The organism is Halomonas organivorans (genome assembly GCF_014192055.1).
GTDB classification, from domain to species: Bacteria; Pseudomonadota; Gammaproteobacteria; order Pseudomonadales; family Halomonadaceae; genus Halomonas; species Halomonas organivorans.
In genome coordinates this window covers 1-80964 of record NZ_JACHXM010000019.1, presented here as the reverse complement: position 1 = coordinate 80964, position 80964 = coordinate 1, and the positions used below count along the sequence as shown (strand labels likewise).

Below are 80964 nucleotides of genomic sequence, written 5' to 3'. Positions count from 1 at the left end.
GTCGGATAGAGAGCAGGCTCTCCCGAGAGCGGCCTCAGTAGCTCGGCCATACCCCGGGGGTGGCGAGTTCCAGCAGGTGCCCGTCGGGATCGCGGTCGGATAGAGAGCAGGCTCTCCCGAGAGCGGCCTCAGTAGCTCGGCCATACCCCGGGGGTGGCGAGTTCCAGCAGGTGCCCGTCGGGATCGCGGAAATACAGGCTTTCTCCGCCCCGCGGCCAGTGGGTGCGACCTTCGATGTCGACGCCGTGGTCGCGCAGTTGGGCCTCCCAGGCCGCCAGATCGCTGGCGGCGATGGCAAAGGCCATGTGTACCCGGCCGCTGCCGTCGTGGGGCGGAATGGTCCCCATGTCGCCGGGGAGGACCACCGTCTCCAGAGTCTCGCCGCGCAGGAACAGCAGCAATACCGACCCCGCCCCGGCGTCGAAGGCGGTGAAACGATGGTCCGCGGTGAAGGGTGTGAGGCCCATCACGCCTTCGAAGAAGGTCTGGGCCCGTGCCATGTCCTCCACGTAGAGGGCTGTCTCCAGTACCCCGTTGAGTTCGGGCATTCGGCTTGCTCCCTGTGGCCTCCTGGTTATCAGCCTAGCAGTCCCGTGGCTGAGGCCGCGGGCGGCCTCGTCGGGCAGGCTTCAGCGAGTCGGCCCCCAGAACCACCAGGCAATCAGGACGATCAGCGCCAGGCCGGCGAGATTGACGATCCAGCTCATGTGGAGGCCTCCTGTTGGTGAATGGATGGTGTTCTGGTGGATGACGCGCCGGCGTTCCTGGGGCGGAAGGCGCGCAGGCGGCTGGCGTTGCCGACCACGGTGATCGAGGAGGCCGACATGGCGGCGCCGGCGATGACCGGCGACAGCAGGCTGCCGGTCAGCGGATAGAGCGCGCCGGCGGCGATGGGGATGCCGAGCACGTTGTAGCCGAAGGCGCCTACCAGGTTCTGTTTGATATTGGTCAGCGTCGCGCGGCTGATGGCGATGGCGTCGGCCACGCCGTTCAGCGAGTCGCGCATCAGGGTGATGCCGGCGCTCTCGATCGCTACGTCGGTGCCCTGGCCAATGGCGAAGCCGACGTCGGCGCGGGCCAGCGCCGGGGCGTCGTTGATGCCGTCGCCGACCATGCCGACCGTCTCTCCGTTGGCCTGGCGCCGCTCGATCTCGGCGTGCTTGTCCTCGGGCAGCAGCCCGGCGCGGACCTCATCGATGCCGACCTCGTCGGCGATGGCGCGGGCGGTGTGCGCGTTGTCGCCGGTCAGCATCACGATGGTCAGCCCTTCGTCTCGCAGGCGCGCGACGGCCTCCTGGGCATCGGCACGCAGCGGGTCGCTGACGCCAAACAGGGCGACGAGCTGGCCGTCGACGGCCAGTTGAACCACGGTGCGTGCCTGGCCTTCGAGCTCGTCGACGCGGTCCTTGCCCGGGGTGAGTTCGACGCCGGCCTCCTCGAGCAGGCGGGCGTTGCCGAGCAGCAGCGTCCGGCCGTCGGGCGTGCTGGCGCGCACGCCGCCGCCGGTCACGCTGGTGAAGTCGCGGATCTCGGCGGCGTCGGCGCCCTGTGCCTCGGCGTGGGCGAGCAGGGCGCTGGCCAGCGGGTGCTCGGAGCCGCGCTCCAGCGCCGCCACCCAGCCGAGCGCTTCCTGTTCGTCACCCTTGAGAATCTCGGCCTCGGTGAGGCGCGGCTTGCCTTCGGTGAGGGTGCCGGTCTTGTCCACCACCAGTGTGGTGAGACGGCTGGCGGTCTGCAGCGCCTCGCCGCTTCTCACCAGCACGCCATATTCGGCGGCCTTGCCGACGCCGATCATGGTGGAGATCGGCGTGGCCAGGCCCAGCGCACAGGGGCAGGCGATGATCAGCACCGTGCTGGCGGTGACCAGCATGTGCAGCACGCGCGGCTCGGTGCCGAAATTGAACCAGACCAGCGCGGTGAGCACGGCGATGATCATCACCGACGGCACGAAGATGCCGGAAATTGTGTCGGCGAGCCGGCCGATGGGCGGCCGCGAGGCCTGGGCGCGGGCCACCTGCTCGGTGATGCGGCCGAGCCGGGTGTCGGCGCCGACTCGGGTGGCCCGATAGACCAGCCCGCCCTGGCCGTTGACGGTGCCGGCGCTGACCTCGTCGCCGGCCGCCTTGGCTACCGGAGCGGGCTCGCCGGTGAGCATGGACTCGTCGAGGTGGCTCTCGCCCTCGAGGACTTCGCCGTCCACCGGCAGGCGCTCGCCGGGGCGTACGCGCAGCCGGTCGCCCTCGCGCACCTCGTCGATATCGACTTCGAACTCCCGGCCGTCGCGGATCACCCGGGCGGTGCGGCTCTGCAGGTCGAGTAGGCGGCGCAGGGCGTCGCTGGTGCGGCCCTTGGCCTTCAGCTCCAGGGCGTTGCCCAGCAGCACCAGGCCGATCACCATCGCCGAGGCCTCGAAGTAGAGGCCGCGGGCCATTTCGGGCAGGGCCTCGGCGAAGGCCACTACCGCCATGGAGTAGAGCCAGGCGGTGCCGGTGCCCATGGCGATCAGGGTGTCCATGTTGGCCTGGTGATGGCGCAGGTTCTTCCAGGCATTGCGGAAGAAGTGCCGGCCGGGCCCGGCCATCACGGCCAGGGTCAGCAGGCCCACCACCAGCCAGAACCATCGGCCGGCGCCGAGCGGTTGGGGGTGATAGACGAACATGCTGACCATCAGCGGCACGGCCAGCGCCAGCGACAGGGCGCTGCCGCGCATCCGGCGGCGATACTCGACGGCGTCGCGATCGGCGCGTACCCGCTCGGCTTCGCGCAGGTCGAGGATCGGTTCGGCGCCGTAGCCGGCCGCGTCCACGGCGTCGATCAGCGCCTGGGTATCGGCGCTGCCGCGCACCTGGGCGGTGTGGTTGCCGAGATTGACCGTGGCCGATTCGACGCCAGTCGTGCGCTCCAGCGCCTGTTGCACGCTCTTCACGCAGCCGGCGCAGGTCATGCCGGTGATGGAGAGGCGCTGGGTGGTGTCGCCATCGTCGTCACCCTCGCTATGGCTGTTGGCCTGCGGCGCCAGCGTGGTTTCCGGCGCGGGCTCGGGGGCAGCCTCGGCCGCGGCGCCCGGCTCGAGGGACGATGCCTCGGGCGGATAGCCGGCGTCCGCCAGTACCCGGTCCAGCTCGGCGTCGCTCAGTGTGCTCACGACCTCGAGGCGATGCTCGGCGGGCGTGCCGATGACGTCGGCCTCGGCGTCCTGGGCTTGGATGGCCTCGCGCATGCGCTTGACGCAGCCTTGGCAGCTCATGGCGGGGATGTCGCGCGTACGTTGCGTCGGCGAGCTACTCATGACGATGTCTCCTGGTGGGGAGGGGCCGTTCGCGGCGACGGCTCCAGCGGCTCGGGGAAGCTCTCGATCAGCCGGCACAGGCTGTGGCCGTCGGGCGTGCCGTCGGGCAGGCGCTCCCAGGCACCCAGCGCTTCTTCCATGCGATTGGCGAGGGCCTCTAGCTCCTGGATGCGGGCCCGAATCTCCGGCAGGCGGTGGGCCAGCAGGTCTCGAACCAACGGGCAGGGGGAATCGCCGCGGTCGGACTGCTCGAGGATCTCGCGGATCTCGGCGACGCCAAAGCCCAGGGTGCGGGCCCGTTGGATGAAGCGCAGCCGGCGCAGGTCGTCATCGTCGTAGAGCTGGTAACCGTTGTCTGGATCGCGCTCGGGGGACAGCAGCCCTTCACGGGTGTAATGGCGCACGGTCTCGGCGGTAACGCCGGCCCTGCGGGCGAGTTCGCTGACCTTCATGCCATCGGCTCCTGGGTCATGGGATGAATGAAGTGTAAAACCCTTGGGTTACACAAAGGTCAAGCGCCCGTCGGCTCTCGCCGAGGCTTCTACCGGTGTCATGGCTAACTCTCTGATGTGCCAGGGCATGAAACGGCTGTCCTACCAAAGTATTAGCGAATTAGAGATTAAAACGAACGTTTGGCCTTGAACCCTTGAGGGGATTCTGCAAACACTGTCGTCAGCACCTGAGTCATCACCCGAATCATCACAACAACAGTGACAACGACAGCCACAACAACAGTCACAACGACAGCCATCGAAAAGGATGCCCAGCGCCATGCAGATCACGCCCCGTACGCTCACCGTCGCCATCGCTCTGGCCTCCGCGACCCTGGCAGCCGGCCAGGCCGCCGCCTCCGGCTTCCAGGTCCGCGAGCAAAGCGCCAAGACCCTGGCCAATGCCTTCTCCAACTCCGCCGCCGGCGCCGAGGACGCCAGCTTCATGGCCTACAACCCGGCCGCCATCGGCAACATCGATGGCAGCCAGGTGGCCGGTGGCGTGTCCTATATCGATGCCACCTTCGAACTGCAGGATGCCGAGGCATCCAACGTGCTCGGCATGCCCTATTTCTCCGATGCCTCGGGGGAGGGGGGGGAGTCGGCCGTGGTGCCGAGCTTCGCCGCCAAGACCCAGTTGAACGAGCGCTGGGACCTGGGGCTGGCGATCTACTCGCCCTATGGGCTGTCCACCAAATACGATGAGGACTGGATCGGTCGCTATCACGCCATCGAAACCGAGCTGAAGACGATCGACATCCAGCCAACGCTCAACTATCGGGCCACCGATCGCCTCAACCTGGCGGTCGGCCTGCGCGCGCAATATGCCGATGCGACGCTGTCCAACGCCATCGACTTCGGCGCCGCGGCGGCGCAGATGGGGAGCCCGCTGGCGACCCCGGGGCAGAATGATGTCATCGGTGAGCTGACTGGCGACGACTGGGGCTATGGCTATACCCTCGGGGCGCTGTTTCAGGCTACCGAACGCACCCGCTTCGGCGTCAGCTATCGCTCCGAGGTCGACTTGACGCTGGAGGGCGACCTCGATGTCTCGGGCACCGATCCGCTCTCCGATGGAGCCATCGCCGCGGGTCAGGTGTCCGATATGGGGGGCTCCGCCGATTTGACCACCCCGGCCAGCCTGAATCTGGGGGTCAACCACCAGTTGACCGATCGTTTGACGGTCATGGCCAACGCCGAGTGGACCGAGTGGAGCAGCTTCGATGAGCTGGTGGTGGAGTTCGAGGACGGCTCCAACAGCACCACCACCGAGAACTGGGACGACACCTGGGCCTTTTCGGTGGGGGCGAACTACGCGCTGAACCAGCAGTGGACCCTGCGCGGCGGCCTGGGCATCGACCAGACGCCGGTGCCGGACGCCCAGCACCGCACCCCGCGGGTGCCGGATTCCGATCGCCGCTGGGCTTCGCTGGGTGCCACCTACCAGCCGACCCAGAACCTGGGCATCACCGCCGGCTATCTGCACATCTTCGGTGACGACGTCGACATGGATCAGGACGCAACCCCGACCAACGAGAACGCCTCTCGCGGCAACCTCTCGGGCAACTACGAGGTCGAGGCCGACGTCTTCGCGCTGTCGATGGATTATCGCTTCTAGTCGCGGCACGCCGGCTTCGGCGATTCGCCCGGCGACTCAGCCACCCCGGCCATCGGCCGGGGTTTTTCTTGGGGGAGAGGGCGTGATCAGGCGGTCTGGGCGTCGAGGAAGGCCGCCCGCATCAGCTCACGGGTATAGGCTTCTCGAGGCGCCTCGAACAGTGCCTGGGTGTCGCCCTGCTCGACCACTTCGCCCTGTTTCATCACCAGCACGGTATCGGCCAGGGCGCGGACCACGGCCAGGTCATGGCTGATGAACAGGTAGGTCAGGCCATGGCGGCGCTGCAGGTCGCGGAGCAGCTCGATTACCGTGGCCTGCACCGAGCGATCCAGCGCCGAGGTGGGCTCGTCGAGCAGCAGGAACTCGGGTTTTAGCACCAGCGCACGGGCGATGGCGATGCGTTGGCGCTGGCCTCCGGAGAACTCGTGGGGATAGCGCCGACGCATCGCCGGGTCGAGGGCCACCTCGCCCAGCGCCTCCTGGACTCGGGCATCGCGCTCCCGGGCGGTGAGTTCCGGAGCGTGCACTCGCAGGCCTTCGCCGACGATCTCGCCCACCGTCATGCGCGGCGACAGTGAGCCGAAGGGATCCTGGAAGACCACCTGCATCCGCGAGCGCAGCGGTCGCATGGCGGCGCTGTCGAGGCCGCCCAGGGCGGTGTCCTCGAAGCGGATGTCGCCGCGGCTGTCGAGCAGCCGCAGCAGGGCGCGTCCCAGCGTCGACTTTCCGGAGCCGGACTCACCGACGATGCCTACCGTCTGCCCTCGGCGAATCGCCAGTTCGATGCCGCGTACCGCCTCGAAATATGTCGAGGGGCGAAAGAGCCGTTTCTTGAGCGGGAAGCGTACCCGCACGCCATGCGCCTCGAGCAGCATCGGGGCGTCCTCGGTAACCGGCGTCTTGCGGCCCCGTGGCTCAGCGTCGATCAGCATCCGCGTGTAGTCATGCCGGGGGGCGTCGAACAGCGCCCGGGTCTCGCCGCTTTCTACCAGCTCGCCCTGGCGCATCACGCACACTCGGTCGGCGAAGTGGCGCACGATGCCCAGGTCATGGGTGATGAACAGGATGGCCATGCCATAGCGTTGTTGCAGGTCCTTGAGCAGGGCCAGGATCTGCGCCTGAACGGTGACGTCGAGCGCCGTGGTCGGTTCGTCGGCGATCAGCAGCTTGGGCTCGCAGGCGAGCGCCATGGCGATCATCACCCGCTGGCGCTGGCCGCCGGACAGTTCGCGGGGATAGCTGTCGAGGCGTCGCTCGGGCTCGGGAATGCCGACCTGCTCGAGCAGCTCCCGGACCCGTTCGCGGGCGGCGCGTCCCTTCAGGCCGCGGTGACGTTCGAGCACCTCGGCGATCTGGCGACCGATGCGATGCAGGGGATTGAGCGAGGTCATCGGCTCCTGGAAGATCATCGCGATGTCGTTGCCGCGTAGCCGGCGCAGGCGCTTCGGCGTCGCGGCCAGCAGGTCCTCGCCCTCGAAGCGGATGGCCCCGCGGGTGCGGGCCAGGTCCGGGAGCAGGCCCATGGCGGCGGTGGAGGACACCGACTTGCCGGAGCCGGACTCGCCGACCAGGGCCAGGGTCTCGCCCGCCTCGATGCGGTAGCTGACGTGCTTGACGGCAGACACAGTGCCGTGGGGCAGGGCGAAGTCGACGCACAGTTCGTCGACCTCGAGCAATGGGGTTGTCATCTTTCACTCCTGGTATCGCTCATGTGCGTGACATGGGAATGCCGATTTATGTCGCGAGCGAAGAGAGGTTGGTTACCGCCGGCGCGCGGCAACCAGTCTTGACTGGCTGCGCATTGAGGATTGCGACGGTCCGACGCTTCGGCACCGCCGGGGGCCAGCTCTTTGTCTCAACTACGCGAGCGCAGCAATAAATCGGTGCTTCCATCAGCGTGTCTTGGGGTCCAGGGCGTCCCTCAGCCCATCGCCCAGGAAGTTGAGGCAGAACAGCGTCAGCGCCAGGAACACCGAGGGCACCAGCAGCATCCAGGGGGCCGTCTGCATCATGTCGGTGCCCTCGCTGATCAGCACCCCCCAACTGGTCAGCGGCTCCTGCACGCCGAGCCCCAGGAACGACAGGAAGCTCTCCAGCAGGATCACCTTGGGCACGGTGAGGGTGACGTAGACGATCACCGGGCCGATGGCGTTGGGAATCAGGTGGCGGGTGACGATCTTGCGATCCTTGACGCCCAGGGCATGGGCGGCCTCGATGAACTCGCGTCGCTTGAGTGCCAGCGTCTGGCCGCGCACGATGCGCGCCATGTCCAGCCACTCCACGGCACCGATGGCGGCGTAGATCAGCAGGATGTTGCGGCCGAATACCACCATCAGCAGGATCACCAGGAACATGAACGGCAGCGAGTACATGATGTCGACGAAGCGCATCATCAGGTTGTCGACGCGCCCGCCGAGGTAACCGGAGACGGCGCCGTAGAGCACGCCGATCGCCAGGCTGACCAGGGTCGCCACCAGCGCTACGGACAGCGAGACGCGGCCGCCGTAGAGGGTGCGGGTGAGCAGGTCGCGGCCGTTGGCGTCGGTGCCCAGCCAGTGGCCGCCGTCGAGGGTCGGAGCGACGCCGAAGGCGTTCCAGTCGACATCGGCCAGCCCCCAGGGCGTCAGCCAGGGACCGGCCACGCAGACCAGGGTGATCGTGGCGAGCAGCCACAGGCTGGCCATGGCGGCCTTGTTCTGCTTGAGCCGGCGCCAGGCCTCGCGGCCGAGGCTGTCGCCGGCCATGCCGGCATCGGCGTCGGGAGTCAGGGAGCGTGAGGTCATGGCATCAGTCGTCATAGCGGATTTGCGGGTCGAGGGCGGAATAGAGCAGGTCGACGACCAGGTTGAGCAGCACGATCAGCGCGCCGTAGAACACCACCGTGCCCATCACCAGGGTGTAGTCGCGGTTGAGCGCGCCCTGGACGAAGTAGCGGCCGATGCCGGGGATGCCGAAGATCTGCTCGATCACCACCGAGCCGGTGATGATCCCGGCGATCGCCGGGCCCAGGTAGGAGACCACCGGCAGCAGCGCCGGGCGAATGGCGTGGCGCCATACCACCAGGCGTTCGCTGAGGCCCTTGGCGCGGGCGGTGCGGATGTAGTGACTGCCCAGCACCTCGATCATGCTGGCGCGCATCATGCGGGCGATGTAGGCGATCTGCTGGATCGACAGCGCCACCACCGGCAGCACCAGGTTGGGCAGGGCGCCGTCGTTCCAGCCGCCGGCGGGCAGCCAGCCGAGCAGCACCCCGAACACCAGCGCCAGCAGCGGGGCGACCACGAAGTTGGGGACCGCGATGCCGGCCAGGGCGGTACCCATCACCGCGTAGTCGATGGCGCTGTTGCGATTCAGTGCGGCGGCAATGCCCAGCGGTAGGCCGAGCGCCAGCGCCAGCAGGATCGCCAGCCCGCCGATCTCCAGGCTGACCGGGAAGCCCTGCAGGATCAGCTCGGTGACGCTGAAGTCCTTGTACTTGAAGGAAGGGCCGAAGTCGCCCTGCAGCAGGTTGCCGAGATAGCGCAGGTACTGCTGGGGCAGCGGTTCGTCGAGGTGATAGGCGGCCATCAGGTTGGCCTCGATCTCCGGCGGCAGGGCGCGCTCGCCGTCGAAGGGGCCGCCGGGGGCCACCCGCATCAGGAAGAAGGCGATGGTGATGACGATCAGCATCGTCGGGATCGCCTGCAGCAGGCGCTTGAGGGAGTAGCTCAGCATGGCGGCAGGCTCCGGGAACGGTATCGGGGTCGAACGGGCATGGGGCGTCTCCTCCTGTAGCGGATGTCACAGGGCATGCGGGGCCAAAGTGAGTTCAGCCGGGGCGGCAGGGCCGTCCCCGGCAGAAAGGGGCTAGTCAGCGAAGGGAGCTAGTCGGCGAAGTGGACCCAGCGCGAGGGATGGTCGTCCTCGATGTTGTCCTCCCAGCCCGCCAGGCGGGTATTCACCAGGTTGCGCGAGACGTAATACAGCATCGGGATCAGCGCATCGTCCTCCAGTGCCAGGGCTTCGGCCTGCTCCAGGAGTTGCTGGCGCTCGTCCAGGTCCAGCGTGTCGGCGGCCTGGTCGAGCAGGGCGTCGTAGTCCGGGTTGGAGTAGGCGCCGTAGTTGTTGCCAACCCCGGTGTGCAGCAGGGAGAGGAAGTTCTCGGCGTCGTTGTAGTCGGCGATCCAGCCGGCCCGAGCGATGTCGAAGTCGCCCTCGGCGATGGTCTGGTAATGCACCGTGGCCTCGGCGTTGATCATCTCGACCTCGACGCCCAGCGGACGCCACATGGCCGCCATGGCCACGGCGATCTTCTTGTGCTCGTCGGTGGTGTTGTAGCGCAGGCGCAGGTGCAGCGGATTGTCGGGGCCGTAGCCGGCCGCCTCGAGCAGTTCGCGGGCGCGGGCCAGGCGGGCGTCCATGTCGCCCTCGAGGGCCATTTCCTGGACGTCGTAGTGGGCGATGCCGTCGGGCACGAAGGACAGCGCCGGCTGGAAGGTGCCGCCCATGATCTGCTCGGAAATCACGTTGCGGCGGGCCGCCAGGTTGAGCGCCTCGCGCACGCGAGGATCGGTGGTGGGGTGCCCCTCGCGGTGGTTGAAGGCGTAGTAGTAGCTGCCGAGGTAGGTGCTCATGTGGGTGGCCTCGGGCAGTTCGTCCTTGAGCAGGCCGTACATGCTCGAGGAGTACTCGCGCATGATGTCGAGCTCTCCGGCGCGGAAGCGCGAGACCCCGGCGTTGCGGTCCTCGATGGTGTGATAGGTCACGCCGTCCAGCGTCACGTCCTCGGCGTCGTAGTACTCGGGGTTGGGGCGCACGTCGATGTGCGACTGGGAGACCCACTTCACGGGGGTAAAGGCGCCGTTGGTGACGATGTGATCGAGCTTGACCCAGTCGTCGCCGTACTGCTCGTGGGTGTGCTTGGGCGCCGGATAGGCGGTGTAGTGGGTCAACTGCTGGAGGAAGTAGGGCGTCGGCGCATCGAGGGTGACCTGAAAGGTGCGGCCGTCGTCTAGAGAGGCCACGCCCAGCGCCTCGGGCGGCTGCTCGCCGGTGTTGACCGCTTCGGCGCCCGCCACCGGATAGAGCATGTAGGCGTACTTGGAGGCATTGGCCGGGTCGAGCAGGTGGCGCCAGCCGAACACGAAGTCCTCGGCGGTGACCGGCTCGCCGTCGGACCAGGCCGCGTCCTCGCGCAGGTGGAAGGTATAGGTCAGGCCGTCCTCTGAGATCTCCCAGGACTCGGCCATGCCGGGCAGCAGTTCGCCGTCGGGGGACTTCTTGACCAGGCCCTCGTAGACGTCCATCAGGATCTGGGACTCCCAGATGCCACCCGAGACCTGGGAGGTGTCGAAGGAGGCGAGCTCGCCGGTGACGCCGATGTCGAGGGTCTCGGCGAAGGCGGACGAAGAAAGGCAGGTCGAAGCCAGCAGCAGGCCGCCGGCGAAAAGGCGCGTCTTGCGCATGGGTCACTCCTTGGTTTGTGGTTGTTGGAGTCGTTCGAGTGCTAAATGGCTGTTCCTCACCTTCGCTGAGACCCCGAACGGGGTCCATTTGAAATTGCGCATGGGCTTATCCACGAATTCGATACCCCCGCGGTAGTGCCCGCGGCGGGATGGTCGGAGGCGGTGCATTTCGCTACACTGTGCGTCTTTTCTCCGCCGCCGACGCCATGCCGTCGGCGCGCGCCTCATCTCTCTTGGATTCAGGCGACACCCATGCTGGAAACCAACCCGATCAACCACCTCATCAAGGACCTGTCTGAGCGGACAGATGTCCTGAGGGGGTATCTTTGACTATGCCGAGAAGAAGGATCGGCTAGAGGAAGTCACCCGCGAACTCGAGGACCCCAATGTCTGGAGCGATCCGGACTATGCCCAGAAACTGGGCAAGGAACGGGCGACCCTCGAGGCGATCGTGTCCACCATCGACGAGCTGGATCAGGGCCTGGCCGACAGCGCCGACCTGCTGGAACTGGCCGAGATGGAGGAGGACGAGGGCACCGTCGAGGAGGTACAGCGCGAGCTGGAGGGGCTGCAGGCCAGCCTCGAGAAGCTCGAGTTCCGGCGCATGTTTGCCGGCGAGATGGACGAGAACAACGCCTATCTCGACATCCAGGCGGGTTCCGGCGGCACCGAGGCCCAGGACTGGGCCAACATGCTGCTGCGCATGTACCTGCGCTGGGCCGAGCATCACGGCTTCAAGGCCGAGATCATCGAGCTCTCCGCCGGCGAGGTGGCGGGCATCAAGTCGGCCTCCGTGCATGTTCAGGGCGAGTACGCCTTCGGCTGGCTGCGTACCGAGACCGGCGTGCATCGCCTGGTGCGCAAGAGTCCGTTCGACTCCGGCGGTCGTCGCCATACCTCCTTCGCCTCGGTGTTCCTGTCGCCGGAGGTGGACGACAGCTTCGAGATCGAGATCAATCCCTCGGACCTGCGCGTCGACACCTACCGCTCCAGCGGCGCCGGCGGTCAGCACGTCAACACCACCGATTCGGCGGTGCGGATCACCCACGAGCCGACCGGTATCGTGGTGGCCTGCCAGAACCAGCGCAGCCAGCACGCCAACCGCGACTTCGCCATGAAGCAGCTCAAGGCGAAGCTGTGGGAACACGAGATGGAGAAGCGCAACGCCGCCAAGCAGGCGGCCGAGGACTCCAAGGCCGATATCGGCTGGGGCAGCCAGATCCGCTCCTACGTGCTGGACGACCAGCGCATCAAGGATCTGCGCACCGGCGTGCAGTCCAGCAACTGCGACAAGGTGCTGGACGGCGATCTCGACCAGTTCATCGAGGCGAGCCTCAAACAAGGCCTATAGCCCTTAGCGTCGGGTGACGGGTCGCGAGCAGCGGGCAACCAGCTTCCATCGCTCGCGGCCCGTTGCTCGTAGCCCGTAGCCCATTCTTCACAGGTAGCGACATGGCTAACCAGGACACTTCCCAGGACGAGAACCACCTGATCGCGGAGCGCCGCGGCAAGCTGGCCGAGCGCCGCGAGCGCGCCGCCACCGACGGCGGCAGTGCCTTCCCCAACGACTTCCGTCGCGACAGCACCGCCGCTGAGCTTGCCGCCGAGCTGGGCGACAAGGACAAGCCCGAGCTCGAGGCGCTGGCGCGCCCCGCCGCCGTGGCCGGACGCATCATGCGCAAGCGCGGTCCGTTCATCGTCATCCAGGACGCCAGCGGCCAGATCCAGCTCTATGTCGACAAGAAGGGGCTGCCGGCGGAGGTGCTCGAGGACATCAAGGGCTGGGATATCGGCGACATCGTCGCCGGGCGCGGCCCGGTGCACAAGTCGGGCAAGGGTGACCTCTACGTGATGATGGAAGAGGCGCGGCTGCTGACCAAGAGTCTGCGCCCGCTGCCGGACAAGTTCCACGGCCTGACCGACATGGAAGCCCGCTATCGCCAGCGCTACGTGGACCTGATCATGAACCCCGATTCCCGCGAGGTCTTCCAGACCCGCGCCGGGGTGATCAGCGCCATGCGCCGCTTCTTCGAGGATCACGGCTTCATGGAGGTCGAGACGCCGATGCTGCAGCCGATCCCCGGCGGCGCCACGGCCCGGCCCTTCATCACCCACCACAACGCGCTGGACATCGACATGTACCTGCGCATCGCCCCTGAGCTCTATCTCAAGCGCCTGGTGGTGGGCGGCTTCGAGCGGGTCTTCGAGATCAACCGCAACTTCCGCAACGAGGGGCTGTCGACCCGGCACAACCCCGAGTTCACCATGATCGAGTTCTATCAGGCCTATGCCGACTACCAGGACCTGATGGACCTCACCGAAGCCATGCTGCGCGAGGTCACCCAGCGGGTGCTGGGCACCACCGTGGTCACCAACACGGTGCGTGATGCCGAGGGCGAGGTGCTGGAGACCTACGAGTACGACTTCGGCCGCCCGCTGCGCCGGCTCAGCGTGTTCGACGCCATCCTCGAGTACAACCCGGACATCCACGCCGAGTCGCTGGCCGACGAAACCGCCGCACGCCAGATCGCCGAGCGCCTGGACATCGACGTCAAGGACGGCTGGGGGCTCGGCAAGGTGCAGATCGAGATCTTCGAGAAGACCGTCGAGCATCGCCTCCAGCAGCCGACCTTCATCACCGACTACCCGACCGAGGTCAGCCCGCTGGCGCGGCGCAAGGACAGCGATCCCTTCGTCACCGAGCGCTTCGAGTTCTTCGTCGGCGGCCGCGAGATCGCCAACGGCTTCTCGGAGCTCAACGACGCCGAGGACCAGGCCGAGCGCTTCGCCGCCCAGGTGGCCGAGAAGGAGGCCGGCGACGACGAGGCGATGTACTTTGATGCCGACTACGTGCGCGCGCTGGAGTACGGCCTGCCGCCGACCGCCGGCGAGGGCATCGGCATCGACCGGCTGGTGATGTTGCTGACCGACAGTGCTTCGATCCGGGACGTGCTGCTGTTCCCGGCCATGCGCCCTTCAGGGGATTGAAGGCGCTGCGCGTCGGCCAGGCGGCGTTGCGCGGGGTTTCGCTTTGCTCATGTACAAACTCGTACATTCCGCCAGCGACCCCCCGCGCGCCTAGCCTGGCCCTAGCTCGCCGCCTTCCTCGTGTTCCGGTGGGGCCGTGTATGCCCGCATAAGATGGTTCGGTCGGGAAGTGTTGGTAACGAGCGCCGCTGGCGCCCATAATGGCAGCGTTTCGACGTCGAGGAGACCGCGATGAAACTGCTCAACCGTTCCGCCCTGAGCGTCAGGCCGACCCAGCACTTCGTCGACTGGATCAATGACCTGGAGCCCACTCAGGGCGACGATGACCTCTCGCTCGGCGACGTCGAAAGGGAAAGCACCGTCTACCTGATTCCGGAAATGGATACTCCCGAGGCTCTCGAGGCCTTCGTGCGCGAGCGCTATCTCGAGATCCTCGAGACCGAACTGCGCGCCTGGGAAGAAGACGAGCGCCAGTGGCCCGAGACGCTCGACTGGGCGCTGTTCCAACGCTTCCTGCACTTCGAGTACAGCTATCTGGCCATCGACCTCGATGACGAGGCGGCCCTCGAAGTGGCCGAGGTGGACGATAACCTGCTGCTGGAAACGGACCAGGACTAGCAAGACAGCGATGCACTACTGCGCTCGACGACCCAAATGGATGTGGGAAGTGCGATGGTTCGTCGGGAGCGAACCTCGCCAATCTGGCCGCCGGCGGTGCCGAAACGTCGGACCGCCCAATCCTCATTGAGCGGCAAGTCAACTCCGGTTGCGCTGCTCCGGCGTCAGCCAGGCTAGGCGCCCCTGCTTATCTTCGCTCGTGACGTGACTCGATGCCTTGCCGCTTCGGAGTTCCACGAGTGTTTCAAAACCGGCTGAGGCCGGTTTTCTTGTCAGCGACGATCCAACATGAGCCGACTCTTCTCGAACCGCCCCGGCGACGATGGCCTGCCGGGTTCCGAACGCCGTATCGCTGTGCTGGCGCTGATCCTCGGCACCACCATGGCAGTGATGGACAACTCCATGGTCAACCTGGCGCTGCCGTCCATCGCCGCCGATCTCGAGGTGGCCTCGGCCGATGCGGTCTGGGTGACCAACCTCTTTCAGGTGACCTGCGCGGGCTTTCTGCTGGTCTTCGCCGCCTTGAGCGAGCTGGTCGGCCGGCGTCGTATCTATATGGGCGGACTGGCGTTGTTCGCCGTGGCCGCGCTGGGCTGTGCGCTGTCGCGCAGCCTGGAATCGCTGCTGGCGTTTCGCGCCCTGCAGGGCATGGCGGCGGCGGCGACGCTGTCGATCGGCCCGTCGCTGTATCGCGTCATCTTTCCCTCGCGGCTGTTGGGCAGCGCCCTGGGATTGAGTTCGCTGGTGGTGGGCATCGGCTACGCCGCCGGGCCGGCGCTGGGTGGTTCGATTCTCTCGGTGGCGAGCTGGCCCTGGCTGTTCGCTCTGCCGGCGTTGCCGGCGCTGGGTGCCGCTGCGCTGGCCTGGCGGGCTCTGCCCAGGGAGGCGGGCCGGCGCGGCGGCTTCGACGGCTGGGGGGCGCTGCTGGCGATGGCCACGCTGGGCTGCTTCTTCGCGGCGCTGGACGGCAACGGCGCCGAGCTGCCCGGGCTCGCGACCCTCGGTTGGCTTGCTCTCGGCGTGATCGCCGGAACCGCCTTCCTGGCCCGCCAGCGCCGCGCGCCCTATCCGCTGATGGCGCTATCGATGTTTGCCGAGCGGCGCTTCAGCCTGGCCCTCTCCTCCCAGGGGCTGGCCTTCGTCGGCCAGGGGCTGGCCTTCGTTGCGCTGTCCTTCCTGTATCAACAGGAGATGGGCTTCACGCCGCTGGAAACCGCCTGGCTGTTCACGCCCTGGCCGCTGACCATCATGGTGGCCGGGCCGCTCGCCGGGCGTCTGGCCGACCGCTTCAATCCTAGCCTGCTGAGTTCGGCGGGCCTGGTGCTGCTGATGGCCGGTCTGGCCAGCCTGGCGTTGCTCGAGGCCGATGCCGACGTGTTCGACTGCCTGTGGCGCACGGCGCTGTGCGGACTTGGCTTCGGCTTCTTCCAGCCGCCCAACAATCGCGAGCTGATGGGCAGCGTGCCGGCCGAGAAGAGCGCCAACGCCTCGGGTGTGATGAGCACCACCCGGACCGTGGGGCAGTCGCTGGGCGTGGCCCTGGTCGGCGCTTGCCTGGCCGCCGGGGCCCCGATACAAACGACGCTATGGGCCGGTATGGCGACCACCGGATTGTCGCTACTGGCCAGTCTCGGGCGCGTCTCGATGGCCGGCGAAGCGCAGCGTGCCCGTCGTCGCGCCGCGACCGAACGCGTACAATGATCCCCGGTACATGATCCCCGACACTCACCAGCGGAACGCCGAGATGAGCATCCAGTCGACCATCGAGCACAAGCTCCAGGCCCTCGAGCCCACCTACCTGTCGGTGGAGAACGAGAGCCACAAGCACAACGTGCCCGCCAATTCCGAGACCCACTTCAAGGTGACCCTGGTGTCGCCGCGCTTCGCCGGCATGATGCCGGTGAAGCGCCACCAGCAGATCTACGCCCTGCTGGCCGATGAGCTGGCGGGTCCCGTGCATGCCCTGGCCTTGCACCCCTATACCCCCGAGGAGTGGCAGGCCCGCGGCGAGGCGCGACCGGATTCCCCCGACTGCCGGGGCGGCGGGCACTCGTGACCACCGAGCCCCAGCGGCTGCAATACCTGGAGGCCATGGGCCTGACGGCCTGGACGGCCCGCTATCGGCTGCCCAATGCTCGGCCCACCGAGGCCTGCGAATGGGAGCTGCCGACGCCCGCCGAGTCGGCTCGCCAGGCGCCCGCCGAACGCCTCCAGGCGCTTCTCGACACGCCCGCAGAGCCCGCACCGGCGCCCACCGCGCCCCAGGCCGAGCCGCATGAAAGGCCCGCAGGGCCGCGCAAGGCGAGAGCCCTGCTCGGCGGCGTGGTGCCCGAGGCGGCGACGGTCGATGAGGCGTCGGCAGCGGATGCCGGGACCGATGCGGCCGAAGAGGCTGCCCCGCAGGAGGCGCTGCGGTTTGCCCTTCAGGTGGCTTGCCTGGATGGTCGTTGGCTGGTGGTACTGCCGGGTGAGGCGGCACCCTCGCCGGTAGCCCAGCGGCTGCTGGCCAATCTGCTGCGTGCCGCCGGTGTCACGCCGGAACAGCCGCCGGCCTTCGAATCCTTCCACTGGCCCCAGATCGAGGGGCTGCCGGTACAGGCGCCCCTGGACGAGGCCCGTCAGGGGCTTGCGGCCTTCCTGGCCGGTCGGGCGCGTCGTGGCTGGGCTCCGGAGCGGCTGCTGGTGTTCGGCGAGGACGCGGTCCTGGGGACGGTGCTGGCCATCGAGGCCGAGCGCGCGACGGCGCTGGACTTGCCGGCCTGGCAGGGCCCCTCACTGGATGCCATGGCGGGCAGCGCCGAGCTCAAGCGTCAACTGTGGCCGCGGCTCGCCCGTTGGCATCGAGACTGGTGCGGCGAGGCCGACGATGACTGAGCCGCGACTGCGCGAGCTTGCGGTCGCGGACCTGGCGGCACTGGCGGCCCTGGAGGAAGCCGGGCAGGTTCAGCCCTGGCCCGCAGAGCGGTTCGAGGCCGTGCTGGTCTCGGCGCAGCATGCCGTACTGGGGTTGGAGGACGCGACGGGATTGATCGGCCATGCGGTGCTGGCGCGCCAGCCCTTCGATGCCGAGCTCGAGGCGATCCTGGTGTCGCCGGCGCGGCGCGGCGAGGGCCTGGCCTCGCGGTTGCTGGCGGCGGTGATCTCGCGCGCCTGCGAATGGGGAGCCGAAAGGCTGCTGCTGGAGGTCAGGGCGGGTAACGCCCCGGCGATTGCCCTTTACCGGCGAGCGGGGCTCGAGGAAGACGGGCGCCGGCGCGGCTATTATCCGCCGCTGGCCGGCGCCCGCCGGGAGGACGCACTGCTGATGTCTCGCCCCCTGACCGAGGGGTGAGCGTGTCTCAGCCGGCTTGCTGCTCGGCAGTGCTGCCGGTCTCGACGTCGTCGAACTTGCCCAGCAGCGCGGACAGGCGGCGCTCCCAATCTTCGCGCTCTTGCTTGAGGCGCGTGTTCTCCTCGCGCAGCTCCTCGGCTTCCATCTTCATCAATTCCAGGGCCTCCACGGCGCTGGCGACTTTCTGTTCGAGCTGATTGAAGAGTTCGATGCTCATCCGTTTCTCCTGACGATGTCCGTGGGGCAGGCAGCCTGGCGGATTTAATGCGTATCTTGTGTGGACCCAGGCCTCTCGGCCAGCGCTGTCCGATCCATGTCGATCAGTGGCGAGCTATCGGCCGCGATCGATGATCTTGACGCCAAGACCGGAGTTCCCGTGACGATCGCTAAATCCGTCAGGCGGCCAGGGGCGTCCTGCAGCGGCAGCGTAACCCCGTGCGCGGGGCTCAGCAAGCGTCGCCTATGTGCGACTTCTCGGTTTCTTCAGTTCGGTGATAGAGCCGCCCGGTGCTGTCTCCGGCGCGAACCTCCCTGTGCAGCTTCCAGGTACCTGGAACCGTGGGCTCGAGCTCCGATTCCGTCTCCAGATAGATCCAGGCATCCGTCGTCAGCCAGCCGTCTTCCAGGGCGTCACAGCAGGGGGCCGCGAGATCCTGACGAAAGGGGGGGTCGATGAAGGCCAGCGTCACCGGCCGGGGTGTGCCGGCGAGAAACGCCAGGGCATCGGCGATCGCGACCTCGGCGCGGGCGATGCCCAGGGTCGCCAGGTTATCGCTCAGCGCCCGGGCGACCCGCGGGTCGCGCTCCACCAGCACCGCCTGCGCGGCACCGCGAGACAGCGCCTCGAGCCCCAGGGCGCCGGTGCCGGCGAACAGGTCCAGCACCCGGGCGCCGGGGGTGGCCATGCCCAGCCAGTTGAACAGCGTCTCGCGGACGCGGTCCGGCGTCGGGCGCAGCCCGGGGCTATCCAGCACCGGGAGCCGGCGACGGCGGTGTTCGCCGCCGATGATACGCAGCTGGCCGGCGGGTCGCGGGGCTGCGCCCTTGCCGGAGCGGGAAGGTTTCGAGTGGCGGGGGGAGGGGCGTCGTCGGCTCATGGGCGCCGATTGTAGCGGGCGTCGTGTCCACAGTCATGGTGCGCGATGGTAGGATGTGGCGATTCGTTCATCCGCGAGGCTGAATCCCTACATGTTCGGTTTTCTCAAGCGCAAGAAGAAGCAGGAAGAGCAGCAGCAGGATCCCAAGGCGACGCCGGATGCTTCCGGCGAGGTCGAGCAGGAGGAATCTGGCGGCGCGCCGGCCGAGTCGCCGCGCGAGCCGGAGCCGGAGTCGGCGTCGGCGAGCGAGTCACAGGCCGTACCCGAGAGCGATGCTGAGCCCGTCGCGGCCGCGGAGCCCGAGCCCGCTGACGCGCCCGAGCCGCCCGTCGCCGATGCCGAGCCGGAACCCGCCGTGGCATCGGACGCGTCCTGGGCGGAACCCGAGGTGTCGGAATCAGGCGCCGAGCCTGTCGACGAGACCGATGCGGCGCCCGCGGCCGAGTCTGAACCCGAGCCGCCCGTCGCTGCGCAGCCTGAAGCGGCCGCCGAGCTCGCACCCGAGCCCGAGCCCGTCTCGGCACCCGAGGAGTCGCCCAGCACCGAGCCTCGCGAGAAGCCCAAGGCCCAGCTTCGCGAGAAGCCCAAGAGCGAGAAGAAGGGCTGGTTCGCGCGCATGCGCGAAGGGCTGGGCAAGACCCGCTCCAACTTGACCGAGGGGCTCGCCGGCCTCTTCCTCGGGCGCAAGCAGATCGACGACGACCTGATGGAGGAACTCGAGACCCAGCTGCTGCTGGCGGACGTGGGCATCGAGGCCACCACCCAGATCATCGACCGGCTCACCGAGCGGGTCTCGCGCAAGGAGCTCAAGGATCCCGAAGCGCTCTACAGGGCGCTGCAGGACGAGCTCGCGACCCTGCTCGAGGGTGTCACCGCGCCATTGGCACTACCGCCCAAGGGCGAGGGGCCGTTCGTGATCCTGGTGGTCGGCGTCAACGGCGTCGGCAAGACCACCACCATTGGCAAGCTCACCCAGCGCTTCCAGCGCGAGGGGCGCAGCGTGATGCTGGCCGCCGGCGATACCTTCCGCGCCGCCGCCGTGGAGCAGCTCAAGGTCTGGGGCGAGCGCAACGACGTGCCGGTGGTGGCCCAGCACACCGGCGCCGACAGCGCCTCGGTGGTCTATGACGCCCTGGCGGCAGCCCGCGCCCGCGGCGTCGACGTGCTGATCGCCGACACCGCGGGCCGGCTGCACAACAAGGCGCACCTGATGGAGGAACTCAAGAAGGTGCGCCGGGTGATGGGCAAGCTCGATGCCCAGGCGCCTCACGAGGTGATGCTGGTGCTCGACGCCGGTACCGGCCAGAACGCGCTCTCCCAGGCCGCCACCTTCAACGAGGCGGTGCCGGTTTCCGGCATCACTCTGACCAAGCTCGACGGCACCGCCAAGGGCGGCGTCATCTTCGCCCTGGCCCAGCAACTGGGCACGCCGATCCGCTTCATCGGCGTCGGCGAGACCCTGGATGACCTGCGGCCCTTCGACGCCCGGGAATTCGTCGACGCCCTGTTCGACCGCGACGACGCCTCGGCATGATCGCCTTCGAGCACGTCGGCAAGCGTTACGGCGGGCGCTTTGATGCGCTCGCCAATCTCGACTTCCGCGTGCGTCGCGGCGAGATGGTGTTTCTCACCGGCCACTCCGGTGCCGGCAAGAGTTCGCTGCTGCGCCTGCTGATGCGCCTGGAGCGCCCCAGCCGCGGGCGCATCCTGGTCGCCGGCCACGACATCGATCGCCTGCACGCCAGCCAGGTGCCTTTCTACCGGCGCCAGATCGGCGTGGTCTTCCAGGACCACCAACTGCTCTTCGACCGCTCGATCTACCACAACGTGGCGCTGCCGCTGGAGATCCAGGGCGCCGAGCCCCGCGAGGCGGCGCGTCGGGTGCGCGCGGCGCTGGACAAGGTGGGCTTGCTGCACCGCGAGAAGGCCTTGCCCATCGAGCTGTCCGGCGGCGAGCAGCAGCGTGTGGGCATCGCCCGGGCGGTGGTCAACAAGCCGGCCCTGCTGCTTGCCGACGAGCCCACCGGCAATCTGGACCCCCAGCTGTCAGCGGACATCATGGCGCTGTTCGAGGACTTTCATCGCATCGGCACCACGGTGATGGTGGCCAGCCACGACCTGGCGCTGATCGCCCGGCTGCGACATCGTACCCTGCGCCTCCAGGAGGGGCGCCTGGTGGCCGACGAGGAGGCCGCATGAGCCGAGAGACGCCATCTCGTCGTGGGGCCCGTGCCCAGCGGGCCACCGCCGGTGGCCGTTGGCGCAGCTGGCTGCGCCACCATCGCGCCATGTCGCTGGACAGCGCGAGCCGGCTACTGCGTCATCCTGTCGGCAGTCTGTTGACCATGCTGGCGATCGCCATCGCCCTGGTCCTTCCCGCCGGGCTGTGGCTGACTCTGGATGGGGCCCGATTGCTCGACGCCGAGCTGGACGAGAGTGCGACGCTCACCGTCTACCTGGAGAAGGACGTCGGAGCCGACGAAGCGGGGCGCATCGAGCAGGCGCTGGCGGCGCGCGAGGGCGTGGCGAGCACGCGGCTGATTACCGCCGCCGAGGGCATGGCCGAGTTCCAGCAGGCGTTGGGGCTCGAGGATGCCCTGGCACGATTGCCGGGCAACCCCCTGCCGGCCAGCGTGGTGATCCACCCGCAGGATCCTGCCCCGGCGGCGGTGCAGGGCCTGGCGGACGGCCTCGAAACGGTGGCCGGGGTCGAGGAAGTTCGCCTGGACCTGGCCTGGCTGGAGCGGCTGCGCCACCTGGCCGAGCTGGGGCGTCGGGTCGGTCTGGGGCTCGCCGTCCTGTTCGGGCTCGGGGTGCTGCTGGTGGTGGGCAATACCATTCGTCTGGCGGTGGAGAATCGTCGCCAGGAGATCGAGGTGGTGACCCTGATCGGTGCCACCCATGCCTTCGTGCGCCGCCCGTTCCTCTACAGCGGCGCCTGGTACGGGCTCGGCGGCGGCCTTCTGGCCTGGGGATTGCTGACGCTCGGCGGCGACTGGTTGGCTGCGCCGATAGCGGCCCTGGCGGCCAGCTACGGTGCCAGCTTTGCGCTTCCCGGCTTGGGTCTTGCAGGGTCGGCAATGCTGTTGGGCTGTAGTACACTGTTGGGCTGGTTGGGGGCGTGGATCGCCGTAAGCCGCCATCTGGCGCAGATCCGCCCCCGTTAGAAAACGCGGTCTCTCGACGCGAAGATCGCGGGAACCAAATCGAGAGCTCGCCGTCAAAGGCGGCGACTATAGGGATTCCAGTCACGGGATTCCACACACGGGCTTCGATGGAGACACCCTGCACATGAGCACCAGTCTTCTGCCGGTGGGCCACCTTTCCCCGGGCCACGACCTCAACGGTTATATCCAGGCGGTGAACGGCATTCCCATGCTGACCGTCGATGAAGAACGTGAGCTGGCCTACCGCCTGCACGACGAAGGCGATCTCGAGGCGGCACGCCGCCTGGTAATGTCGCACCTTCGCTTCGTGGTGCACATTGCGCGCAGCTATGCCGGCTACGGGTTGGCCCAGGCCGACCTGATCCAGGAGGGCAACGTCGGCCTGATGAAGGCCGTGAAGCGTTTCGACCCCAATCAGGGCGTGCGGCTGGTCTCCTTCGCCGTGCACTGGATCAAGGCCGAGATTCACGAATTCGTGCTGCGTAACTGGCGGATCGTCAAGATCGCCACCACCAAGGCGCAGCGTAAGCTGTTCTTCAACCTGCGCAGCGCCAAGAAGCGCCTGGCCTGGTTGAACACGGACGAGGTCGAGGCGATTGCCAAGGACCTCGACGTCAAGCCCGAGGTGGTGCGCGAGATGGAAGGCCGCCTGTCGGCCCACGACGCAGGGTTCGATGCCGCGCCGGGGGAAGACGAGGAGACCGCCTACCAGGCGCCGGTCCATTATCTGGACGACGCCAGCCAGGACCCCGCCACCCAGCTCGAGGACAGCGACTGGGAGGCCGATGCCACCCGACGCCTGCAGGTGGCCCTCGAGGGGCTGGACGAGCGCTCCCGAGACATCCTGCAGCAGCGCTGGCTGAGCGACGACAAGTCGACCCTTCACGAGCTGGCCGACGTTTACGGTGTGTCCGCCGAGCGTATCCGGCAGCTCGAGAAGAACGCCATGAAGAAGATCAAGCAGCAGCTCGGCGATACCCTGGCCGCCTGATGCCGCGGGTGCAGGCGCCGCACGAACAAAACCCCGGAGGCTACGGCCTGCGGGGTTTTGTTTTGCTCGGCACCCTCTTAGCGTTGTGGGCTTCGGGCTTCGGGCTTCGGGCTTCGGGCTTCGGGCTTCGGGCTTCGGGCTTCGGGCTTCGGGCTTCGGGCTTCGAGCTTCGATCTAAGCCGTCTGCACCGCCTCGCGCATCAACCTCGCCGACAGCGCCGGCCACTGGTCATCCCAGTGCTCGGTGGGCCGTCGGCGGAAGTCGCTGCGTACGTACTGGGCGATACGCCCCTCGGCCTGGGCGACCAGCAGGTTGGCGGCGGCCGGAATCGGCAGGGTGGGACGTAGCCCCTCGCGAAGCTCGGCCTCGCGCAGCACCTGCTTTAGCTGGGTCTCCAGGCGCTCGAAGAGCTGGTGGATGCGCTGTCGTAGCCTGGCCGTCTCGCCGGTCAGTACGTCGCCGCCGAGCAGTCGCGACAGCCCGGGGTTCTTCTCGGCGAAGGCCAGCACCAGGGTAAGGATCTGGCCGCAGCGGGGCAGTGCCTCGGGAACGTCCTCGAGGATGCGGGCGATGCGTTCGAACAGCGTCTGCTCGATGAACTCGATGAGCCCTTCGAACATTCGTGCCTTGCTGGGGAAGTGGCGGTAGAGCGCGGCCTCGGAGACGCCGACCTGGCGAGCCAGGGCGGCGATGGTGATGCGCTTGCCGCTGTCTTCCTCCAGCATCAGGGCCAGACCCTGGAGGATCTGCTCCCGGCGACTGGGGGTGGGGTTTGCCTGCGTCATAGCGTTATTTTCTTGTCGGTCCTTGAGAATCGGCCGGTCTCAGCCGGCCTTGGCGTCAGCGTGTCGTGTTGGTGATCAGGGTGCCTACTCCGGCGTTGGTGAAGATTTCCAGCAGGGTGGCGTGAGGTACCCGGCCGTCGACGATGTGGGCGCTGGCCACGCCACCCTTGACCGCGTCCAGGGCGCAGCGGATCTTCGGCAGCATGCCGCCATGGATGGTGCCATCGCCGATCAGGGCGTCGACCTGGGCGGTGGTCAGGCCGGTGAGCACTTCTCCCTCGGCGTTCATCAGGCCGGCGACGTTGGTCAGCAGCATCAGCTTCTCGGCGTCCAGGGCCTCGGCGACCTTGCCGGCCACCAGGTCGGCGTTGATATTGTAGCTGCGCCCGGCGGCATCGACCCCGATGGGGGCGATCACCGGGATGAAATCGCGGGCGGCGAGCATCTCGATCAGGTCGGTGGAGATGTGTTCCACCTCGCCGACGTGGCCGATGTCGATGATCTCGGAGGCGGCCATGTCGGGCGTCTTGTGCTCGACCTTGAGCTGCCGGGCGCGAATCTGGGCGCCGTCCTTGCCGGTCAGGCCGATGGCCTTGCCGCCACATTGGTTGATCAGGTTGACGATGCCCTTGTTGACCAGGCCGCCGAGCACCATCTCGACCACGTCCATGGTCTCGGCGTCGGTGACCCGCATGCCGTTGACGAAGCGTGACTCGATCTTGAGTTTCTCGAGCAGTTCGCCGATCTGCGGGCCGCCGCCGTGAACCACCACCGGATTGATGCCGACTTCCTTCATCAGCACCATGTCGCGAGCGAAGGAGTCGATCAGGGTGTCCTCGGTCATGGCGTTGCCGCCGTACTTGACCACCACGGTCTTGCCGGAAAAGCGCTGGATGTAGGGCAGTGCCTCGGAGAGCACCTCCACTACCTGGCGGGGGTCGCGGGTCTGTTCGGTCATCTCGTCCTGTCCTGATGGTGTCTGTTGAGCCGGTTCACTGCGGCAGTTCCAGATCCGGCGCCACTTGGGCGAGGGCGCCGGCGAAACGATCGCGGATGCGCGCCAGCGCGGCGTCGCTCTTGCCCTCGAAGCGCAGTACCAGCATCGGCGTGGTGTTGGAGGCGCGGCACAGTCCCCAGCCGTCCGGATAGTCGACGCGAATGCCGTCCAGGGTCGTCTTGATGCCATCCTCGCCGAAGTCGCTCTCCCGGGCCAGCCGATCCACCAGCTCGAACTTGGTGTCGTCCGTCACCGCGACGTTGATCTCGGGGGTGCCGATATCCTGGGGATAGCGGGCGAAGAAGGCGTCGGCGTCCTCCCTCTGGCGCGACAGCACCTCCAGCAGCCGGGCGGCGCCGTACAGGCCGTCGTCGAAGCCGTACCAGCGCTCCTTGAAGAAGATATGGCCGCTCATTTCGCCGGCCAGTTGGGCGCCGGTCTCCTTCATGCGCGCCTTGATCAGCGAGTGGCCGGTGCGCCACATCTCCGGGGTGCCGCCGGCCTCATCGATGACGCGGGCCAGGTTGCCGGTGCACTTGACGTCGAAGATCACCCGCGCGCCGGGGTTGCGCTCGAGCATGTCCTCGGCGAAGGCCATCATCAGGTGATCGGGGTAGATCAGCTGGCCCTGGGGCGTGATCACGCCCAGGCGGTCGCCGTCGCCGTCGAAGGCCAGGCCGATGTCGGCGTCGTGCTCGCGCACGGCGCGGATCAGGTCCTCGAGGTTCTCGGGCTTGCCCGGGTCCGGATGATGGTTGGGGAAGGTGCCGTCGATCTCGGCGAACAGCGGGATCGTCTCGGCGCCCAGGCGCTCGATAAGCGCAGGGCCGAGCTCGCCGGCCACGCCGTTACCGCAGTCCACCACCGCCTTGAGCGGGCGGGCCAGGGACGCGTCGCCGAGAATGCGGTCGAGATAGGCCTCACGCACGTCCTGCTCGTGCACCTCGCCGGCACCCTCGGCCAGGTCGCTTTCCTCGATCCGGCGGTGCAGATCGGTGATCGCCTCACCGGACAGAGTTTCGCCGCCGAGCACGATCTTGAAGCCGTTGTAGTCCGGCGGGTTGTGGCTGCCGGTGACCATCACCCCAGAGGCGGTGTTCTCCAGTTCGTGGGTGGCGAAGTAGAGCACCGGAGTCGGCACCATGCCGACATCGATGACGTCGCAGCCGCTGGCGGTCAAGCCGCGGGTCAAGGCCGCTTGCAGCCGGGGGCCGGAGAGACGTCCGTCGCGGGCGACGACCACCCGGGATTCGCCGCGGGCGAGGGCGGCGCTGCCGATGGCCTGGCCGATAGCCTCGACGCCGGCCTCGGTGAGGGTGTCGTCGACGATGCCGCGGATATCGTAGGCACGAAAGATCGAGGCCGGGGCCGGGCTCGTGCTGCTGTGGTTCATGTCGTCGTCCTTGTGCATGGGATGGTCGGCGTCAGTGACGGCCAGAAACGTTAGTGGCGCCCTGAGCTGCCGAAGCCGCCATCGCCGCGGGCGCTGGCATCGAAGTCGTCGACCACCTCGAGCTCGGCCTGAACTACCGGCACCAGCACGTACTGGGCCAGGCGCTCGAAGGGTTCCAGGGTGAAGGGGGTGTTGCCGCGGTTCCACACCGAGACCATCAGCTCGCCCTGGTAGTCGGAGTCGATCAGGCCCACCAGGTTGCCGAGCACGATGCCGTGCTTGTGGCCCAGGCCCGAGCGGGGCAGGATCATCCCGGCGAGGCTCGGGTCGGCGATGTGAATGGCCAGCCCGGTGCGAACCAGCTCGCAGTCGCCGGGCTCGAGCACCAGTGGGGCGTCGAGCAGGGCACGCAGGTCCATGCCGGCGGAGCCTTGAGTGGCGTAGTGGGGGAGGTGGTCGCGCATCCGCTCGTCGAGCAGCTTGACGGCGAGACGGGGACGGTCGGGAAAGGTCGGCATCGAATGTCTTCCAGGGAGTAAGGACGAAATCGGGGGGTGTCAGTCGGCGTCGTCGGCCAGCTGCGCCAGGGCCTGGCGGATGACGGCCTCGGCCAGCGCGATCTTGGGTTGGGGGGGCAGCTCGACCTGGCCGGTGGTATCGCCTTCCCGCCACAGCAGCAGGGCGGCGTTGTCGTCGGCGCCGAATCCGAGTCCGGCCCGGGACACGTCGTTGGCCACGACCATGTCAAGGCGCTTGCGCTCGAGCTTGTCGCGCGCATAGGTCGCCAGGTCCCGGGTCTCGGCGGCGAAGCCCACCACGTAGGGGCGGTCGGCGCGCGCGGCGATGGCGGCGATGATGTCGGGATTCTTGACCAGACGCAGGGTCAGGGTGTCCTCGCCCTCGCGCTTCTTGAGCTTGTGCTCGGCCGGCGTCTCGGCGCGAAAGTCCGCCACCGCGGCGCAACCGATGAACAGGTCGCATTCCCCCGCCAGACGCTGGGCGGCGTCATGCATCTCTTGCGCGCTTTCCACATCGAAGCGCTCCACGCCGGCCGGGGTGGGCAGCGCTACCGGGCCGCTGATCAGCTGCACCCGGGCGCCGAGCGCGGCGGCGGCGGCGGCCAGGGCAAAGCCCATCTTGCCGGAGCTGTGATTGGAGAGGTAGCGCACCGGATCCAGCGGCTCGCGGGTGGGGCCGGCGGTGATCACCACGCGGACCCCCTCGGCGGGCCGCTCGACGGGTGCCGACAGGGCGGCCAGGATGGCCTCGGGCTCCAGCATCCGACCGGGGCCCACGTCGCCGCAGGCCTGATCGCCGCTGTCGGGCCCCAGCAGCCGCCATCCATCGTCGGCCAGTCGACGGGCGTTGCGGGCGGTGGCCGGCTGACGCCACATGGCCTGGTTCATGGCCGGGGCCATGGCCTTGTCGGCGTCGCTTGCCAGGCACAGGGTGGTGAGCAGGTCGTCGGCGTGACCGTGGGCCAACCGCGCCATCAGGTCGGCGGTGGCCGGGGCGATCAGGATCAGGTCGGCCCAGCGGGCCAGCTCGATGTGGCCCATGCCGGCCTCGGCCTCCGGGTCGAGCAGCGAGGTGCGTACCGGTTCGCCGGTCAGTGCCTGCAGGGTCAGCGGGGTGATGAAAGCCTGGGCGCCGTCGGTCATCACTACGCGGACCTCATGGCCCGCCTGCTTGAGCAGCCGGGCGAGCTGCGCGCTCTTGTAGGCGGCAATGCCGGCGCTGATGCCGAGCAGGATGCGTCGAGGGGCATTGCCCCGGGAGCCGGAGGGTGTCGACATGGCGATATCCGAGCGAGAATCCGATCGCCTACCTTATCATCCGGCCGCACCCTTGCGTAGCCGCGTCCCGGCGGGGGCGAGGCTACACTGGTGTCAGGACGCCAGCATGGCAAGGAGGCCCGGATGTCGATTCGTGACTGGCCCGAGGGCGAACGCCCTCGGGAAAAGCTGCTGGCACTGGGGGCCGAGGCGCTCTCGGATGCCGAATTGCTGGCGATCTTCCTGCGCGTGGGCGTGACGGGACGTTCGGCGGTGGACCTGGCCCGCGATCTGCTGTCGGCCTTCGGCGGCCTGCGTCCGCTGCTCGAGGCCGATCGCACGCGGTTCTGCGCCGAGCGGGGATTGGGCGAGGCCAAGTTCGTCCAGCTCCAGGCCACGCTGGAGCTGTCTCGTCGCCATCTGGCCAGCCGCCTGGCGCGCGAAGGCGCGCTGACCTCTCCGGCGCTGGTGCGCGACTACCTCGCCTCACGGCTTCGTCATCTTGGCCATGAAGAGTTCGCCGCACTGTTCCTCGACAGCCAGCATCGGGTGATCCGCTTCGAGTCGCTGTTCCGCGGCACCCTGGACAGCGCTTCGGTGTATCCACGCGAGGTGGCGCGGCGCGCCCTGGAGCTGGGCGCCGGCGCGATCATCTTTGCCCACAATCATCCCTCCGGGGTGGCCGAGCCCAGCGACGCCGACCAACGCATCACCGAGCGGCTCAAGGAGGCGCTGGGCCTGTTCGAGATCCGGGTGCTGGACCATTTCGTGGTCGGCGATGGCGAGGTGGTGTCCTTTGCCGAGCGTGGGCTGCTATAATCCGCCGCGATCAAAACAGCAGTCGCAGTCGCGCTCGCCCGAGACGGACCTCAGGGGTCATGTCGATGGGCAGTGGCGCTGTATAATTCTGTACGTCGCTTGTCTGGCAGCGTTGACTCTGGTATAAAGTGCAGCCTTTGAATTCCCTTGGGTCAAATGACAGCGGGGTCGTCCCGGTTTTGCCCGACAGGTTTTGAACAATCAGGTATCCCTACCTGGCCAAGCGGTTGGAGGCTCTCATGTCCAAAGTATGTCAGGTTACCGGCAAGCGCCCGGTGACTGGTAACAACGTTTCACACTCCCAGCGCAAGACGCGTCGTCGTTTCGTGCCGAACCTGCACAGCCACCGTTTCTGGGTGGAGTCCGAGAAGCGCTTCGTCAGGCTGCGCGTCTCCTCCAAAGGCATGCGCATCATCGACAAGAAGGGCATCGAAGCGGTGCTCAGCGACATTCGCAAGCGCGGCGAAGCCGTCTAAGCGTTTCCATCAGGGAGAAGACTCATGCGTGACAAGATTCGTCTGGTGTCCAGCGCCGGTACCGGCCACTTCTACACCACCGACAAGAACAAGCGGAACACCCCGGACAAGATGGAAATGAAGAAGTTCGACCCGGTGGTTCGCAAGCACGTGATGTACAAGGAAGCCAAGATCAAGTAAGTCGGGATCCCCGCGGTTCCCGTGATCGCTTCCGCCGCAGGCCTCGGCCTGTCCTCAAGAACCCGGCCCGATGGTCGGGTTCTTGCGTATGATTGCTGCACGCCGCCCATAGCAGGTCGCCCCATGCCCGAGTTGCCCGAAGTCGAGACTACCCGGCGCGGTATCGCCCCGCACGTGGAGGGCCGCGAGATCACTGAAGTGATCGTGCGCCAGCCCCGCCTGCGCGTGCCGGTGCCGGATGACCTGGTTGATCGCCTGATCGGCGCACGCATCGGCACGTTGGATCGTCGCGCCAAGTACCTGCTGGTCCCGCTGGAAGGTGAAAAGGGCTCGCTGCTGTGGCACCTCGGCATGTCGGGCAGCCTGCGCGTCGCTCGGGTCGGCGAGCTGCCGAAGAAGCACGACCACGTCGATCTGGTGCTCGACGACGGCGCGGTGCTGCGCTATCACGATCCGCGCCGCTTCGGCTTCGTCGACTGGTTGGCCGGCGATGTCGAGCACGATCCGCGCCTGGCCCGCCTGGGGCCGGAGCCGCTCTCCGAGGCTTTCGACGGCGCGCGGCTGTTCGAGCTGTCCCGGCGCCGGCGCATGGCCGTGAAGCCCTTCCTGATGGACAATGCCGTGGTCGTCGGCGTCGGTAACATCTACGCCGCCGAGGCACTGTTCCTGGCCGGCATCGATCCCCGTCGCGCCGCCGGGCGCATCTCCCGCGAGCGCTACGATCGCCTGGCAGCCGCGGTGCGCGAGGTGCTGGCCGCGGCGATCACCCAGGGCGGCACCACCCTGCGCGATTTCGTCAGCGGCACCGGCGAGCCGGGCTACTTCGCCCAGCGGCTCAACGTCTACGGCCGTGACGGCGAGCCCTGCCGGCGCTGCGGCGCCGAGCTGCGCCTGGTCACCCTGGGCCAGCGAGCCAGCGTATTCTGCGGCGAGTGCCAGACCTGAGCACCGCCGTTATTCGATTCGATGCTCCGGCCCACGGCCGGCATTCCCTGAACGTCCCATGACGCCCACGATGAGAGCCACGACATGACCGCCCTACGCTCCCTGCGCCTGAAGAAGAATGCCGATCGCCGCCTCAAGGCGGGGCACCTCTGGCTGTACTCCAACGAGATCGACATCAAGGCCACGCCGCTCAAGGATTTCGCTCCCGGCGAGCAGGTCCAGGTCGAGGCCGCCAACGGCAAGGCGCTGGGCGTGGCCTACGTCAACGCCCACTCGCTGATCTGCGCGCGGCTGGTGTCCCGTGATCCGGGCATGCTGCTCGACCGCTCGCTGCTGGTCCACCGCCTGAACCAGGCGTTGGCCCTGCGCCAGCGCATGTTCGATAAGCCGTTCTATCGCCTGGTGCACGGCGAGGGCGACCTGCTGCCGGGGCTGATCGTCGACCGCTACGGCGACGTGCTGGTGGTGCAGCTCAACACCGCCGGCATGCAGGCGCAGCTCGAGCCGCTGCTCGATGCCCTGGACAAGGTCGTCTCCCCGAGCGCCGTGGTGCTGCGCAACGATACCTCCGGGCGCCGCCAGGAAGGCCTCGAGAGCCAGGTCGAAGTGGTCAAGGGCACGCTGCCGGAGGCGGTGGAGCTCGAGGAAAACGGCGTGCGCTTCGTCGCCCCGGTGCTCGACGGCCAGAAGACCGGTTGGTTCTATGACCACCGCGTCAACCGCGCCTGGCTCAACCAGCAGGTGGCCGGCAAGCGCGTGCTCGACCTGTTCAGCTACGTCGGTGGCTGGGGCGTGCAGGCCGCCGCCAGCGGCGCCAGCGAGGTGCTGTGCGTGGACGCCAGCGCTCCGGCGCTGGAGCGGGTCGCCGACAACGCCGCCCTCAACGGCCTGCACGAGCAGGTAGCGGTGGGCGAGGGCGATGCCTTCGAGGCCCTGGCTGCGCTCAAGGCCGACGGCGAGCAGTTCGACGTGGTGATCCTCGATCCGCCTGCCTTCATCAAGAAGCGCAAGGATATCCCCGCCGGCGAGCGCGCCTACGGCAAGCTCAATCGCGAGGCCATGCGTTTGCTGGGACGCGACGGTCTGCTGCTCTCGGCCTCCTGCTCGATGCATCTGGCGCCGGAGCGCCTGGTGGACGTGGTGCGCGGGGCGGCCCGCCATCAGGACCGCCATGCCCAGCTCCTGTTCCAGGGTCACCAGGGGCCGGATCACCCGGTGCATCCGGCGATCCCCGAGACCTCCTATCTCAAGACGCTCGGCGTGCGCGTCTTCCGCGACTGATCGAGGCCCTGAAGCGCGGGGCGCGCGTCCGGCGTGCCCCGTCTTCTTTCCCCGCGAGCGCCCATGAACGATTTCGCCTTCGTCCGCGTCTTTGCCCACTCGAATCCGCTGCTGGTCGGTCATGTGGCCAACCTGCTGGAGGTCGCCGGCATTCCCGTCGAGCGTCGCAATCAGACGCTGGGCGGTGGCGCCGGCGAGCTTCCGCCGGCGGAGTGCGAGCCGGAGGTCTGGGTGGCGCCTCATAACCGTGATCGGGCCGAGGCGCTGATTCATGACGCCCTCGAAGGCCGGGACGACCGTCCGGCCTGGACCTGTTCCGGCTGCGGTGAGCGCCTGGAAGGCGTGTTCGATGCCTGCTGGAACTGCGGCACTAGCCGGCCCTGAGTGCTTCCAGAGCGGGCCGCGACAAGGAGTACCTGCCATGTGCTGGGATCTGCCCGAGCCCTTCGTGATCGACCTGGAGGTCGAGGCGTCGGCCATCGATGCCTTCGGCCATGCCAACAACGCCGAGTACCTGCGCTGGGTGGAGCAGTCGAGCTGGGCGCACTCGGCGTCCCTCGGCCTGACCCTCGAGCGCTATCGCGAGCTCGACCGTGCCATGGCGGTGCAGCGTCACGAGCTGGACTACCTGGCGCCGGCGTTCGAGGGCGATGGCCTGCGGCTGGCCACCTGGATCGTCGCCTGCGACGGCCGCCTGACCCTGACCCGCCGCTTCCAGCTCTATCGTCCCGCCGATGGCCGTACCCTGCTGCGAGCGCGCACGCGTTTTGCCTGTATCGCGCTGTCCAGCGGCCGCCCCCGTCGCCTGCCCGAGGCCTTCCTGGCCGGCTATGGACGCGCGCTGGTGAAAGAGTGATCACTCTTGAAGGGATTTTCTGATTTCTGTCTCGCTGTTGGATATATGTTCTGAGCGAGGCGGCCTCTTCCTGGATTTTTTGTCTTTTTATTGCGTGATCTCTTCGTGATTGTCCTGCTGTGCTGTAATGAAGCGGTGAGTCACCTCATCCAACAATATGTCGTTCAACGACTCGGCACCGGAGGACCTCCCCATGCAGATCGCCGTCCCCAAGGAAATCAAGAATCATGAATATCGCGTCGCCCTGACCCCCAGCGGCGCCCGTGAACTGGTTGGCCGTGGTCACACGGTGACCGTCCAGGCCGGTGCCGGCGAGGGCGCCGGTTTCCCCGACGCCGACTACGAGGCGGCCGGGGCGCGGCTTGAGGCTGACGTGGCCAAGGTGTGGTCCGAGGCCGAGCTGATCCTCAAGGTCAAGGAACCCCAGCCCGAGGAGGTGGCACGCCTGTCTCGCGGCCAGACGCTGTTCACCTACCTGCACCTGGCCGCCGAGGAGCCGCTGACCCGTGGCCTGATGGAGAGCGGCGCTACCTGCATCGCCTACGAGACCATCACCGCGGCCCAGGGCGGCCTGCCGCTGCTGGCGCCGATGAGCACCGTGGCCGGGCGCATGGCCGTGCAGGCGGGCGCCCACAGCCTGGAGAAGGCCCAGGGCGGTGCCGGCATCCTGCTGCCGGGCGTGCCGGGCGTGGCGCCGGCCAAGGTGACCGTGATCGGCGGTGGCGTGGTCGGCGAGAACGCCGCGCGCATGGCGCTGGGATTGGGCGCCGAGGTGACGGTGCTGGACAAGTCCATCCCGCGCCTGGAGACCCTGGACGATCGCTACCAGGGCCGCATGAAGACCGTCTTCTCCACCGCCGACAGCCTGGAAGAGGCGGTTCGCGAGTCCGACCTGATCATCGGTGCCGTGCTGGTGCCCGGTGCCGCCGCGCCCAAGCTGATCACCCGGGCGATGCTGGCCGACATGAAGCCGGGCAGCGTGCTGGTGGACGTGGCCATCGATCAGGGCGGCTGCTTCGAGACCAGCAAGCCGACGACCCATGCCGAGCCGACCTACGTGGTCGACGGCGTGGTGCACTACTGTGTGGCCAACATGCCGGGCGCGGTGGCGCGCACCTCCACCCAGGCGCTGACCAATGCCACTCTGCCGTTCGTCGTCGCCCTGGCCGACAAGGGCTGGAAACAGGCGCTGGCCGATGACGCCCACTTCGCCCAGGGGCTCAACGTCCACGAGGGCCAACTGACCTATCGGGCCGTGGCCGAGGCCTTCGGGCTCGAGTACGTGGAGACCGCGCGGCTGATCGGCTGAGACCGCTCCGCGTACGGATCGGAAGGCCGGGACTCCCGTGAGGGAGCCCGGCCCTTTGCGGCATGCCGTCCGGCAGGTCGCCTTGACCGGGGCGCCGCGTTACCATAGCGGGCATTCGAGAGTCAGCTGAGTCCCGCATTCATGACCGCATCTTCCGACAAGACCCGTGTGCTGACGGGCATCACCACCACCGGCACGCCTCACCTCGGCAACTATGTCGGGGCCATCAAGCCCGCCATCGCGGCGAGCCAGGATCCCAGCGTCCAGTCCTACTATTTCCTCGCCGACCTGCACGCGTTGATCAAGTGTCAGGACCTCAAGCGCGTCCAGCAGTCGCGCCTGGAGATCGCCGCCACCTGGCTGGCGCTCGGCCTGGATACCGACAACGCCATCTTCTACCGCCAGTCGGACATCCCCGAGATTCCCGAGCTGACCTGGATGCTGTCCTGCGTCTGTGCCAAGGGACTGATGAACCGTGCCCATGCCTACAAGGCGGCGGTGGCCGACAACGAGGAGTCGGGCAGCCCCGATCCCGACCGCGGCGTCACCATGGGGCTGTTCGGCTATCCGGTGCTGATGGCGGCGGACATCCTGATGTTCAACGCCCACCGGGTGCCGGTGGGGCGCGATCAGATCCAGCATATCGAGATGGCGCGCGACATGGGCGGGCGCTTCAACCACCTGTTCAAGGGCCAGTTCTTCACCCAGCCCGAGGCGGTGGTGGACGAGCGCGTCCAGGTGTTGAACGGCCTGGACGGCCGCAAGATGTCCAAGAGCTACGAGAACACCATCCCGCTGTTCGTCTCCGAGAAGAAGCTGCAGAAGCTGGTGCGCAAGATCAAGACCAACTCGCTGGAGCCCGGCGAGCCCAAGGATCCGGATACCTGCACCCTGTTCCAGATCTATTCGGCGTTCGCCAGCGTCGAGGAAAGCGCGGCCATGCGCACCGAGTACGAGAACGGCATCGGCTGGGGCGAGGCCAAGAATCGGGTCTTCGAATATCTCAACGCCCACTTGCGCGAGCCCCGCGAGCGCTACCAGGCGCTGCTGGAGGATCCCGCTCACATCGAGACGGTGCTGCGCCAGGGAGCTGAGCGTGCCCGTGCCGAAGCCGCTCCCTTCATGGATCGCCTGCGCGAGGCGGTCGGGTTGGGCCGTTTCGTCTAGCCTGAGAGTCGCCCGTTTTTGCCTGCGCCGGTGTCATGGTCCATGGCCGAGGGACTGGCGTGATAGAGTAGCGAGCAAGACGCCGCCGAGCCGTGTTCGAAACGTCGGAGAGCGTAGACATTTCCTCGGACATGGCCAGAGCGTCACGGCCCGCATTCCCGACACAGCATGAGACGAACTTGATGACCAGCGAAGCCAAGCGCCCCCTCTATGTGCCCTACGCCGGACCTCCCTTGCTCGAAATGCCCCTGCTCAACAAGGGGAGCGCCTTTACCCGTGAGGAACGGTTCGAGTTCAATCTGATCGGGCTGCTGCCCCAGAACGTCGAGACCATCGAGGAGCAGGCCGAGCGGGCCTATCGCCAGTACCGCCAGTGCCAGACCGATCTGGACCGCCATATCTACTTGCGCGGCATTCAGGACGACAACGAGACGCTCTATTTTCGCCTGGTGTCCGAGCATCTCGAGGAGATGCTGCCGATCATCTATACGCCTACGGTGGGGCAGGCCTGCGAGGAATTCTCCAACATCTATCGCAACCACCGCGGGCTGTTCATCTCCTATCCCGATCGCGACCGCATGGATGACATCCTGCGCAGCGCCACCAAGGACCAGGTGAAGGTGATCGTGGTCACCGACGGTGAGCGCATTCTGGGGCTGGGCGACCAGGGCATCGGCGGCATGGGCATTCCCATCGGCAAGCTGTCGCTGTACACCGCCTGCGGTGGTATCAGCCCGGCCTACACCCTGCCGATCCAGCTCGACGTGGGCACCAACAACGAGGCGCTGCTGGCCGATCCCATGTACATGGGCTGGCGCCATCCGCGCATCGCCCAGGAAGACTACGACGCCTTCATGGCCGATTTCATCGGCGCCGTGAAGCGTCGCTGGCCGAACGTGTTGCTGCAGTTCGAGGACTTTGCCCAGACCAACGCCCTGCCGCTGCTCGAGCGCTATCGCGACGAGCTGTGCTGCTTCAACGATGACATCCAGGGCACCGCCGCGGTCTGTGTGGGCACTCTGATGGCGGCCTGTCAGGCCCGCGAAGAGGGCGTCGGCGATCAGCGGGTGGTGGTGGTCGGGGCCGGTTCGGCCGGCTGCGGCATCGCCGAGCAGATCGTGGTGGCGATGCAGGCCGAGGGGCTCACCGAGGCCGAGGCGCGACGGCGCATCTTCATGGTCGACCGCGAGGGGCTGGTGACCGGTAATCAGGAGTGGCTGCGCGGCTTCCAGCGTCGCCTGGCCCAGGACCCGGCACTGGTCGCCGACTGGGACGGCCAGTCGCTGTTGGAGGTGGTCAAGCAGGTCAAGCCGACCGTGCTGCTCGGGGTCTGTGGCCAGCAGGGTCTGTTCACCGAAGAGGTGATCCGCACCATGCACGCCGGCTGCGCCTCGCCGCTGGTGATGCCGCTGTCCAATCCCACCTCGCGCGTCGAGGCGGTGCCCGAAGACGTGATTCGCTGGACCGACGGCCATGCCATGGTGGCTACCGGCAGTCCCTTCCCGCCGGTGGAATACAAGGGCAAGCGCTACCCGATCGCCCAGTGCAACAACGCCTATATCTTCCCGGGCATCGGCCTCGGGGTGCTCGCCGCCAGGGCCGGGCGCATCACCGACGCCATGCTGATGTCGGCCTCCCGGGCCCTGGCCCGCGAGGCGCCGGTGGCCAAGACCGGTGAGGGGGCGGTGCTGCCGGCACTGTCCGACATTCGCGAGCTGTCCAAGGCCATCGCCTTCGAGGTGGCGGCCCAGGCCCAGCATGAGGGCGTGGCGTTGCAGTCCGACGCCCAGACCCTGCGTGACGCCATCGAGCGCAACTTCTGGACGCCGGCGTATCGTCGCTATCGTCGCCGGTCGTTCTGACGTCTGGCTGCGGGCTGCGAGTCAAGGGAGCTTCGGGCTAAGGGCCACGAGCTACGAGCGGTTTGTCGCCAGCCCGATGCGATGGAGACTGCTCGAAGCCCGAAGCCCGAAGCCCGAGGCCCGAAGCCCGAAGCCCGAAGCCCGAGGCCCGAGGCCCGAGGCCCGAAGCCCGAGGCCCGAAGCCCGAAGCCCGAAGCCCGAGGCCCGAAGCCCGAAGCCCGAGGCCCGAAGCCCGAGGCCCGAGGCCCGAGGCCCGAAGCCCGAAGCCCGAAGCCCGAAGCCCGAAGCCCTAAACGAAACAGGCCCCGCCGGTCATCCGGCGGGGCCTGTCGCTTTCAGGTCACTCGGGAAGCCGCTCGATCAGGCCGAGCCGATCATCTTGCGCAGCACGAAGTGCAGGATGCCGCCGTGGCGGTAGTACTCCAGCTCGTTGGCGGTGTCGATGCGGCACAGCGCCTCGAAGGTCTTCTCTCCCTTGTCGCTCTCGATGGTCACCTCGACCGTGCCGCCCGGAGTGAGCTCGCCGAGCCCCTTGACGGAGACGCGCTCGTCGCCGGTCAGGCCCATCGTCTGGCGGGTCTCGCCTTCGGGGAACTGCAGCGGCACCACCCCCATGCCGATCAGGTTGGAACGGTGGATGCGCTCGAAGGACTCGGCGATCACCGCACGCACGCCGAGCAGCCGGGTGCCCTTGGCGGCCCAGTCGCGGCTGGAGCCGGTGCCGTATTCCTTGCCGGCGATCACCACCAGCGGCGTGCCTTCCTGCTGGTACTGCATGGCCGCGTCATAGATGGCCATCTGCTTGCCGGACGGCACATGGCGGGTCTCGCCGCCGACCACCCCGTCGAGCATCTCGTTCTTGATGCGCACGTTGGCGAAGGTGCCGCGCATCATGATCTCGTGGTTGCCGCGCCGCGAGCCGTAGGAGTTGAAGTCCACCGGCTTGACGCCGCGCTCCTGCAGGTAGCGGCCCGCCGGGCTGTCGGGCTTGATGGCGCCGGCCGGGGAGATGTGGTCGGTGGTCACCGAGTCGCCGAGCAGCGCCAGCACGTGGGCGCGCTCGACGTCTTCCACCGGCGACGGGGTCTTGCCCATGCCATCGAAGAACGGCGGGTGCTGGATGTAGGTCGATGTCTCGTCCCACTGGTAGACCTGGCTCTGGGGCACGTCGATGGCCTGCCACACGTCGTCGCCCTCGAACACCTCGGCGTACTCCTTGCGGTACATCTCGGTGCGCACCTGCTCCACCGCCTCGGCGATCTCGGCCTGGGAGGGCCAGATGTCCTTGAGATAGACCGGTTTTCCGTGCTGATCGACGCCGAGGGCATCGTTGACCAGGTCCTTCTGGACGTTGCCGGCCAGTGCGTAGGCCACCACCAGGGGCGGCGAGGCCAGCCAGTTGGTCTTGACCAGCGGATGGACGCGGCCCTCGAAGTTGCGGTTGCCGGACAGCACCGAGGCCACCGCCAGGTCGCCGTCGGTGATCGCCTGCTCGATGGGTTCTGGCAGCGGGCCGGAATTGCCGATGCAGGTGGTGCAGCCGTAGCCCACCAGGTTGAAGCCCAGCGCGTCGAGGTCGTCCTGCACGCCGCCGGCGGCCAGGTAGTCGGTGACGACCTTGGAGCCGGGCGCCAGCGATGTCTTGACCCAGGGCTTGGTGGTCAGGCCCTTGGCCAGGGCGTTGCGGGCCAGCAGGCCGGCGGCCATCATCACGCTGGGGTTGGAGGTGTTGGTGCAGGAGGTGATGGCGGCGATCACCACCGCGCCCGGGTCGAGGCGGAAGGCTTCACCGTCGAGGTCGACCTCCTGGCTATCGTGATGCTCGTAGCTTTCATCGACGCCCACCGCCGTCTGGCCGCCCTCGGACATCAGCTTGCCGTTCTCGGCGTTGGTGGAAGGCTTCTTGCCGTCGTCTTCCATCACCGTGGCGAAGGCCTGGGGCATGTCCTTGAGGGCGACGCGATCCTGCGGGCGCTTGGGACCGGCCAGGCTGGCTTCCACGTCGCCCATGTCCAGTGCCAGAGTGTCGCTGAAGATCGGCTCGGCGCCAGGCTCGCGCCACAGCCCCTGGGCCTTGCAGTAGGCCTCGACCAGCGCCACCTGCTCGTCGTCGCGACCAGTCAGGCGCAGGTAGTGCAGTGTCTCGTCGTCCACCGGGAAGAAACCGCAGGTGGCGCCGTATTCGGGGGCCATGTTGGCGATGGTGGCGCGGTCGGCCAGCGGCAGGTCCTTGAGGCCGTCGCCGTAGAACTCGACGAACTTGCCGACCACGCCGCGCTGGCGAAGCATCTGGGTCACCGTCAGCACCAGGTCGGTGGCGGTGATGCCCTCGCGCAGCTTGCCGGTGAGCTTGAAGCCCACCACCTCGGGGATCAGCATCGACACCGGCTGGCCGAGCATGGCGGCTTCGGCCTCGATGCCGCCGACGCCCCAGCCCAGCACGCCCAGGCCGTTGATCATGGTGGTGTGGGAGTCGGTGCCGACCAGGGTGTCGGGGTAGGCGAGCGTCTTGCCGTCCTCCTCCCTGGTCCACACCGTCTTGCCGAGGTACTCCAGGTTGACCTGGTGGCAGATGCCGGTGCCCGGCGGTACCACACGGAAGTTGTCGAAGGCCTGCTGGCCCCAGCGCAGGAACTCGTAGCGCTCGCGGTTGCGCTCCATCTCGATGGCGACGTTGTCCTTGAAGGCACTGGGATCGCCGAAGTGGTCGACCATCACCGAGTGGTCGATCACCAGGTCCACCGGCGACAGCGGGTTGATGCGCGAAGGCTCCTCGCCGAGAGTCTCGACGGCAGCACGCATCGAGGCCAGGTCGACCACGCCGGGTACGCCGGTGAAGTCCTGCATCAGCACTCGGGCCGGTCGATAGCCGATCTCGCGATCGGACGAGGCCGTCTTCTGCCAGTCGACCAGCGCCTGCATGTCCTCCTGGCTGACGCCTTCCTGGCCGGCGAAGCGCAGCTGGTTCTCCAGCAGGATCTTCAGCGTCATCGGCAGGCGCTCGATGTCGCCCAGCGCCTCGGCGGCCTTCGGCAGGCTATGATAGTGATAGGTGGTGCCGGCGGCCTCCAGGGGCTGCAGGGTCTCCGGTAGGGACGAGGTGCTCATGCTGTCCTCCTTTCGCGGGGGAAATGGTCGAACCATCCTGGTCCTGTCAGGATTACATGGTCATGATAGATGGCCTTTTCAAGCGGCGCGTCGATGAGCTCGCCCCTTGAAATGCCGCCCCCGACCCCCATATACGCTGCGGGACTCATGCCAGGGAGGTTTCGTGCACGAGGAAGCTCTCGACAACCATGCCGTTCGCTGTCCCTATTGCGATACGGCCTTCGAGCTGCAGGTCGATGCCTCCCAGGGCAGCCACGAGACCTGGGAAGACTGTCCACGCTGCTGTGCGCCGATACAGCTGCGTATCGAGGTCTCGCCCGTCAGTGGCGAACTCGAATCTCTCAGCCTGGGCCGCGACGACGACGTGCTGTGAGTCCGGGCGTCCCGGCCCGGATGAGTCGCTACGGAATACGAATATATAGCCATTGTCTATCAATGCCATTGATCTGACCTAATGGCGCCGCGAGAATGCCTGACCTAGCGTAGGCATTTCGCATTCATTCACCCTCGAGTGTCATTCACGACTGCAAGGAGTTTTGCATGAGCGTACTGGTTGGACGTCAAGCCCCCGATTTCGAAGCCGCCGCTGTCCTGGGCAATGGCGAGATCGTCGAGAACTACAAGCTCTCCGACAGCAACGGCAAGCTGCGCGTGCTGTTCTTCTGGCCGCTGGACTTCACCTTCGTGTGCCCGTCCGAGATCATCGCCCACGACAACCGCCTGGCCCAGTTCAAGGAGCTTGGCGTCGAGGTGATCGGCGTGTCCATCGACTCCCAGTTCACCCACCACGCCTGGCGCCTGACCGCGCCGGAGAAGGGCGGCATCGGTGAGGTCGGCTTCCCGATCGTGGCCGACGTCAAGCACGAGATCACCCAGGCTTACGGCATCGAGCATCCGGACGCCGGCGTCGCCATGCGCGGCTCCTTCCTGATCGACGAGGACGGTGTCGTCCAGCACCAGGTCGTCAACAACCTGCCGCTGGGCCGCAACGTCGACGAGATGCTGCGCATGGTCAAGGCCCTGCAGTTCCACCAGAAGAACGGCGAAGTCTGCCCGGCCGGCTGGGACGAAGGCCAGGAAGGCATGAAGGACACCGCCGAAGGTGTCGCGAGCTACCTGGGCAACCACGCCGGCGCCCTCTAAGCCCGCGTGATGTCCCCAGGGGCGGCCTTCGGGCCGCCCCTGGCGTCACCGACAGCGGCCTTCGCGATGCCGGCGGCTCGCCGCCATCGCCAAGCCCGTTGCTCCATCCTTTCGAGAATTGCGAGGTTCCCCCATGAGCGAAGCGCGCCACGAACGCCTGATCATCCTCGGGTCCGGTCCGGCCGGCTATACCGCGGCGGTCTATGCGGCCCGCGCCAACCTGAAGCCGCTGCTGATCACCGGCATCCAGGCCGGCGGCCAGCTGACCACTACGACGGACGTGGACAACTGGCCGGGTGACGACACCGGCGTGCAGGGCCCCGAGCTGATGGAGCGCATGAAGCGCCATGCCGAGCGCTTCGACACCGAAGTGCTGTTCGACCATATCCATGAGGTCGAGCTGCGCGGCAAGCCCTACACCCTCAAGGGCGACAACGGCACCTACACCTGCGACGCGCTGATCATTGCCACCGGCGCCAGTGCCCGCTATCTGGGCCTGGAGTCCGAGCAGCGGTTCATGGGGCAGGGCGTGTCGGCGTGCGCGACCTGTGACGGTTTCTTCTACCGCAACCAGGAGGTCGTGGTGGTCGGCGGCGGCAACACCGCCGTGGAGGAGGCGCTGTACCTCTCCAACATCGCCTCCAGGGTCACCCTGGTGCATCGCCGCGACAGCCTGCGCGCCGAGAAGATCCTCCAGGACAAGCTGTTCGAGAAAGCCGAGAACGGCAACGTCGAGCTGGTATGGAACCACACCCTGGACGAAGTGCTGGGCGACAATACCGGCGTCACCGGAGCGCGGCTCAAGTCCACCGAGGACGGCAGCACCCGCGAGATCAATGCGCCCGGGGTGTTCATCGCCATCGGCCATAGCCCCAATACCGGCATCTTCGAGGGCCAGTTGGACATGGCCGGCGGCTATATCAAGGTGCAGTCCGGCCTCGAGGGCAATGCCACCGCCACCAGCGTGCCCGGGGTATTCGCCGCCGGCGACGTCATGGACCACGTCTACCGCCAGGCGGTGACGTCCGCCGGCACCGGCTGCATGGCCGCCCTCGACGCCGAGCGGTATCTGGACGAGCTGTAACCGGGCTTCGCCCGGAGCTGGAAGAACGCCCGCTTCGCGGGCTTAAGCTGGAAGCTTTAGGTAAAAGCTCACTACATGGCCGGATCAGGCTGTCTTCCAGCTTCCAGCTTCCAGCTTCCAGCTTCCAGCTGCCGCGAAGCGGCTAGTAATGCGGCGGCACTTCGTCTTCCGGACCGGGTGTCGTCGCGTCGGCTTCCTGAAGCGCCTGCTGCTGCTCGCGAAGTTTCTGCTGCATCAGCGCATTGAGGCGTTCCAGCTGCATCAGGCGCCGTTCCTGGGAGGCGATTGCCTGGTCCAGGGTGTCCAGCCAGTGTTCCTGGTGAGCGAGGCGACTCTCCAGGGCCTCCAGCCGTGCCGTCTGGCCGGAGGGCGTGTCATCGTCGTGCATGATAGACTCCTTATGTCGCGTCAATGCTCGTCATGGCGCGACTTGTCTTGGTCGTCTCTGACAAGTGTCTGCGCTGGGTAATTCGGCGTCGAACATCGGCTCTTGCATACGTCCGGTCAGTACGTTGTTTATCGATAGCCGGCCGGCTCGAGCTCGGAGGGGGTATCCCCGCCGGTTCTTCGCTGAACTTTGCCTGGCGACCCACGCGGTAGTGCGAAGGACGTAGGCCCGTATGGAATGGGCCTTGTCTCGCCTTCGCGCGGTGATCTTTCAGAGCCAGTCCATGCAATCGGATCGGGGGCGGCCCGCTGGCCGTTCGGTGCCTCGATCCCATCACATCCGTTCCCAACGATAAGAGAGTATCCGAGGTTTATGAATCGAAAGATCGTGTTTCGTTGTAGTGTCGTCAGTCTGTTGCTCGCCGCGCCGGCGCCGTTGCTGATCGCCCTGTTCGTTCAGTTCACCGGGGGAGAGCTGTCCCGCGAGCTGTTTGCCAGCCTCGAGGTCGGTGGTCTAGCGGTGGTCTATGTCGCCGCAGCCCTGGCGGTCTTCCTGCTGTTGCTGGTGGCCACCCTGGCGATCAATGCCTTGACGCCTCAACTGACCAACATCGCCGAGGTCGAGGAAGACGGCCGCGAGATTGGCGAGGTGAAGTGGTTCAACGTCAACAAGGGCTATGGCTTCATCACCCGCGACAGCGGCGAGGACGTCTTCGTCCACTTCCGCGCCATCCGCGGCCGCGGTCATCGCACCCTTGCCGAGGGCCAGAAGGTGAAGTATCACGTCTCGCGCAATGATCGGGGATTGCAGGCCGACGACGTCACCGTCATTACGTGAGAGGAAAGCGGCTGCGCTCGGCCATACGGCGTTAAAAATCGACTCAAAGTACTCATTTACTTCAGTAAACTCCGTCTTTTCGTCGATTTTTGCCTTGTCTGGCCTTCGCTCGCCAGCTTTCTGATAGCTCTGTATCTCAGCACTTAACGACATCGCCCCGCATCCGCGGGGCGATGTCGTTCTCGCTCACTGTCCCGAGTCGGGCCAGTCGATGGTGGCCTCACCGCCGTCCGGCCGCACCTGCAGGAAGCGGTCGGGGTCGTCGCCGGGCTGCCAGCCGCCCAGCGAGCAGCGTACCTCGCAGCCGAGCCGCTTGGCGGCCGCGCGCGCCAGCTCGGCGTCGGTGGGCCAGGGCGATTCGGCGCTGTCCAGCCACAGGCTGGCGAAGCCGTCGGCGGCCTTGTCCACCAGCAGTACCGGGATCTCGGCCTCTCCGTGGCGGCCCCGGGTGCGCCAGCGGTGCTTGCCGGCCGGCGCCAGGGGCGCGGCGTCGAGGGCCTCGCCGAGCCAGGCATTCAGGGCATCGGGTTCGACGCGCGCCAGGTAGATCTCGATGTCGGGGTAGCGTTCCATGGCGTCCTCAGGGGCGTGACGTGCCGTCGACGAACAGTCGCGTCAGGATGGCTTCATAGACCCGGCTGAGGTCGTCCAGATCGGCGGCACGCACCCGTTCGTTGACCTTGTGAATGGTGTCGTTGCGCGGGCCGAGTTCGACCACCTGGCTACCCAGGGTGGCGATGAAGCGGCCGTCGGAGGTGCCCCCGGCGGTGGACAGCTCGGGCCGATGGCCGAGCACGTCTTCGACGCCGCCGACCGCGGCGTCCACCAGTTCGCCCTCCGAGGTCAGGAAGGGCTCGCCGTTGAGGGTCCAGTCGATGTGGAAGTCCAGGCCATGAGCCTCGAGGATCGCCTCGGTGCGCGCGCGCAGCGTTTCGTGGGTCAGGGCGGTGGAGTAGCGGAAGTTGAACACCACTTCCACGTCGCCGGGAATGACGTTGGTGGCGCCGGTGCCCGAGCGGATGTTGGAGATCTGGAAGCTGGTCGCCGGGAAGAAGTCGTTGCCGCCGTCCCAGTGTTCGCGCACCAGGGCATCCAGTGCTGGCGACGCCTGGTGGATGGGGTTGCGCGCCAGGTGCGGGTAGGCCACATGGCCCTGCACGCCCTTGACGTGCAGCACGCCGCCCAGCGAGCCGCGGCGGCCGTTCTTGATCACGTCGCCGAGTCGCTCGGTGGAGGAGGGCTCGCCGACGATGCAGTAGTCGAGGCGATCGTGGGCCTCGCGCAGGTGCTCGACCACGGCACGGGTGCCGTCCACCGCAGGGCCTTCCTCGTCTGAGGTGATCAGGAAGGCCAGGCGTCCCGTGTGATCGGGGTGGGCGGCCACGAAGCGTTCCACGGCGGTGACCATGGCGGCCAGGCTGCCTTTCATGTCGGCGGCGCCGCGGCCGCACAGCATGCCGTCGTCATCGATGCGCGGCTCGAAGGGAGGATATTCCCAGTGCACGTCCGGGCCGCTGGGCACCACGTCGGTATGGCCGGCGAAGGCCAGCACCGGTCCGTGGTGGCCGCGTACCGCCCAGAAGTTCTCGACGTCGCCGAAGGGCAGGCGCTCGATGGTGAAGCCGAGGCGTTCCAGGCGCTCGATCATCATGTCCTGGCAGCCCAGGTCGTCGGGCGTCACGGACGGGCGGCGCATCAGCGCCATGGCGAGTTCGAGGGTCGGGGATAGCGAGGAATCGGGGGTGATCGAGGTCATTCGGAGTTCCGGCGGGCCGGACCCCGGCGCCCTCGGGCGCCGGGGCGAGGCTCAGTTGTGGGCGTGCAGGGCTTCGTTGAGGGCGATGGCGCTCTTGTTGGTCAGGCACTCGATGCGGCCGTTCTGGGAGTTGCGGCGCAGCAGCAGGTCGTCCTGGCCGGCCAGCTCGCGGGCCGCCACGACCTCGGCTTCCTGGCCCTGGTCGTCGAGCACGGCGACCTTGGCGCCGGCAGTGATGTAGAGGCCGGCCTCGACGGTGCATCGATCGCCCAGCGGGATGCCGATGCCGGCGTTGGCGCCGATCAGGCAGCCCTCGCCGACCTTGATCACGATGTTGCCGCCGCCGGACAGGGTGCCCATGGTGGAGCAGCCGCCGCCCAGGTCGGAGCCCTTGCCGACCATCACGCCGGCGGAGATGCGGCCTTCGATCATGCCCGGGCCTTCGGTGCCGGCGTTGAAGTTGACGAAGCCCTCGTGCATCACGGTGGTGCCTTCGCCGAGGTAGGCGCCCAGGCGCACCCGGGCGGTGTCGCCGATGCGCACGCCGGCGGGGACCACGTAGTCGGTCATCTTGGGGAACTTGTCGACGCAGTCCACCGACAGGGTGCGGCCTTCCAGGCGCGCCTTGAGACGCCGTGCCGGCAGCTCCTCGATGTCGATCGGGCCCTCGCTGGACCAGGCAATGTTGCGCAGCAGGCCGAACATGCCGGTCAGGTCGACGCCATGGGGCTTGACCAGGCGATGCGACAGCAGGTGCAGCTTGAGGTAGACCTCCGGGGCGCTCTGCGGCGGCAGGTCCTCGGCGATGAAGGTCGCCACCAGCGGCCGCTGGCTGGATGCCAGGGCCTCGGCGAGCTCGGCCTGGGCGGCGTGGCCGGCGGCCTCTAGGGCCGCGGCGAGCTCGGCGCACTGCTCCGGCAGGAAGCTGATGGCGGCGTTGCCGGCGGGGGCGTCGAGCACCTTGGCGGCGGCCTCGACCAGGGCGGCGTCGGGGTTCAACAGCGGCGCAGGGTAGTAGATTTCCAGCCAGTCGCCCTGGGTGTTCTGGGAGCCGATTCCGAGTGCAAAGCTGAGCATTGAGGGTGTCCTCTGTAAGTCGTTGGCGTCGTCTTGAGGGCGAGTTCTGGCCCGTCTATAGGTCGTCGTAGTCGCCGTCGCGGAAGCCGACGCGGATCTCGTCGCCGGTGTCCAGCAGCGGGCGCTTGAGCAGGGTGGGGTTGGCCAGCATCAGCTCGCGGGCCTTGTTGGCATCGACCTCTGCCTTGTCCTCGTCGGGCAGCTGCCGCCAGGTGGTGCTGCGCTTGTTGAGCAGGGTCAGCACCGGCACCTGCTCGAGGATGTGCTCGAGCAGGGCGGCGGACAGGCCGTCCTCGCGCAGGTCGTGGAACTGGAAGGGTTGCCCCTTGCCGTCCAGCGCCTTGCGCGCCTTGCGGCAGGTGTCGCAGTTCTTGATCCCGAACAGCGTCATCATGGCGTTGACCTCCTGGTCATGCGTGGCGTTCGGCGTGGCGGCGCAGCCGGCGGGCGGCTTCGGCGGTGGCGTCGAGCTCATCCACCAGTGCCAGGCGGATGCGGCCGGCGCCTGGGTTCACGCCGTCGGCGCCGGGGCGGCCCATGTAGCTGCCCGGCAGCACGCTGACGTGCTGCTCGGCGTACAGCGAGCGGGTGAAGGCCTCGTCGTCGCCGCCGGGCACCGCCGGCCACAGGTAGAAGCTGGCCTCCGGCGCGGGGAAGTCCAGCGCCGGGGCGAGGATCTCGGTCACCGTAGCGAACTTCTCGCGATAGGCATCGCGGTTGGCGCGTACGTGGGCCTCGTCGTTCCAGGCGGCGATCGAGGCGTGCTGCAGCGGCAGCGACATGGCACAGCCGTGATAGGTGCGGTAGCGGCGGAAGGCCGCGATCAGGTCGGCGTCGCCGGCCACGAAGCCCGAGCGCAGCCCCGGCAGGTTGGAGCGTTTGGACAGCGAGTGGAATACCAGGCAGCGCCGATAGTCGTGGCGGCCGAGCTCGCTGCAGGCCTGGAGCAGGCCCGGCGGCGGGGCTGCCTCGTCCAGGTAGAGCTCCGAGTAGCACTCGTCGGCGGCGACGATGAAGTCGAATTCGTCGGCCAGCGCGATCAGTTTCTTGAGTTCGCCGAGCGGCGTCACCGCACCGGTGGGATTGCCCGGCGAGCAGGTGAAGACGATCTGCACGTCGCGCCAGGTCTCGGCCGGCACCGCGTCGAGGTCGGGGCGGAAGCCGTGCTCGGCGCGGCAGTCAAGGTAGAGCGGCGTGCCTCCGGCCAGCAGGGCGGCGCCCTCGTAGATCTGGTAGAAGGGATTGGGCACCGCGACCCGGGCCGGGCGAGTACGATCCAGGGCCGCCTGGACGAAGGCGAAGATTGCCTCCCGGGTGCCGTTGACCGGCAGTACCTGATGCGCGGCGTCCAGTCCTTCGAGGGCGAAGCGCCGCCGGGCCCAGTCGGCGATGGCGCCGCGCAGTTCGGGAGTGCCGGCGGTGGCCGGGTAGCGGGCCATGTCGCCGAGGTGGGCCGTCAGCGCCTCCAGGGCGCCGGCATACGGGGCGTGGCGCGGCTCACCGATGGTCAGCGGGATCGGTGCCAGGCCTTCGGGTGGGGTCACGCCGGCCTTGAGGGCGGCGAGCTTCTCGAAGGGGTAAGGCTGGAGAGCGTCGAGATCGGGGTTCATGGGTGTCCAGTCTGGCCGTGGTCGGCGTCGTTATGATGTCTCGTGGCAAGACGCCGATTATAGGGAACCCCCGGTGGGGCCTCAAACGCCAGACACTGCGCAGAATGATCCGTCGACAAGTCTTCGAGCGCGGCTGGCCCGCCGGGGGGCATGAGCACGTCCCTGGGCGATTCTTTGGCGCCCCCTCTACGGCTTGTCCCCGGCGCCTGGCGTCGTTCAGCCGCTGATGTCGAGCACCTCGATCAGCCGCTCGCGCAGACGTTGCTGGCGACCGGGGTCGGTGATCGGTTCGCCGGCCTTGTCGGTGATGAAGAACACGTCCTCGACTCGCTCGCCGAGGGTAGCGATCTTGGCCGCCGAGAGCGCAATGTTCTGCTCCATGAAGATGCGCCCGACGCGAGCCAGCAGGCCGGGGCGGTCTGGCGCGGTGAGCTCCAGCATGGTGCGTCCGCCTGCCGTGTCCTGCTCGATGGCGACCTCGGTGGGCACCCGGAAATGCTTGAGCTGGCGCGGGGTGTGACGGGTGACGATCTGCGGATAGTCGTCCGGGTCGTCGAGCTCCTCCACAAGGTGGCGGCGGATCTCCTCCAGGCGCGCCGGCTCGCGGATGGCGCGGTTGAGGTCGTCGAGGACGATGAAGGTGTTGAGCGTCCAGTCGTTGCTGGAAGTGGCGATGCGGGCATCGTGGATCGACAGCCCGAGCTGTTCCATGGCCGCCGAGGTGGCGGCGAACAGATCGTCCACCGAGCGGGTGTGGATGAACACCTTGGTGCCGCCCTCGGCCATGTCGTCGGTGGGCGCGCTGATCATCACCAGCGGCAGCTCGCTGCCCTGGTGAGCGAGGATGCCCTGGGTCTGCCAGGCGATCTCGCTGGGCGCATACTGCAGGAAGTAGTCCTCGCCGAGCGACTCCCACAGCCGGTCGACGCGGGCCATGTCGGCGCCCACCGTGGCCAGCAGGGAGTGTGCCTCGTCGCGGGTCTCGCGCACCGAGTCGTCGCGCTCCAGCGGGTTCTCCAGGCCGCGGCGCAGGGCGCGTTTGGTCTCGGCATGGAGCTGGCGCAGCAGCGAAGCCCGCCAGCCGTTCCACAGCGTGGGGTTGGTGGCGGTGATGTCGGCCACGGTCAGCACGTAGAGGTAGTCGAGGCGGGTCTCGTCGCCGACCTGGCGGGCGAATTCGCTGATCACCTCCGGATCGCTGATATCGCGCTTCTGGGCGATCATCGACATCAGCAGGTGATGTTCCACCAGCCAGGCCACCAGCCGGGTGTCGCGACTCGACAGGCCATGCAGCGCGGCAAAGGCCTCCACGTCCTTGGCGCCGATCAGCGAGTGGTCGCCGCCGCGGCCCTTGCCGATGTCGTGGAACAGCCCGGCGATCCACAGCAGTTCGAGCTTGGGTAGCTGCTGGATAAGGGTGGCGGCCACCGGATAGGTCTCCCTGGCCTCGGCCTTGCGGAAGCCGTGGATGCACTTCAGCAATCGCAGGGTGTGGGCGTCCACGGTGTAGATGTGGAAGAGGTCGTGCTGCATCAGCCCGACCGCCTGGCCGAAGGCGGGCAGGTACTTGCCGAGCACCCCGTAGCGGTTCATGCGCCTGAGCTGCCTGGCGACGTTGCCGCTGGAGCGCAGCAGGGCCATGAACAGCCGCTGGTGGCGTGGATCTTCGCGGTAGCGATCGTCGATCAGGTGGCGATGGTCGCGAATCAGACGGATGGTGTCGGCGCGTACGCCTTCGATCTCCGGATGTTCGGCCATCAGCAGGAACAGCTCGAGCAGCGCCGAGGGAGACTCGCGGAACACCGCCCGAGAGCGCGCCTGGATATAGCCACCGGTGATCTCGAAGCGGGCGTTGATAGACACCGTCTCCAGTGCCTCGCCGCCGCGCAGGATGGCCTCGTCGAAGTGCTGCAGCAGCATGTCGTTGAGTCCGGCCAGGGCGGTGACGTGGCGATAGTAGCGCTTCATGAACTGCTCGACGGCCAGGCGCTCGGGCGTGTCCTGATAGCCGAACAGCTCGGCGATGGTGCGTTGGTGATCGAACAGCAGGCGATCCTCGGCGCGCCCGGTGAGCATGTGCAGGGCATAGCGCACCTGCCACAGGAAGGCCTGGCCCTGGCTGAGGATGCGCAGCTCGGCGTCGTTCATGAAGCCGATGTCGACGATGTCCTCGTAGCGCTGGGTGCCGAAGTGGCGCTTGGCGACCCAGCCGATCATCTGGATGTCGCGCAGCCCGCCCGGTGAGCTCTTGATGTTGGGCTCGAGGTGATACTCGGAGTTGTTGAAGCGATAGTGACGGGCGATCTGCTCCTGCCACTTGGCCTCGAAGAAGTGGTCCGCCGGCCATAGTCGGTCGGTGGCGATACGCACCTGCATGGCCTCTCGCAGCCGCTCGGCCCCGGCCAGGGTGCGAGACTCGAGCAGGTTGGTGATCACCGTGACGTCGGCGGCCGCCTCGCGCTCGCAGTCGCCGAGCGAGCGCACGCTGTGGCCGATCTCCAGGCCGATGTCCCACAGGAAGGTGATAAAGGCCGATAGTGACTCGCGATAGGGATGGTCATCATCCCCCTCGAGCAGCAGCAGCAGGTCGACGTCGGAGTGGGGATGCAGCTCGCCGCGGCCGTAGCCGCCCACGGCGAGCAGGGCGATGCCCTCGGGCCAGTCATGCTGCTCCCAGGCGAGTGCCAGCAGCCGGTCAAGGCACCAGGCGCGGCCATGCACCAGGTCGCGGATGTCGCTGCCGGCATGAAAGCGGGCATCCAGCCGGGTCTGGATCTCGGCCAGGGCTGCCTTGAACGGGGCGATCGGCGAACGGCTGCCGGTCAGCTCGGCGCGGAAGGCCTCGGCGTCGAACAGGGGTTCGTCGGGCGTGAAGGCGTAATGGTGGAGCAGCATGGCGGCCGGCTCAGCGGGAGAGGAATGAAAGGTCTTCGTCGCTGCGCGCGGTGAGCACCTCCACCCCGTTGTCGGTGACCAGCAGGGTGTGCTCCCACTGGGCGCTGAGGCTCTTGTCCTTGGTCACGGCGGTCCAGCCGTCACGCAGTACCTTGGTGCGATGATCACCGACATTGATCATCGGTTCGATGGTGAAGCACATCCCGGCCTTCAGTGCGATGTCCGCCTCCGGCGCATAGCCGTCGTAGTGCAGTACCTGGGGATCCTCGTGGAAGCCGGCGCCGATACCGTGGCCGCAGAAGTCGCGTACCACCGCGTAGCCGTTGGCTTCGGCATGCTGCTGGATGACGCGCGCAAGCTCGGACAGGCGCGCGCCGGGGCGCACCAGGGCGATGCTCTTGTAGAGACACTCCTGAGTGATCCGGCACAGGCGGCTGCCCTGGATGCTCTCGCCGACGATGAACATCACGCTGGAGTCGCCGTGGTAGCCGTCGACGGTCTTCACCGTGACGTCCAGGTTCATGATGTCGCCCTTCTTGAGCTTCTTGCCGTCGTCGGGAATGCCGTGGCACACCACGTGATTGATCGAGGTGCACACCGACTTGGGGAAGCCGTGGTAGTTGAGAGGCGCGGGCGTCGAGCCCAGTTCACGCACGATATAGTCGTGGCAGCGACGGTCGATCTCGCCGGTGGTGACGCCGGCCTCGATATAGGGGGCGATCATCTCCAGCACGCTGGCGGCCTGTCGACCTGCCTCGCGCATCTTCTCGATCTCGTCGGACGTCTTGATGGATACGTTCATGGAATCTCGGTATCAGGGGTGGTGTCGCCGGATTAACGGGGGGAGGGGCGTCGGGCGACTTCATCTCGGAGGTGATCCATGGTATAAAGCTGCGCGCCTTCCTGCAATCGCCGATCCCTGGTGCCGCTCGCGGCCCGCTGATTCCGTTGCCAGGACAGGTGCAATCAACGCAATGCCTTGAAAACACACATGCACCGGCACATGGTCCCGGGTGCCGTCGGTCTTGCCGCCGGTCGGATCCATGGGGTGCATGGAGGCCTAACCCGATTTCCAGGAGTCATCCATGGCACACGTCAATATGCGTGACCTGCTGAAGGCAGGCGCTCACTTCGGTCACCAGACACGTTACTGGAACCCGAAGATGAGCAAGTTCATCTTCGGCGCTCGTAACAAGATTCACATCATCAACCTCGAGCATACCCTCCCGGCCCTGAACGAGGCCATCGATGTGGTCGAGAAGATGGCGGCCGCGAACAACAAGATCCTGTTCGTGGGCACCAAGCGCAGCGCCAGCAAGATCATCAAGGAAGAGGCTAACCGCGTCGGTCAGCCGTTCGTCAACCATCGTTGGCTCGGCGGCATGCTGACCAACTACAAGACGATCCGTCAGTCGATCAAGCGCCTGCGCGACCTCGAGGCCATGCGCGAGGATGGTACCTTCGAGAAGCTGACCAAGAAAGAAGTCCTGATGGCGACCCGCGAGCAGGACAAGCTCGAGCGTTCCATCGGCGGTATCAAGGAGATGGGCGGCCTGCCCGACGCGCTGTTCGTGATCGACGTCGATCACGAGCGCATCGCCATCAACGAGGCGAACAAGCTGGGCATTCCGGTTATCGGCGTGGTGGACACCAACTCCAACCCGGACGGCGTCGACTACGTGATCCCGGGCAACGATGACTCCATCCGAGCCATCCAGATCTACGTCAAGGCCGTGGCAGACGCCTGCGCTCGCGCGAAGGAAGGTCGTCCCGACGAGTTCGTCGAGGTTACCGAAGAGAACGAAAGCGACGCCGCCGCCGAGTGATCGTCGGCCCGCCCGGGCGCCGGTCTGCGATTGTGCCGGCCGGCGCCGGGAGCGGCTCGAGCGCCGCGCCTCAGGGCGGGTAATGGACGTGCCGGGCTCATGCCCGGCCTCAACATTCCAGTTCTAAGCATTCAGAGGACACTACCATGGCAGCTATCAGCGCCTCCCAGGTCAAGGAACTGCGCGAGCGCACCGGACTCGGCATGATGGAGTGCAAGAAGGCGCTCACCGAGGCCGGCGGTGACATCGACACCGCGATCGAGAACCTTCGCAAGAACTCCGGTCTCAAGGCCGCCAAGAAGGCCGGCCGCACCGCCGCCGAGGGCGCCGTCGTGACTCGCATCGCCGAGGACGGCAGCTATGGCGTGATGGTCGAGATCAACTCCGAGACCGACTTCGTCGCCCGCGACGACAATTTCAAGGCTTTCGCCGACCAGGTCGCCGACGCCTTCTTCGCCGCCAAGAGCGAAGACGTCGCTGCCGTCATGGCAGGCGACCTGGAGGCCGCTCGCGAGCAGCTGGTGCAGAAGATCGGCGAGAACATCGGCGTGCGCCGTAGCGTCGTCGTCGAGGCGCCGGAAGGTGCTCGCGTGGGTGCCTACGTCCACGGTGGCCGCATCGGCGTGCTGACCGTCATCAAGGGCGGTACCGCCGAGGCCGCCAAGGACGTCGCCATGCACGTGGCCGCCATCAACCCGGCCGTTGCCCTGCCGGAAGACATGCCGCAGGACAAGCTGGACGCCGAGAAGGCGATCATCCTGGCCCAGCCGGACATGGCCGGCAAGCCGGAGCAGATCGCCGAGAAGATGGTCCAGGGCCGCCTCAAGAAGTACCTGGCCGAGAACAGCCTGACCGAGCAGCCCTTCGTCAAGGACCCCAACCAGAGCGTTGCCGAGTACGTCAAGGCCGCCGGTGGCGAGGTCGTTGGTTTCACCCGCTTCGAAGTGGGCGAGGGCATCGAGAAGGAAGAGGTCGACTTCGCCAAGGAAGTCATGGAACAGGCCAAGCGCAGCTAAGCCGGCGTCGGTTCCTGAGTGAAGATGGCGTGCGCGCGAGCGCACGCCTTCGCGTATCCGGCCGGTACATCCGGTCATCCAGATTCCTCGAGTTTCCGGGAGACACGCCATGAGCAGTGCCGAGCACGTTCCTCTCAAGTCCGACAAGCCACGCGCCGAGGTGTCGAAGTACAAGCGCATCCTGCTCAAGCTCTCCGGCGAAGCCCTGACCGGGGATGCCGAGTTCGGCATCGACCCGAAGGTGCTGGATCGCATGGCACTGGAGATCGGGCAGCTGGTCGGCATCGGCGTACAGGTCGGCATCGTGGTCGGCGGCGGCAACCTGTTCCGCGGTGCCGCCCTGCACGAGGCCGGCATGGAGCGGGTCACCGGTGACCACATGGGCATGCTGGCCACGGTGATGAACGCCCTGGCCATGCGTGATGCTCTGGAACGCTCCAATATCCGCTCTCGGGTGATGTCGGCGATTCCCATGAGCGGCGTGGTGGAGCACTACGATCGCCGTACGGCGATTCGCTACCTGACCTCCGGCGACGTGGTGCTGTTCTCGGCTGGCACCGGTAACCCCTTCTTCACCACGGATTCCGCGGCCTGCCTGCGCGGCATCGAGATCGATGCCGACGTGGTGGTCAAGGCCACCAAGGTGGATGGGGTCTACGACAAGGATCCGGTCAAGCACGCCGATGCGGTCAAGTACGACCAGCTGTCCTATGATGACGCGCTCGACCAGAAGCTTGGCGTCATGGATTTGACCGCCATCTGCCTGGTGCGGGACCATGACATGCCGGTTCGCGTGTTCAACATGAACAAGCCGGGAGCGCTGCTGAACCTGGTGGTGGGCGGCCGGGAAGGCACGCTGATTGATAGAGGGTGAAATCGTGATTGACGAGATCCAGAAGGACGCAGAAAACCGCATGAAGAAGAGCCTCGACGCTCTTCATCACAACTTCAACAAGATCCGCACCGGCCGGGCGCATCCCAGCATCCTGGATGCGGTGACCGTCGATTACTACGGTGGCCAGGTGCCGATCAACCAGGTGGCCTCGGTCAATATCGAGGACGCCCGGACCCTGACCGTGGTGCCCTGGGAACAGCAGATGGTGCCGAAGGTCGAGAAGGCCATCCTGACCGCCGAGCTGGGTCTCAATCCGGCCAGTGCCGGCAACGTCATCCGGGTGCCGATGCCGATGCTGACCGAGGAAACCCGCAAGGGTTACATCAAGCAGGCTCGCCAGGAGGCCGAGAACGCCAGGGTTGCCGTGCGTAACGTGCGGCGTGATGCCAACGGCGACATCAAGTCGTTGCTCAAGGAAAAGGACATCACCGAGGACGAGCAGCGTCAGGCCGAGGAGGCCATCCAGAAGCTTACCGACAAGATCGTCGGCGAGATCGACAAGGCGCTGGAATCCAAGGAACACGACCTGATGCAGGTCTGAGGACGGCTCGGCGGCACCGTCGCGTGCCGCCGTTCACGGAATGCCACCGTCCCACCCGCCATGCGAGAGACCATGACGTCACCCCAGTCTCCACAGCCCCGTGCCGACGGGGGCGCCCTGCCACGCCATGTGGCCATCATCATGGACGGCAACAATCGCTGGGCCAAGGCGCGCGACATGTCCGGCGTGCGCGGCCATCATGCCGGCGTCGAGTCGGTACGCGCCGTCATCCGCCGTGCTGCCGAGCGTGGCATCGAGACCCTGACGCTGTTCGCCTTTTCCAGCGAGAACTGGAAGCGACCCGCCGTCGAGGTCAATGCCCTGATGGAGCTGTTCCTGATGGCGCTGAAGCGCGAGGTCAAGAAGCTCCACCAGCATGGCATTCGCCTCTCGGTGATCGGCGACCGTGAGGGCTTCTCCGAGGCCATCCAGAAGCACATCACCCAGGCCGAGGCGCTCACCGCCGACAACCGGGGCCTGCACCTGGTGATCGCCGCCAACTACGGCGGGCGCTGGGATATTGCCCGGGCCGCCCAGCGGCTGGGGCGCCGCGTCGCCGACGGTGAGCTCGCCGCCGAGGACATCAACGAGGAAACGCTCGACGCCGAACTGGGCCTGGTGCCGCCGGTCGACCTGTGCATTCGCACCAGCGGCGAGCAGCGCATCTCCAATTTCCTGCTCTGGCAGCTGGCCTATGCCGAACTCTATTTTACCCCGGTGCTGTGGCCCGATTTCGGTGCCGAGGCCTTCGATGCGGCGCTGGCCGACTTCAGCGGCCGCAAGCGACGCTTCGGCATGACCGACGAGCAAGTCGAGGCCCAGGGTGCTTAAGCAACGTATTCTCACCGCCGCCTGGCTGCTGCCGCTGGCGCTGGCAGGCCTGTTCGGGCTGTCCGGCGGCGCCTTCGCGGCCTTCACCGCGGCCATCGTGCTGCTCGGCGCCTGGGAGTGGGCCAACCTGGCCGGCCTCGAGCGCGGCGGCAAGCGTCTGGCCCCGGTGGTCGGCCTCGGGGCGCTGATGGCGCTGTGGTATCTGGCAGACTGGCAGGTCGCGCACTGGCCGCTGTGGCTCGGTGCCGTGGGCTGGCTGGTCAATCTGACCTGGGTGGTCGGCTATCCGGCTCGCCTCGAGCAATGGCGCAGCACCACGATGCGCCTGGCCATGGGGCTGTGGGTGCTGATGCCCGCCTGGATCGGTTTCAACGTGCTGCGCGACGCCGGCGTCGCCTGGCTGCTGTTCGTGCTGTTGCTGGTCTGGGGCGCCGACATCGGCGCCTACTTCGTTGGCCGCAGCTTGGGGCGGCACAAGCTGGCGCCTCGCGTCAGCCCGGGCAAGACCTGGGAAGGGGTGGCCGGAGGCCTGGCGGTAACGGCGCTGTTGGCGCTGGCCTTCGCCGCTTGGCAGTCGTTGTCGATGGGAGGCACCCTGGCGCTGCTGGTCGCCACCGCCGTGGTCACCCTGGCCTCGGTGGTCGGTGATCTGCTGGAGAGCATGCTCAAGCGCCATCGCGGGATCAAGGATTCCAGTCAGCTGCTGCCCGGACACGGCGGCGTGCTCGACCGCATCGACAGCCTCACCGCGGCGGCGCCGCTGTTCGCGCTCGTTCATTCGGCAGGGCTCTGGTCATGAGTGCACCCCGTGCCGTTACCGTGCTGGGCGCCACGGGCTCCATCGGTGCCAACACCCTGGACGTCATCGCGCGACATCCCGAGCGCTATCGGGTCCATGCGCTGACCGCTCATCGCTCCCGTGAGACGCTGCTGGCGCAGTGCCGAGTGCATGCGCCGGCGTTGGCCGTGCTCGACCGCGAGGCGGATGCCGTGTGGCTGCGCGAGCAGCTCGCCGAGGCGGGGCTTGCCACCGAGGTCCGGGTCGGCCGCGACGCGCTGGTCGAGGTCAGCGAGGCGTCCGAGGTCGAGATCGTCATGGCGGCCATCGTCGGCGCCGCCGGCCTGTTGCCGACGCTGGCCGCGGTGCGTGCCGGCAAGCGCGTGCTGCTGGCCAACAAGGAAGCCCTGGTGATGTCCGGGGCGCTGTTCATGGACGCCGTAAGGCGCTGTGAGGCGACCCTGCTGCCGATCGATTCCGAACATAATGCCATCTATCAGTGTCTACCCGTCGAACATCGTGGCGGGCTGGCGCGTCACGGCGTCACCCAGCTGCTGCTGACGGCATCCGGGGGGCCCTTCCGCGGCTGGTCGCGTGAGGCGCTGGCCGGGGTCACCCCCGAGCAGGCCTGCGCCCATCCCAACTGGTCGATGGGGCGCAAGATCTCGGTGGACAGCGCCACCCTGATGAACAAGGGGCTCGAGCTGATCGAAGCGTGCTGGCTGTTCGACGCCGGCCCCGAGCAGGTCCAGGTGGTGGTGCACCCCCAGAGCGTGATCCACTCCATGGCCGCCTACAGTGATGGCTCGGTGCTGGCGCAGCTGGGTAACCCGGACATGCGCACCCCGATCGCCTTCGGGCTGGCCTGGCCGGAGCGCATCGACGCCGGCGTCGAGGCCCTGGATCTGTTTCAGGTGGCGCGTCTCGACTTCGAGCCCGCGGACGAAGCCGCCTTTCCTTGCCTGCGTCTGGCTCGAGAAGCCATGGCCGACGGCGGCACGGCGCCGGCGATCCTCAATGCCGCCAATGAAGTGGCCGTATCGGCCTTCCTCGACGGGGCGCTGGGCTTTGCCGAGATCGGCGAGCTGGTGGCCCGGGTGCGCGACGCCTGCCCGGTCACCCGCGCCGACGAGCTGGAGGGTATCCTCGCCGCCGACGACAGCGCCCGCCGCGAGGCGCGGGCCTGGCTGGCGCGCCGCTGAGCCCTTGTTGACCGCCATCGGGAGATTGCCATGGGTCTGATCCAGAATGTGTTGGCCGTGATCGTGGTCCTCGGCCTGCTGATCACCTTTCACGAGTTCGGCCACTTCTGGGTCGCGCGTCGCTGTGGCGTCAAGGTGCTGCGCTTTTCGGTGGGCTTCGGCAAGCCGCTGTGGTCGCGGGTCGATCGCCATGGCACCGAGTTCGCCGTGGCGGCGATCCCGCTGGGCGGCTACGTGAAGATGCTCGACGAGCGTGAGGGGCCGGTGGCGGCAGAAGAGCGCCATCGTGCCTTCAACCAGAAGGGCGTCTGGTCCCGCATCGCCATCGTCGCCGCCGGGCCTTTGGCCAACTTCCTGCTGGCGCTGGTCGCCTACTGGCTGCTGTTCGTGGCCGGCACCACCACCGTGGTGCCGGTGATCGGCGAGGTCGCGCCCGACTCCCCTGCCGCTCGCGGCGGCCTGGTCGCCGGCCAGGAGATCACCGCGGTGCGGGATGAAGCCGTGCATTCCTGGGAGGATATCAACCTCGAACTGGTGGCGGCGATCGGCGCCAGCGGCGAGCTGGCGGTGAGCGCCCGTGACGAGGGCGACAGCATCGCCCGAGAGCATCGCCTGCCGGTGCAGGACTGGCTGGTACGCCAGGACCCGCCGCAACCGCTGGCGAGCCTTGGCATCACGCCCTGGCGGCCGCGGCTGCCGGCGGTCATCGACCAGGTGGTGGACGGCGAGCCCGCGGCGATGGCCGGGCTCCGCTCCGGCGACGAGATCGTGGCGGTGGATGACGAGCCGCTGGCCGACTGGAACCGCTTCGTCGAACTGGTACGGGCCCGTCCCGGCGAGGCCCTCGCGCTGACCGTGCTGCGCGACGGCGAGCGGCGCTCGCTGTCGCTGACACCTCGCCCCAACACCCTCGATGACGGTACCACCATCGGCTACGTCGGCGCCGGCGTCGCGTCGGTCGACTGGCCCGAGGAGTACCGGCGCGAGATCCGTTACGGGCCGCTGGACGCCGTGGGGCAGGCCGTCTCGCGGACCGGCGAGATGACCGTGCTGACCCTGGACGCCATTCGCAAGATGCTGGTCGGCCTGATCTCGCCGTCCAATCTCTCCGGTCCGATCACCATCGCCCGCATCGCCGGCGACTCGGCGCGTTCCGGGCTGGAGAGCTTCGTCAGTTTCCTGGCCTACCTGTCGATCAGCCTCGGGGTGCTCAATCTACTGCCGATCCCGGTGCTCGATGGCGGACACCTGCTCTACTACCTGGTCGAGGTGGTGCGTGGGCGGCCGGTATCGGAGCGGGTCCAGGCCGTGGGCCTGCGTATCGGGCTGGCGCTGGTCGGCACCTTGATGCTGATGGCGCTGTATTTCGACCTGATGCGGCTGTGATGGGCCGAGGCGCGGCTTGTCAGTTACCCATGCGAATGTATAAGGTGCCTGTCTGGACAGGTAGGCAGACCAACGCGAGCGAATCGACTGCATGAAGATCAAGACCATCGGACTGGCGGCGCTGCTGCTCGCCGGTGCCGCCAGCGGCACGGCACAAGCGGAATCCTTCGACGTAACGGACATACGAGTGGAGGGCCTGCAGCGCGTGTCGGCGGCCTCCGTCTTCAATGCCTTCCCTGTCAACGCGCCCGACCGCGTCGACGAGCGTGAGCTGGCAGAGGCCGCCAAGGCGCTGTTCGCCACCGGCCTGTTCGAGGACATCCACCTCGCCCGCGAAGGCAACGTACTGATCATCGAGGTGGAAGAGCGACCCACCATTACTCGCCTCAACATCGAAGGCAACAGCCAGATCCCCGAGGAAGAGCTGCGTCGCGGCCTGCGTGAGGCCGGTCTCGACGAGGGGCAGGTGCTGCAGCTTTCCACCCTCGAGGAGATCCAGCGCGAGCTGTCCGGGGTCTACCAGGCCCAGGGCCGCTACAGCGCCAGCATCGACACCGAGGTCGAGGAGCTCGGCGAGGGTCGCGTTCAGGTCAACATCGATATCGATGAAGGCGCGGTAGCCAAGATCCGCCAGATCAACATCGTCGGCAACCAGGCCTTCGACGACGAGACCCTGCGCGAGGTCTTCGAGCTGGAGGACCGCCCGAGCTGGTTCTTCGGCTGGTTCTCCAGCGACCAGTATTCCCGCCAGGCGCTGTCCGGCGACCTGGAGCGACTGCGCTCCTACTACCTGGATCGCGGCTATGTGAACTTCAATATCGACTCCACTCAGGTGGCCATCGGCCCCGACAAGTCGAAGATCTTCGTCACCATCAACGTCAGCGAGGGCGAGCGCTATCGCCTCGGCGACATCGATTTCGCCGGTGACCTGCGCATTCCCGAACGCGAGGCGCGCGGGCTGCTCCAGATCGAGCCCGGTCAGATCTTCTCGCGCAGCGATGTCACGGCGTCGGCCGAAGCGCTGCGATCGCGGCTCGGCGCCGAGGGTTTCGCCTTCGCCAACGTCGACGGCATCCCCGAAACGCGCTCGGACGGCACCGTCGACCTGACCTTCCGGGTCGAGCCCGGTCGCCGGGCCTACGTGAGGCGCATCGAGTTCGTCGGCAATACCACCACCCAGGACGAGGTGCTGCGCCGCGAGATGATCCAGATGGAGGGCGCTCCGGCCTCCACCGAATCGATCAGTCAGTCTCGCCAGCGCCTGGAGCGACTGGGCTTCTTCAAGCAGGTCGAGGTACAGACCGAGCCGGTGCCCGGCGCCCAGGATCAGCTCGATGTCACCTATACCGTGGAGGAGCAGCCGTCGGGCTCGATCTCGGCGAGCATCGGCTTCTCCCAGAGCGCGGGGATCATCTACGGCGCCTCGCTGTCGCAGAACAACTTCCTGGGGACCGGCAATCGGGTCAATATCGGCGCCCAGCGCAGCGACACCTACACCAGCCTGAACTTCGGCTTCACCGATCCCTACTGGACCCTCGACGGCATCTCCCGCGGCTACAACCTTTTCTACCGCGAGACCGATTACGAAGATTCCGATATCTCGACCTACTCGACCGATGCCTACGGCGGCGGCATCAATTTCGGCTATCCGATCAACGAGCTGACCCGGCTCAACTTCGGCGCCGACATCGAAGACCTGACCATCGATACCTATAGCGACACGGCCTCCGAGATCCAGCGCTACGTCCAGGAGCAGGGCGACAATGCCCAGACGCTGAAGTTGACCGCCAGCTGGACGCGCAACAATCTCAACCGCGGCATCATGCCCACCGCCGGCAACTACCAGCGCCTGTCGCTGGAGACCACGGTGCCCGGCAGCGACGCCGAGTATTACAAGCTTCGTGCTCGCGCCCGCCAGTTCTTCCCCTTCGACGAGGAACAAACCTGGTCGCTCAAGCTGCGCGGCGAGGTCGGCTACGCGGACAGCATCGGCGATGACCCTTACCCGTTCTACGAGAACTTCTTCTCCGGCGGCCTGGGCTCGGTGCGCGGCTTCACCGGCAACACCCTGGGTCCGGCGACCACGCCACCGGCGGGCAGCGGCTCCGACGAGGATCGTACCCTGGGCGGCAATATCCTGGTGGAGGGCGGCATGGAGCTGATCTTCCCCATGCCGTTCGTCGAGGACAAGCGCTCGGTGCAGCCGTCGCTGTTCCTGGACGCCGGTAACACCTATCTGACCGACTGCTACCCGGTGCTCGATCAGGATGCCGGCCAGGCCCAGTGCGAGTCGGGCGTCGATCTGGGCGAGCTGCGCTATAGTGCAGGGCTGGGGATCTCCTGGCTGACGCCGGTGGGGCCGCTGACCTTCAGCGTCGCCGAGCCGCTCAACGAGAAGGACGGCGATGACACCCAGTTCTTCCAGTTCTCGCTGGGCCAGTCCTTCTGATCCGGCTCGACGACGGGGAGGCGAGTCGCCTGTGCAGACCGCTCGGCGCTGGGCTGACGATGGTCGCGGCCCGCGTGCTGCCGATCCAGGGCGCCGTGGCTGCCACGCCCGAGCGGCGGGCGGCCGTGGCCGACCTGAGTACCCGGCTCGCTGCCCGCGCCGAAGCGCACGGTGAGCCTCAATTCGCTCGACCGAGAGGGGGCGACCCCGGGGCAGTGTCGAGCGATCTCCGAACGGGTACGCCGATCAGTGGTCCATGGGGGGCCATCGGGGCGAGGCATCCGGCCCTATCGAACGTGGCGATCGCGGGCGACCCGGGGGTCGAACACCGTCATCGCAGAGTGTTTTCTCAACTGACACCGGGTTCCCATGACTCAAGACTCTCCTTCCCTGACGCTGGCCGAGATTGCCACGCAACTGGGGGCCGGCCTCCGGGGCGACGGCGAATGCCGCGTGCGAGGCCTGGCCACGCTGCGTGATGCCGGACCCGATCAGATCGCCTTCCTGGCCAATCGCGCCTACCTCAAGGACCTTTCCGGAACCCGGGCGGCCGCGGTGCTGCTGCATCCCAGCCACGCCGATGAGTGCCCGACCGCCTGCCTGACCCTGGACAATCCGTACCTGGGCTATGCCGAGCTGTCACGGCTGTTCGATCCCCTGGCGAACCGAGAGGTGTACGGCATCCATCCCTCGGCGGTGGTCGCCGAGGACGCGACGCTGGGAGAGGGCGTCTCCATCGGTCCCCAGGTGGTGATCGAGTCCGGCGTCGAGCTCGCCGAGGGCGTGGTGGTCGGGCCGGGCAGCGTTGTCGGCGCGGACAGCCGTATCGGCGCCCATTCGCGGCTGCATGCCAACGTCACCGTCTACCATGGGGTGGAGATCGGCGCGCGGGTCATCCTGCACAGCGGCTGCGTGATCGGCGGCGACGGCTTCGGCTTCGCCCACGACGGTGCCGGCTGGCACAAGATCGCCCAGCTCGGCGGGGTGGTGCTGGGCGACGACGTCGAGGTCGGCAGCTGCTCGAGCATCGACCGCGGGGCGCTGGGCGACACCGTGATCGGCGAGGACGTCAAGATCGACAGCCAGGTGCAGATCGCCCACAACGTTCAGATCGGCGCCCACAGCGCCCTGGCCGGCTGCGTGGGCATCGCCGGCTCCACTCGAGTGGGGCGCCACTGCATGCTGGGCGGCGGCGTGGGGCTGTCCGGCCACTTGACGATCTGCGACGGTGTCCAGGTCACGGGCATGAGCCTGGTCACCAACTCGATCCGTGAGCCCGGGGTCTATTCCTCCGGAACCGGCGCCATGGAGAACGCCCAGTGGCGTCGAAACGCGGTGCGCTTCAAGCAGCTCGACGATATCGCACGTCGTCTGCAGCGCCTGGAAAAAGCCGGGCGCGACGCTTGAGGCCCCCCAACGGGGCGGTATAATCCCCCGCCCGTCGCCGCATGGCGGCGACGGCCGTGCCCGCATTGCGGAGCGGGCATCCTGTCATTTCAGAGGTCGCTACGATGGTAATGGACATCAACGAGATTCGTGAGTATCTGCCCCACCGCTATCCTTTCCTGCTGGTGGACAGGGTGACGGAGCTTGCCCTTGGCGAATCCATCGTTGCCTACAAGAATGTCAGCATCAACGAGCCGTTCTTCAATGGCCATTTCCCGCATCATCCGATCATGCCAGGCGTGCTGGTGATCGAGGCCCTGGCCCAGGCCTGCGGTATCCTGGGCTTCAAGACGGTCAACAAGCTGCCCGCCGACGGCTATGTCTACTACCTGGTCGGCAGCGACAACGTGCGCTTCAAGCGTCCGGTGATGCCCGGCGACCAGTTGGAGCTGCGCGCCGACGTGATCCGCGAGAAGCGCGGCATCTGGAAGTTCAGCTGCAAGGCCAGCGTGGCCGGCGAGGTGGCCTGCGAGGCCGAGATCATCTGTGCCGAGAGGAAGGTCGCTTGATTCATCCTACCGCCATCGTAGACCCGGGGGCGCGCCTGGCCGATGACGTCGAGGTCGGGCCCTTCAGCGTGATCGGCGCCGACGTCGAGATCGGTGCCGGATCGCGGATTGGCCCCCACGCGGTGATCCAGGGCCCCACGGTGCTCGGTCAGCGCAACCGGGTGTTCCAGTTCGCCTCGGTTGGCGAGGAATGCCAGGACAAGAAATATGCCGGTGAACCCACCCGACTGGTGATGGGCGACGACAACATCGTGCGCGAGGGGGTGACCCTGCATCGCGGCACCGTCCAGGATCGCGGCGAGACCACCATCGGTTCGCGCAACCTGTTCATGGCCTATGTTCACGTCGGCCACGACTGCGTGATCGGCGACGACTGCATCCTGGCCAACCAGGTGACCCTGGCCGGCCACGTCAAGCTGGGCGATTTTGCGATCATCGGCGGCCTGTCGGCCATCCACCAGTTCTGCCACTTCGGCGAACATGCCATGGCCGGCGGCGGCTCGATCATCACCAAGGACACCCCGGCCTACGTGATGATCAACGGCAATCCGGCGGCGGCCCACGGCCTCAACCTGATTGGCCTGCGTCGCCGCGGCTTCTCCAACGAGGCCATCCGCGCCCTGGGCGAAGCCTACAAGCTGGTCTATCGCCAGGGCATGACCGTGGAGCAGGCACTCACCGAGATCCGCACGCGCTATGCGCTGCCGGAGACCGAAACGTTCGCCGCCTCCATCGAGGTTTCGACCCGCGGCATCGTGCGCTGAGCGTCATGACCATCGCGCGCGTCTACCTGGTGGCCGGCGAGCTGTCCGGCGATATCCTCGGTGCCGGCCTGATGCGCGAGCTCAAGGCGCGCCATCCCGGCGTCGCCTTCCGCGGTATCGGCGGTCCGCGCATGATCGACGAAGGCATCGATAGCCGCTTTCCCCTGGAAACCCTTTCGGTGATGGGCTTGGTCGAGGTGCTCAAGCACCTGCCCGGCCTGGTGCAGGTGCGTCGAACGCTGCGCCGGGATGCCCTCGAGTGGCGCCCCGATATCGTGATCGGCATCGACGCACCGGACTTCAACCTGGGGCTCGAGCGCCAGCTTCGCGAGGCCGGGCTGACCACCGCCCACTACGTCAGCCCTTCCGTGTGGGCCTGGCGTCAGGGGCGGGTCAAGGGCATCGCCCGTGCGGTGGATGCCATGCTGACCTTCTTGCCCTTCGAAGCCGCCTTCTACGCTCGCCATCGGGTGCCGGTGGCGTTTGTCGGCCATCCGTTGGCCGACGAGTTGCCGCTGGTGAATGATCGGGCCGCCGCCCGGCAGGCCTTGGGACTCGCCGCCTCGCAGCAACCGGACGAGGCGCCGCTGCTGGCGCTGCTGCCCGGCTCCCGGGCCAACGAGATCCGCTTCCTGGGGGCGACCTTCCTGGACGCCGCCGAGCGCCTGTGCCGCGAGCGCGAGACGCTGCGCGTGGTGATTCCCGCCGCCACCCCGGCGCGTCGGGTCGAGCTCACGGCGCTGCTCGAGGACCGTGCGGCGCTGCGCGAGCGGGTGGTGCTGGTCGACGGCCAGTCGCGCGAGGCCATGGTGGCCGCCGACGCCGTGCTGCTGGCCTCCGGCACCGCGGCGCTCGAAGCCATGCTCTGCCACCGCGCCATGGTGGTGGCCTACCGCATGGCGCCGATGACCCACTGGCTGGCCAAGCGACTGGTCAAGACCGAGTGGATCTCGCTGCCCAACCTGATCGCCCGGGAGACCCTGGTGCCGGAGCTGATCCAGGACGCGGCGAACCCCGAGGCCATCGCCGCCGAACTCGCCGCGCTGCTCGACGGCGCCGCGACGCGCCATGCCCTCGAGACGCGCTTCGCGGCCATGCATGCCGAGCTGCAGCGCGATGCCAGCCGCCGTGCGGTGGACGCCGTCGAGGCGCTGGTGGCGCGCCGTGCGCTGCCCGCGTCGGTGGCCCCTGACGCGCAGGAGGGCGCATGAAAGCCGAGGACTTCCCGCCGCTGGTCGTGGACTATCGCGGCACGCGGCTGGCCGGTGTCGACGAGGTGGGACGCGGGCCCCTGGTAGGGCCGGTAGTGGCGGCGGCGGTGATGCTCGATCCGGCCGATCCCATCGACGGGCTCAGCGACTCCAAGAAACTGTCTGCCAAGCGTCGCGAGGCGCTGGATGTCGAGATCCGCTCCCGCGCCCTGGCCTTCGCCGTGGCCGAGGCCAGCCCCGACGAGATCGACGCGCTCAATATCTATCACGCCACGCACCTGGCCATGCGCCGGGCCATCGATGCGCTGTCGCCCGCCGCGGAGTACCTGCTGGTGGACGGTAATCGCCTGCCGGGGCATCATGTGCCGGGCCAGGCGGTGGTCAAGGGCGATGCCCGCCATCCGGCGATCGCCGCGGCCTCGATCCTGGCCAAGGTGGCCCGCGATGCCGGCATGCTGGCGCTGGATGCCCGTCACCCCGACTACGGTTTCGCCCGCCACAAGGGCTACCCGACGCCCGAACACCTGGCGGCCCTGACGCGCCTTGGCGCGCTGCCCGAGCATCGACGCTCCTTCGCGCCCGTGAAGCGCCAGCTGGCGCTGTTCTAGGGTCGATAGCGCCCCGATTCCCTGTTCACCAACGCTCCGAGTCCCCCATGACCGCTCCCTTCGTTCATCTCCGTGTGCACAGCGAATTCTCCCTGGTCGATGGCCTGGTGCGTCTCAAGCCGCTGATCAAGGCGGCGGGTAGCCAGGGTGTCCCGGCGGTGGCGCTCACCGACGAGGCCAATCTCTTCGCCCTGGTCAAGTTCTATACCGGCGCCCAGGGGGCCGGCCTCAAGCCCATCATCGGCGGCGACTTCTGGCTCGCCAACCCCCACGACGAGGCGCATCCCTATCGGCTGACGCTGCTGGCGATGAACGACATCGGCTACCGCAACCTCACCGAGCTGATCTCGCGGGGCTGGATGGAAGGCCAGAAGGATGGTCAGGCGCTGCTGGACCGGCGCTGGGTGCTCGAGCAGAGCGAGGGACTGATCGCGCTTTCCGGCGGCCGCGAGGGCGACGTAGGACGCCACCTGCTGACCGATCACCATGCCGAGGCCCGGGCCTTGCTCGAGGAATGGCAGGCCGCCTTTCCGGGGCGCTACTACCTGGAGCTGACGCGCACCGGGCGGGCCCTGGAGGAGGAGTGCGTGCACCTGTCGGTGGACCTGGCCGTGGCGACCGACACCCCGGTGGTGGCCACCAACGACGTGCGTTTCCTCGAGCGCGAGGACTTCTGGGCCCACGAGACCCGAGTCTCGATCGGCGAGGGCAAGGCGCTGGACGACTCGCGCCGCGAGCGTCGCTATACCGAGGAGCAGTATTTCAAGAGCCCCGAGGAAATGGCCGAGCTGTTCGCGGACATCCCCGAAGCGCTGGAAAACAGCGTGATGATTGCCGCGCGCTGCAACGTCGACGTGCGCCTGGGGGAAATCTTCCTGCCGGAGTACGGCATCCCCGAGGGCATGACCCAGGAAGAATTCTTCCGCAAGATTTCCCACGACGGCCTCACCGAGCGCCTGGACTTCCTCTATCCGGCCGAGCGCTATCCCCGCGACGGCGCCGAGTATGCCGAGATCGACGCTCGCTATCGCAAGCGGCTCGACTTCGAGCTCGACATCATCCTGCAGATGGGCTTCCCAGGCTACTTCCTGATCGTGATGGACTTCATCCAGTGGGCCAAGGACAACGACGTCCCGGTGGGCCCAGGGCGGGGGTCCGGTGCCGGCTCGCTGGTGGCCTACGCCCAGAAGATCACCGATCTGGACCCGCTCGAGTACGACCTGCTGTTCGAGCGCTTCCTCAATCCCGAGCGGGTCTCGATGCCCGACTTCGACGTCGACTTCTGCATGGAGAAGCGCGACCGGGTGATCGACTACGTGGCCGAGCGCTACGGGCGCGACGCCGTCTCGCAGATCGTCACCTTCGGCACCATGGCCGCCAAGGCGGTGGTGCGCGACGTGGCCCGCGCCCAGGGCAAGCCCTATTCGCTGGGCGACAAGCTGTCCAAGCTGATCCCCTTCGAAGTCGGCATGACGCTGGCCAAGGCGATCGAAGACGAGCCCCAGCTCAAGGAGTTCCTCGAGGCCGACGAGGAGGCCCAGGAAATCTGGGACATGGCGGTGAAGCTCGAGGGCATCACCCGCGGCACCGGCAAGCACGCCGGCGGCGTGGTGATCGCGCCGACCAAGCTCACCGACTTCTCGCCGCTGCTGTGCGACGAGGACGGTAACGGGCTGGTGGTGCAGTTCGACAAGAACGACATCGAGGACGCCGGGCTGGTCAAGTTCGACTTCCTTGGCCTGCGCACCCTGACCATCATCGACTGGGCGCTGGAGATGGTCGACAAGGTGCGCGCCGCGGAAGGGCAGGGGCCGCTCGACATCGACGGCATTCCGCTGGACGACAAGCCGACCTTCGAGATGCTCAAGAAGGCCGAGACCACGGCGGTGTTCCAGCTCGAATCCCGCGGCATGAAGGAGCTGATCAAGCGCCTGCTGCCGGACTCGCTGGAGGACATGATCGCTCTGGTGGCGCTGTTCCGCCCCGGGCCGCTGCAGTCGGGGATGGTCGACGACTTCATCAACCGCAAGCATGGCCGGGCCGAGATCTCCTACCCCCACCCGGACTACCAGCACGAGCTGCTCAAGCCGGTGCTCGAGCCCACCTACGGCATCATCCTGTACCAGGAGCAGGTGATGCAGATCGCCCAGGTGATGGCCGGCTATAGCCTGGGCCAGGCCGACATGCTGCGTCGCGCCATGGGCAAGAAGAAGCCCGAGGAGATGGCCAAGCAGCGGGTCGGCTTCATGGAGGGCTGTGCCGAGAACGGCATCGACAAGGACCTGGCGGGCAACATCTTCGACCTGGTGGAGAAGTTCGCCGGCTACGGCTTCAACAAGTCGCACTCCGCGGCCTATGGCCTGGTGTCGTATCAAACCGCTTGGTTAAAAGCCCATTACCCAGGGCCCTTTATGGCGGCGGTGATGTCCACCGAGATGGACAATCTCGACAAGGTGGTGCCGCTGATCGAGGAGTGTCGCCATCTCAAGCTCACGGTGACCCCGCCGGACGTCAACGTCGGCGGCTACAAGTTCACCGTCGACGTCGAGGGGCGGGTGGTCTATGGCCTGGGGGCCATACGCGGCGTCGGCGAAGGCCCGATCGGGGCCATCGTCGAGGCTCGCCAGGAAGGTGGCGCCTTCCGCGACCTGTTCGATTTCTGCAAGCGGGTCGATCCCAAACGCATGAACAAGCGCACCCTCGAAGCGCTGATTCGCTCCGGGGCGCTGGATAACCTGGGGCCGAGCCGCGCGGTGATGGCCGCTTCGCTGGAGGCCGCCCTCAAGGCAGCGGCCCAGAACCAGGCCAACCAGAACCTGGGGATGATGGACATGTTCGGCGAGGCCTTCGCCGCCTCCGACGAGGAGGGCGATAGCGACGTCTATGCCGACTATCGCCGGGTGCGCGACTGGACCGACAAGGAGCGCCTGGCCGGGGAGAAGGATACCCTTGGGCTCTACCTCACCGGCCACCCCATCGACGAGTACGAGAAGGAACTGGAGCGCTTCGTCTCCACGCGCATCGCCGATCTCAAGCCGTCCCGGGAACCCCAGCGGGTCGCCGGCCTGGTGGTGGGCATGCGCACCATGAAGTCCAAGCGCGGCGATACCATGGCCTTCGTCACCCTGGATGATCGCACCGGGCGCATCGAGGCCTCGCTGTTCGGCGAACTGTTCGACGCCGTGCGCGGACAGCTCGATACCGACCAGGTGCTGATCGTCGAGGGTGAGGTGCAGAGCGACGATTATTCGGGAGGGCTGCGCCTGCGCGGCAAGGAGATCACACCGATGGTCGAGGCGCGCACTCGCTACGGCCAGGCGGTGGAGCTGGCGCTGGACGCCGAGAAGGCCAACGGGCGTCTGGTGGACAGCCTGCGCGACAGTCTGACTCCCTATCGCAACGTCGCCGGGCTGCCGGTGCGGCTGCGCTATCGCAACCCCGAGGCCACAGGCTGGCTGGAGCTGGCCGAAGAGTGGAAGGTCACCCCCTCGGACGAGCTGCTGATCGCCCTGCGCGAGGTCGAGGGCCAGGACGGCGTGCGGCTGCGCTACCGTTGAGACCGTGAGAATCTTGGACCGGGAGAACAGACAATGTGCATCCGGCCTGGCCCGCCTTGCGTGGACGTGTCAGGGTGCGATAATGCACTTCATTTGACGCTTCCCCCCGGTCGCCTCTCCGGCCGACGAGACAAGGCTAGCCCATGAACCCCAACTACCTAGACTTCGAACAGCCCATCGCCGAGCTCCAGGCCAAGATCGAGGAGCTGCGCCTGGTCGGCAACGACAGCCAGGTCAACCTGAGCGACGAGATCGGCCGGCTCGAGGAGAAGAGTCGCAAGCTGACCGAGTCGATCTTCAAGGATCTGACGCCGTGGCAGGTGTCCCAGCTGTCGCGCCATCCGCAGCGCCCCTACACCCTCGACTACCTGGACTACGTCTTCACCGACTTCGACGAGCTTCACGGTGATCGCAACTTCGCCGATGACGCCGCCATCGTCGGTGGCGTGGCCAGGCTCGACGACAAGCCGGTGATGGTCATCGGTCACCAGAAGGGCCGCGACGTCAAGGAGAAGGTACGCCGCAACTTCGGCATGCCGCGCCCCGAGGGTTACCGCAAGGCCTGCCGCCTGATGGAGATGGCCGAGCGTTTCAAGATGCCGGTGCTGACCTTCATCGATACCCCGGGCGCCTATCCGGGCATCGACGCCGAGGAGCGCGGCCAGAGCGAGGCGATCGCCTACAACCTGGCGGTGATGTCCCGGCTCAAGACGCCGATCGTTGCTACCGTGGTGGGCGAGGGCGGCTCCGGCGGCGCGCTGGCCATCGGCGTCTGCGACGAATTGGCCATGCTGCAGTATTCCACCTACTCGGTGATCTCGCCCGAAGGCTGCGCCTCCATCCTGTGGAAGAGCGCGGAGAAGGCGTCCGATGCCGCCCAGGCCATGGGCATTACCGCCGAGCGCCTCAAGGAGCTGGGCTTCGTCGACACCCTGATCCCCGAGCCGCTCGGCGGCGCCCATCGCCAGCCGACAGACACCGCCGAGCGTATCCGCACCGCCTTGACCGAGAGCCTCGACCGATTGGGCGGCATGGAGACCGAGGAACTGCTCGAACGTCGCTACCAGCGGCTGATGTCCTACGGCGCTCCTGTATAAAGCCCTTTCTGCGCTTGGCCATGCAGGGCCGGGCCTTTCTGTGGGAGCGCAATTCATTGCGCGATGGCGCCGCCAGGCGCCCGCCTTGCCAATCAGGCGCCAGATGATCGCGCAGCAAGCTGCGCTCCCACGATATCGGAGCCTTTCCGCCGATGTTGGAAATGCCGGCGGTCCTGGTGCCGGCCTTCGCTCGATCAGGCCTCTGACTTGGATGGTAACGGCTCTGCCATCGACATGCCTGAGATGGCTCTCTATTCATGACCCTCGAGCTTTCTTCCCTGCAAGCCACGATCGACCGCGCCCTGGCCCAGACCCCGCCGGGGCGCGGTGTCTGGGTGGCGCTCTCTGGTGGGCTCGATTCCGCATTGCTGCTGTCCCTGGCCGCCGAGGCCTGCCGGCGTCATCCGCGGCCGCTGCGCGCGCTGCACGTGCATCACGGCCTGCAGGCCGCTGCCGACGACTTCGAGCGCCACTGTCGGCGGTGTTGTTCCCGGCTAGGCGTGCCGCTCTACGTGGAGCGCGCCGCCGTCGATGTCTCGGCGGGGCGTGGGGTCGAGGGCGAGGCACGGGCCGCGCGCTATGCGGCCTTCGCCCGCCGGGTCGGCGCCGGCGAGACCCTGTGGCTGGCCCAGCATCGCGACGACCAGGCCGAGACCTTCCTGCTGGCGGCGCTGCGCGGCGCCGGGCTCCGCGGGCTCGGTGCCATGCCGGCGGTGCGCGATCTCGAGGGGTGTCGTCTCGTGCGCCCGCTGCTCGATGCGTCTCGCGCGGCGCTGGAGGCCGAGGCCGGGCGTCTGGCGCTTGGCTGGGTCGAGGACCCGAGCAACGCCGACACCGCCCTGGATCGCAACTTCCTGCGCCATCGCGTGCTGCCGACGCTGGCCGAGCGCTGGCCGGACGCCGGTGGGTCGCTGGCGCGCAGCGCTCGGCTTTCCGGCGAGGCCGACGGCCTGCTCGAGGAGTTCGCCGCCGAGGACCTGGCTCGCTTGGGTGGCGATCCCGGCCGCCTGCCGATCCCCGCCCTGTCGCGCCTCTCGGCGCCGCGTCGGCGCCTGCTTATTCGTCACTGCCTGGGTCGGCAGGGAGTGCCAACGCCGCCCGCCGCTCGCCTGGCGACCCTGATCGAGCAGCTCGGGGCACGCCGCGACGCCGAGGTGCGTGTGGCCTGGGAAGGCGCCGAGGCCCGGGTCTGGCGGGGCGCGCTCTATCTGCTGGCGCCGGTCGTGTCGCTGCCGGCCGAGTGGCGCGCCGAGTGGGACGGTCGAGCGCCGTTCCCCACGCCGTCGGGACCGCTGACGAGCGGGCTCTTCCGTGGGGATGGGATACCGGCCAGGCTAACGCTGGCGCCGCGCCTGGGCGGCGAGCGGCTGCGCCTGGAGGGGCGCGGCCATCGTGATCTCAAGCGGCTATGCCAGGAGTGGGCATTGCCACCGTGGGAGCGTGCCGGCCTGCTGGTGGCCTGGCACGGTGAGAGGGTCGTCGCGGTGGGGCGCCCCTCGGGCTGGCTGGCCTGTGCCGAGGGTTGGCGCCCCAACTGAGCGGGCTCAGTCGGCGGCGAGGGCCAGGTTCAGGTCGGCAGCCCGCTGGTAGGCGATTTCCTGTTCCAGGTCGGCAAACAGCAGGCTCGGCTCTTCGACGGCCAGACGCAGGCCCAGTGCTTCGCCGTCGACCTCGAGCTCGGGCAGGGCCGGAGGATGCTCGGGCCGAGAGTGGTTGAGAATCACCGCCATGCGCAGCAGGCGGGCCAGCCGCGCATGGGGACATTGCTCGGCCGTGGGCAGTGCCTGCCACTCCTTGACCGGGAACTTGCGCCGATGGGCGCGGACCAGGAAGGCCAGCAGCCGCTGCTCCGGCCGCGAGAAACCGGCCAGGTCGGAGTGCTCCAGCAGGTAGGCGCCGTGGCGATGGAACTGGCTGTGGGAGATGGCCAGGCCGATCTCGTGGAGTCGGCTGGCCCACTCGAGGAAGCGCGCCTGATCGTCGTCCAGCTGCCAGGTCTCGCGAACCTGGTCGAACAGGGCCAGGGCGGTGGCGGCGACGTTGTCGGCCTGCCGGGTATCGACGCCGTAGACTCGCTCGAGGTTGGCCAGGGTCTTGAGCCGCGAATCCTCGGGACTGTTGCGCCCTGCCATGTCGTAGAGCACGCCCTCGCGCAGGGCGCCGTCCGAATAGCGCATCTCCTCCAGCTCGAAGGCCTCGAAGATGGCACCCAGGATGGCGATGCCGGCGGGGAAGACCCGGGCGCGGTCGGCCTTGAGGCCGTCCATGGCGACCTTGTCCAGGCGCTTGCACTTGAGCAGCCGCTTGCGCAGGTCCTGCAGGCCCGCGCGGGTGATGACGCCATCGGGGGACTGGCCGGCGGCGGCGATCGTCGCGGCGGCGGCCTTGATGGTACCGCTGGAGCCGACTGGATCGCTCCAGCCGAGCTTCTGGAAGGGCTTCTGGATATTGGCGAGCTCGGACAGCGCAGCCAGCTCGGCGCGGCGCATGCGTTTCTCGGTGAGCTCGCCGGTATCGAAAAAGCGCCGTGTGAAGGTCACGCAGCCCATGCTCAGGCTTTCCAGCGCCTGGGGTTCGAAATGTTCGCCGATGATGAATTCGGTGGAGCCGCCGCCGATATCGACGATCAGGCGACGACCTTCCTCGGCCACGGCGTGAGCGGCGCCCAGGTAGATGAGGCGAGCTTCCTCGCGGCCGGCGATGATCTCGATGCGGGTGCCGAGCAGCGCTTCGGCGCGATCGATGAATGCCTGGCTGTTGTCGGCGTCGCGCAAGGCGTTGGTGCCGACCACTCGCAGGTCTCGCGGCGCGATGCCCTCCAGGAAGGGGGCGAAGCGAGCCAGGCAGTCCAGGGCGCGGGTCATGGCGGCCTCGTCGAGCAGGCCGTCATCGCCGAGGCCGGCCGCCAGTTGGACCTTGTCGCCCTGTCGCGCGACCACCTGCAGGCGGTCGTCCTGGTAATTGGCCACCAGCAAATGGAAGCTGTTGGAGCCGAGGTCAATGGCGGCGAGGCGTCGGGGAGCGTGGTCGGGCGTGCCGTTATCGGCGGCGAATCGGTCCTTGGGCGCTGTCATGGCGGGTCCTTCAGGGTGACTGGCCAAAGGTTGCGGGTGCCTATCGGGCTTGTCAATCGCTCTGGCAGAGGACATGCCGGGTATTGCGTTTCGCTTCGGCCTTGACTAGTATCGAGTCGTTCGCCTGTTCCGAATGCTTTCCGACCGCGCATGGCGAGCTCGCCCCGGTCACTATTCAAGTCGTCAGATAGCCCACTGCAATCAGCCCACGCTGTAGGCCCTCGGCCCGATGCGCTGATTCAGGCGAAAACGAACCTGCTCCCTCGCTTTGAGACTGGCCCGGCATCTCTTCGGTTGCCCGCCGGTGTCCATGAATCGCATTCGACGAGAAGCAGCCTGTCCGGGCTCTGAACGCATCCACGCGGCGTTAACGTCTCGCCTCTTTTCCCATACGGCGCACGACTGCCCGGCTTTCACGAGCAACTTCTGAACACACCGATGAATCTTACCGAACTCAAGCAAAAGCCCGTGCCGGAACTCCTGGAGATCGCCCGCGAGATGGGCATCGACAACCTGGCGCGTTCCCGCAAGCAGGACATCATCTTCGCCATCCTCAAGAAGCACGCCAAGAGCGGCGAGGCCATCTACGGCGATGGCGTGCTGGAGATCCTGCAGGACGGGTTCGGCTTCCTGCGCAGTGCCGACAGTTCCTACATGGCCGGCCCCGATGACATCTACGTGTCGCCCTCCCAGATTCGGCGCTTCAACCTGCGCAAGGGCGACTCCATTTCCGGCAAGATTCGTCCGCCCAAGGAAGGGGAACGTTACTTCGCGCTGTTGAAGGTCAGCGAGATCAACTTCGACAAGCCGGAGAACGCCAAGCACAAGATCCTCTTCGAGAACCTCACGCCGCTGTTCCCCCAGGAGCGGCTGCGCATGGAGATCGGCAACGGCTCCACCGAGGACCTCACGGCACGGATCATTGATCTCACCGCTCCCATCGGCAAAGGCCAGCGCGGCCTGCTCGTCTCGCCGCCCAAGGCGGGCAAGACGCTGATGCTGCAGAACATCGCGACCTCCATCACGCGCAACAATCCCGAGTGCCACCTGATCGTGCTGCTGATCGACGAGCGCCCGGAAGAGGTCACCGAGATGTCACGCACCGTGCGCGGCGAAGTGGTGGCCTCGACCTTCGACGAGCCGCCGGCCCGCCACGTGCAGGTCGCCGAGATGGTGATCGAGAAGGCCAAGCGCCTGGTCGAGCACAAGAAGGACGTGGTGATCCTGCTCGATTCCATTACCCGCCTGGCGCGAGCCTACAACACCGTGGTGCCGTCCTCCGGCAAGGTGCTGACCGGCGGTGTCGACGCCCACGCCCTGGAGAAGCCCAAGCGCTTCTTCGGCGCGGCGCGCAACATCGAGGAAGGCGGCAGCTTGACCATCATCGCCACGGCGCTGGTCGACACCGGCTCCAAGATGGACGAGGTGATCTTCGAGGAGTTCAAGGGCACCGGCAACATGGAGGCCCACCTGGACCGCAAGCTCGCTGAGAAGCGCGTCTACCCGGCCCTCAATATCCGCCGCTCCGGCACCCGCCGCGAGGACCTGATCGCCTCCGAGGACGAGATGCAGCGCATGTGGATCCTGCGCAAGCTGCTCAACCCGATGGACGATACCGCGGCCACCGAGTTCCTTATCGACCGCCTGAAGGATACCAAGACCAACCTCGAGTTCTTCGAGGCCATGAAAAGACGTTGATCCTGGCCTGCTGCGCTCGACGATACGGCGTTGGAAAACAGCTGGTGCGCCAGCTCGGTCAAGCGGCTCATTTACTAGAGTAAACTCCGCACTTTCGCTGTTTTCCGCCTTGTCTCGTCTTCGCTCGCAACGGCCAGCTCTCAACGCCTCGGCGCACGTTGTCTGGAAATGCTTGCTTGCGCGGCGGCCCTCGCCACGCTTCCTCAGGTTCGAGTCGAGCGTTGTCGATGGCCAGCTAACCGGGCTCGACAGGCCAGAGGTTGGGCTCATGGCGCCCAGGCGCAGCATCCCGAAGGGGCAGCATGGTATGCTGCCCCTTTTGCGTCGTTCGGGAAACGGGAAGGCCGCATGAAGTACAAGGACCTGCGTGAGTTCATCGCCGCGCTGGAAGCACAGGGCGAGCTCAAGCGCGTCACCGCCGAGGTGGATCCCTACCTGGAAATCACCGAGATCTGCGATCGCACCCTGCAGGCAGGCGGGCCGGCGCTGCTGTTCGAGAACGTCAAGGGCCATGACATGCCGCTGCTCGGCAACCTCTTCGGCACGCCGAAGCGGGTCGCCATGGGCATGGGCCAGGATTCGGTCAGCGCGCTGCGCGAGGTCGGGGAGCTGCTGGCCTTCCTCAAGGAACCAGAGCCGCCCAAGGGCTTTCGCGATGCCCTGGACAAGCTGCCGGTCTACAAGCAGGTCATGAGCATGGGGCCCAAGCGGCTCAAGCGTGCGCCGGTGCAGGAAGTGGTGCTGGAAGGCGATGACGTCGATCTCGACCGCCTGCCCATCCAGCACTGCTGGCCGGGTGACGCGGCGCCGCTGGTGACCTGGCCGCTGGTGGTCACCCGAGGACCCCACAAGAAGCGCCAGAACCTGGGGATCTACCGCCAGCAGAAGCTGTCGCGCAATCGGCTGATCATGCGCTGGCTGTCGCATCGCGGCGGCGCCCTGGATTTCCAGGAGTGGAGTCAGGCGCATCCCGGCGAGCCCTTCCCGGTAGCGGTGGCGCTGGGCGCCGACCCGGCGACCATCCTCGGCGCGGTGACGCCGGTGCCGGACAGTCTCGCCGAGTATGCCTTCGCGGGGCTGCTGAGAGGCTCGCGCACCGAGCTGGTCCGATGCGGCCACGCCGACCTCGAGGTGCCGGCCTCCGCCGAGATCATCCTCGAAGGCTTCCTGTACCCCGACGATACCGCCCCGGAAGGCCCCTACGGCGATCATACCGGCTACTACAACGAGGTGGAGACCTTTCCTGTGTTCACCGTGACGCGCATGACCATGCGTCGCGACGCCATCTATCACTCCACCTACACCGGCCGTCCGCCGGACGAGCCGGCGATCCTCGGCCTGGCGCTCAACGAGGTCTTCGTGCCCATCCTGCGCCGCCAGTTCCCCGAGATCGTCGACTTCTACCTGCCCCCGGAGGGCTGCTCCTACCGCATGGCGGTGGTGACCATGAAGAAGCAGTACCCCGGCCATGCCAAACGAGTGATGATGGGGGTGTGGAGCTTCCTGCGCCAGTTCATGTACACCAAGTTCGTGGTGGTGCTCGACGATGATGTCGACGCCCGCCGCTGGGAAGACGTGATCTGGGCCATCACCACCCGCATGGACCCCGCGCGGGATACCGTGATGGTGGAGAACACCCCCATCGACTATCTGGATTTCGCCTCGCCGGTGGCGGGGCTGGGCTCCAAGATGGGCCTGGATGCCACCGACAAGTGGCCCGGTGAAACCGATCGCGAATGGGGCACGCCCATCGTCATGGACGCGGCCGTCAAGGACCGCGTCAGCGAACGCTGGGCCGAGCTGGGCATCGACACCCCTGACATCGACAAGAGGCATTCATGACGGCAAGGACCCTGACCTGCCAGGTCGTCGAGGTCGAGGACCTCACCCCCGACGTCTTCCGGGTTCACCTGGAGGGCCGCGCCGAAGCCATGGCCCATGCGCCCGGCCAGTACCTGGAGATGCAGCTGGACCCCGAGACCTGGGTGCCGTTCTCCATCGCCAACGCCCATGGCGGCGACGGCCGCCTGGAGCTGCATATCCAGCACTGGCCCGAGCGCTCCAATTCGGCGCGGCTGCGCGAGCTGCTGGTGGAAGCCCAGCACCTGACCCTGCGCCTGCCCGGCGGCGACTGCGTGCTCGATCCGGACAGCGTCCGCCCGCTGCTGCTGGTCGCCGCCGGCACCGGCTTCGCCCAGATGAAGGCCATCGTCGAGGCTGCACTGCATGCCGACCCCGAGCGCGAGATCTCCCTGTGGTGGGCGGCCAAGGAGCGCCGCGAGCTCTACCTGGAGAGCCTGGCGCGGGAGTGGGCCGCCCAGCACCCGAACGTGACCTTCCACGGCGTCAGCGAGCAGGGCATGGAAGCGGACTTCGCCGCCGAGCGCATCCAGGGGCATGCCGGCCGCATCGACGCCGCCCTGGGCGAAGCCCTCGACGACGTCGATGTCTCCGGCCATGACGTCTACCTCTCCGGCTCGCCGGGGATGGTCTATGCCTGCGTCGATGTCCTGGCGTCGCTGGGGGTCGAGCCCTCGCGCGTGTTCTCCGACGTCTTCGCCTATGCCCCTCGCGACCCGCTGGTGCCCACGGTGGGCAGCCTGGTGAGGGAATCGCGGGCATGAGCGCCTCGCCGATCCTGATCACCGGCGGCGCCCAGCGGCTGGGTCGCCACTGCGCCGAGCGGCTGCGCGACGAGGGGCACCCGGTGATCGTCAGCTACCGTCGCGAGCGCGAGGAGCTCGAGACGCTGCGCAGCCGGGGCATCGTCACCCTGCAGGCCGATTTCGCTAGCCAGGCCGGCATCGAGGATTTTCTCGAGCGACTACGCGCCGAGACTACCTCGCTGCGCGCCATCGTCCACAACGCCAGCGACTGGGCACCGGACGTCGACGGCCCCGAGGCCGGCGACAACTTCGAGCGACTGTTCAGGGTGCATATGCTGGCGCCCTACCTGATCAACCTTGGCGCCCGTCCGTTGCTCGAAGCCTGCAGCGAACCGATGAGTGACATCGTGCACATGACCGACTACGTGGCGCACAAGGGCTCGCGCAAGCACGCCGCCTACGCCGCCACCAAGGCCGGGCTCGAGAACCTGACCCTGTCGTTCGCCGCCATGTATGCGCCGACGATCCAGGTCAACGCCATCGCGCCGGCGATGATCATGCTCAACGAGGACGACGACGAGGCCTACGCCGAGAAGGCCAGGGCCAAGTCGGCGATGGACATGATTCCCGGGCCCGGCGTCATTTACCAGAGCCTGCGCTACCTGCTCGACAACCGCTACGTGACGGGGGTCACGCTACCGGTCGATGGCGGGCGTCACCTTCGCTAGACTGCAAAAAAATTCCAACACAGAGGAGCCTCCGATGACGGGACATGACGAGAACTTCAAGGATGACAGCGGCATGCTGGCGGTTTTCCTGGGCCTGGCGGTGCTGGTCGGGATGAGCTGCCTGCCGGCCACCATTGCCTGGGTTCAGCTGGCCACCGGCTGACGGAGCCTTGTCATCCCGCCCGCGAGAGGGCAGGATGTTGCATGTACACAGGAGAGACCGCCCATGACACCGAAACCGCTCACCACTGCGCGCCTTGCCCCGACCGCCGCTTCGGCGTCGCTGGCCCGTGGTCACGAGAGCGTCGTCGGCGTCAGCTATTATTGGCCGGGCTACTGGTTTAGCGACGGCGTGCCGGCGGCCGGTTCCTGACAGCACAGGACGACGCCGCGAGGCACGCCCCGCCCAGGGTTGCCTCCGACATGCAGAACCCCCGGACGGCAATCCCGCCCGGGGGTTCTGCGTTTTCAACACCATCATTCCGAGGAGACGACCCATGACCGCATTCGATTGCCGCTACGCCGAGTTCCGCACCCTGGGCCGGGACTATTACGGCTATGGCTGGCGATTTATCGACATGCGGTCGGGTCAGTGCGCCACCTCCGACCGTGGGCTTGCCGGTGGCATGACCACACCCCGATGTTCCCGCTCACGGAGTTGATGCCCCTATGAACGCCCCCGTTTCCCTCGCTTCCCGCTCGGAGTCCGCTGCGACCCGTCCTGCCCAGTCCGCTCTGCCTACGCCGGCGGAACTTCACCGGGCCCTGCCGCTCGAACCGGCGCTCGCCCGGCGCATCGCCGGCCAGCGCCAGGCCATACGCGATATCCTCGCCGGCCACGACGACCGGCTGCTGGTAGTGGTCGGCCCCTGTTCGATCCACGATCCCGAGGCGGCCCTCGAGTACGCCCACCGGCTGGCCGCGTTGGCGCCTGCGGTCGAGGATCGGCTGCTGCTGGTGATGCGCGTCTATGTCGAGAAGCCGCGCACCACCGTCGGCTGGAAGGGCCTGGCCTACGACCCGGACCTGGACGGCAGCGGCGACCTGGCGCGCGGCCTCGAGCTGTCGCGCTCGCTGATGCGCGAGATCGCCGAGCTGGGCCTGCCGGTGGCCACCGAGCTGCTGCAGCCGATGCTGGCACCCTACCTCGACGACCTGCTGAGCTGGGTGGCGATCGGCGCCCGCACCACCGAATCCCAGCTACACCGCGAGCTGGCCAGCGGCCTCGAGGCGGTGGTCGGCTTCAAGAATGCCACCAGCGGCGACCTGCAGGTGGCAGTGGATGCCATGCGTGCCGCGGCGCATCCTCACCAGCATTTCGCCATGGGAGCGGACGGCCGGCCGATGATGCGCGAGACGCCTGGCAACTCCCACACCCACGCGGTGCTGCGTGGCGGCCACGGCGAGCCTAACTTCCGCGCGCCCCAGGTGGCGGCGGCGCGTCGCACCCTGGAAGAAGCCGGCCAGTCGCCGCGACTGATGGTCGACTGCAGCCATGCCAACGCCCGCAAGGACCACCGCCGCCAGAGCGAGGTGATGCTCGACGTGCTGGGGCAGCGTCTGGCGGGGGACGCCTCGCTGATGGGGCTGATGCTCGAGAGCCACCTCCACGAGGGCAAGCAGTCGCTGGCGCCGGGCAAGCTGCGCCACGGGGTCTCGGTCACCGACGCCTGCATCGGCTGGGAGACCACCGAGCATCTGCTGACGAACGCCGCGGAGCGCCTGCGCCAGGGCGCCTGATCCCCGATCGGCGGGCCTGTCCGGCCCGTCGATCATGTGCCGGTCACTCGACCGTCACCTTTTCTCGCTAATGTTCGCGACACGCGACCGTGCGGCGATCCGACCGCATGGCGCAGGATCGTTGTCACTAGGAGTTATCGTCAAATCTGGTGGATGGCGGTCAGGCCGCATTCCTGTCTGATTGATCGGCTACCTGCTCTCCGTCCTGGAACTTGACGTTGCTG

The 80964-nt window shown here is 67.3% G+C and carries 75 protein-coding genes; 51 read left to right on the top strand and 24 right to left on the bottom strand.

All coding sequences use genetic code 11. From position 1 onward, the window contains the following. Positions 1 to 128: 128 nt before the first annotated feature. The 3 genes from FHR96_RS15925 to FHR96_RS15915 all read right to left on the bottom strand — a co-directional run bounded on the left by FHR96_RS15925 (position 129) and on the right by FHR96_RS15915 (position 3741). Complete coding sequence (locus tag FHR96_RS15925) at positions 129 to 548, bottom strand: VOC family protein (protein ID WP_183388715.1); 420 nt, start codon at positions 546 to 548, stop codon at positions 129 to 131. Positions 549 to 703: 155 nt separating this feature from the next. Next, positions 704 to 3289 carry a heavy metal translocating P-type ATPase gene (locus FHR96_RS15920; RefSeq protein ID WP_183388714.1) on the bottom strand — a complete coding sequence of 862 codons (2586 nt, stop codon included), beginning with the start codon at positions 3287 to 3289 and terminating at the stop codon, positions 704 to 706. After that, positions 3286 to 3741: a MerR family transcriptional regulator gene (locus FHR96_RS15915; RefSeq protein WP_183388713.1), complete on the bottom strand. Its 456-nt coding sequence runs from the start codon at positions 3739 to 3741 to the stop codon at positions 3286 to 3288. The genes FHR96_RS15920 and FHR96_RS15915 overlap by 4 nt, the downstream gene beginning before the upstream one ends. Before the next feature lie 319 nt (positions 3742 to 4060). Here FHR96_RS15915 and FHR96_RS15910 point away from each other — a divergent pair, with 319 nt between their 5' ends. Continuing rightward, on the top strand, positions 4061 to 5398 hold the full coding sequence (locus tag FHR96_RS15910; protein ID WP_221195847.1) for an OmpP1/FadL family transporter: 1338 nt from the start codon (positions 4061 to 4063) through the stop codon (positions 5396 to 5398). A gap of 86 nt (positions 5399 to 5484) precedes the next feature. Here the strand turns inward: FHR96_RS15910 and FHR96_RS15905 are convergent, their stop codons facing one another. The 4 genes from FHR96_RS15905 to FHR96_RS15890 form a co-directional block, all read right to left on the bottom strand. Continuing rightward, a complete protein-coding gene (locus tag FHR96_RS15905) occupies positions 5485 to 7086 on the bottom strand; it encodes an ABC transporter ATP-binding protein (RefSeq protein ID WP_183388711.1) in 1602 nt (533 codons plus the stop codon). Positions 7087 to 7290: 204 nt separating this feature from the next. Beyond that, positions 7291 to 8181: an ABC transporter permease subunit gene (locus FHR96_RS15900; RefSeq protein ID WP_246392990.1), complete on the bottom strand. Its 891-nt coding sequence runs from the start codon at positions 8179 to 8181 to the stop codon at positions 7291 to 7293. Between the two features lie 4 nt (positions 8182 to 8185). Then, positions 8186 to 9112: an oligopeptide ABC transporter permease OppB gene (gene oppB / locus FHR96_RS15895; protein ID WP_183388709.1), complete on the bottom strand. Its 927-nt coding sequence runs from the start codon at positions 9110 to 9112 to the stop codon at positions 8186 to 8188. A 149-nt stretch (positions 9113 to 9261) separates the two neighbouring features. Then, on the bottom strand, positions 9262 to 10842 hold the full coding sequence (locus FHR96_RS15890) for a peptide ABC transporter substrate-binding protein (RefSeq protein ID WP_183388708.1): 1581 nt from the start codon (positions 10840 to 10842) through the stop codon (positions 9262 to 9264). Positions 10843 to 11094: 252 nt separating this feature from the next. On the opposite strand from FHR96_RS15890, the gene prfB reads away from it, so the two are divergent. From prfB to rimI, 7 genes are all read left to right on the top strand, one after another. Beyond that, a protein-coding gene (gene prfB / locus FHR96_RS15885) for a peptide chain release factor 2 (protein ID WP_343066369.1) occupies positions 11095 to 12193 on the top strand; the annotation gives its coding sequence in 2 pieces (ribosomal slippage) (positions 11095 to 11169 and positions 11171 to 12193; 1098 coding nt in all). Between the two features lie 101 nt (positions 12194 to 12294). Then, positions 12295 to 13830, top strand: coding sequence for a lysine--tRNA ligase (lysS, locus tag FHR96_RS15880; RefSeq protein ID WP_183388707.1), 1536 nt, complete (start codon positions 12295 to 12297; stop codon positions 13828 to 13830). A 231-nt stretch (positions 13831 to 14061) separates the two neighbouring features. Further along, positions 14062 to 14448, top strand: a complete 387-nt coding sequence (locus FHR96_RS15875) for a hypothetical protein (protein ID WP_183388706.1) — start codon at positions 14062 to 14064, stop codon at positions 14446 to 14448. Between the two features lie 288 nt (positions 14449 to 14736). Next, entirely contained in the window at positions 14737 to 16149 is a 1413-nt protein-coding gene (locus tag FHR96_RS15870) for an MFS transporter (RefSeq protein WP_183388705.1), read from the top strand. Between the two features lie 43 nt (positions 16150 to 16192). Then, positions 16193 to 16504: a BolA family protein gene (locus tag FHR96_RS15865; RefSeq protein ID WP_183388704.1), complete on the top strand. Its 312-nt coding sequence runs from the start codon at positions 16193 to 16195 to the stop codon at positions 16502 to 16504. Then, on the top strand, positions 16501 to 17322 hold the full coding sequence (locus tag FHR96_RS15860) for a hypothetical protein (RefSeq protein WP_183388703.1): 822 nt from the start codon (positions 16501 to 16503) through the stop codon (positions 17320 to 17322). Before FHR96_RS15865 ends, FHR96_RS15860 begins: the two co-directional genes overlap by 4 nt. Then, the gene (gene rimI, locus FHR96_RS15855) at positions 17315 to 17779 is read left to right on the top strand and encodes a ribosomal protein S18-alanine N-acetyltransferase (RefSeq protein WP_183388702.1); all 465 of its coding nucleotides are present in this window, start codon (positions 17315 to 17317) and stop codon (positions 17777 to 17779) included. Before FHR96_RS15860 ends, rimI begins: the two co-directional genes overlap by 8 nt. A gap of 7 nt (positions 17780 to 17786) precedes the next feature. Here rimI and FHR96_RS15850 read toward each other — a convergent pair whose 3' ends face one another. Continuing rightward, positions 17787 to 17996 carry a cell division protein ZapB gene (locus FHR96_RS15850; protein ID WP_183388701.1) on the bottom strand — a complete coding sequence of 70 codons (210 nt, stop codon included), beginning with the start codon at positions 17994 to 17996 and terminating at the stop codon, positions 17787 to 17789. Positions 17997 to 18225: 229 nt separating this feature from the next. Next, complete coding sequence (rsmD, locus tag FHR96_RS15845) at positions 18226 to 18876, bottom strand: 16S rRNA (guanine(966)-N(2))-methyltransferase RsmD (RefSeq protein ID WP_183388700.1); 651 nt, start codon at positions 18874 to 18876, stop codon at positions 18226 to 18228. Positions 18877 to 18967: 91 nt separating this feature from the next. On the opposite strand from rsmD, the gene ftsY reads away from it, so the two are divergent. The 4 genes from ftsY to rpoH all read left to right on the top strand — a co-directional run bounded on the left by ftsY (position 18968) and on the right by rpoH (position 23034). Continuing rightward, on the top strand, positions 18968 to 20410 hold the full coding sequence (ftsY, locus tag FHR96_RS15840; RefSeq protein WP_183388717.1) for a signal recognition particle-docking protein FtsY: 1443 nt from the start codon (positions 18968 to 18970) through the stop codon (positions 20408 to 20410). Then, complete coding sequence (ftsE, locus tag FHR96_RS15835) at positions 20407 to 21075, top strand: cell division ATP-binding protein FtsE (RefSeq protein ID WP_183388699.1); 669 nt, start codon at positions 20407 to 20409, stop codon at positions 21073 to 21075. Before ftsY ends, ftsE begins: the two co-directional genes overlap by 4 nt. Continuing rightward, positions 21072 to 22043, top strand: a complete 972-nt coding sequence (gene ftsX / locus FHR96_RS15830) for a permease-like cell division protein FtsX (protein WP_183388698.1) — start codon at positions 21072 to 21074, stop codon at positions 22041 to 22043. The genes ftsE and ftsX overlap by 4 nt, the downstream gene beginning before the upstream one ends. A gap of 124 nt (positions 22044 to 22167) precedes the next feature. After that, positions 22168 to 23034, top strand: a complete 867-nt coding sequence (rpoH, locus tag FHR96_RS15825; protein WP_183388697.1) for an RNA polymerase sigma factor RpoH — start codon at positions 22168 to 22170, stop codon at positions 23032 to 23034. A gap of 174 nt (positions 23035 to 23208) precedes the next feature. Here rpoH and slmA read toward each other — a convergent pair whose 3' ends face one another. The 5 genes from slmA to coaBC are packed head-to-tail and all read right to left on the bottom strand — an operon-like array spanning position 23209 to position 28006. Beyond that, positions 23209 to 23820, bottom strand: a complete 612-nt coding sequence (slmA, locus tag FHR96_RS15820) for a nucleoid occlusion factor SlmA (protein ID WP_183388696.1) — start codon at positions 23818 to 23820, stop codon at positions 23209 to 23211. 55 nt (positions 23821 to 23875) lie between these two features. Beyond that, positions 23876 to 24778 (bottom strand): acetylglutamate kinase, encoded by a 903-nt coding sequence (argB, locus tag FHR96_RS15815; protein ID WP_183388695.1) that lies wholly within the window; start codon positions 24776 to 24778, stop codon positions 23876 to 23878. Between the two features lie 34 nt (positions 24779 to 24812). After that, positions 24813 to 26210, bottom strand: a complete 1398-nt coding sequence (locus FHR96_RS15810) for a phosphomannomutase/phosphoglucomutase (RefSeq protein ID WP_183388694.1) — start codon at positions 26208 to 26210, stop codon at positions 24813 to 24815. A gap of 50 nt (positions 26211 to 26260) precedes the next feature. Next, positions 26261 to 26728: a dUTP diphosphatase gene (gene dut / locus FHR96_RS15805; RefSeq protein ID WP_183388693.1), complete on the bottom strand. Its 468-nt coding sequence runs from the start codon at positions 26726 to 26728 to the stop codon at positions 26261 to 26263. A gap of 39 nt (positions 26729 to 26767) precedes the next feature. Continuing rightward, positions 26768 to 28006 (bottom strand): bifunctional phosphopantothenoylcysteine decarboxylase/phosphopantothenate--cysteine ligase CoaBC, encoded by a 1239-nt coding sequence (gene coaBC / locus FHR96_RS15800; protein WP_183388692.1) that lies wholly within the window; start codon positions 28004 to 28006, stop codon positions 26768 to 26770. Between the two features lie 123 nt (positions 28007 to 28129). Between coaBC and radC the strand changes: the two genes are divergently transcribed. The 10 genes from radC (at position 28130) to FHR96_RS15750 (ending at position 36880) form a co-directional block, all read left to right on the top strand. After that, positions 28130 to 28804, top strand: coding sequence for a RadC family protein (radC, locus tag FHR96_RS15795; protein ID WP_183388691.1), 675 nt, complete (start codon positions 28130 to 28132; stop codon positions 28802 to 28804). A gap of 239 nt (positions 28805 to 29043) precedes the next feature. Beyond that, positions 29044 to 29280, top strand: coding sequence for a 50S ribosomal protein L28 (gene rpmB / locus FHR96_RS15790; RefSeq protein ID WP_126483875.1), 237 nt, complete (start codon positions 29044 to 29046; stop codon positions 29278 to 29280). A gap of 24 nt (positions 29281 to 29304) precedes the next feature. Further along, complete coding sequence (rpmG, locus tag FHR96_RS15785; protein ID WP_016856547.1) at positions 29305 to 29460, top strand: 50S ribosomal protein L33; 156 nt, start codon at positions 29305 to 29307, stop codon at positions 29458 to 29460. 123 nt (positions 29461 to 29583) lie between these two features. After that, positions 29584 to 30405 (top strand): bifunctional DNA-formamidopyrimidine glycosylase/DNA-(apurinic or apyrimidinic site) lyase, encoded by an 822-nt coding sequence (gene mutM / locus FHR96_RS15780; RefSeq protein WP_183388690.1) that lies wholly within the window; start codon positions 29584 to 29586, stop codon positions 30403 to 30405. Between the two features lie 84 nt (positions 30406 to 30489). Continuing rightward, positions 30490 to 31686, top strand: coding sequence for a class I SAM-dependent rRNA methyltransferase (locus tag FHR96_RS15775; RefSeq protein ID WP_183388689.1), 1197 nt, complete (start codon positions 30490 to 30492; stop codon positions 31684 to 31686). Between the two features lie 63 nt (positions 31687 to 31749). Beyond that, positions 31750 to 32070, top strand: coding sequence for a putative signal transducing protein (locus FHR96_RS15770; protein ID WP_183388688.1), 321 nt, complete (start codon positions 31750 to 31752; stop codon positions 32068 to 32070). A gap of 37 nt (positions 32071 to 32107) precedes the next feature. Beyond that, positions 32108 to 32542 carry an acyl-CoA thioesterase gene (locus FHR96_RS15765; protein WP_183388687.1) on the top strand — a complete coding sequence of 145 codons (435 nt, stop codon included), beginning with the start codon at positions 32108 to 32110 and terminating at the stop codon, positions 32540 to 32542. Positions 32543 to 32735: 193 nt separating this feature from the next. Beyond that, positions 32736 to 33851, top strand: a complete 1116-nt coding sequence (ald, locus tag FHR96_RS15760) for an alanine dehydrogenase (protein WP_183388686.1) — start codon at positions 32736 to 32738, stop codon at positions 33849 to 33851. A 141-nt stretch (positions 33852 to 33992) separates the two neighbouring features. Beyond that, complete coding sequence (gene trpS / locus FHR96_RS15755; RefSeq protein ID WP_183388685.1) at positions 33993 to 35018, top strand: tryptophan--tRNA ligase; 1026 nt, start codon at positions 33993 to 33995, stop codon at positions 35016 to 35018. A 182-nt stretch (positions 35019 to 35200) separates the two neighbouring features. Beyond that, the gene (locus tag FHR96_RS15750; protein ID WP_183388684.1) at positions 35201 to 36880 is read left to right on the top strand and encodes an NAD-dependent malic enzyme; all 1680 of its coding nucleotides are present in this window, start codon (positions 35201 to 35203) and stop codon (positions 36878 to 36880) included. A 360-nt stretch (positions 36881 to 37240) separates the two neighbouring features. Here FHR96_RS15750 and acnA read toward each other — a convergent pair whose 3' ends face one another. Next, a complete protein-coding gene (gene acnA, locus FHR96_RS15745) occupies positions 37241 to 39988 on the bottom strand; it encodes an aconitate hydratase AcnA (protein ID WP_183388683.1) in 2748 nt (915 codons plus the stop codon). A gap of 163 nt (positions 39989 to 40151) precedes the next feature. Here acnA and FHR96_RS15740 point away from each other — a divergent pair, with 163 nt between their 5' ends. From FHR96_RS15740 to trxB, 3 genes are all read left to right on the top strand, one after another. After that, complete coding sequence (locus FHR96_RS15740) at positions 40152 to 40361, top strand: zinc ribbon domain-containing protein (RefSeq protein ID WP_183388682.1); 210 nt, start codon at positions 40152 to 40154, stop codon at positions 40359 to 40361. A gap of 167 nt (positions 40362 to 40528) precedes the next feature. Next, positions 40529 to 41131 (top strand): peroxiredoxin, encoded by a 603-nt coding sequence (locus tag FHR96_RS15735; protein WP_183388681.1) that lies wholly within the window; start codon positions 40529 to 40531, stop codon positions 41129 to 41131. A 133-nt stretch (positions 41132 to 41264) separates the two neighbouring features. Next, a complete protein-coding gene (gene trxB, locus FHR96_RS15730; RefSeq protein WP_183388680.1) occupies positions 41265 to 42215 on the top strand; it encodes a thioredoxin-disulfide reductase in 951 nt (316 codons plus the stop codon). 142 nt (positions 42216 to 42357) lie between these two features. Here the strand turns inward: trxB and FHR96_RS15725 are convergent, their stop codons facing one another. Continuing rightward, positions 42358 to 42603: a SlyX family protein gene (locus tag FHR96_RS15725; RefSeq protein ID WP_183388679.1), complete on the bottom strand. Its 246-nt coding sequence runs from the start codon at positions 42601 to 42603 to the stop codon at positions 42358 to 42360. A gap of 372 nt (positions 42604 to 42975) precedes the next feature. Between FHR96_RS15725 and FHR96_RS22625 the strand changes: the two genes are divergently transcribed. Continuing rightward, positions 42976 to 43440 (top strand): cold-shock protein, encoded by a 465-nt coding sequence (locus FHR96_RS22625; protein WP_281378412.1) that lies wholly within the window; start codon positions 42976 to 42978, stop codon positions 43438 to 43440. Between the two features lie 186 nt (positions 43441 to 43626). On the opposite strand, the gene FHR96_RS15715 is transcribed toward FHR96_RS22625, so the two are convergent. The 7 genes from FHR96_RS15715 to map all read right to left on the bottom strand — a co-directional run bounded on the left by FHR96_RS15715 (position 43627) and on the right by map (position 51580). Beyond that, entirely contained in the window at positions 43627 to 44013 is a 387-nt protein-coding gene (locus FHR96_RS15715; RefSeq protein ID WP_183388678.1) for a hypothetical protein, read from the bottom strand. 7 nt (positions 44014 to 44020) lie between these two features. Further along, entirely contained in the window at positions 44021 to 45196 is a 1176-nt protein-coding gene (gene dapE / locus FHR96_RS15710) for a succinyl-diaminopimelate desuccinylase (protein ID WP_183388677.1), read from the bottom strand. A 51-nt stretch (positions 45197 to 45247) separates the two neighbouring features. Next, a complete protein-coding gene (gene dapD, locus FHR96_RS15705) occupies positions 45248 to 46273 on the bottom strand; it encodes a 2,3,4,5-tetrahydropyridine-2,6-dicarboxylate N-succinyltransferase (RefSeq protein ID WP_183388676.1) in 1026 nt (341 codons plus the stop codon). Positions 46274 to 46328: 55 nt separating this feature from the next. Further along, the gene (locus tag FHR96_RS15700) at positions 46329 to 46667 is read right to left on the bottom strand and encodes an arsenate reductase (protein WP_183388675.1); all 339 of its coding nucleotides are present in this window, start codon (positions 46665 to 46667) and stop codon (positions 46329 to 46331) included. A 16-nt stretch (positions 46668 to 46683) separates the two neighbouring features. After that, the gene (gene dapC / locus FHR96_RS15695) at positions 46684 to 47883 is read right to left on the bottom strand and encodes a succinyldiaminopimelate transaminase (protein WP_183388674.1); all 1200 of its coding nucleotides are present in this window, start codon (positions 47881 to 47883) and stop codon (positions 46684 to 46686) included. A 216-nt stretch (positions 47884 to 48099) separates the two neighbouring features. After that, entirely contained in the window at positions 48100 to 50778 is a 2679-nt protein-coding gene (locus FHR96_RS15690) for a [protein-PII] uridylyltransferase (RefSeq protein ID WP_183388673.1), read from the bottom strand. 10 nt (positions 50779 to 50788) lie between these two features. Next, positions 50789 to 51580: a type I methionyl aminopeptidase gene (gene map / locus FHR96_RS15685; protein WP_183388672.1), complete on the bottom strand. Its 792-nt coding sequence runs from the start codon at positions 51578 to 51580 to the stop codon at positions 50789 to 50791. 283 nt (positions 51581 to 51863) lie between these two features. Between map and rpsB the strand changes: the two genes are divergently transcribed. The 17 genes from rpsB (at position 51864) to tilS (ending at position 72432) form a co-directional block, all read left to right on the top strand. After that, positions 51864 to 52604, top strand: coding sequence for a 30S ribosomal protein S2 (rpsB, locus tag FHR96_RS15680; RefSeq protein WP_183388671.1), 741 nt, complete (start codon positions 51864 to 51866; stop codon positions 52602 to 52604). A gap of 146 nt (positions 52605 to 52750) precedes the next feature. Next, on the top strand, positions 52751 to 53620 hold the full coding sequence (gene tsf, locus FHR96_RS15675) for a translation elongation factor Ts (RefSeq protein WP_183388670.1): 870 nt from the start codon (positions 52751 to 52753) through the stop codon (positions 53618 to 53620). A 109-nt stretch (positions 53621 to 53729) separates the two neighbouring features. Further along, positions 53730 to 54494, top strand: a complete 765-nt coding sequence (gene pyrH, locus FHR96_RS15670; protein WP_183388669.1) for a UMP kinase — start codon at positions 53730 to 53732, stop codon at positions 54492 to 54494. Between the two features lie 4 nt (positions 54495 to 54498). Next, positions 54499 to 55056, top strand: coding sequence for a ribosome recycling factor (frr, locus tag FHR96_RS15665; protein ID WP_183388668.1), 558 nt, complete (start codon positions 54499 to 54501; stop codon positions 55054 to 55056). Positions 55057 to 55128: 72 nt separating this feature from the next. Further along, positions 55129 to 55887, top strand: coding sequence for a polyprenyl diphosphate synthase (gene uppS / locus FHR96_RS15660; protein WP_183388667.1), 759 nt, complete (start codon positions 55129 to 55131; stop codon positions 55885 to 55887). Further along, a complete protein-coding gene (locus FHR96_RS15655) occupies positions 55880 to 56686 on the top strand; it encodes a phosphatidate cytidylyltransferase (protein ID WP_183388666.1) in 807 nt (268 codons plus the stop codon). Before uppS ends, FHR96_RS15655 begins: the two co-directional genes overlap by 8 nt. Continuing rightward, the gene (gene ispC, locus FHR96_RS15650) at positions 56683 to 57867 is read left to right on the top strand and encodes a 1-deoxy-D-xylulose-5-phosphate reductoisomerase (protein WP_183388665.1); all 1185 of its coding nucleotides are present in this window, start codon (positions 56683 to 56685) and stop codon (positions 57865 to 57867) included. Before FHR96_RS15655 ends, ispC begins: the two co-directional genes overlap by 4 nt. Positions 57868 to 57897: 30 nt before the next feature. Beyond that, positions 57898 to 59253, top strand: coding sequence for a sigma E protease regulator RseP (gene rseP, locus FHR96_RS15645; protein WP_183388664.1), 1356 nt, complete (start codon positions 57898 to 57900; stop codon positions 59251 to 59253). A 91-nt stretch (positions 59254 to 59344) separates the two neighbouring features. Then, positions 59345 to 61702, top strand: a complete 2358-nt coding sequence (gene bamA / locus FHR96_RS15640; protein ID WP_183388663.1) for an outer membrane protein assembly factor BamA — start codon at positions 59345 to 59347, stop codon at positions 61700 to 61702. Between the two features lie 369 nt (positions 61703 to 62071). After that, positions 62072 to 63109 (top strand): UDP-3-O-(3-hydroxymyristoyl)glucosamine N-acyltransferase, encoded by a 1038-nt coding sequence (gene lpxD, locus FHR96_RS15635; protein ID WP_183388662.1) that lies wholly within the window; start codon positions 62072 to 62074, stop codon positions 63107 to 63109. Between the two features lie 104 nt (positions 63110 to 63213). Further along, positions 63214 to 63657 (top strand): 3-hydroxyacyl-ACP dehydratase FabZ, encoded by a 444-nt coding sequence (gene fabZ, locus FHR96_RS15630; RefSeq protein WP_183388661.1) that lies wholly within the window; start codon positions 63214 to 63216, stop codon positions 63655 to 63657. After that, positions 63654 to 64421 carry an acyl-ACP--UDP-N-acetylglucosamine O-acyltransferase gene (gene lpxA, locus FHR96_RS15625; RefSeq protein ID WP_183388660.1) on the top strand — a complete coding sequence of 256 codons (768 nt, stop codon included), beginning with the start codon at positions 63654 to 63656 and terminating at the stop codon, positions 64419 to 64421. Before fabZ ends, lpxA begins: the two co-directional genes overlap by 4 nt. A 5-nt stretch (positions 64422 to 64426) precedes the next feature. Continuing rightward, positions 64427 to 65632: a lipid-A-disaccharide synthase gene (lpxB, locus tag FHR96_RS15620; RefSeq protein ID WP_183388659.1), complete on the top strand. Its 1206-nt coding sequence runs from the start codon at positions 64427 to 64429 to the stop codon at positions 65630 to 65632. Further along, positions 65629 to 66240 (top strand): ribonuclease HII, encoded by a 612-nt coding sequence (gene rnhB / locus FHR96_RS15615; protein WP_183388658.1) that lies wholly within the window; start codon positions 65629 to 65631, stop codon positions 66238 to 66240. The genes lpxB and rnhB overlap by 4 nt, the downstream gene beginning before the upstream one ends. Before the next feature lie 47 nt (positions 66241 to 66287). Then, a complete protein-coding gene (gene dnaE / locus FHR96_RS15610) occupies positions 66288 to 69797 on the top strand; it encodes a DNA polymerase III subunit alpha (protein ID WP_183388657.1) in 3510 nt (1169 codons plus the stop codon). A gap of 143 nt (positions 69798 to 69940) precedes the next feature. Continuing rightward, positions 69941 to 70894: an acetyl-CoA carboxylase carboxyltransferase subunit alpha gene (locus FHR96_RS15605; protein WP_183388656.1), complete on the top strand. Its 954-nt coding sequence runs from the start codon at positions 69941 to 69943 to the stop codon at positions 70892 to 70894. A 257-nt stretch (positions 70895 to 71151) separates the two neighbouring features. Beyond that, positions 71152 to 72432, top strand: a complete 1281-nt coding sequence (tilS, locus tag FHR96_RS15600) for a tRNA lysidine(34) synthetase TilS (protein ID WP_183388655.1) — start codon at positions 71152 to 71154, stop codon at positions 72430 to 72432. Between the two features lie 6 nt (positions 72433 to 72438). Here tilS and ppx read toward each other — a convergent pair whose 3' ends face one another. Continuing rightward, positions 72439 to 73968 carry an exopolyphosphatase gene (gene ppx, locus FHR96_RS15595; RefSeq protein ID WP_183388654.1) on the bottom strand — a complete coding sequence of 510 codons (1530 nt, stop codon included), beginning with the start codon at positions 73966 to 73968 and terminating at the stop codon, positions 72439 to 72441. A 438-nt stretch (positions 73969 to 74406) separates the two neighbouring features. Between ppx and rho the strand changes: the two genes are divergently transcribed. The 8 genes from rho to FHR96_RS15560 all read left to right on the top strand — a co-directional run bounded on the left by rho (position 74407) and on the right by FHR96_RS15560 (position 80740). Then, positions 74407 to 75666 carry a transcription termination factor Rho gene (gene rho, locus FHR96_RS15590; RefSeq protein ID WP_016853467.1) on the top strand — a complete coding sequence of 420 codons (1260 nt, stop codon included), beginning with the start codon at positions 74407 to 74409 and terminating at the stop codon, positions 75664 to 75666. Positions 75667 to 76014: 348 nt separating this feature from the next. Then, the gene (gene ubiD, locus FHR96_RS15585; RefSeq protein WP_183388653.1) at positions 76015 to 77508 is read left to right on the top strand and encodes a 4-hydroxy-3-polyprenylbenzoate decarboxylase; all 1494 of its coding nucleotides are present in this window, start codon (positions 76015 to 76017) and stop codon (positions 77506 to 77508) included. Next, positions 77505 to 78290, top strand: a complete 786-nt coding sequence (locus tag FHR96_RS15580; protein WP_183388652.1) for an NAD(P)H-flavin reductase — start codon at positions 77505 to 77507, stop codon at positions 78288 to 78290. The genes ubiD and FHR96_RS15580 overlap by 4 nt, the downstream gene beginning before the upstream one ends. Further along, positions 78287 to 79000, top strand: a complete 714-nt coding sequence (folM, locus tag FHR96_RS15575) for a dihydromonapterin reductase (protein ID WP_183388651.1) — start codon at positions 78287 to 78289, stop codon at positions 78998 to 79000. Before FHR96_RS15580 ends, folM begins: the two co-directional genes overlap by 4 nt. Before the next feature lie 34 nt (positions 79001 to 79034). Next, complete coding sequence (locus FHR96_RS22620) at positions 79035 to 79163, top strand: hypothetical protein (protein WP_281378411.1); 129 nt, start codon at positions 79035 to 79037, stop codon at positions 79161 to 79163. A 63-nt stretch (positions 79164 to 79226) separates the two neighbouring features. Continuing rightward, positions 79227 to 79373 carry a hypothetical protein gene (locus tag FHR96_RS15570; protein WP_183388650.1) on the top strand — a complete coding sequence of 49 codons (147 nt, stop codon included), beginning with the start codon at positions 79227 to 79229 and terminating at the stop codon, positions 79371 to 79373. A gap of 124 nt (positions 79374 to 79497) precedes the next feature. Continuing rightward, positions 79498 to 79662 (top strand): hypothetical protein, encoded by a 165-nt coding sequence (locus tag FHR96_RS15565; RefSeq protein ID WP_183388649.1) that lies wholly within the window; start codon positions 79498 to 79500, stop codon positions 79660 to 79662. Between the two features lie 7 nt (positions 79663 to 79669). Beyond that, positions 79670 to 80740 carry a 3-deoxy-7-phosphoheptulonate synthase gene (locus FHR96_RS15560; protein WP_183388648.1) on the top strand — a complete coding sequence of 357 codons (1071 nt, stop codon included), beginning with the start codon at positions 79670 to 79672 and terminating at the stop codon, positions 80738 to 80740. Positions 80741 to 80964: the final 224 nt, after the last annotated feature.

Coding starts and splice junctions, on each gene's coding strand:
- FHR96_RS15925 (WP_183388715.1), bottom strand. CDS start 548: ATGCCCGAACTCAACGGGGTACTGGAGACAGCCCTCTACGTGGAGGAC.
- FHR96_RS15920 (WP_183388714.1), bottom strand. CDS start 3,289: ATGAGTAGCTCGCCGACGCAACGTACGCGCGACATCCCCGCCATGAGC.
- FHR96_RS15915 (WP_183388713.1), bottom strand. CDS start 3,741: ATGAAGGTCAGCGAACTCGCCCGCAGGGCCGGCGTTACCGCCGAGACC.
- FHR96_RS15910 (WP_221195847.1), top strand. CDS start 4,061: ATGCAGATCACGCCCCGTACGCTCACCGTCGCCATCGCTCTGGCCTCC.
- FHR96_RS15905 (WP_183388711.1), bottom strand. CDS start 7,086: ATGACAACCCCATTGCTCGAGGTCGACGAACTGTGCGTCGACTTCGCC.
- FHR96_RS15900 (WP_246392990.1), bottom strand. CDS start 8,181: ATGACCTCACGCTCCCTGACTCCCGACGCCGATGCCGGCATGGCCGGC.
- oppB (WP_183388709.1), bottom strand. CDS start 9,112: ATGCTGAGCTACTCCCTCAAGCGCCTGCTGCAGGCGATCCCGACGATG.
- FHR96_RS15890 (WP_183388708.1), bottom strand. CDS start 10,842: ATGCGCAAGACGCGCCTTTTCGCCGGCGGCCTGCTGCTGGCTTCGACC.
- lysS (WP_183388707.1), top strand. CDS start 12,295: ATGGCTAACCAGGACACTTCCCAGGACGAGAACCACCTGATCGCGGAG.
- FHR96_RS15875 (WP_183388706.1), top strand. CDS start 14,062: ATGAAACTGCTCAACCGTTCCGCCCTGAGCGTCAGGCCGACCCAGCAC.
- FHR96_RS15870 (WP_183388705.1), top strand. CDS start 14,737: ATGAGCCGACTCTTCTCGAACCGCCCCGGCGACGATGGCCTGCCGGGT.
- FHR96_RS15865 (WP_183388704.1), top strand. CDS start 16,193: ATGAGCATCCAGTCGACCATCGAGCACAAGCTCCAGGCCCTCGAGCCC.
- rimI (WP_183388702.1), top strand. CDS start 17,315: ATGACTGAGCCGCGACTGCGCGAGCTTGCGGTCGCGGACCTGGCGGCA.
- FHR96_RS15850 (WP_183388701.1), bottom strand. CDS start 17,996: ATGAGCATCGAACTCTTCAATCAGCTCGAACAGAAAGTCGCCAGCGCC.
- rsmD (WP_183388700.1), bottom strand. CDS start 18,876: ATGAGCCGACGACGCCCCTCCCCCCGCCACTCGAAACCTTCCCGCTCC.
- ftsY (WP_183388717.1), top strand. CDS start 18,968: ATGTTCGGTTTTCTCAAGCGCAAGAAGAAGCAGGAAGAGCAGCAGCAG.
- ftsE (WP_183388699.1), top strand. CDS start 20,407: ATGATCGCCTTCGAGCACGTCGGCAAGCGTTACGGCGGGCGCTTTGAT.
- ftsX (WP_183388698.1), top strand. CDS start 21,072: ATGAGCCGAGAGACGCCATCTCGTCGTGGGGCCCGTGCCCAGCGGGCC.
- rpoH (WP_183388697.1), top strand. CDS start 22,168: ATGAGCACCAGTCTTCTGCCGGTGGGCCACCTTTCCCCGGGCCACGAC.
- slmA (WP_183388696.1), bottom strand. CDS start 23,820: ATGACGCAGGCAAACCCCACCCCCAGTCGCCGGGAGCAGATCCTCCAG.
- argB (WP_183388695.1), bottom strand. CDS start 24,778: ATGACCGAACAGACCCGCGACCCCCGCCAGGTAGTGGAGGTGCTCTCC.
- FHR96_RS15810 (WP_183388694.1), bottom strand. CDS start 26,210: ATGAACCACAGCAGCACGAGCCCGGCCCCGGCCTCGATCTTTCGTGCC.
- dut (WP_183388693.1), bottom strand. CDS start 26,728: ATGCCGACCTTTCCCGACCGTCCCCGTCTCGCCGTCAAGCTGCTCGAC.
- coaBC (WP_183388692.1), bottom strand. CDS start 28,006: ATGTCGACACCCTCCGGCTCCCGGGGCAATGCCCCTCGACGCATCCTG.
- radC (WP_183388691.1), top strand. CDS start 28,130: ATGTCGATTCGTGACTGGCCCGAGGGCGAACGCCCTCGGGAAAAGCTG.
- rpmB (WP_126483875.1), top strand. CDS start 29,044: ATGTCCAAAGTATGTCAGGTTACCGGCAAGCGCCCGGTGACTGGTAAC.
- rpmG (WP_016856547.1), top strand. CDS start 29,305: ATGCGTGACAAGATTCGTCTGGTGTCCAGCGCCGGTACCGGCCACTTC.
- mutM (WP_183388690.1), top strand. CDS start 29,584: ATGCCCGAGTTGCCCGAAGTCGAGACTACCCGGCGCGGTATCGCCCCG.
- FHR96_RS15775 (WP_183388689.1), top strand. CDS start 30,490: ATGACCGCCCTACGCTCCCTGCGCCTGAAGAAGAATGCCGATCGCCGC.
- FHR96_RS15770 (WP_183388688.1), top strand. CDS start 31,750: ATGAACGATTTCGCCTTCGTCCGCGTCTTTGCCCACTCGAATCCGCTG.
- FHR96_RS15765 (WP_183388687.1), top strand. CDS start 32,108: ATGTGCTGGGATCTGCCCGAGCCCTTCGTGATCGACCTGGAGGTCGAG.
- ald (WP_183388686.1), top strand. CDS start 32,736: ATGCAGATCGCCGTCCCCAAGGAAATCAAGAATCATGAATATCGCGTC.
- trpS (WP_183388685.1), top strand. CDS start 33,993: ATGACCGCATCTTCCGACAAGACCCGTGTGCTGACGGGCATCACCACC.
- FHR96_RS15750 (WP_183388684.1), top strand. CDS start 35,201: ATGACCAGCGAAGCCAAGCGCCCCCTCTATGTGCCCTACGCCGGACCT.
- acnA (WP_183388683.1), bottom strand. CDS start 39,988: ATGAGCACCTCGTCCCTACCGGAGACCCTGCAGCCCCTGGAGGCCGCC.
- FHR96_RS15735 (WP_183388681.1), top strand. CDS start 40,529: ATGAGCGTACTGGTTGGACGTCAAGCCCCCGATTTCGAAGCCGCCGCT.
- trxB (WP_183388680.1), top strand. CDS start 41,265: ATGAGCGAAGCGCGCCACGAACGCCTGATCATCCTCGGGTCCGGTCCG.
- FHR96_RS15725 (WP_183388679.1), bottom strand. CDS start 42,603: ATGCACGACGATGACACGCCCTCCGGCCAGACGGCACGGCTGGAGGCC.
- FHR96_RS22625 (WP_281378412.1), top strand. CDS start 42,976: ATGAATCGAAAGATCGTGTTTCGTTGTAGTGTCGTCAGTCTGTTGCTC.
- FHR96_RS15715 (WP_183388678.1), bottom strand. CDS start 44,013: ATGGAACGCTACCCCGACATCGAGATCTACCTGGCGCGCGTCGAACCC.
- dapE (WP_183388677.1), bottom strand. CDS start 45,196: ATGACCTCGATCACCCCCGATTCCTCGCTATCCCCGACCCTCGAACTC.
- dapD (WP_183388676.1), bottom strand. CDS start 46,273: ATGCTCAGCTTTGCACTCGGAATCGGCTCCCAGAACACCCAGGGCGAC.
- FHR96_RS15700 (WP_183388675.1), bottom strand. CDS start 46,667: ATGATGACGCTGTTCGGGATCAAGAACTGCGACACCTGCCGCAAGGCG.
- dapC (WP_183388674.1), bottom strand. CDS start 47,883: ATGAACCCCGATCTCGACGCTCTCCAGCCTTACCCCTTCGAGAAGCTC.
- FHR96_RS15690 (WP_183388673.1), bottom strand. CDS start 50,778: ATGCTGCTCCACCATTACGCCTTCACGCCCGACGAACCCCTGTTCGAC.
- map (WP_183388672.1), bottom strand. CDS start 51,580: ATGAACGTATCCATCAAGACGTCCGACGAGATCGAGAAGATGCGCGAG.
- rpsB (WP_183388671.1), top strand. CDS start 51,864: ATGGCACACGTCAATATGCGTGACCTGCTGAAGGCAGGCGCTCACTTC.
- tsf (WP_183388670.1), top strand. CDS start 52,751: ATGGCAGCTATCAGCGCCTCCCAGGTCAAGGAACTGCGCGAGCGCACC.
- pyrH (WP_183388669.1), top strand. CDS start 53,730: ATGAGCAGTGCCGAGCACGTTCCTCTCAAGTCCGACAAGCCACGCGCC.
- uppS (WP_183388667.1), top strand. CDS start 55,129: ATGACGTCACCCCAGTCTCCACAGCCCCGTGCCGACGGGGGCGCCCTG.
- ispC (WP_183388665.1), top strand. CDS start 56,683: ATGAGTGCACCCCGTGCCGTTACCGTGCTGGGCGCCACGGGCTCCATC.
- rseP (WP_183388664.1), top strand. CDS start 57,898: ATGGGTCTGATCCAGAATGTGTTGGCCGTGATCGTGGTCCTCGGCCTG.
- bamA (WP_183388663.1), top strand. CDS start 59,345: ATGAAGATCAAGACCATCGGACTGGCGGCGCTGCTGCTCGCCGGTGCC.
- lpxD (WP_183388662.1), top strand. CDS start 62,072: ATGACTCAAGACTCTCCTTCCCTGACGCTGGCCGAGATTGCCACGCAA.
- fabZ (WP_183388661.1), top strand. CDS start 63,214: ATGGTAATGGACATCAACGAGATTCGTGAGTATCTGCCCCACCGCTAT.
- lpxB (WP_183388659.1), top strand. CDS start 64,427: ATGACCATCGCGCGCGTCTACCTGGTGGCCGGCGAGCTGTCCGGCGAT.
- rnhB (WP_183388658.1), top strand. CDS start 65,629: ATGAAAGCCGAGGACTTCCCGCCGCTGGTCGTGGACTATCGCGGCACG.
- dnaE (WP_183388657.1), top strand. CDS start 66,288: ATGACCGCTCCCTTCGTTCATCTCCGTGTGCACAGCGAATTCTCCCTG.
- FHR96_RS15605 (WP_183388656.1), top strand. CDS start 69,941: ATGAACCCCAACTACCTAGACTTCGAACAGCCCATCGCCGAGCTCCAG.
- tilS (WP_183388655.1), top strand. CDS start 71,152: ATGACCCTCGAGCTTTCTTCCCTGCAAGCCACGATCGACCGCGCCCTG.
- ppx (WP_183388654.1), bottom strand. CDS start 73,968: ATGACAGCGCCCAAGGACCGATTCGCCGCCGATAACGGCACGCCCGAC.
- rho (WP_016853467.1), top strand. CDS start 74,407: ATGAATCTTACCGAACTCAAGCAAAAGCCCGTGCCGGAACTCCTGGAG.
- ubiD (WP_183388653.1), top strand. CDS start 76,015: ATGAAGTACAAGGACCTGCGTGAGTTCATCGCCGCGCTGGAAGCACAG.
- FHR96_RS15580 (WP_183388652.1), top strand. CDS start 77,505: ATGACGGCAAGGACCCTGACCTGCCAGGTCGTCGAGGTCGAGGACCTC.
- folM (WP_183388651.1), top strand. CDS start 78,287: ATGAGCGCCTCGCCGATCCTGATCACCGGCGGCGCCCAGCGGCTGGGT.
- FHR96_RS22620 (WP_281378411.1), top strand. CDS start 79,035: ATGACGGGACATGACGAGAACTTCAAGGATGACAGCGGCATGCTGGCG.
- FHR96_RS15570 (WP_183388650.1), top strand. CDS start 79,227: ATGACACCGAAACCGCTCACCACTGCGCGCCTTGCCCCGACCGCCGCT.
- FHR96_RS15565 (WP_183388649.1), top strand. CDS start 79,498: ATGACCGCATTCGATTGCCGCTACGCCGAGTTCCGCACCCTGGGCCGG.
- FHR96_RS15560 (WP_183388648.1), top strand. CDS start 79,670: ATGAACGCCCCCGTTTCCCTCGCTTCCCGCTCGGAGTCCGCTGCGACC.